Below are 115,343 nucleotides of genomic sequence, written 5' to 3'. Positions count from 1 at the left end.
TTTGACCGAATCTTACAAATCATTGACCGAAGCCCTGCGTCATGCAGGTATTCATACTGAAAGCCGGGTCAATATTGAGTACGTCGATTCGGAAGAAATCGAAGCGAATGGCACGAAAGCGCTTGAAAAGTATGATGCTATTCTGGTGCCAGGTGGTTTCGGTAAGCGTGGCGTCGAAGGTAAAATTCTCGCAGCCCGTTACGCACGTGAAAACAAAATCCCTTACCTCGGTATTTGCTTGGGTATGCAAGTTGCCCTCATTGAATATGCCCGCCACATGGCAGGTTTGACAATGGCCAACTCGACTGAATTCGATCCAGAAACAGAACAGCCAGTCGTTGCATTGATCAACGAATGGAAAAATCACGACGGTAAAGTGGAACAACGTGATGAAAACTCTGATCTGGGTGGCACAATGCGTCTCGGCGCGCAAACTTGCGCAATTAAGCCAGGCACATTGGCTGCGGAAATTTACGGTAATGTCGTCACTGAGCGTCACCGTCACCGTTACGAAGCCAATAATCACTACCTGACACGCGTTGAAGCGGCTGGCTTGGTTGTTTCTTCTCGTACGGCTACTGAAGATCTGTGCGAAATCATGGAATTGCCACGTGATGTTCACCCGTTCTACATTGGTGTGCAGTATCACCCAGAGTTTAAGTCGACACCGCGTGATGGTCATCCATTGTTTATCGCGTTTGCTAAAGCAGCTCTTGCCCATAAAAAGGCACAAGGATAATTAACATGAAGTTATGTGGATTTGATGTTGGTCTGGATCAGCCTTTCTTTTTGATCGCTGGTCCCTGTGTGATCGAGTCACGTCAGATGGCGCTCGATACAGCGGGCTATCTGAAAGAGATCACACAGGCGCTGGGTATTCCATTCATTTATAAGTCTTCTTTTGACAAAGCCAATCGTTCTTCCGGCAACTCATTCCGTGGTTTAGGAATGGAAAAAGGGTTGGAAATTCTGGCAGACGTAAAGAAAGAAATTGGTGTCCCTGTATTAACCGACATCCATTCCATTGAAGAAATTGCTCCCGTTGCTGCAGTGGTTGACGTGTTGCAAACGCCAGCGTTTTTATCGCGTCAGACAGACTTTATCGAGGCATGTGGTCGTTCTGGTAAACCAGTCAATATCAAGAAAGGGCAGTTCCTTGCTCCTCATGATATGGTTAATGTCATAGCTAAGGCGCGTGCTGCAGCTAAGGCGGCAGGTTTGAATGAAGATAATTTCATGGCCTGCGAACGTGGTGTTTCTTTTGGCTACAACAACTTGGTCTCTGATATGCGTTCACTCGCTATCATGCGTGAGACCCATTGTCCTGTCGTTTTTGATGCAACACATTCCGTGCAATTGCCTGGTGGTCAAGGCACATCCTCTGGTGGTGAGCGTCAGTTCGTTCCTGTTCTGGCACGTGCAGCGGTGGCTGTGGGCGTTTCTGGTTTGTTCATGGAAACGCACCCAAATCCTGCGCAAGCGCTGTGTGACGGTCCTAATGCGGTACCGTTGGATCGTATGAAGGAATTGTTATCGACGTTGGTTGATCTTGATCGCGTCGTGAAGAAGACAAGCTTCCTGGAAACAAGTTTTTAATTGAAACAAATACACGCACGCTTGCCAGTGCGCTTAGGTCCGTCGTACTGATGTTGCTTCGAAGCGATCAGTCTTTAAGGAGATGTGAAAGCTGGTGAGCGATGTCATGGGCAGCATGCGCCATCAAACATCGCATGTTATTATTTTTGCATGTTTAAGTTTGATAAAATACGCATGTTGCCGTCTCTGATTTTTACTTTGTTCGCAGTATTGTTGATCGTTTAGGAGAATTGAATGAGTGCCATCGTTGATATTATCGGTCGTGAAGTGATTGACTCGCGCGGTAACCCAACAGTTGAATGTGATGTATTGCTGGAATCTGGCGTCATGGGACGCGCTGCCGTGCCTTCTGGTGCTTCGACTGGTTCTCGCGAAGCGATCGAATTACGCGATGGCGACAAATCTCGCTACCTCGGCAAAGGTGTATTGAAAGCCTGCGAAAATATCAATACTGAAATCGCAGAAGCCATCATGGGTCTGGATGCGAACGAACAAGCGTTTTTGGATCGTACATTGATCGATCTCGACGGTACTGAAAACAAAGGCCGTTTGGGCGCGAATGCCATGTTGGCAGTCTCGATGGCGGTGGCAAAAGCTGCTGCAGAAGAAGCTGGCTTGCCACTGTATCGTTATTTCGGTGGTTCTGGCGCCATGCAATTGCCAGTGCCAATGATGAACGTGATTAACGGTGGCGCACACGCTGACAACAACTTGGATATTCAAGAATTTATGATTATCCCTGTTGGCGCACCAACGTTCCGCGAAGCAGTTCGTTACGGAGCAGAAGTTTTCCATGCACTGAAAAAAATCCTGCAAGAAAAAGGATTGACAACAGCCGTGGGTGACGAAGGTGGTTTTGCTCCTTCCGTTGATAATCATGAGTCTGCAATCAAAATGATCATCCAAGCGATCGAGGCGGCAGGCTATGAGCCAGGTACACAAATCGCTTTGGGTCTGGATTGCGCTGCGAGTGAATTTTACAAAGATGGTAAGTACCATCTCGAAGGCGAAGGCCTGACGTTGTCTGCTGCAGATTTCACCAATCTGTTGGCAACATGGGTCGACAAATATCCTATCATCTCCATCGAAGATGCGATGGCAGAGGGTGACTGGGAAGGTTGGGCAATTCTGACTGAAAAACTGGGTAAAAAAGTCCAGTTAGTTGGCGACGATTTGTTTGTGACAAACACCAAGATCCTGAAAGAAGGTATCCAGAAGGGTATCGCTAACTCGATTTTGATCAAAATTAACCAAATCGGTACACTGACAGAAACGTTCGCTGCGATTGAAATGGCAAAGCGTGCAGGTTACACAGCGGTGATTTCCCATCGTTCTGGCGAAACTGAAGACAGCACGATCGCTGATATCGCCGTTGGTATGAATGCACTGCAAATCAAAACTGGCTCTATGTCCCGTTCTGATCGTATGGCAAAATACAACCAATTGTTGCGTATTGAAGAAGATTTGGGCGAAATCGCTAGCTACCCAGGTCGTGATGCATTCTATAATCTGAAGTAATTACTCGTTTTCAGATAGGAAAGGGGAACGATGTTCCCCTTTTTGTTTGTGTACTATTTGTGTACTTTTGTCTTTTGTGAGTCTCTGTGCGCCTGATTGCTGTTTGTTTTCTCCTTTTGCTGGCATTGATCCAATATCCGCTGTGGTTGGGTAAAGGTGGTTGGCTGCGTGTTTGGGAATTTCAGCGGCAGGTTGCGCAAGCGAAAGCGAATAATAATCAGCTTAAAGAGCGTAATGCCAAGCTTGAATCTGAAGTGGCAGACTTAAAAACGGGCACGGACTCGGTTGAAGAGCGTGCGCGTTTTGAGTTAGGGATGATAAAAAAAGACGAAACATTCGTACAGATTCTGGACACAAATGCAGTGATGCCTCCGTCTGCACCACCACCTCCCGCATTGGCACCCGAAACGCCGTCCTCATTACATGGTGCAAAAAAGCATCCCGCGAAACACTGACCTCAACGCGAAAATAGATGAAATATTTTCGCATGGCGATTGCGCTTTGATGTTGCGTTATGACACTATTAGCGTTTCCTGATAGAAAAAATCGTTCGCCACATTATTTTGACTTGGTCATCTATGTTTCCATCGCCCCTACGCCATCATTTGTTGAATGTTCTTTGCGCAATGATCATTGGTGGCGGTGTCACGGTGGCTCAGGTAGCGAACGCAGGACCATCGCCAGTCTCACATGAAATTTCTCGTTTGCGAGATCTTGCAGAAAGTCACCACGATCAGGCGGTCATGCAGTTGCAGGCGCTATTGCAACGCATGCCTGATGCAGCAACAGCGATAGACAGACGCGAATTACTCATTGCGCTCATCCCGCTTTACATCGATGGTGGTGATGCGCAGCAGGCAAAAATGCTTAATGAGAGCCTCCTGTTGCATGGTAGGCAATTTCATGATCCGATTGCCACCGCAATGGGCTTGACCTATCAGGCGGCCATGCTCAAGGACCAGGTCTTGTTGGTGGATGCGATTGGAACAATTGAACAAGCGCTCACGATCTCCAAGACCGTTTCCGAGCCGCGCCTCAACAATGAAGTGCATACGCTCGCCGGCGAGTTATATGCCAACGTGGGTAACTTTAAGGTCGCTCTAGAGCACGATTTGGCAGCAATGGAGGTCGTTGATGATCGAACGCGACTGACGGAGCTTCGGCGCGCAAAGAACCTCAATAATATTAGTCGGCTTTATCTTCGCTTAAAAGACCAGAAATTGGCGTTTGAATACAACGCACGGGCTGATGAATTAGCGAAAAAGCTCAACGCGCGCGTGTTAATGGCCAACATTGCGAATATGCGAGGTTATGCATTTGCCAATCAAGACAATTGGAATGAGGCGAACGCGGCGTATTCTGAGGCGTTGAAGATCGCTCGAAGTGTTGGTGATCGCCATGATCAAATGCTGGCCTTAAATAACATGGCCGATGCTGCCATGAATCAGGGTAAATATGCGGCCTGCGTCGATTACGCGCAAAAATCACTCGCCATCGCCCAAAAAGACGGCAAGCTTGATACGGCGGCGATTGCCTATGGAAATATCGGTGTGTGTCATATGAGTATGGGGCTCATCTCACAAGGTGCAGCAGAGGCGAAGCGGGGTATTAATTTTTCACGCCAGACGAAAGCGACCCAAAATATGGAATCGGCGTTAGGCGATCTGGCGGCGGCGTATGAGCGGGCGGGATTGTATAAGGATGCATTAGCCGCGATGCAAGAGCAACGTAAGATCAGCGAAGATCTGTTTCAGGCAGAGCGGGATAAGGCGGTGTCGGAATTACAGGTTCGCTTCAATCTAAGCGAGCGACAAAAACAAATCGACGTTCTCGAGCAAAAAAATAAATTACAAGCTGTAGAACTTGAGAATAAAGGCCTGCAACGCGTTGTCGCAATTCTCGCCTGCATTGTGGGTGGCGTTGTCACTGCGGCGATTACTTGGCTCTATCGTCGTGCTCGTCGAAATAATGTCATTCTCGAAAATGCCAATGTCACCTTGGCGGACCAATCAACGCGTGATCCCCTGACGGGACTATTGAACCGTCGCGCTTTCCAGAACTTTATGCGCTCCCAAGTACGCATGCCATCACGGGCTGAAGATTCGGCAGGCGTCAACGTACTAATGCTCTTGGATATCGACCATTTCAAGCAAATCAACGATACCTATGGTCACTTGTTTGGCGATCAGGTGTTAATTGAAATTGGTCGTCGTTTACAGAGTATTCTGCGTGAGAAAGATATGTTGATGCGGTGGGGTGGCGAGGAATTTTTGATTTTCTTGCACGGCATTCCGGTCGAACGTGTCGTGCCAGTTGTAGAGCGGGCGATTAACATCGTCGCAGAATCCGCCATTTCGTTTGGTCATCAGCGGATTTCATCGACTATCTCTGCTGGGTATATCCTTCAACCTTTGCCTTGTGCGCCTCATGTTGATTTGGGGTGGGAAAGGGCACTTCATCTGAGTGATCTCGCGCTCTATATGGCTAAATCAGGTGGGCGCAACCAAGCGTTAGGGATTGAACATGCAAAAAATGACCCAGAAACGGTCGCCGCTCTTGAGAATGGTGACCTGCAACGGGCGATCGATCAAGGGGGTGTTGTGCTGCGTAAGGTAGAGGGGTGTGTACCGCCTGCGTTGACCTGAGCCGATTAGTTGATCTTATCTTTGTCTAAAAATTAATATTTTTCGATTTCGACTTTGACTTTGAATTTGAGTTCCACTAGGACTTCGATTGCAGTGTGAAGTCATTTCATTACTCGTCGGCCTCATCGAGATTGTCACCCCGTCTTTCATGATCTCCAATAACGTTCAGCCATTGATTTAACGCACATGCTATTTTAAAAATACTTTACCTTTAAATAGTTTAGGTTTAAAGTATATTGCATTGAAGTGTAAAGTCGTTACATTTCTATATCCCCCTTGGTACTAGGAGGTAGCATGGATTTCAGTGTAAGAGCGCCATCAGCCCACGTGGATACGTTTGCTCATGACAACCTACCACCACGCGAGCAATGGCCAGAGCTTATCTTTGCGTTGCCGGAATTAAACTATCCCGACCGTCTTAATTGTGTCCATGAAATTTTGGATCGAACCTGCAACGAGCTTGACAGTGTTCGTAGCAAATTGGCGCTACGGACGTATGCTGAGTCATGGACCTATGATCATCTGCAACAGACCGTCAACCGTCTTTGCCGGGTGCTTGTGGAAGAGTGTGGGATGGTGCCTGGAAATCGTGTACTTCTTCGGGGTACAAACACACCGATGATGGCAGCATGTTTTTTGGCAGTGATCAAAGCCGGCGGCATTGCCGTACCGACGATGCCGCTTCTCCGCGCCAAAGAGCTCAGTGTTATTTGTGAGAAAGCGGAGATTACCCATGCCCTCTGTGCCTATTCACTTCGAGAAGAATTAGAGCAGACCCAGCAACAATCTCCAACCTTACGCCATGTGTTTTATTTCAGCGGCGGTGATGATGCGCTCGAATCGCGGATGCGCGACAAGTCGCCGCAATTTACCGCGGTCGATACCTCTGCCGAGGACGTTTGTCTGATTAGCTTCACATCCGGAACGACAGGAAAGCCCAAGGGCACAATGCATTTTCATCGAGACGTGATGGCAATATGTGATTGCTTCCCACGCTCGACACTGAAGTCGGAAATGCGTGATGTCTTCATTGGTACCCCTCCGTTAGCGTTCACGTTTGGCTTGGGAGGATTGCTACTGTTCCCGTTGCGTGTGGGAGCGACTGCGGTTTTACTTGAAAAACTAACACCCGAGTCTTTATTAAAAGCGATCAGCGATTTCAACGCGACGATCTGTTTTACGGCACCCACTTTCTATCGCCAGATGGCGCCACTCGTTAGTCAATTTGATCTCCATGATCTTCGTAAAACCGTCTCCGCCGGAGAGGCGCTGCCAGTGTCAACAAGAGAAGCGTGGAAGCGAGCAACGGGGTTGACGATGATCGATGGTATCGGTGCAACAGAGATGTTGCATATCTTTATCTCTGCCGCAGATGAACATGTCAGGTCGGGCGCGACAGGAAAGCCTATCCCCGGCTATCAAGCCTGTATTTTGAATGATGCAGGCCAAATGCTCGGCGCGGGACAAATTGGACGTCTAGCGGTGAAGGGCCCCACAGGCTGCCGCTATCTTGCTGATGACCGCCAGCAGAAATATGTCGTCAATGGTTGGAACCTGACGGGTGATGCGTATCAAATGGACGAAGATGGCTATTTTTGGTATTGCGCTCGAACCGATGACATGATCATCTCTGCCGGTTACAACATCGCTGGCCCGGAAGTGGAAGACGCAATCCTTCTTCATCCAGCTGTAGCAGAGTGCGCTGTTGTCGGACTGCCTGATGATGAGCGAGGACAAATCGTCAAAGCGTTTATTGTGCTGCGACCGGCCTTTGATGCCGATGATGCGCTCATCAAGGAGATACAGGATTTTGTCAAAAAATCGATTGCACCGTACAAATATCCCCGTGCGATCGAATTCAAAACGAGCTTGCCACGAACAGAAACCGGTAAGTTGCAGCGTTTTAAATTAAGGCTGAGCTAATTGGATAACAAATACCTGATTCCAGTATATCGATCGGTAAATACCAACGAAATAGATTGTGAGGGCAGTAAATGAATATTCTTTGTATCGGTGGGGGACCTGCCGGACTGTATTTCGCGATGCTGATGAAGAAGCAACATCCTGAACACCACATCACGGTCGTGGAACGAAATCGCCCTTATGACACCTTCGGTTGGGGCGTCGTCTTTTCCGATCAAACCCTCGGCAACTTGGTCAAGGCGGATGAAGAGACGGCGCGATCAATTTTGCAGGCGTTTAACCATTGGGATGATATTGATACCCATTTTAAGGGACAGGTTATCACCTCAGGTGGACATGGGTTTTGTGGTATCGGTCGAAAACGCTTACTCAATATCCTACAGGAACGGTGCGAATCACTCGGCGTGAAACTTGTCTTTGAGACAGATGTCATTGACGATCAGGCGCTCGCTGCCCAGCACAATGCGGATCTGGTGATCGCCTCAGATGGATTAAATAGCCGGATCAGAACTCGCTATGAGAGCAGTTATCAACCCAATGTCGAACCACGCACATGCCGGTTTGTTTGGTTGGGAACCAAAAAACTGTTCTCTGCTTTTACCTTTGCGTTTGAGGAAACGGAGTTTGGCTGGTTTCAGGCGCATGCTTATCAATACGATGGTGACACTGCGACCTTTATTGTCGAGACGCCAGAGGAAGTGTGGCTGAAAGCAGGGATCGATAAGATGTCGCAAGAAGAGGCGATTCACTTTTGTGAACGTATCTTTGCCAAATATCTCGATGGTAATGCATTGATGGCCAATGCTTCACATCTGCGCGGATCAGCAAACTGGATTAAGTTCCCTCGTATTATTTGCAAAAACTGGGTCCATTGGAACACCATTGTTGACAAGCGAGTGCCTGTCGTTTTGATGGGCGACGCAGCGCATACCGCCCATTTCTCGATTGGTTCTGGTACCAAACTAGCATTGGAAGATGCGATTGAATTGAGCAACAGTTTTGCGCAATTAGGCCATGAGGGAATGGCTGCAGTGCTTGATCATTATCAGCAATTGCGATCGGTTGAAGTGTTGAAAATTCAGAGTGCAGCGCGTAATTCGATGGAGTGGTTTGAGAACGTCAAGCGCTACACCGCGTTAGAAGCGCCGCAGTTTGCGTACTCGATGTTGACTCGCAGCCAGCGTTTATCGCATGAAAACTTACGGGTCAGAGATGCTGGTTATGTCCGGAGTGTTGAGCAATGGATTGCTGAGCAAGCGTTTATCAAGGCTGGTTTGCCGAAGCCGCCCGTCGGTCAAACAATACCTCCGATGTTGACCCCATTTAAGCTGCGTGATGTTGTCCTCAAAAATCGTATTGTCGTTTCGCCTATGGCGCAATATTCTGCTGTCGATGGTGTGGCGGGGGATTATCATTTGGTGCATCTGGGAAGTCGCGCGATGGGTGGTGCTGGAATGGTGTTTGCAGAAATGACGTGTGTTTCAGCTGATGCGCGCATCACGCCAGCTTGTCCTGGATTGTATTCAGACGAACACACGAAAGCATGGAAACGGATCGTTGATTTTGTGCACGCCAACACCGATGCCAAAATTGCGATGCAGTTGGGCCATGCGGGTGCGAAAGGCGCAACGAAAGTTGGTTGGGATGGCATCGATCAACCCCTTGAGGAAAATGGCTGGCCGTTGATCTCGGCATCCGAACAGCAATATCTGCCAGGAATATCGCAACGCGCCCGTGCCGCTACTTTGGCTGATATGGATCGTGTCTTGCATGATTTTGTCAAAGCCACGAAAGCGGCAGCAGAGGCTGGTTTTGATTGGTTAGAACTCCACTGCGCACATGGCTATTTGTTGTCGAGTTTTATTTCTCCTTTAACGAATCAGCGTCAGGATGAATTTGGCGGATCATTAGAAAATCGGTGTCGCTTTCCATTGCAAGTATTCAAGGCAATTCGCGACGTCTGGCCGCAACATCAACCCATTTCCGTCCGGATTTCAGCTCATGACTGGGTTGAGGGCGGTATTACACCCGACGATGCGGTCGCAATCGCTCGACTTTTTAAAGCAGCTGGCGCAGATCTGATTGATTGCTCTTCGGGGCAGGTTAGTAAAGCAGAGAAGCCTGTGTTTGGACGGATGTTTCAGACACCATTTTCTGATCGTATTCGAAATGAAGTACAGATTCCGACGATGGCGGTGGGGTCGATTTTTGAGGCCGATCATGCCAATAGCATCATTGCCTCTGGTCGCGCTGATCTGTGTGCCGTGGGGCGTCCGCATCTCGCCGATCCTGCCTGGACCTTCCATGAGGCTGCCAAGCTTGGCGTGACAGAAATAAGTTGGCCGAAGCAATACCTCGCCGGAAAATTTCAGATGGAACGCAACGCCGAGCGTGAACGTCAAATTGCCGCTGCCAGCGCTGGGTTGACGCCGCAACAGATTGCAGCGAAGTTACTTGAAGGGTAGGTCGGATAATGCCATCAACAGAAATGAAACATGCATTCGTTACCGGTGGCGGTAAAGGCATAGGTCTTGCCATCGCTGAGGCGTTATTAAAAGAAAATTATCGCGTAACCATTGCTGGCAGAAATGAAGATGGGTTGCGGACAGCCGCTCGTCGCCTCTCGGAATCCTACCCTAAGCGAGACGGTGTAGAAAGTGCGGACGGCACAGGGGCTGCAGCGATCGCTTATGTCGTGATGGATGTCGCCAATGTTGACTCGGTGATGAGGGGTATTGACCAAGCCGTTACGCGTTTTGGGCATATCGCAATACTGATCAATAACGCGGGTCAAGCGAGTTCGGCACCTTTTCTCAAAACCGATGTTCAACAATGGAACGACATGCTCAATGTCAATCTGATGGGAACAGTTCATTGCACAAGGCAGGTCTTGCCCGCGATGTTAGCAAAAGGCTGGGGACGAATTGTGAATATCGCGAGTACCGCCGGTCGGATTGGTTACCCCTATGTCAGCGCTTATTGCGCTTCCAAACACGCGGTTGTGGGACTGACACGCTCATTGGCATTAGAAGTGGCGGATAAGGGTATCACCGTCAATGCGGTGTGCCCTGGTTATACTGAAACCGATATTGTTCAGGATGCTGTTGCCAATATCATGATCAAGACGGGGCGCACTGAAGTCCAAGCGCGGGCTGCGCTGGCAGAGGGCAATCCGATGCGTCGCCTTGTTCAACCTGAAGAGGTCGCACATACGGTGGCATGGTTGTGCCAGACAAGTGCCAGCGCGATGACTGGTCAGGCTATCGCGGTCGCTGGTGGTGAGGTGATGCAATGAGCGCCGAATTTTCTGGTGATGACTTAGATCACGCATCCGATTTGGAAACGCGTCTGACAGACGATCATCATGATTCATTGCGCCTATGGCTGCGCATGTTGTCGTGTACCGTGATGGTCGAGTCAGAAATCCGATCACGATTAAGAAATGAGTTTGGTATTACTTTGCCGCGTTTCGACTTGATGGCGCAATTAGAGCGATATCCTGAGGGATTGCGGATGGGAGAGTTGTCCAAGCGCATGATGGTCACTGGTGGCAATATCACCGGTATTACTGACCAACTCGAACAAGAAAACTTAGTGATGCGCGTTCCTGATCCTAAGGATCGTCGCGCTTATAGTGTCATGCTGACACCCGCTGGACGAATCGCGTTTCAGCGTATGGCGGCCGTCCACGAAGCGTGGATTGCCGAGTTATTTGCAGGCGTGCCCGCCAAAGATAAAACGCATTTATCGGCATTGCTATCACAAGTCAAAACACATTTGAATGTTTCAAAAATGAAGTCAGAACAGGAATAAATGATGAAATATCTTCCAGGGCAGCCCCATCAATTACCAGGCGGGCGTCAACATCTTGCAGCCTACGAGGCGAGTCATTTTTATTTTGAAGTCGCTGATGCAGTAGCGACCATCATACTGAACCGCCCCGAGCGTAAAAATCCACTCACGTTTGAATCGTACGCCGAATTGCGCGACTTGTTTCGTGTCTTGGCCTATGCGGATGATGTGAAAGCCGTGGTGATTTCGGGTGCCGGTGAGAACTTTTGTTCCGGTGGGGATGTGCACGAAATCATCGGACCATTAACCCAATTAGACATGCCTGGCCTTTTGAGTTTCACACGAATGACGGGCGATTTGGTCAAAGCGATGCGTGCTTGTCCTCAACCGATTATTGCGGCGATTGATGGCGTGTGTGCGGGTGCTGGTGCCATTCTCGCCTTATCATCGGATATTCGTTTCGGAACGGCACGTAGTAAAACAGCGTTTTTATTCACGCGCGTTGGGCTGGCTGGTTGTGACATGGGGGCTTGCTCCATTTTGCCGAGGCTTATCGGGCAAGGGCGTGCCTCCGATCTCCTATATTCTGGTCGCTCAATGTCTGGAGAAGAAGGCGAGCGGTGGGGGTTTTTTAACCGTCTGAGTTCACCGGATGATCTGCTCTCTGATGCGCGACACTACGCAAAAACCTTGGCAGAAGGACCGACCTTTGCGCATGCAATGACAAAAAAAATGCTGCAACAAGAATGGAACATGGGGGTCGATGAAGCAATTGAAGCGGAGGCGCAAGCACAAGCAATCTGCATGATGACGAATGACTTTCATCGTGCTTATCATGCATTCGTCGCTAAACAGAAGCCGGTATTTGAAGGAAATTGAACATGACACAGATATTGGCAGATCGTAGCTACCTCGACTGGCCTTTTTTTGATTCGCGGCATGGTGAGCTCCAGCAAGCGCTTGATCAATGGGCAGCAACCCATATTTCCGATGCACATGGCCACGATGTTGATCAGGCTTGTCGTGATCTCGTCAAGCAGCTCGGTGATGCTGGTTGGCTTCGTTATGCGATTGGCGGCCAAGCATATGGTGGCATACATGATGTGATCGATACACGTGCGATTTGCATGTTGCGGGAAACTTTGGCGCGCCATTCGGGTTTGGCTGATTTTGCTTTTGCGATGCAAGGACTGGGCTCGGGTGCGATTAGTTTGTTTGGCACACCAGCACAAAAAGAAGCGTATTTACCTGCCGTGGCGTCTGGAAAAAAAATTGCAGCGTTTGCTTTGTCGGAGCCAGAGGCGGGCTCAGACGTCGCTTCGATGCAATGTGCCGCGACACTCGATGGTGAACATTACGTTTTGAATGGCGAAAAAACGTGGATTTCGAATGGTGGGATTGCCGACGTATATGTCGTCTTCGCACGGACCGGAGAAGCACCTGGGGCGCGAGGTATTTCTGCTTTTATCGTAGATGCTGATGTGCCGGGCTTTGACATTGCAGAGCGCATTGACGTGATTGCACCGCATCCACTGGCGCGCCTGACGTTCAATGATTGCCGGATTCCGGTGACGCAACGGATCGGGGAGTCTGGGCAAGGATTTAAAGTCGCGATGGCAACATTGGATGTATTTCGGACTTCCGTGGCAGCCGCTGCCCTAGGATTTGCGCGGCGTGCGCTGGATGAAGCATTGCAACGTGCGACGACGCGTCGCATGTTTCAGCAAACACTGGCTGATTTTCAGCTTACGCAAGCAAAATTTGCGCACATGGCGATGGCAGTGGACAGCTCAGCTTTATTGATTTACCGCGCAGCATGGCAGCGGGATCAAGGCAAGAAGGTTACAAAAGAAGCGGCAATGGCAAAACTAACGGCAACAGAAAGTGCGCAACAGGTGATTGATGCTGCCTTACAGATGTTTGGCGGATTAGGCGTGGTGTGCGATATGCCAGTAGAACGACTTTATCGTGAGATTCGTGCTTTGCGTATCTACGAAGGAGCGAGCGAAGTACAACAATTGATTATCGGCAGAGAGTTACTGAAAGAGTTTGCTGCTGCCAAGACAGAGGAATGAACATGCTACAAATACTTCAGCCAGAAGGATGGATGAGACCGCGCGGTTACTCTAATGGTATTGCCGCATCGGGACGAACAGTCTGCGTCAGCGGTATGATAGGGTGGGATGCGCAAGGGCAGTTTCATACCGATGATTTCGCGGGGCAGGTACGTCAGGCACTACAGAATGTTGTTGACGTGCTGGCAGAGGCCAACGCGCGCCCCGAACATATTGTGCGGATGACGTGGTATGTCACTGATAAAAAAGAATATATCGCGGCGTATAAAGAAATAGGAATCGCCTATCGTGAACTCATTGGACAACATTATCCGACGATGACCGCAGTGCAAGTCACAGCCTTAATTGAAGATCGTGCTAAAGTAGAAATCGAAGTAACCGCCATCGTTCCGGAGTGAAGTGGTACTGTAGCTAAAAAAGTCATAAAATAGTGCCATACACAGGTAAGACGGCGGATGTCACCTGATGTACCCCATTCAGGGCATCGTAGTACATTGAGATAAAAAAATAATCAGGAGAATTAGATGGCCAAGGCAGTATTTAGTTGGGAAGATCCTTTGTTGTTGTCCTCGCAATTGAGCGATGAAGAGCGCATGGTACAAGAGGCTGCACGTACATACTGCGAAGAAAGACTGGCGCCACGGGTGCTGGAGGCGTTTCGTCACGAGAGAACTGACCCTGCTATCTTCCGTGAAATGGGTGAGCTTGGTTTATTAGGCTCCATGATTCCAAGCCAATATGGTGGCGCAGGTCTTAACTACGTTTGTTATGGTTTGGTTGCACGTGAAGTCGAACGGATTGATTCTGGATACCGGTCGATGATGAGCGTGCAGAGTTCGTTGGTCATGGTGCCAATCAATGAATTCGGTAGCGAAGCACAAAAACAAAAATACCTGCCTAAATTAGCCACCGGAGAATGGATTGGTTGCTTCGGTTTGACAGAGCCGAATCATGGTTCCGATCCTGGCAGCATGGTGACACGCGCTAAATCTGTACCTGGTGGGTATTCGCTGTCTGGCGCAAAAATGTGGATCACCAATAGTCCGATTGCGGATGTGTTTGTCGTATGGGCGAAAACGGATGATGGTCGTATCCGTGGCTTTATTCTCGAAAAAGGCTGGAAAGGCTTATCTGCTCCCGCCATTCATGGCAAAGTTGGCTTGCGTGCATCGATCACTGGCGAAATCGTGATGGATGAGGTTTTTGTGCCGGAAGAAAATTTGCTGCCGCACGTGGAAGGGCTCAAAGGGCCATTCACTTGTCTCAATTCTGCCCGTTATGGCATTGCGTGGGGCGCACTTGGCGCTGCCGAATTCTGCTGGCATACCGCGCGTCAGTACACAATGGATCGTCAACAGTTTGGACGTCCATTAGCCGCAAATCAGCTTATCCAGAAAAAGCTCGCTGATATGCAAACAGAAATTACCTTGGCGTTACAAGGTTGTTTGCGCCTCGGTCGAATGAAAGATGAAGGTACTGCCGCCGTCGAGATCACATCGATCATGAAGCGTAATTCTTGTGGTAAATCACTGGATATCGCTCGGATGGCTCGTGATATGTTGGGCGGAAATGGTATTTCAGATGAGTTCGGTATCGCTCGCCATCTTGTGAATTTAGAAGTGGTGAATACTTACGAAGGTACACACGATATTCATGCGTTGATTTTGGGACGTGCGCAAACTGGCATTGCTGCATTCTGATTGCGTTACAATTGCCGAAGAAAAGCCAATGACCGTAAAGGTGATTGGCTTTTTTTTCTCTTCTTTTTTTCTTTTTTTATTTCTCCTTTGAGTGGTATTCCCCTCCCCAAAAAAAAGCCTTAACGGCTATCTTCCTTATGCGTTTGCGGTGCGATGACATCGTTACACATGCCGTAAGCACTTTTTCTTCCTTCTTATTGATCGATCCATCGCTAATCCTAGGGATAGGCAAAAAATAGCGTTGCACTAAAATCAATATCAGTAATTCGCTTTTGTTTTATCTTCAACAAAAAATTCCATCACCAAATATTTTTGATGTAACGCTTTTGTCGGACGCATTGTTCGGATCGATGTGCCAAGCACATTGTGAGGTCATGGTGCAAGCTATAGCGTTAAGCAGTGCTATGAGGAAAAAAGGGAGATCTCTGATGTTACGCACAGTCTTATTCATTGCTTTATCGGTGTGCACAACCCAACTGCTTGCGGCAGAGCATGTGATTGAGCAAAAAGATAAACAATTCAGTAAGAAAGTACTGAAAGTGAAAGTAGGCGATACGGTTGAGTTTAAAAATGTTGACGCAATCGCCCATAACATTTTCTCATTGTCTGATGCCAAGTCATTTGATTTGGGGTCGTTTCCGCAGGGGCAGTCTAAAAAAGTCACCTTTGACGCAGCGGGAAAAGTGGAAGTCGAATGTTCGATTCACCCGAACATGAAAATGGTGATTGAGGTCGAGAAATGAGATTTCGATATTCTTTATTTTTGGGTCTTTTTTTGATGGGTCACGCGCTTGTCGTACATGCGGATGAGCCAGCCAAAAAAACGATCACGCAAGAGGCACTGAAAATGTGCAATGGTGAGGTGAGTGATGAATGCGTTGTGCGTCACTTTAAAGACTCCATGGAAGCTTCGATCATTCGTGGTCATGCCGCGTTTCTCAATTACTGCATTCTTTGCCATGGACCGGAAGGTTTAGGAAATGGTCGTGCAGCAAAATTACATACACCACCTCCGTTTAATCTCACTTTATCTGTTGCGCCGCGCGAATACATTGCACAAATGATTCGTAAAGGTGGGGAGGCGAATGGTCGTGGAAAGGGTATGCCACCCTGGGGTGAGCAATTAACAGATGAGCAAATAAATGATTTGCTCAATTTCCTTTTTTCAATTCGAAAATTTAAGTAGGGAGAAACAAAATGAAAGCGATATGGTGTTTTTTATTGTTGAGTTTCGTTTTTACCTCATCCATGGCACAGGAAAACAAGTACGTTTTTCAGGCAGGGCATCCTAGTCTGAAAGAATTTGTACTTGGTCCTGTTCCCTATCCAGCAGATAACAAGCCAACGCCAGAACGTATAGCACTTGGTCAGGCGCTCTTTTTTGACCCCCGGTTATCAGGCGAGGGCAACATGTCCTGTGCTACTTGCCATAACCCTGGTTTAGGTTGGTCTGACGGTCTGGCGACAGCAAAGGGTGTGAAGGGGACTATTCTAGGGCGAGCCACTCCCGCTTTATACAATACGGTGTACAACAAAATTCAGATGTGGGATGGACGAAAATCCTCGCTTGAAGATCAAGCAATGGGTCCGATGCAAAGTAATTCAGAGATGAATATGGATATCGCTCAGTTGTTTCGTTGGCTCAATATGAATGAAGCTTATAAAGCAAAATTTGCGAAAGCCTATCCTGGTGAACTGATCAATGAGGTGACATTATCGAAAGCCATTGCATCGTTTGAACGCACCATTATCAGTAATCAATCGCCATTTGATCGCTGGGTAAAAGGTGATTCGAAAGCAATGACAGTGCAACAAGTGAACGGTTTTAAGTTATTTGTTGGAAAAGCAAACTGTATCGCCTGTCACAGTGGCGCAAATTTCTCAGATAGTGGTTTTCATAATATCGGATTGGCGTCGTTCGGTAATCCAGAGCCGGATCTTGGACGCTATCTACAGAAGCCTGTCGCAGCGATGAAAGGGGCATTTAAAACGCCGACAGTGAGAGAGGTGGCGCGTAATGCACCGTATTTTCATGATGGTTCTGCAAAAACCTTATCTGAAGTGATTGATCATTACGATAAAGGCGGAGCTGTGCGATCCAATATTTCCCCCAATCTCCTGCCATTAGGTCTGACCGCGGATGAGAAAAATAGTCTCGTCAGTTTTCTGGAGGCTTTATCCTCCCCCTACAAGGCGATCAAACTACCTGAATTGCCTGCAAAGTAAATTGCACATATGCCTTCCTTTTCGATGTCGAGGATCTCTGAAAATCAGGTCACGCCTGAGGAGATCTTCTTTAAAAAGAGAAGGCAAATGCTCATTGCCGGCATGTTGACCGGGAGTAGCTTTTTGGATCGTACAGTGTATGCAAAAGATGGTTTGACTTCGGATGATGAGAATGCGGGTGCGCTGAAAGCAACCCCCATTGAGTTGATCACTAACTACAATAATTACTACGAATTTTCTAATGACAAGAAGGCCGTCAAAGTATTGGCGCAAGACCTAACTTTGCATCCATGGACAATCACCGTAGACGGTGAAGTAGAAAATCCCTTCACTATTGATATCGACGATTTGACGAAGCTTTTTGCAATGGAGGAGCGCATTTATCGTTTCCGTTGTGTTGAGGGCTGGTCAATGGTGGTTCCATGGACTGGATTTTCTTTGGCACGTTTGATCGATAGGGCGCGACCAACGAGTCGCGCTCGCTTTGTGGCATTCGAGAGTGTCCATCGTCGTTCCGAAATGCCTGGGCAACGTGCTGGCAGTTTAATCTGGCCGTATAGAGAGGGGTTACGCATTGATGAGGCGATGCATCCTTTAACTTTCGCTGTTACAGGGCTCTACGGAAAACCACTTCCTAAACAAAATGGAGCTCCATTACGCATCGCTGTTCCGTGGAAATACGGTTTTAAAAATCCCAAAGCAATTGTGCATATACGTTTGGTGTCGTCGCAACCTGCTACAAGCTGGAACATTCTTGCTCCAAGTGAATATGGCTTTTATGGAAATGTGAATCCGCTCGTATCGCATCCTCGCTGGAGTCAGCAGCGGGAAAATAGTATAGGTGAGATGAAAAAACATTCAACGTTGATGTTGAATGGGTATGCAGATCAGGTTGCTTATTTGTATGCACATAATGATGCGAAGGCATTGTATTAATATGATGTTCGGGATGTGGCTAAAAAATAATTACACTCGCGTTCAACGAAGCGTTTTTGTCCTTTGCTGCCTTCCGGGAGTGGCGACACTTTATCAGTACTTGACTGGTCAGTTGAATGAGGATCCCTTAAATCAATTGACGCATTTGTCAGGCCGCTTCTCTCTCATCATGTTAGCGGCAACCTTGGCTGTCACACCTTCTCGCCGTTTGCTATGCACTGCCGCAATCAAATTCAAACAACCCTATGGGAAACGGCTCTCTGATTGGAATTGGCTGATTAAATTGCGCCGGATGTTGGGTTTGTGGTCCTTTTTTTATGCCACTAATCATGTGGCGCTCTATGTGATCTTTGATATTGATTTTGACTTACATATAGCTGTCCAAGATGCCAAGGATAAACCGTATTTATTGACAGGCTTTGTTGCGATGATTCTATTGTCTCTTCTTGCTTTGACGTCGCTTGATTCGTTAAAGCGTCGACTCGGACGATTCTGGATGACCTTGCATAAGACTATCTATCTGATCGCAGTACTCGTTTTGCTCCATTTTTGGTGGTCGATGAAACCCGGGATTTTGACGCCCTTATCACATTCCGTAGTTATTGCGATCCTACTGGGATACCGACTTGCACTCAAAATTGGCTTAATGCATCAATGGGACGGGTATCAAGGAAATGAAAGCACAGTAAGACCGGATAAATCATCAATAACGGATGCCGGAATTAAAAATTACTCAGGTGGATAGCAAAATGAGAAATAGATTACAAGCGCTAGTAAAAAGTATTGCTCAGCATGCACTTGCATGTCGAATCGCCGGTGGCTATATCGTTTTAATTTTTATGATGCTGTTGATTACTTTTTCTGGATTTCAAGATGCGAGAATGACCCGTTTATCCTACGAGGAATTGCTCAATACTAATTTGCCCCAACTATCGCAGCTAGAGTCGCTCGAAATAGATCTGGCTGAAATGAGTCTGATTGCGCGCGATGCACTTTTGGCTGACAACGACACCGACCGAGATAAGTATTTGTCTTTAATTGAAGCGCAGAGACCGGTTGTTGGTAACGAGATTGAATCGTTGCAAAAAATTCTCTCGGATAAGTCCAATCAGGATTCTAAGAGGCTAGCGGAGAATATTGGTAACAATAGTTCAGGAATACTCGTTAATTTCATTAAATTTTCTCGGCTCATCAAAGCGGGTAAAAAGGATGCCGCGATATCAATGTTAGAGGGAAATTTAAAACCAGGATTGCTAAAATTAGGTACATCGATTAACGAAGCGCAAAAATTTTATAATGATCAAATTGTGACTGTCAGGGCCAATGTTGAGAAATTGCAAGCGAGCGAGCAGAGAAGGGGCATCATTATGCTGGTAGTATCGCTGGTGTTTGCTTGTTTTTTCTGTATCCGAATTATGCGATCAGTATTTAATCCGCTGCAACACGTCACGGACTCAGCTCGATTGATGGCGACAGGAGACTTTTCGAATCGTCTACAAACCAAAGGGCAAGATGAGGTAGGTCAGACAATCAGTGCGTTTAACCAAATTTCCGACGGAATGACGCAGCTCGTTCGGAGTATTAAGGTGAGTGCAAATGAAATCGACACAACGGTCGAATCGGTAGAGGCAGATTGCCTTGCCATGGAGAGTAAGGCAAGGCTTCAATCCGAAGCATTGAACGACTCATTTATCCTCATTCAAAAAAACAATACCGTTACATTAGACAATATTACAAGCGCGCAGAAGGCAATGCGATTGGCAGATGATATGTCTCGCGTCGCACAATTGAGTAGTGCTGCGGTATCCGCTGCGCTACAGCAAATGATGTTAATCACTGAGTTCTCTCAGAAAATTTCCGATATTGTTTCCCTGATTGAAGGCATCACTTTTCAGACAAATATCCTGGCATTAAATGCCGCAGTAGAGGCAGCAAGAGCAGGTGAATACGGAAGGGGATTTGCCGTGGTCGCGTCTGAGGTAAGAAGCTTGGCGGGGAGAAGTGCAGATGCATCAAGAGAAATCAAGTTGCTCATCGAAACATCTCAAGAGCAAGTTCAAACTGGAACGCAAAAAGTATCGTCGATCAATGAAGTCATTGAGCGTGTAACAACGACAGCGAGTTCGCTAGGGCAGTTGGTGCAATTGGTGGCGATTGGTTCAAAGAATCAAGAGCAGTACATGTCGCAAATGGTTGAATCAGTCAAAAATCTCGTCGCGGAAAATGAAGGAAATTTGAATAATGTGGAGAATGTTCGCAGTGGATTGAGTGTGCTTCGAACTATGGCAGACTTTTTAAATAAAAACGTTACTGTTTTTAAAGTGCATTAATCACATGGCGCGTCCAGCCAATAGAGGTTAATGCAAACATCCTCCGCAAGCGCGGAGGATTGAGAGTGCTGAGAGCGCAGTTATTTTCGTGCCAACTCGAGGTGTTTAGTGTTTAATTTCCGGTGCAACAACCGTGCCTTCTGCTAAGGTTTTTGCAGCGAATAACTGGGCGCAATCGACTTGATCAAATCCATAGTGCTTGCCGCAAAAGTCACAATTGATATCGAGTCGTCCGATCTCAGTGATGGCGGCATCGACTTCAGCCTGCCCTAACATTTTGAGCATATCACCGACTTTTTCACGGGTGCAGCTGCAATGAAACACAGGATGCAGCGGATCAAAGACACGTAAGGTTTGCTCCCAGAACAAGCGACGCATTAAGGTCTCAATGTTTGTACTCAATAACTCTTCATGTTTCAGGGTGTCACCAAGCATGACGGCATGTGCCCACATATCCTCGCCATCTTCTGCCTGCACGCCGGAGCCACCAATTTCCGGCAATTTTTGTAACAACAATCCACGCGTGACTTTGTCATCTGCTGCGAGCCAGAGCTTAGTATCGAGCTGTTCTGATCGCATCATATAATTTTCGATGACTGTCGCTACACTGTCGCCGTCCAACGGAACAATGCCTTGATACGCTTGTTGTCCTGGCACTTTATCGTTGGGATCGAGGGTGATGACAAACCGTCCTTGCCCATGTGCATGGACAAGCTCTTTCAACGTCTCATGGTCTTCAATGACAGCATCGTCCGCGAGTTTTGCCGTAGCGCGCAGTCGTAAGTTGGCATCGCATTCAACAACCATGAGTTTGACTGGACCATCACCATGGATTTGCATAATCATGGTGCCGTTAAATTTTAAATTCGCGGATAAGAGCGCAGAGGCAGCCATCAGCTCACCCAGCATCGTTTGGACTGCTTTTGGGTAGGTTTTATGCGACAACATGTGTTGCCAAGACGATTCAAGTTCAACCAGTTCGCCACGTACGCCGGCGTTTTCGAACATGAATTTTTGTAAGGTGTCAGTCATATCTTTTTACAGTTTCTATACAGGTACTTCAGTTACTTGAGAGCAGGTAGAACTTTAGCGGATAACATCTTCTGTTCTGCAGCGAGAACAGTCATCCCGCTAGGATTAGTCAATCCGCTTGAGTTCGGTTTTATACAATTGTCCGCGATACGCATAGTTATCCGTATTGAGGTGCATGCCTCGCAAATCTTGCTCGGTCAATGTGCGAACTGCTTTTGCGGGGGAGCCGATAATGAGGGAGTTATCCGGAAACTCTTTTCCTTCCGTGACCAGTGCGCCAGCACCTACCAGGCAATTTTTACCAATTTTGGCACCATTCAAAATGACGGCTTGAATGCCAATCAGCGAGCCTTCACCAATCGTGCAACCATGGAGCATTGCTTGGTGACCAATTGTGACATTTTTACCAACCACTAATGGAAAACCAGGATCCGTGTGAAGGATGCAACCTTCTTGGACATTGCTGTTTTCACTGATGGTGATGAGTTCATTATCACCACGAATAGTCGCATCAAACCAGATGCTTGCCTTGGCTTCTATTTTTACTTTGCCGATAATGTTGGCCGTGTCAGTGATGTAGGCCGAAGGATCGATATCCGGTGCGATGTCACCTAATTGGTAGATGGGCATGATTTTTCCGTAAAATAGAGGCTGATAACGATAATGGCATCCATTCCGCGTATTACGTCTTATTGATTTGATATCAATACTGACGTGTCGACCAGAAATGGCTGCGCAAGTGTGGTGTGCGAGCGTGCTATTTTAACGCCGTCGCGCCCCTTGCGTTGAATTAAACGAAAAATGATTCAGTAGAAAACGGGTTTTTAATGGAATTACGCGCTGCAGCTTTGCAAGCTTTACTTGCAACCGACACCAATCACAAAGGCATGATTCTCCAAGCCATTCCTGATGATGTTGTGATTGATGTTGAACGGCAGTTTGAGGTGCCTTCGGGTGTGCCGGGACGTCCAGAAAAACCAGAGTTGATTGCCCCAGGTAAAGTAGGGCGACGTTCTATGGTCACCGTAGAGGGGCGCGCAATTCTGATCCACGCCTTAGCGCATATCGAAATGAATGCGATTAATCTTGCTACGGATATATTGTGGCGTTTTCCTGGCATGCCGCCACAGTTTTACCGCGATTGGCTCAAGGTAGCGAAAGAAGAAGCCTATCATTTTCAACTGTTAGAGGGTCATTTACAGTCGATGGGATACCACTATGGGTCATTCCCTGCACACAATAGTCTCTGGGAGATGGCTGAAAAGACAAATAATGATTTGCTTGCTCGCTTGGCATTGGTACCACGTACCCTAGAAGCACGCGGCTTGGATGTGACCCCAGGCTTGTCTGCGAAATTAGCACAGGCAGGCGATCAGGCTGGCGCAGCGATTTTGGGAATTATCTACCGAGATGAAATAGGGCATGTTGCAATAGGCAATCACTGGTACAACGAACGATGTGCGTTACAAGGCATTGATACGATAGAGACCTACGCACAATTAGCACAACGCTACAAAGCCCCTAAACTGAGGGGGCCATTTAATCTCGATGCGCGTAAAGAGGCGGGTTTTAGTGATGCTGAATTAGTAGCATTATCCCAACAAGAATCGACAGAGGTCTGAATCGCCTAAAAAAAAGGCTCTGAAGCCGGTACTTCAGAGCCACACTCTGCGTAATCGTTAGGTGAAGACGTTTCAATCACCCGCTTTGATGCTACCGATGCCTTCTATTGCTTTACTGATCGTTTTTGGGTGACCGAAATAAGTGAGGCTGCCGATGCCCTGGAGTGCGGCGTTCAAACGATCGGATGCCGTAACGGTAATCGAGCCAATACCTTCACCCTTTACTTCGACATCATTCGCTGAGACATCTTTCATGTCAATAGATCCGACGCCTTTAGAGCGAATTTTTATGTGTCGCACCTTACCGTTCGCTGTCAAACTACCCGCACCTTCATAAGAAAGTTCGAACTCATCGCCATTGAGGTTGTTAATTTTAGTGGAACCGGCACCTTGGAATGTAACGCGTTTCAATTCAGGGACGGTAATGATAATTTCATCGGTACTGAGATACTTGAGACTCACTTTGTTTTTTTCGGTAATGACGAGTTCATTGCCTGACACCGTAGTGGAAAATTTCTCGATAAATTTACTGTCTCCCTTGAGTGTCACCGATTGTGTTTTCCCGACTTCAATTGTGATTTTGCACGCGCTTTGGGTGCTGATGCTATTGAATGCGGGTACATTGCGAGCTTGTTCATCCGCAAAGGCAAGGCTGCTGATCATGGCGAGTGATACGCTAAGGAAGGTAGTAGTCAGAATGGGGCGCATAGTAGGTTCTCCGTTATTCGATGAAATTCGGCGTCGCAAGTATTTCAATGGAATACGCACGGCGTTTGCTGGTGTCGTTATTAAAACTTACATTCAGTATAAGTTTTTACCTAGTCTGTGACTATCCCTCGGCGATGAACTGCAAAATTATCTGCCTGAACGGTATTTTTAAGCGCGTTTCACGCTATCGAGGGTGCTATCAGCATGTTTCTCGAATAAAAAGAGATCTTTCCACTGGCCATGTCGTTTCACCGCCGAGCGCGAATGGCCAAACTGTGTGAATCCACATTTTTTGATGACGGCGATCGAGGCGAGATTATCGGTGATGATCATAGCCTCAATACGCCAGAGCTTCAGTTCGCTAAACGCGTGCTGTAAGACGGCATTGACGGCTCGGGTTGCGTAGCCTTTTCCCCCGTGTTCAGCGCTAAATCGATACCCGAGCGAAGCTTTAAAGTACTGTTCTCGCTCGATACCTCTGAGAGTAACGCGCCCGATAATCTCATTGCCTATCCACACCAAGTAATGGCACTCTCGTTGCGCTTGGGCGGCCCATTGCGCTTGTTCAAGACTTTGTTGAACCGCTTGAACTGAGTAAAAATGATCGCCACGACTGGCAATCCATTGTTCAAAGTGAAATCGATTGACGAGTTCGAACGCGAGCACGGCTTCTGCGTGGCTGGGCAGTGCTGGTGTAATTTGAATGGATGTTGTGGAGGACATGATCTGATCATATTATCAATTTAGCTCTGAATCTTAGTTTAAAAGATAATTTAAATGCAACATCTTTTTTTGTAAGCATACTAATGAAATAAGAATTGTGGTCGATAACGTCCTTGTATCTTTCATTTGCGCTGTCGCTCATCGGCATCCTCTCGGAGGTGTTGTTTTGACTTTGTTGTCTTGATGTAGTTGCTCGCAGTCGGGTTTGCGGTAAGTCATTCATCACGAGACCATAACTGCGGGGTCTTTGTACCTTCAATCTCTATATTGTCTTTTTCCGAGAGGATATGCTTATGCGATTGCGCCTCTGCAGTTGGACGTCCGTATTATTGATGTTGGCACTTCATCTTGTGCCAGCTAGTCTCATGGCGCAGTCGTTGATTCCGGCGCGCGATCCTGGGCGAAGTATTTTGATGACCGGTTTTGCCGTGAATCATCCCACCCAAGTCACTGATATTGATGATATTGCGCTTGGTTTTCCAAGAGAGTTAGCACGGCGACTTGAACAAGACCAACAGTTCTACGTGCGCATGACACCCGAGCTCCTGTCTTACGACTGGGAATTGACACCGCCGACAACGAAGATGCTTGCCCAAGTCGCCGCAGCATATGACGCTCGCTATGTGATTTCGGGAGACATTCGAAATGCAGGTATTCAGAGCGTTCCAACGATGTTTGGCTTGTGGGAAAAAAAATCCCGCGAAATTGGTGTGGAAATCTCGGTTTATGATGCCAAAGCAGGGGTGCTAATTGAAAAATTCAAATTTAATCAAGTAGCGAGTGGAGAGGTAACGATCGGCAAAGACCGTACCTTTGATGGCGAGTCGTTCCGTGCGGTGCCATTTGGAAAAGCCATTGACGCCGTCATTGAGCAGGCAGGTGAGGTGATCCGAACTCGCCTGATCACCCGCCCTTGATGCTACTTGATGCTACTTGATGCTGCTTGGAGCTACTTGATACACGTTGGATCTATGAACGACGATCACGGATTCCTGCGCGTTCGATTTCTTGCAATCGTAATACACGACGTTGGATTTTACCGGTCGTCGTCATTGGTAGTGCATCAATGAACTCAATCTCTTTCGGATACTCGTACGGCGCTAATTTTCCTTTGACGTGTTCTTGAAGCTCTTTAATGAGTTTTTCTTGTGGCGCATAACCGGCACTCAACACAATGTAAGCCTTGACCAGATTGCCACGTTCTTTATCGGGACGCGGAACGACAGCGACATTGGCAACAGCGGGGTGCTGAATGAGACAATGTTCAATTTCAGAGGGGCCGATTCGGTAACCGGCTGCTTTAAACATATCATCAGCCCGTCCTTGATACCATAAATAGCCGTCATCATCGGCGATCGCCAAATCACCTGTTTTACACCACTCTTTGCAGTATTTTTCGCGCGTCGCGGTATCATTTTTCCAGTAGCCTAGAAAAAAGATCGGGTCGGGATGTCCATGAACGTCGTTGCGGTTAATCGCCACTTCACCGAGGACACCTGGTGCCACCACATCGCCCGATTCATTGATGATTGCGACGCGATGTCCAGGATAAGGACGCCCCATGCTACCGGGTCTCGCGGGCCAGCGGTGACTATTGCCGACGATATAGTTCACTTCCGTTTGTCCAAACATCTCATTTGGTATGACGCGGAGTCCTTCTTTACACCAGTGAAATACAGTCTCTCCAACGGATTCACCTGCACTCATGATGGCACGTAACTTGAGTTTGTAGTGTTTGCGCGGAGAAGGGTATGCCTTCATCATCATTTTTAAAGCCGTTGGAAAGAGAAACGTATTCGTGATTTTGTATTTTTGAAGCAAATAAAATGCTTTTTCTGCGCTGAAACGACCTTGATAAGCAACAATGGGTTTGCCGAAATACAATGTTGGCAAGAGGGCATCCATCAGGCCGCCAGTCCAAGCCCAGTCGGCGGGCGACCAAAAGACGTCTTTTTCTTGTGGGAACCAATTTTGAGACGCGACAAACCCAGGTAAATTACCCAGAATCGCTGAATGTGGAATCAACGCGCCTTTGGGATCTCCTGTCGTGCCACTGGTGTAGATGAGAATAGCGGGGTCCGTGGCTCTGGTTTGTTCAGGGGTAAATTTTTTTGACATCTCGCCGACGTAGGTTTCCCACTCTAAGGCAGCGAAATTTTTCGGTACTTGTTGGCAATCAACACCAATGACCGTCTTAAGCTTCGTACACTTGTCTGCGATGTGCATGTACGCTTCAACGCCACTTTGATCGAGGATGAGCGTAGAGGCGTCGCTGTGCTGCAACCGGTAGGCCAATGCATCAGGGCCAAATAAAAAGGAGAGGGGCATGACGATGGCCCCCATCTGTAGACACGCCATGACGGTCACTGCCATCTCTGGGCGTTGAGGCATGATGCAAGCAACGACATCACCGCGTTCTACACCTTGCTGTCGCAGTAGGTTGGACAGTTGATTAGCTTGTTGATACAGTTGCCGATAGCTGAGTTTTTGGCAGTTTCCTGCTTCGTCTTCGTGAAGGATCGCCAGTCGATGTTGTTCGTCGGACCACCGACGGCAACAGACCTCAGCGATATTGAATCGTTCTGGGACTTCCCAGTGAAATTCGTTGAATAGGGTGTGGTATTCATCATCCGCCCCTTGATTGACACTTATTTCCTGCACGTTCATTCGGTCTCCGTTATAATAATCGAACGGTCGTTCTATTGTGTGTTGGCGTTGTCGAGTGCATGGTTTGCCGTGAATGACATGCTACTGCATATTGACGTGTTCTCGTCAGCGTGCCACTACTTTGTGAAAAAAATTCATCTGTTATGACATCCTCTCCTACATCACCCGTCGTGCAATCCCGCTCCGAGTTTGTTGCTATTCGTGGTTTGCAATATCACGTTCGTCATTGGGGAAAAGAAGGCGCGCCGCTGATTGTGATGCTGCATGGGTGGATGGATGTATCGGCATCGTTTCAATTTGTCGTTGATCATTTACAGCAGGACTGGCATGTCATCGCCCCAGATCTGCGAGGGTTTGGATTAACAGAGACTCCCGGTACGGATACCTACTGGTTTCCTGACTATCTTGGCGACCTTGATGCCTTACTGGATCACTATGCGCCAGATGGCGCGATCAATCTGCTGGGGCACAGCATGGGAGCCAATGTGGTGGGGTTGTACGCAGGTACGCGCCCAGAGCGCGTTCGACGTTTGGTCAATTTAGAGGGATTTGGTTTGCCCACGACGTTCCCCGAGCAAGCGCCTGGTCGCTACCGCAAGTGGTTGGATGAATTGCGGCAAAAGCCCGTATTGCGTACTTATGCTTCTCAGGCAGAGGTGGCCGCGCGTCTTCAAAAAACAAATCCACGTCTATCCCACGAGCGGGCTGCATTTTTATCCGGGTTCTGGGCAAAAGAAAATGCGCAAGGGCGCTGGGAGATTCTCGGTGATCCTGCACACAAGCAAACAAGTCCTTTACTCTTCCACGTTGAAGAGGTAATGGCGTGCTGGCAGCAAATCACTGCGCCGGTACTGTGGATGCAAGCCGACGATACCAATGTGTGGCATTGGATGGGGGCCAAAGAAGAAGCACAAAAAGAGATCGATCGACGCCTTTCCCATATTCCCCATTTGCAGAAGGAAATGATTATGGACGCAGGACATATGCTGCACCACGATCAGCCTGCATTGCTAGCCAAGTTGATCGAAGATTTTTTGCTAAAATAGTACCCCTTCGTCTTCGTCTGGGCAATGGCGTTTGACGTTGCGACAGGTGATTTGTTAGCGTTAAAAAATAGAGAATGACTCATGTACCTGCTGGCGATGTAACGCGCTACCAAGGTGTTTTCGGTGAATAAAAGGATCAACGTTGTCAGCAGAGCAGAGTATTCAATTCCCTCATGTCAATGGCACTGCGCCATCATCATTTTCATCGTCGGTATCGACAGCGCAACCATATCAGCGTTGTCTGGTAATGGCTGGTGGCGGCTTTCGGTTTGGCTATTACCTTGGGATCTACGCTGCATGCCAGGAGCGCGGCAAAAAACCAGATGTTATTTTGGCGAGTTGTGGGGCGGCGATTGCTGGAACAATCATTCACCATCTACCAGACAATGCGACGCGCTTGGCGTGGTTGACGTCGCCTGAGATGCATCATTTTTGGCGTGGCTTGCAAGCGAATCCTCAAAAAAGTTTGTTGAAAGCAATCGGTGGCGTCGCGCGTCGAGCGTTGTTGGCCAATGATGTGAAGCGTATCCCTGATTTATTCAATGACTATTTATTTGACATCCCTGCTGTACTGCCTCTGCCAGAGAGAATGGAGGATACTGACGCACCTGATTTGGCGATTGTTGCAGGGCGCTTATTGTTTTCTCCTTCCGAGGTAGGGCAATTAAGAGCCGGGAGAAAACTCTACGAGGAAACGATTTTCTCTGGCCAGCGTGTTGCTGGTTTGCTCAACGGGATGAAGTCCCCCATCGGGTCTCGCCATTATGGGCACAGCGCAGTCTCTGAGGCGCTGGCTGTTGATACGCAGACCCCTGTTGCGGATGCCGTGAGAGCCTCGATTGCAGATATGTTTTACTTCCAATGTCACCCCATCGGGTCTCACTATTACATGGGTGGGGTATTGGATTTATTCCCGATTGAAATCGCGCGCAAATTAGGGCGTGAAGTCATCATGGAACGTAAAGGTGGATATAACCGGTTTATTGACGTGCCTGCAATACGTCTTGTCCTGGGAATTGATGGTAATCGTCGGCTGCAGCACGTATTGACACAATCAGCCGACTATTGGATCGATACGGCGGATATGGAGACCGCGCTCGTCAAACATCAGATCAGTAAGCAATTATTCTGGTTGCGGAACCGTTTATCCCTCAAAGTACCAGAGCGTCACGAAGACTTTGTTGAGATGATTCATTTGCAATGGCGCTACGGTTATCAGAAAGCGATCGCCGCCTTTGATGCGGGAAAAATGCGCTAATCGTTGCCTCGAGGGAATGTACCTTGGATGGTGCGACACCGGATGAGATTGCGGTATGTTTGATGCTTCTGCGTTACACTTATGTAATTGCAGCGCAGCATTCCGATATTTCTATTCCAGTGATCTTACGATGAACGATAAAACTTCCTACGGCTTTACTACCACCATCCTCCATAGCGACCGTCAAAAAGACATTGAACACGGCTCTGTTCATAAGCCCATCCATAATTCGGTGTTATTTGGCTATAAAGACGCCCGTGATTTGGCGCAGGTGTTTCAAGGGAAGCAATCGGGCTATCGATATGGTCGTCAGGGTAACCCAACTGTTTCTGCGCTCGAAGACAAAATCACCAAAATGGAGGGCGGTGCATCGAGCATCACCTTCGCCACAGGCATGGCAGCGATCGGCGCGGTATTCCAAGCATTATTGCGGCAGGGGGACCATGTTGTTTCTTCTAAGTTCTTATTTGGTAATACCAATAGCTTATGGCAAACAGCAAAAATGCAGGGAATCGATCTGAGTCTGGTCGATGCAACCGATGTGGCACATGTTGCTGCGGCGCTCAAGCCTGAAACACGCGTTGTTTTTGTTGAAACAATCGCCAACCCACGCACACAAATTGCAGATTTGAAGCGCATCGGTGAATTGTGCCGCGAGCGTGGGATTTTGTTTGTCGTTGATAACACCATGACTTCGCCTTATTTGTTCCGCCCAAAGGCAGTGCAGGCTGGCTTGGTCGTGAACTCCTTGACCAAATCCATTGCTGGTCACGGAAATGTCCTGGGTGGGGCGTTGACGGACACGGGATTATTTGACTGGAGTCGTTTTCCGAACATTGCTGATAATTTCCGCAAACAACCGGCTGCGCAACAAGGCATGGCGCAAATTCGTGCGAAGGGGCTGCGTGATTTTGGCGCGACGCTGTCGCCTGATGCGGCGCATCAGATTGCTGTTGGCGCAGAGACGATTGCATTGCGAATGGAACGCGAATGCGCCAATGCGCTGGCGCTGGCAACGATGTTGGAGGCCGATCCACGCGTCGCGGCCGTCTACTACCCTGGGTTGCCGTCTCATCCGCAACACGCCATCGCGACGGAATTATTCCGTGCTTATGGCGCGCTTTTAAGCATTGAGTTAGCGCCAGAAATTGATTGCTTTGATTATTTAAACCGTCTTCAACTTGCGATTAATGCGACGCATCTCGGGGATACGCGGACCTTAGTTATTCCAGTGGCCCACACGATTTTCTTTGAAATGGGACCGGTACAGCGTGCGGAAATGGGCATTGCTGACTCATTGATCCGGATTTCTGTTGGTATCGAAGATACGCAAGATTTGTTGTCCGACTTTTCTCAAGCACTCAATGGATAACGCTATTGTCGCATGCTACTGAGTAACAGAGTAAATGAGTAGTGGCGTGATTGCATGACAAGGTTGTGATGATAATTGATTGACTGACTGATTTAGCCAAAAACACGGCTGAACCGAAAGGTAAAGATGTTTCGACTATCCCTGCGCATGATGATGCGTGACTGGCGGGCGGGTGAGCTGCGGTTTTTGCTGGTTGCATTGATGATTGCGGTTGCTTCCTTGTCCTCCGTTGGTTTTTTTGCTGATCGTCTTCGTAGCGGACTTCAGCGCGACGCGCACCAGTTACTTGGGGCCGATCTACTGGTCAGTGCGGATCAGCCGATTAATGCCGATTGGCGTTCGGACGCGCAACAACGCGGTCTGGCGATTGCTGAGACGGTCGTGTTTTCCAGTATGGGTATTGCTGGTCAGGGCGATCATGCGATCGCGAAGCTCGTCTCTTTGAAAGCCGTGAGTCCGCATTATCCCTTGCGCGGCAAATTAAAGTTACATTCAATCGGATCGAATGCACCAGATGCTGCCACGCAAGAAGTGGAAACAAATGAGATCCCAGCGAGTGGTACTGTCTGGATTGATCCTGCGTTACAGGTTGCCCTTCAAATCAAGCCAGGTGACAGCATTCGTCTAGGCGACATGTCGTTCGTTTTTACGCGAACAATTGCTGATGAGCCTGATCGTGGTGCTGGTTTTATGAACTTTGCGCCACGTGTCATGATTGCCGCAAGTGATTTACCTGCCACGCATTTGATACAAAATGGTTCTCGCGTCACCTACCGCTTACTAATGGCAGGTCCGACAAAATCGATTGCCACATTCCAGACGCAGCTACAGGAACAAATCGAAAAGAATCAACTGAAAGGCGTCAGGCTAGAGTCGTTGGAGTCGGGACGACCTGAAATGCGGGCAACGCTCGATCGGTCTGAGCAGTTTTTATCCTTGGTCAGTTTATTGTCGGCGATGCTCGCCGCTGTTGCGATCGCCATGGCAGCAAGGCGCTTTATGCTAAGGCACTTGGATGCGTGTGCGATGTTGCGTTGTCTTGGTTTGACACAGAACCAAGTCACGATCATGTATTTACTTGAGTTTCTCATGTTGGGTCTATTGGGAAGCATGGCAGGCGTTGCGCTCGGGTTTGGCGCGCACTATGTGCTACTCGAGTGGCTGGGTAGCTTACTCGCAAAAGATCTTCCTGCGGCGAGTTGGCTCCCCGCGGTGCACGGCGTGGCGACCGGATTGTTGCTCTTGATTGGATTTGCGTTACCACCTGTTCTGCAATTGAGAAACGTCCCGCATAACCGTGTGATTCGGCGTGAGCAAGATGCACCACAGGCGATGACGATAGCGACTTATGTCTTGGGTCTTGTGATGTTTGTCGGATTGTTATTGTGGCAGACCGGCGACGTTCGACTTGGATTGATTACGGCCGGAGGATTTTTAGCGGGGATGGCGATTTTCGCCCTCTTGGCATGGGCTGTCGTTCTCTTGTTAAAACGCGTTCGTCATGCGTTCCGGTTTGCAGCATGGCGTTTCGCGGTGACGGCATTGCAGCGTCGTCCAGGTGCGACTGTGATCCAAATTGTGTCGCTCGCATTGGGATTGATGGCATTGCTCTTATTGACGGTGGTACGGGGGGATTTGGTCACGGCTTGGAAACAGTCGACACCAGCTGATGCGCCCAATCAATTTGTGATTAATATTCAACCAGATCAGATTGACGACATCGCAAAACGGCTTGCTGCGTTTGACCATCCGCGAATGTACCCGATGATCCGTGGCAGACTTGTTGCCGTCAATGCCAACAACGTCACTGCTGACAGTTATCAGGACGACCAAGCAAAGCGTATGGTCGACCGTGAATTTAACCTGTCTGCGATGGATGATCTTCCCACACTCAATACGATCACAGCTGGAACATGGTTCGATGATAAGCATGCCGCAGAGCCAGAGGCCTCGGTTGAGGTCGGTATCGCCAAAACCCTGCAATTGAAGTTGGGAGATAAGCTGACCTTCGATGTTGCTGGTCAACAGGTGGTTGCAAAAGTGACGAGCTTACGTAAGTTAGATTGGGGTTCCATGCGCGTTAACTTTTTCGTGGTGCTCAATCCCCGGGCGATTCTTGATTTGCCAGCGACGTGGATCACAGCTTTTCGTTTGCCACCGAGAGATCAACAATTCGTGAACCAACTGACATTAGATTTCCCTAATCTGACGGTTGTTGATGTAGGTGCGATCATTAAACAGCTTCAAAACGTTTTGGACCAAGTGATCACGGCGGTTGAATTTCTTTTTCTGTTTACGCTGGCATCGGGTGTCTTAGTGCTGTACGCCGCATTGGCCGGATCGCAAGATGTTCGCCAAAAAGAAGCAGCGCTCTTGCGTGCGTTGGGTGCAACCCGCAAGCAGTTGTCGTATTCGCAGTGGATCGAGTTTTTGTTGATCGGTAGCGTCGCCGGTATGCTTGCCGCCGCGGGTGCTACTGCAATTGGATGGTCGCTTGCCCATTTTAGTTTTCATTTTGAATGGTCGTTCTCGCCGCTTGTGTGGGTAGTGGGTATGTCTGCAGGCGCGGTATGTGCCTTGTTCGGTGGATGGGTAGGGCTGCGACATGTGTTGAACCAACCGCCGTTATTGAGCTTGCGTAACAGTTAATGGCGTCACAGTGAATAACGTGGCGGTGTGATGTGCTCTTGTTAGATTAAACCTGTGTAAGGATTTTTATGTCACTTCAATCAGAACAAAAACTCAGTTTGTACGTTGATCATCAACTGTGCAGCCCTTATGCGATGTTTGCATTCATTGCGTTGCAAGAAAAAAATTTACCATTTGAACTGAAGATGGTCGATCTGATCTCAAAGCAGAATCATCAGCAGGATTTCTCAGAAAAATCTTTTACTTTGCGTGTCCCAACGTTGACACATAACGACTTTAGTTTGTCTGAGTCTTCAGCGATCATTGAGTATCTCGATGATACCTTTGTTGATACAGCGGTGTATCCAGCCGAACGTCAACAACGGGCGAGAGCGCGCCAGATACAAGCGTGGTTGCGCAGCGATTTATTGCCAATCAGGGCAGAGCGGAACACCCAAGTCCTTTTTTATGGACAGCGATTCGCTCCTTTGTCGGATGAGGCAATGCGCGCCGCCCAGCACTTATTCAGCGTGGTAGAGCATTTGCTACCAGTGGGGGAATCCCATCTCTTTGGTCGCTGGAGCATTGTCGATACTGAGCTTGCGCTGATGCTGAACCGCTTGGTGATGCATGGAGACCAGGTTCCACAACGTTTGGCCGATTATGCGCGACTGCAATTTGAACGTGAATCAGTGCAGCGGTGGATGACTCACGATCGTCCCGCATTAGCGTCGTAATCTGTATTTCATTCACCTGACCGATTTGTTCGTCAGTTATTTTTTTGTGAGAAGTAATGAGTCAAGAATCAAACCAGCCACACGCTGTTTCAAGTGATGTGGAAGAAGAAAAATCGAATTTGTATGCACTCATCGGCGGTGCTGAAAGCCTGCGTCACATGGTGGATCGTTTCTATGATCTGATGGAACTTGAGCCTGAGTTCGCAGGGATACGGGCAATGCATCCGACACCGACAGACAGCTCTCGCGATAAACTATTCTGGTTTTTATCTGGGTGGATGGGTGGCCCTGATTTGTATATCAGCCAGTTTGGTCATCCGAGATTGCGTGCGCGCCATTTGCCTTTTGCCATCGCTAGTGCCGAGCGTGATCAGTGGTTGCGTTGCATGGCGTGGGCGATGCAGGATGTGGGTATTGAAGAGGGCTTGCAGCAACATTTAATGCAATCTTTTTACCAGACTGCAGACTGGATGCGAAACACCCCAGGGTAGCAATATCAAGCTGTAACGTAACACACTTATTTATACTCTTTTATTGATTGATTCATGACGACTTTTGAGATGGTTTTGCTGGCTGGTTTGTTGGTGTTATTGGTGCTTAACCTGGTGATCTTGATGCGTATAGCGCGGACGAGCCAGGATCAACAAGGTGCCGATCTACAGGCATTGCAACACTTTCTTCAAACATCACAGCAGCAACAATTGATGAGCGACGAACGCACCGAACGATCGTTGCGCGAACAAGTGCAATCTACTGCGTTGGCGACGCGGCAAGAGCTTGGGGCAAACTTTTCTCGACTACAGCAAGGGTTGGCGAGTCAGTTGACGAGCGTCGCGACCTTGCAAAAAGGTCAAATTGACGGTTTTTCTCAGCAATTATTGAAACTCAGTGAAAGCAATGCGCAACAGCTTGAACAGATGCGTCTCGCATTGATCCAGCAAAGTCAAAACGCCCGCGAGGAGCAGGGAAATAGCCTCAAGCTTTTCGCTGATACGTTAAATCAGACCTTGGTCAGCATGACTGAGTCAAACGCACAGCGAATGGGTGAGATTCGTGCCACCTTAGAGCAAAAAATTCAACAGCTCCAAGCAGAAAATGCGAGCAAGCTGGAAGAGATGCGTAAAACCGTCGATGAAAAGTTACATGCAACGCTAGAGCAGCGATTGGGTGAATCGTTCAAGTTGGTCTCTGACCGCTTGGAAAAGGTTCATCAAGGTTTGGGTGAAATGCAGCAGTTAGCGATCGGCGTCGGCGATCTCAAACGGGTGCTCACCAACGTAAAGACTCGTGGTACTTGGGGCGAGGTGCAATTGGAGATGGTGCTGGAGCAAATGCTTACGCCAGACCAGTATGCGAAAAATGTCGAGACGATCCCTGGGACTGGTGAGCGTGTTGAGTTTGCCATTAAGCTACCCGGCAAGGAAGAAGGCAATACCCCAGTTTGGATGCCTATCGATGCGAAGTTTCCCAAAGAACAATACGAAAGGTTGCTCGACGCGGCGGAGCGGGCTGATGCGGAGGGGGTCGCTAATTATGGTAAAGAGCTAGAGCGGGCGATCAGGAGTGAGGCAAAGACCATCTCAGAGAAATACGTGTCTCCACCACTGACAACGGATTTTGCGATCCTCTTTTTGCCGACAGAAGGTTTGTACGCAGAGGTGATGCGTCGCCCCGGTCTGGCGGATGAATTGCAACGGACCTGTCGCGTTTCAATTGCAGGGCCGTCCACGTTGTCAGCGCTTCTGAATAGCTTGCAAATGGGCTTCCGAACACTGGTGTTGGAGAAACGGTCTTCCGAAGTATGGCAAGTCTTAGGTGCGGTAAAGACAGAGTTCGGGAAGTTCGGCGATGTTCTCGCAGCGACGAAATTAACGCTTGAACGCGCTGCAAAAAATATCGATCAGGCAGAAGTCAGAACACGCCAGATGACACGTAAGCTCAAAGATGTGGAAGCATTGCCAAGCGAAGCAGCAACGACGTTATTAGGCGGTGCAGGTGTGTCGATAGATCGCGATCAGGATGACCAGTAGCAGGTGGTCCACTCAGTAATTGACGTTCTTCAAAGTAAAACGCCAAGTTGTTAGCTTGGCGTTTTACTTTGTCGTGATTTGAATTTGCAGACCTTGTCGATCCTATTGATGAGGAATTATTGCGTTCTGGTCGCTGTATTAATGATAATTGGCGTTACAGGTACGGTCGGTAGACTATTTTGTACCGATGTCTGAACCTGACTAATCTTATTGAGCACATCAAAGCCGCTCACGATTGTTCCAAACACGGCATAACCTGTTGCGCCCGTCGATGCGTTGGCATTGAAAATAGTGCTGTTGTCGACCAAGTTGAGATAGAACTGGGATGTTGCGGAATTAATCGAACTTGTGCTTGCCATGCCGATCGTGCCATACGTATTGCTCAGACCAGACGTTGTTGTTGACTCAAGCAAAATGGCAGAATAGGTCGGGGTCAGTGCCGTCAAACTCGTGTTATACCCGCCAGCTTGAGCGACATATTGGTCAACACGATGGAATAAGGTGTTGTCGTAAAATTTCGTTTCCACGTAATCAAGGAAGTTATCAACGCTGATTGGCGCTGCACCTGGATTGAGTTCGATCACCAAGTTACCCAGCGTAGTAGCAAGGGTCACTTGTGGGCGTGCTGCCAGCGGTACACTAAAAGCAGCGTAATACACTTGAGCACTATTTCCGTTGGTAATTGTCATGTCGAACGGACCGACGCGGATGATTTTGCAAGTATAGGTTCGCTGCGTGTTTGTGCCGCCAGATACCTCGGTGAGGTTAGTACAACCTGGATTATTGATAGTGATGCCTTGCAGGAGGTTTTGGCCATTGACCGTCATGGTGATGGTTTGACGATAGGCAACGACAGTGGGAGATGTGTTGAGTGTCGGCGTGATACTGACACTGGACACCGTTGCTAATGTGCCAGAAGACGAGCCCGAACCGCCGCAGCCGCTCAGAAATGCGAGGGATGCAAAGGCACCCAATAACCACGTTGAAGCTTTCAATCTAATCTCCATAACTAAAAAACGAATTGTACTTCGCTTGATGCATAAATTGCTGCATTTATCGCTGTATTTCTTGTCACATTGAGTGACGATTATTACAGATTGTTTATATTTTTACTTTATTTACTTTAAAGTAAGCATTGTCACTATTCAACAGGACTTACAAATCTTTTCACCGGCGTCGTTTATTACACCAATCCTTCAAACAGCGTGATCATCACTTTTTCTCCTGCATGCACATCCTGCTGCTCGTGAGGGAGAACGATGATGCAATTGGCTTCTGCCATGGATCGTAACATGCCAGAGCCTTGTGAGCCGGTAATGACTACTTCCAATTCGCCATTTTGATTCAGGGTTGCGATGCCACGTTGAAACTCGGTGCGCCCAGCACGCTTCTTGATCGTTTCTTTGCTGATCGCTGGAGTCATGACCGGTTGCGTTTGTAACTCGCCCATGAGCTGACGGATCGCTGGTTGTACAAAAAAGTAAAATGTCACCATGACTGCCACCGGGTTTCCCGGAAGACCGAATAAGAATGCGCTTTTATCGCCGGCAACAATCTTTCCGCAAGCCATTGGCTTTCCGGGGCGCATATCGATCGACCAGAAAGCGACATCGCCGAGGCTGGCCATGACTTGCTTTGTGTAGTCAGCGACGCCGACAGAGACGCCACCAGAGGTGATGATCAAGTCAGCCGATGCACACGCCTCGCGAAAACTCGCCTCTAAGGTGACTGGGTCATCTTTGATAATGCCCATATTGATGACTTCGCAGCCGAGTCTTGTTAGCATCGCCTGTAAGGTGTAGTTGTTGCTGTCGTAAATGCACCCGATGTCGAGTTGCTCATCGAGTCGGCGCAATTCATCGCCCGTCGAGAAACACGCGACACGAAGACGACGTCGCACCTGAACTTGACTGATCCCCAAGGAGGCTAGTAAGCCGATATCGGCTGGACGCAGGATTTTCCCTTGTGGAAGGGCGACCTTGCCAGCGCAGAGATCCTCGCCTGCGTGGCGACGATTGGCGCCGCGTCTGAGGGTTGTTAAGGGAATGCGCACAGCATGTTCGTCGACCTTCTCGGTCAACTCTTGCGGTACGACTGTATCGCAACCGGCGGGTATCATTGCGCCAGTCATAATTCGCACACATTGACCAGGCTTGACGTCACCAGAAAACATGTGTCCAGCCAGAACGGTACCAATAATTTGGAACTGGTCGGTGGGTACGTTAAGTTGCTGTGGGTACGCAAACGCAAATCCGTCCATCGCTGAATTATCGTAGGCGGGGACATTGATCGGCGAAATGACGTCTTCCGCGAGATGGCGTCCTAGTGCCTCGAGAATCGGCACGAGGTCAGTAGTGTGCTGATGGGTGACGAACTGGCGGATAATGTCAGAAGCTTGAGCGACCGAGAGTGATCGTGGGTTGTAATCGGCGATCTGGTTGGTAATGTCCGACAAACTTCTCGCGTGTGATGGTTGCTGATTCATGTCAGGTTGAAAATTGTTGTAATTCGTGAAGCGTATTAACGTTGAGGAAATGATGGCTATCCGGGAACGCTACTTCGACCGTCTTGCACTGGTCTAGCCAAAGGTCTACTTTGCGACCGCCGCCAACGATAAACTGACTAAGCTGATTGGCAACCGAGACATTCATTAATGCAAAAACGGGATGACGCTGACAATAAGTTGTTCCATGTTTTTGCTCCGTTGTCGTCGCGATGGCAATGTCAGCTTGTTTTCTTAGTAAGTCGTCGGACAAGCGCTGCACTAAATCAAGCGGCAGAAAGGGAGAATCGCAGGGCGCCGATAATAAAAAAGGTGTATCGCATTGCCGCAGACCTGCTTCAATCCCTGCTAGTGGCCCAGGGAATCCCTCGGTGATATCTTGGCACACCGTCACACCAAATTCTGCATAACGTGCGAGATCTTGATTGGCATTGATCAGCATTGTGCCGACTTGATCATTGAGTCGCTCTAGTACGTGCTGCACCATGGGCTTGCCGTCAAGGATCTGCAAGCCTTTATTGACGCGTCCCATCCGGGTACCTTGCCCCCCGGCAAGAATCAAGCCTGTGATGAGATGTTTTTCAATCATGATTTAAACGAAACTAGTCGCTGCCTACGTACAGATGAGCCGGATTATCCACCAATATACGACATTTCTATTTTCTTTTTAGTCGTTGGTGTGTGATCTGCTGTGATTGTTCGTAGCGCAGAATAACGATCGGTACGGCGTTGCCAAATAGACGCAATCACATTGGCAATCGCCAAATCGGAGTGCATCGCATCGCTGCGTATCAATTCCCGCAGGTCGTGTCCTGATTCCGCGAAAAGGCAGGTGTAGAGCTTTCCTTCTGTTGATAAGCGGGCTCTACTGCATTCATGGCAGAAAGCTTTAGTGACACTGGAGATAAAGCCGATCTCGCCTGTTCCATCTTTGTGCTGCCACCGTTCGGCGGTTTCGCCGGCGTACTGTGCGCGGAGTGCCGTCAGCGGCATCCCTGCCTCATGTAGCCGAGCGATGATTTCATCTGACGAGATCACTTCGTTTCGCTTCCATTCATTGGAGGCACCGACGTCCATATACTCGATGAAACGAAGAATATGTGGCGTATCTTTGAAGTAACGCGCCATATTAACGACTTCGTGATCGTTGACGCCTGCTTTGACAACCATATTAATTTTGATTGGTCCGAGACCTGCTGCCTCTGCCGCATCGATTCCTTTGAGGACATCAGCGACCGCAAAGTCAACATCATTCATTCGTTTAAAAATGGCATCGTCGAGCGAGTCTAACGACACGGTCAGTCGGTGAAGACCGGCTTCTTTTAATGATGCTGCTTTCTTTAAAAGCAATGATCCATTTGTCGTTAAGGTGAGGTCAGGAGGTAATCCATCGACTGTCCTTAAACTTGCTAACATCGCAATGAGACCTTCAATATTTTTACGCAATAATGGCTCGCCACCTGTCAGGCGAATTTTTTTAACGCCGTGACGAAGAAATATTGCCGCAATGCGCGTGATCTCTTCGAAGCTCAGTAATGAAGAATGCGGGAGATATTGATAGTCCTTATCAAAAATCTCTTTTGGCATGCAATACACGCAGCGAAAGTTGCAGCGATCGATCACTGAAATGCGCAGGTCGTGCAATGGCCGAGAAAGAGCATCGGTCAACGTACCGTTAGGTGTTGTCAGGGTGTCAGGAATCACGATTGATGTTTGCTGTCGGCGAACATCAATCAGCGGAATAAATTTTTCCGTCATAGGAGCAACTTGGAATCAATTCGATTAATTCAGCACAATACCACGATAATAAAAATTGCGAGTACGAGCCACCAATCGCCCACTGGTCGCGAACGGACGTCGTTTTTTTAATCTTTGAACGGATAAAGCGGATGCTGAATGAGTGGATGAAAAAAAGGCAGGAGGTGGGTGGTGCGTAGACGGCGTAAGAGACTGATTTTAAAAGAAAATAAACTATCTTTGATCAGTGCTATGGCTGCGATGGAGGTGGCTTGCTGAACAATCCATTTTTTTTACAGTGTTCTGCTCGTGATAAAAAAAACCGGCAAAGCGTTGGTGCTTTGCCGGTTTAACTTTTATTTACACTTGGTACCGCAATTAACGCCGAGTTTCAACCAAAACTAAAGGTTCTGTCGGTACTGGTGGCAATGGCTTGCGTTCACGTGGCACGCGTGGCGCAGGAGTGACTTTGCTTGCACTTTCTTGTGCAATACGCAGTTTCTCTGGATCAGTACTTGCCAGTTGTAAGCCTGCAGCGCTGAGCATCTCGTTCAATTGATCGAGAGGCATGATGGCTGCTGTGCTCTGTGGCGCGGTATGCGCGACGTGTGCAGTAGCTGGCTCGCTAGCGACGACAGGTGTTGCCTGGACAGCAATCGGTTCAACGGCGATTGTCGTTTCCGCAGCTGGCGCGGTAGTAACAGCATCAACGACAGCATCAACGACTGCAACAGTGCTCGCAGTGATCGCTTCTGCAGGTGCGACCGGTGCGACTGGCGCGGCAATTGTCTGCTCAGCGACTGGTGCTGGAGCTTCTGTGTGCACCGCTGGGACGATCGCCTCAGGATTGCTCGCCACCATCACTGGTGCTGGTGTCATTGCTGCCACTGGCACAAATACTGGGGCTGGCGCAGTAATGTGCTCGGCTACTGCTGGTGCTGCGGCGCTCGTCGCCTCAGTCTGAACGAATGCGACACCTGCTTCATGAGTAGTGCCTGTCGTTGCAGATTCGTCAGCTGATTCAATTGCTAACTCGCCTTGCTCATTGACTTCACCTGGTTCACGCTCACGACGATTACGGTTGCGACCGCCACGACGGCGACGGCGACGACGCTCTTCGCTTTGCTCTGCGTTTTCTTCGATCGCTGGATTGAGCGTTTCAGTAGTTGCTTGCGCAGGGATCACTTCGACAGGAACGGGGTCTGCATGTTTCTGAATTGCTTCTTCAGGTTTTGCTTCTGTCAGCAGCGCTTCTTTGCGTTCCTCGCGTTGACGTTGCTGGCGTTCACGACGACCTTCTTGCGCCTCTTTCTGTTCACGTGGTTCGCGAGCTTGCTTTGGCGTTTTTGGTGGACGCGCATTGTCAGCAACAGGTGCTTTTGCAGCAACTTCCGCTTTTTCTGGCGTTGTTACTGCTGCACGCTCTTCGCTTTGGTCGCGATCGCGGTTGCTGCGGTTACGATTGCGATTGCGCTGGTTGTTACGCTGGTTGCGACCATTGCGATCACGATCTGCTGTCTTTTCTTCGACAGGCGGTGTCGCAACGGTATTTGTTTTTTCTTCGGACTTGCCAAAGAAGAAACCCATCAGCTTGGTAAAGAAGCCCTGAGAAGGTGCTGCAACTGGAGCTGGTGCAACCGGCGCAACCACTTCTTTACGTTCAACGATTGGCGCAGTTTCAGGTGTGATGCTTTTCACCATCGCTTCTTGGCGAGGTTTGACATCTTCTTTTTGACGCTTGCTGTAGCCGATATCTGTGTCTGCCTGTTCCGCCATGGCGTAGCTAGCATGGTGATCTTCCAAGCGTGGATCGTCGTGTTTCAGACGGTCAAGCTTGTAGTGTGGCGTTTCCAGATGGGTATTCGGAATCAGAATAACGGTGACGCGGTGACGAGTTTCAATCTTCAGAATCTCGCCACGTTTCTCATTGAGCAAGAATGCAGCAACGTCCACAGGTACCTGCACGTGGATTGCGGCTGAATTCTCTTTCATTGCCTCTTCCTGAATGATGCGCAGGACTTGCAATGCTGAGGACTCTGTGTCGCGGATGTGTCCGGTGCCATTGCAACGAGGGCATGTGACATGACTACCCTCTGACAATGATGGGCGCAGACGTTGACGAGACAATTCCATCAAACCGAAGCGGGAAATCTTGCCCATTTGTACGCGAGCACGGTCGTAACGCAGAGCGTCTTTCAAGCGTGTTTCTACTTCACGCTGATTCTTTGCGTTTTCCATGTCGATAAAATCGATCACGATCAGACCACCCAAGTCGCGCAGGCGTAACTGACGCGCTACTTCTTCTGCTGCTTCTAAGTTGGTATTAAATGCTGTCGTTTCGATATCACCGCCGCGTGTCGAACGTGCCGAGTTAACGTCAACAGAAACCAAAGCCTCTGTGTGATCGATCACAATTGCGCCGCCGGATGGCAGAGGCACAGTGCGGCTATAGGCCGTTTCGATCTGATGTTCGATTTGGAAGCGTGAAAACAGCGGGACGTCATCGCTGTAACGTTTAACGCGATGCACCATGTCGGGCATCACGTGACTCATAAACTGTTGCGCTTGTTCGTAGATTTCGTCTGTATCGATGAGAATTTCACCAATATCAGGCTGGAAATAATCACGAATAGCGCGAATAACGAGCGAAGATTCTTGATAAATCAGGAAGGCGCCAGGTGAAGATTTACCTGCACCTTCGATGGCACGCCAGAGTTGCATCAGGTAGTTTAAATCCCATTGCAATTCATCGACGTTACGACCGATACCAGCGGTACGGGCAATCACAGACATGCCAGTAGGCAGGTCGAGCTTGTCCATGGTTTCACGTAATTCTTGACGATCTTCGCCTTCAACGCGACGAGATACGCCACCACCGCGTGGGTTATTTGGCATCAAGACCAGGTAGCGACCAGCCAGTGAGATGAACGAGGTCAGGGCTGCGCCCTTGTTGCCGCGTTCTTCTTTTTCCACTTGGACGACGATTTCCTGACCTTCGCGTAAGGCTTCTTTGATGGACGTGTTACGAACATCGATGCCTTCTTTGAAATAGCTGCGGGCGACTTCTTTGAATGGCAGGAAACCATGGCGCTCTTCACCGTAATTCACGAAGCACGCTTCGAGAGATGGTTCAATACGAGTGATGACGCCTTTGTAGATGTTTGACTTACGTAATTCGCGACCAGCGGTCTCGATATCAATGTCAATGAGTTTTTGCCCATTGACGATAGCAACGCGCAATTCTTCTTGCTGCGTAGCGTTGAACAACATACGTTTCATTTTTTACTCCGTGACCTGATGGTCATCTTTTGTTGTTGCATCATTCAGTGTTGCAACAACTTTACTAGTGCCGGGATGTATGCCAGAACGGAGTGTTTGAAGGGGGTGGGAAATGCCTGTGGCGCAACAGAGTAGCTTTGCATTCAGCAATCGACGGCGCAGCAAGGCTGCATTCCAATGAATATCAATCTAATTCTGTTTCGCGCCGGGCGCGTGTGATTTTGGTAACAAGTTCGAGTGCACATGTCCCCCGCATTATCAATCTCAGTTTTATTTGTGCAAAAACTAAGTGTAACGCCAGGCGATGAGCAACTTTAATGTCAGACCATCTTATTGTGTTGTGTCTGACGGAATCGCCTTAAGGCCAAAATCAACATAGGCAAGCATGCTTATTAACAATTAAACCAGCATCTCTTGCCCAACTTATCCTTACATTTCAAACGCTCTGATACAACCTCGTTAAACTAGTGCCCGATAGCAACATTCGGTCGCCACCTTGGCCTGAAAACGAGGGCGCATACACATCTTTTCCATCATATTTGCAAACTGGCGAGGCTGATGGACTGGCCCCTGTGTAAAATAGCTGTTTATTTCTCTTACACTGCTAAAGCATAAACGCTGAAGCGAAACTGATTATATATTCAAAATGAAGGACTTAGCGATAATTAATAGGGAATTGCACCAAAAACAGGTGCAAAATGTTTCCCACGAGCAGCCTTCAGCCTCACAGCCGAAAGTCCAACTGCTGACGATCTCTGAAGAAGAGGCGGGACAGCGTATTGATAACTACCTTTTACGTATCTGTAAAGGCGTACCAAAAAGCCATGTTTATCGTGTATTGCGCTCTGGCGAAGTACGGGTCAACAAGGGGCGCATCGACCAGCTATACCGTCTAGTCGAGGGCGATGTTGTTAGAATACCACCAATTAGGATGGCAGAAGCCTCTACGCAGGTTGTGCCGAAGTTGGAATTTCCGATCGTCTTTGAAGATAGTCATTTGCTCATCATCGACAAGCCAGCCGGTGTCGCAGTGCATGGCGGATCGGGCGTAAGCTATGGTGTCATCGAGCAATTGCGATCCTCACGCCCAGAAGCGAAATTTCTGGAATTGGTGCATCGACTCGATCGCGAGACCTCTGGGTTGTTATTGATTGCCAAAAAGCGGACAGCGTTAACAAATTTGCACGAGCAAATGCGGGATGGTCTTACAGATAAGCGTTATTACACACTGGTATCGGGCGATTGGAAAAATGCGCGGCAGCATATTAAGTTGCCACTACATAAATACACCACCGCCGATGGAGAACGCCGGGTACGGGTGCAAGCCGATGGCATGGCTTCGCATACCGTGTTTACGCTCAAACGGAAATTCAAGGACTTTGCTTTTCTTGAAGCGGAACTCAAGACGGGACGTACGCACCAGATTCGCGTTCATCTGTCTGCGAGTGGCTTTCCGATCGCGGGTGACGATAAATATGGCGATTTTCCGCTGAATAAAGCGCTGCAAAAAGCAAGTTCAGATCGCGGCGCGTTGAAAAGAATGTTTCTGCACGCACATCAGATTAGTTTTACTCATCCTGAGAGTGGCAAGCTGACGACCGTCAATGCGCCGTTACCCAAGGAGTGCGACGCATTTCTCCGCAGCTTGGCGGAAGGGTGAAAAAAACTTACTGGTTTATTAATGATATGATCTTGTTGAATAGTAACTAATTCAACATTGCGGTTCGGCGCGGACGAACGCCATGATCTCGCGAAGGATTGTGATGACATTCTTTGCCAACGATAGTTCGTTGAGTGCGAGGTCAAATCAATTGAACGAATATTCCAATACTCACAAATAGATAGTGCACTTTAATTATGGCAAAAAAGCAATTTGACTTCATTGTGTTCGACTGGGACGGCACACTCATGGATAGCACAGCGAAAATCGTCAAGTGTATCCAGTCGGCCGCCAGAGATCTTGGTTTGCCCATTCCTGACGATGGTGCCGCCGCTTATGTGATCGGTTTATCGCTCGCTGATGCCATGGCTGCTGCGATTCCCGGCATTGATCCCAAATACTATCCGCGGATGGTGGAGCGTTATCGTTACCATTATTTGGCGAAAGATCATGAGTTGCCGCTATTTCCTGGCGTTCGTGAAATGCTCGATGATTTGGCGCAGCAGGGGTATTTCCTTGGTGTTGCCACGGGGAAGAGTCGCGTTGGATTAAGTCGTGCATTACATACAGCAAAGTTGACCTCGGTATTTGATGCCACACGTTGCTCTGATGAAACATTCTCAAAGCCGCATCCAGCAATGCTCCAAGAGCTGACGAGAGAGCTTGGGCAGGAGATGCATCGAACATTGATGATTGGCGATACCACGCATGATTTACAGATGGCCGCAAACGCAGGTGCAGGGGCTGTTGCCGTTGAGTACGGTGCACATGACGCCTCTTTGTTGGCAACACTGCAACCTTTGTTCGCTGCGAAGAATGTTTCTGAGCTTCATGCTTGGCTCAACGACAATGCTTGATGGGAGAAAATGATGACGAATATTGTCGTATGCGCATCAAACGAGTTAGTTGATGGTGGCTTAGGTGTTCGCTTTCCAGTCACAGCGGGTAGCGATGATGCCACTGGGTTTGTGATTCGCCACGGTGGTGTAGTGCACGGTTATCTTAACCGCTGTGCGCACGTACCCGTCGAACTGGATTGGAATTCAGGTGAATTTATCGAATCAAGCGGTCTCTACATTATGTGTGCGACGCATGGAGCGATTTACGAGCCAGCAACGGGACATTGTTCTGGCGGCCCATGTCGTGGGAGTCGACTGAGAAAGATTCAAGTGTCTGAAGTGGATGGCATGATATTTTGGCACCCGGACGATTACATTCAGCCAGTCATTGCCTAAGAAGAAAAGGGAAGTATGGACGAGCAGCAAAAAGATCAAGCGAGTGGCTCAGCCCCTCAGTCACATTGGGAGCGTGAAACCCTGGAACGTTTAGCTTTCGCAGCGATTCAAGAGCAAAAACTTCAGCGGCGCTGGGGTATTTTCTTTAAATCTGTCTTTGTGGTGCTGATTGCATTTGGTTTTTATCATTTTGGCGGCATGTTTCAAAATGAGGCAGAAAATACCTTGCCTCATACGGCACTCGTTGATATCGATGGCGAAATTGACAGCGAGGGTAGTGGCAGCGCAGCAGCTGTGATCCCAGCGCTGGATCGTGCATTTGCTGAGTCCGGTTCCGTTGCGGTGATATTACGTATCAACAGCCCCGGCGGAAGTCCTGTGCAGGCGGGAATGATCAATGATGAAATCGTTCGCCTTCGTGGTCAGTATCCCGACAAGAAGTTATATGTGGTTGTCGATGAGATGTGTGCCTCTGGTGGTTATTACATCGCTGCCGCTGCGGATAAAATTTTTGTTAATAAGGCAAGTATCGTCGGTTCGATTGGCGTATTAATGGATGGTTTTGGATTTACCGGTCTCATGAATAAAGTCGGCGTCGAGCGACGGTTAATGACGGCAGGAGAAAATAAGGGCTTGATGGATCCTTATTCACCCGTCACAGAGAAACAAAAAGCCTATTCGCAGGCAATGCTGAATGAAATTCATCAGCAATTTATCGACGTAGTACGAAAAGGGCGCGGCCAACGCTTGAAAGAAACGCCAGAGACTTTTTCTGGTTTATTCTGGGTTGGAAGTAAGGCCGTTGAGATGGGGCTTGCCGATGGATTTGGTACTGTTGATACTGTCGCGAGAGATGTGATTAAAGCGGAAGATATTGTTGACTACACGCAAAAAGAAGATCTGCCTGAGCGCGTCTTGAAGAAATTTGGCGCTTCGATTGGGAGTGCGGCGACGGCAACCTTAATTAAATCAAACAAACTGACTCTACATTGATTGAGTGAATTCGTTTAGTTAATTTTTTTAATCCGGCTCATCACTTACATAGTTTTAATTTTCTTCCCCTCAACAGCTTGTTGATCTATATTGAGGTCGTAACTGGTTCAACACGGGAGGTCGATATAGATCATATTTCGTTTCCAATGGGGTATATTTTTTTAGCTCCGGTCGTCAGTTGTTTTGCCGGTTATGTGTGAAGTGGATGGAAGACAATTTGTGCAGTATTTTTCCGTGGAGTGAAGCGGAGTAGAGGTTTCTCAGATTCCTCAAAAAGTAAAAAATGAAATACGAAGAGACGGTAGTGCAATGCTGCCGTCTCTTTGCTTTTTTTACTAGCTTGTTTCTGTTGCGGGCAGCATTGACGAAGATCAAGTATGCCAAATGTCAATTCGGGTAAAATTAACTTATTGCGCATTGCGCCCCCGCTTGGTGCTTCCACTTCTATGGCGATCACTTTTTCTCAATTGCTAGCACTGTCTCCTTTTCACGCAGCGCGTGTCGAAAAGATTGCTTGCTATCATTGTGACGAAAAGATGCGCCAGACAAAAGCGCTTTACGTTAAATTCAATGGACAACAGCGTGCGGTGTGCTGTCATGGCTGTATGGCGATATTGCAGACAATAGAGCGCAATGACATGATTGAGGATTATCTGGCAGCGCGATCCATGCAGATCGACGTTCGTTGATTTTTCTTCGATATCAATATTCCCCCTAAATGCCGACGCCTCCCACCGCAGACCACCTCATTGCCTCTGATAAGCTGACTTTGTCTGGAATGCACTGTGCTGCTTGTGTCCAGTTAATTGAATTTCGCGTGCGGCAATTACCTGGTATCGAGCTTTTTAAAATCAATACTGCAACGCATAAAGCAGATGTGGTGTGGGATGTCGAAAAAAATAATATAAAAAATATTATTTCTGCCATTATTCAACTCGGTTATGGTGCGCTGCCATCAGCACAGTCGCCGGATGAGTTTGAGAAAAAAGAAAATAAATTAGCCTTATGGCGCTTATTTATCGCTGGTTTTGCGATGATGCAGGTCATGATGTACGCTTTCCCAGCCTATCTTGTTCCTGTACCGCAAGTCGACGGCGATCTAACGCCAGATTTGGATAAGCTGCTGAAAATTGCCAGCATGCTCATCACGGTGCCTGTCGTCGGATTTTCGGCATTACCTTTTTTTAAATCGGCGTGGCGTGATCTTCGTTATCGCCATATTGGTATGGATGTACCAGTATCGTTAGGTATCTTGTTGACGTTTTTTGCCAGTGTTTGGTCGACCTTTTTTGGGGGTGTTGTCTATTACGACTCGGCGATCATGTTTGTTTTTTTGTTGCTCGGTGCGCGACTTATCGAGAGTAAAGTGCAAAAGAAAACAAGCGTAGCATTGCAAGTGTTGACGCAACTGGTCCCAGTCTCCGCACAAAGGTTAAAAAATTATCCGATCAGTCGTGATGTCGAGTCGTTGGACGCTATTGCCTTATGCGTTGACGATGTAGTGTTGGTCGCACCGGGCGAGCACATCCCAGCAGACGGTGTGGTGGTAGAAGGGAGAAGCGAGTGTGACGAATCGCTCATGACCGGGGAATCTGTCGCCGTGCCGAAGCAAGCGGGCGACCATGTGATTGCCGGGGCCACAAATGGTAGCGGGACGCTTGTCGTCAAAGCCGAAAAAGTCGGTATGGAAACGCATTTATCAGCCTTAATCGGCATGATGGAAGCGGCTGCAACCGAGAAGCCCCCGATTGTATTGCTTGCTGATAAGCATGCCAGCCGATTTTTGAGTTTGATTTTAGTTGTCGCCGCTGTGACTGGATTGGTCTGGCTCTCGATTGCCCCGGAGCGTGCCCTTTGGATTGCCATTAGTGTTATCGTCGTTACGTGTCCATGCGCGTTGTCACTCGCAACCCCTGGTGTGATGTCAGCGGCCATTGGCTTATTAGCGAAAAATGGAGTGTTGATCAAAAATGGAAAAGCAATTCAGACGATGGCGCAAGCAACACACTTCGTCTTTGATAAGACGGGGACGCTGACAGTAGGTAAGCTCCGTTTGCATTCGCAGGAAGTGGTGCGTTCGACGCCAGACGCTGAATTGATCGCTTTTCTACTGGCTTCAAGCTCCTCTCATCCAGCGTCGAAAGCGATTGCCGATGCGTTGGCGAACTATGCTCAAACCTCATTGCCATACGATATTGATGCGATGCACGAAGTTGCGGGCGGCGGGATGGAAGCCTCGGTGAACGGTCAGCTTTATCGTCTGGGTAGTGTCGCATTTGCTTCGTCTTTGACGCGACAGCCTTACGATGTGCCGTTAGCGATGAAAGATCAGAGTGTCACGGTCTTGGCTGATACGCACGGTGTCATCTTGGTATTTGGACTTGCGGATGCCGTCCGTGAGGATGCGTTAGCAACCGTAAAACAATTGCAGCTGCAAAACAAACAAGTTCTTATTTTGTCGGGTGACAGACCAGAGGTTGTGATGCGGGTTGCTGCAGAATGCGGCATCCAAGACGCGCGTGGTGGACTCAGTCCTTCTGATAAATTTGATGTGGTGCAATCGTTGCAAAAACAGGGTGCGGTTGTTGTTATGGTGGGCGATGGAATGAACGATGGTCCGGCACTTGCGATGGCGAACGTGGCGGTCGCCATGGGGCAGGGCGCACCTATTTCTCAGACGCGCAGCGATGTTTTATTGATGTCTAATCGGCTGCGTGATCTTGATTTTGGGTTTGTTGTTGCAAACAAAGCGTTTCGCTTAATACGCGAAAATCTCATCTGGGCAATCGTCTATAATTTGGTCGCTATTCCAGCGGCGATCGTTGGTTGGCTTGCGCCTTGGCATGCCGCGCTTGGCATGTCATTGAGTTCATTGATAGTCGTGTTAAATGCGTTACGGCTTTATCTTCTGCCGCAGCCCGAACACGTCATGATCGATTCGTTGGAAAAATGAGGGAGTAACGATGGATATTTTGTACCTCTTAATACCGCTCAGCCTTGTGCTGGTATTTGCTATCGGAGGCGTGTTCTGGTGGGCGATTAATAACCGGCAGTTTGATGAGCTTGATCATCAAGGACAACGTATCCTTGATGATGTTGATGGTTAAGCTGATGTATTTTTAGATAAAATTTGCTGCGCACTCCGTGAAAAATCATTCGGAGTAAGGCCTGTTTGTACGATAGCTTGAGCGTCCTTAAACTGCGAGAAGTTTCGCTCAATCGATTTATTGTAAGCAGGGTCGTAGTGCTCCTCGAGTAAGCTTTGTACTACGCGTGTGATTTCTCCCTCCAGTACTTGTTTTTTCCATTGAAGGATCTTCTCTTTGCCATGGAGATGCGTGAGATAGTCCAGTTGACGATTGAGTATGCTGGGATTTTCTACAAAGTGAGCGTAATCTTCCATTAAGAGCTGGACGCGAACATCAATGGGCATTTCCACGGAGATGCACGCTGATTCACGGATGCCGGTCATCATCTCGTCTGGTACGCGCAGATTGCCTACTTTTTTACTCTCAGCCTCGACAAAAACCGGCTTATTTTTATCGACGGATCTGAGGACAGTCCAGATGCGACTCTCAAACATTTTCTGTGATGGCTGTTTTTCTGCGGGGATGTCACCGAGCACGGAGCCCCGATGGCGCGCCAATTCCTCAAGATCAAGAATTTGCTCGCCCATTGCTGCTAACGTCCGTAGCAGGCGACTTTTCCCGCATCCTGTGGTACCACACAACACCTTCCATTCAATACCTTTAATCAGCTCTGGTATGGTCTGATTGACGTGTTGACGATAGGCTTTATAGCCACCCTCTAATTGGGCGACTGGCCATCCGATTTTCGCAAAAATATGCGCCATCGCGCCGCTGCGATTGCCGCCACGCCAGCAGTAAACCAATGGTCGCCAGTTTTTGCCTTTGTCTTGAAATTGTGTCGCAAGATGTTTGCCAATATTTGATGCGATGATCGCTGCGCCAATTCGCTTGGCTTCAAACGAGCCGACCTGTTTGTAAATGGTGCCAACACGTATTCTCTCTTCGTTATCCAGTATAGGGCAGTTGATCGCGCCGGGGATGTGATCTTCGGCAAATTCTGCTGGGCTACGTACATCGATAATGCAATCAAACTGGGATAGATGATCGACGATGCTATCGAAACTGATGATTTCTGGATATCTCATTATTTATTTCTTGAGTAATGGAGCGAGTTGCGGCCAGACGTTATTCAAAATCAGCGGATGGGCACTCGCGATTGGATGTATTCTGTCTGCTTGAAATAAATCATCTCTGTCGGCGATGCCTTCCAATAAAAATGGAACGAGCCTGACTTTTTCTTCGTTAGCGAGGGTAGCATAGAGTGAGAAGAAGCGCTCCGTATAGTCTCTGCCGTAATTGGGAGGGATCTTCATTCCGATCAGCAATACCTCTGCGTGGGCTTTTTTGGCAGTCGTGATCATTGTTCTAAAATTTTCCTCCGATGCCGCGAGCGATAGGCCGCGGAGTGCATCGTTGCCACCTAGTTCAATAATGACGACGTCAGGTTTCAGTTTAGTTACGAGGGCAGGCAAACGCGTTTTACCGCCGCTCGTGGTTTCGCCACTGATGCTTGCATTGATGATAGTGGTGTTTCCCCCAGAATCCGCCAGTTTTTTCTCGAGCAAGCTGACCCATCCTTGACCCCGAACAAGACCATACTCTGCTGATAAACTATCGCCAAGCACCAGGATGGATTTTGATGCAGAATGTGCATGGGCGAGTGGTAATCCACTGAGGCCAACGAGCATACACAGGGTAAAACGGGATATCAATCGACGAACGGATAACAAAGACAGCATGACGCATCCTAACAATTCAAATCAAATGGCAATAAAGGTCAGTAAGTTGATCAAGCAAGTGGCAGATGCCAGTGGAACGTTGACCATTTTGAATGGTATTAATTTTACAGTGCAAGCGGGAGATACGCTTGCGATTGTTGGCGCTTCAGGCTCAGGTAAATCAACCCTGTTAGGAATTTTAGCCGGCCTCGATACGCCGAGTAGTGGCGAAGTGCACCTTTCTGGTGTGGACATGTTCTCTTTGACTGAGGATGGGCGAGCGCAGTTTCGCAAAGAACATGTGGGATTTGTTTTTCAGTCGTTTCAGCTGCTGATGCACCTGACTGCGCTAGAAAACGTGATGTTGCCGTTAGAGTTGCGGGGAGACCAAGAGGCTAAACAAAAAGCAGAAAAAATGCTGGAAAGGGTCGGACTGTCGTCGCGTCTGAAGCATTATCCTAAATTTTTATCTGGCGGTGAGCAGCAGAGGGTGGCATTAGCGAGGGCGTTTGTGACAGAGCCCACGCTCTTATTTGCTGATGAACCAACCGGAAGCTTAGATGCTGCGACAGGTGAAGCGGTGATTCAGTTAATGTTTGCGCTTAACCGTGAATTTCATTCCACGCTCGTCCTGGTGACGCACGATATGTCGATTGCAGCACGATGCGGAAGAAAGCTGACGATTGCCGCGGGGCACTTAGTTGCAGACGAGTCTGTTGAGACGGGTCATTGATGTACTGCTCGCTCGCTGTCGAGCGAGACTCGCTGAATATCTCCCTGCGCGTTGATGGCAATCCAGCCACCGCGTGGAGGAGTCGTCTCGCAATCCCAGTCTGGTAGGACGTAACGCGATTTGCCCTGTTGGACGTGCAGTGCAGGGCGGTGCGTATGGCCATGAATGAGATAGTCACAACCTGACGACAAAAACAGTGCATCGATGGCGTCGTGATTTACGTCCATAATCGCCATATCTTTGTGGCTTTGCTCACTCTTACTGCTTTCACGCATCCCTTGTACGATATTTTTGCGTTGTAACAGCGGTAGCGACAGAAAATTGGCTTGCCACTGCGGATCTCTCACCTGTTTGCGGAACTGCATATACCCAATATCATCAGTACATTGTGCGTCGCCGTGGCAAATCACCATTTTTTTTCCACTGATGGTGATGATGCTTGGATCGAGCAAGCGTTGCATCCCTGTCCATGCAGCAAATTCTTCACCAACAAGAAAATCCCGGTTGCCCGCGATCCAAAATAGTTGAACGCCGGCAACAGAGAGCTCTCGCAGTGCTTTCGCGATAGATTGATTATACGGATCGTTGAGATCGTCGTCGCCCACCCAATATTCGAACAAATCGCCCAGCAAATAGAGCTGTTGGGTCTGCTTCCCTTCCGTTTTGAGGAAATGTAAAAAAGCAGTGGTCGTCTTTGGTAAGCCCGGGTTGAGATGGACATCAGAAACAAACAGCGCAACCGTTTTGGGTTGCGCTGTTGTTTGCTTTTCAGAATGATTCACGTTGTGTTGAACTTTGTTCAAAAAAGCAAATAATGACTTAGATGACTTCAACTTTTTCGATGACAACATCTTCTACTGGCACGTCTTGGAACATGCCAGAGCGAGAAGTTTTCACTGCTTTGATTTTATCAACAACTTCTTTACCTTCTGTCACTTTACCAAATACGCAGTAACCCCAGCCGTCTTGACCTGGATAGTCCAAGAAGCTGTTGCTTGCAGTGTTGATAAAGAATTGCGCAGTCGCAGAGTGTGGCGCGCCAGTGCGTGCCATCGCGATCGAGTAACGTTCGTTCTTTAAACCATTGTTCGCTTCGTTTTCGATTGGATCTAAGGTTTCTTTCTGTTTCATGCCTGGTTCAAAGCCGCCGCCTTGAATCATGAAGCCGTCGATGACGCGGTGGAAAATCGTACCAGCGTAATGGCCGGAGGCTACATACGCCAGAAAGTTAGCCACGGTTTTCGGTGCTTTCGCTTCGTCGAGCTCAATGGTGATTGCGCCGTGGTTTGTCGTCATGAGAATAGCCATAATAATCCTTGGTAATGAGGTGAAAATAAACAGAAATAACAGAAGTTATTTTATAACAGTTGCGGACTCGATGATGACGTCCTTTTTCGGAACATTTTGCATCATATGCGCGTCGCCAGTTTCGACGCTTTTAATCTTTTCAACGACTTCCATGCCTTTGATCACTTTGCCAAACGGCGTGTATCCTGCTGTTGCAGCCAATGCTTGGTTTCGTGGAGCTTTGGTCATCGTGCCGCGGTAGTTGAATTCTACCGGATCGCCGGGAGGCAGTGCTTGATGATTCAGGAAATCATTGTCTCTCACATTAATGAAAAACTGTGCGGTTGCCGAATTTGGATCTTCTGTTCGCGCCATCGCGATCGTGCCGAGATCGTTTTTTAATCCTTTTTCCAGCGCAAGTGCAGCTTCGGAAGGGATTGGTTTACGTGTTGGCTTTTCTTTCATAGTACGGTCGTAGCCGCCACCCTGAATCATGAAGTTACCGATTACACGATGAAAAATGGTTCCCTTGTACTGACCTGCTTTGACATATTTCAGGAAGTTGTCGACCGTTTTAGGTGCCGCCTCGGGATACAACTCAACAACGATTTCACCCATATTCGTTTTAATCGACACCTTCGGTAAATCTTCAGCCATTGCCGATGTACCACCGATAGCGAGTAGCGCACTCAAACACAGTCCAACTACCTTAGCGTATGTAAATTTCATTGTCTCTTCCTCTGTGTCAGACGATCGTTTCGTAAATAATGCGCCATGTTGCCGCTTCTTTGATCCAGTACTGGCGTTTTCTAACGCTCGTTTTTGTTTTTCCTGATTGCGTTTCCTGCGTGAATGTACTTACCAGCATTTCATCTTTACCTGGGTAGCGGAAGTGTGTCACATCTTTTAATTGGATGTGCGGCGCGGTCCAAGACTCCCAAGTTTGCCTTTGTTTATTAAACCAAGTGTTGAGATCGTCACCTTGTGCTGATTTAAAATTGCGGGAGTAGTTAGCAAAAATACGATTAGCATTCTTGCTCTCTAGGTCAATTCGCCAATCATCCAGCAGCTTGTTGGTTGCTTGCCTTTCCGCCAGCCATTTCGTTTGATTTTCAAATTCGACTTGATCGCTGATGATGACTGGTGTTTTACCGATGTCGACCATCGCAGATATTTTCAGAAAATCGGGATTGGTGAGTACGACACAGCCGTCTGACGCCAAAGGAGGGCGGCTAAAATTTGCAGATGGCATACCATGCAACCAGATGCCTGATCCACTGCGACCATTGATCTTATCCCACTCATTGGGGTAATTCAGCGGCAATGCCCCTGGGCCGTAAAAGTCAGGAAGCTTGCCTCCAGATAATCGACTGGTGATGTAATACACCCCAAGCGGCGTTTTCTGGTCGCCTTCTTTTGTTTTATTGATACCAAATTTGCCGTGGCTAATGTAGTGGTCGCTGACCAGTTTTGGTTGGCCGCTCACATTCTCATACACATACAGGCGAGATTTGTTCGCATCCACTACCAAGACGAGTTTTTGGTCGTCCCTGAGTTGGATGACCGCTCTGGGAGCTAAATTGGGTGAGGGGCGCTCGCGATAAGATCGAATGCGCATAGCTGCCTCATCGCGCATTTCTTTGAGTTTTTCTGGCGGAATATTCGGTGCAGCACCAAACGACGTAACCGGGCGTGAATGCATCAAAAGCAGATCGCCACGGATCAGGTAAGCGAGTTGAAAATGGGGATACGCTTCGATAAGCGCATCCACCTTCTCTTGAGCGGCCTGCAATTTATTGTTAGCGAGGTTCTGGTAAACCTCGATCAATAACATATCCGGATTAGGTAGCTCACCGCTTGTTTCTGTGACATTCGCTTTGGTTGCTCGCGTTTTCGCCTGAGCATATCCTGCAGGCGAAAGACAGATAGCACCAGCGATGAGAACGAGGGCGAGGCTACGCATCTTCGTTGCCAATAAGGTGGCCGAAGTGTTTTTAAAAGCAGAAAAAAACATTAGCTACCCGCGCGCTCCTGCTTGATCTGCCATTTTCCATCTTGTTTTGCCAGAACCAATGTTTTGCGACTGTTTGCTGTTAACTGATCAGAGCTATAAATTTGTCTGAATTTCACAGTGGCATTGTTGTCATCAACGCTTACCTTGATTCCTTCAAGTTTTACGCTGATGTGACCTTTGCCCTCAATTCTGTTGCGGCGCTCTTCTGCCCAAGATTTGCGGGATTCGCCTTTTGGCGTTTGAAAATCTTTTGCATAGTGCGCCAGATAAGCACTGGTATCTTTACTACTCCATGCTTTAGCCCAATTTTCAACAGTTTTGGTAACGTCGTCTTCGTCTTTATCTGGTGCAGGTGCCGCTTTGGGCTTGCTTTGAGCAGATTCATTCTTCGCAACCGGCACTTCCGTTTTTGCTGTTGCAGCGGGTGACGTGTCAGCTTTCACAGGCGCTGGTGCCGTTTTTGTTGGCTGTGCTTGGGCAACTAGGGTTGCCGGCGCAGGATTTACTTTCGGGTTGACACCGCCTGAATTGCCGACCAAGTTACGTACTAATGTCAGCTTCAATTTTGCAGTAGCGTTACCAGAATCTAATTGCAATGCTTTGTCGTACGCTTGACTTGCGAGCTTCGCGTAGACGTCACCTAGGTTTTCGTGTGCCGTCCCGTAGGTTGGGTTGGTGCGAATGGCCATTTCAAGAGATGCGCGCGCTTTATCGTATTGTCCAGACGACGCATACAATACAGCGAGGTTGTTGTAAGGCTCAGGAAGTTCAGGGTAATCGTCTGTTAACTTACTAAACACCGCAATCGCTTCGGGTGTCTTGTTTTGCTCAGTCAGAATTAAACCTTTTAAAAATCGAAGCTGCGCATCTTTCGGTTTTGCGATCAACGCGTTGTCTACTTTTTGAATCGCTTCATTGGTTTGCCCGGCCCGGAGCATTTTTCCGATATCACCGGCATCATCAGCGAAAGAGAGAGGGGCGATCAGCGCCAGAGAAAATTGAGAGATAACGAAGAGACTTCTTATGGTTTGGCGCATGGTGTTCTGGCTTAGATTTATCAGAGGTTGACTGAACATGAAGGCAGTAATGTTATACTCGGTTTGCACGAAAGTGCCATATTATCAAATAAGTGCCGCACATTGGGCACTTGCGACGATAAACGTGGTTTCGCGTTGTAGTATTGCGGTGTGGGTGATGTCGCTGGCCATCTTTAATGTGGTGGTGCGTGCAGATAGTGGTGAAAAAAAATTTTCACAAATTTGAAATTGTTTTCAGTCTTCTCTTAAAGAATTCGAAAATATCCTCTAAAAAATAAGCGAAAATACGCGGAGTACGCCATATTTGGCGGCTGTTAGAAAAAACACGCATGTGAGGCTGGACAGAATGACCGCTTTTGATATTTAATCTGTCCCGTTCAAATATTTTCTTGTCATTGCAAGCGATGATTCAGAGGTATTCTTATTGGCAAAATTACTGGACTCTCTACAATTGTAGTCTGGTGGTAGGTAAGAAGTTATGGCGCACGCTAACTTCATTTTGATGGTTTGAGCCTCATTTTGCCTGATAAAGCTTTTTTTAACTCGTGTGGATTTAAGGAGGCACGATGACTAAAACGACATTTCTGAGTTTTGAGCAATCTATTGCAGAACTCGAGACAAAAATTGAAGAATTGCGGTTTGTTCAAGACGACTCAGCTGTCGATATTTCCGAAGAGATTGATCGGTTATCGAAAAAAAGTCAGATGCTGACCAAAGATATCTACGCGAAATTAACTCCTTGGCAAGTATCTCAAATCTCCCGTCATCCTCAGCGTCCTTATACGCTGGATTACATTAATCAAATCTTTACCGATTTCCATGAGCTGCATGGTGACCGTAGCTTTGCCGATGATCTGTCGATCGTCGGTGGCTTGGCGCGCTTCAATGGCCAGGCTTGTATGGTCATTGGTCATCAAAAAGGGCGTGACACGAAAGAGCGCGCATTGCGTAATTTCGGTATGCCAAAGCCGGAGGGGTATCGTAAAGCGATGCGCCTGATGAAATTGGCTGAAAAGTTTGATATTCCTGTATTTACTTTTGTTGATACAACAGGTGCTTGGCCAGGTATTGATGCTGAAGAGCGCGGTCAATCCGAGGCGATCGGTCATAACTTGTATGTAATGGCTGAATTGAAAGTGCCGCTGATTGCGACGATTATCGGTGAGGGTGGTTCCGGTGGAGCGCTGGCGCTCGCAGTGGGTGATGCTGTATTGATGTTGCAATATGCGACGTACTCTGTGATTTCTCCTGAAGGTTGCGCTTCGATTCTTTGGAAAACATCGGATCGTGCTTCTGATGCAGCGGAAGCATTGGGCCTGACAGCGCATCGTCTGAAAGCGATGGGGTTGATTGATAAGATTATCAATGAGCCTCTCGGTGGTGCACATCGCGATCCAAAGCAAATGTGTGCATTGGTTAAGCGTGCCTTGGCTGATACTTTGCGCCAATTCCAAGGAATGAAAACAAAGGATCTGCTTGCTGCTCGTCATGAAAAATTGATGAGCTATGGTAAGTTTAAGGAAACTAAGCTGGCCGAATGAGTGAACGTGTTGTAAGTGGTGCCTTGCTGCACCACTTTTCTGAGATCTTAAATACCTATTTTTCGGATTCTGGAAAAGTTCCTTCCCCAAATGGCGTCGCGGTGGCTTATAGCGGCGGCCTTGATTCATCAGTCTTACTGTCCCTGACTGCACAGTATTGTGCAGATCGCGATATTCCCCTCACTGCGTTTCATGTTCATCATGGTCTGAGTCCGCATGCGGATGCGTGGTTGTCGCACTGTCAATCAGTATGTGAGCGTCTCGGCGTACGTTTTTTCTTTGAAAAAATTGTCGTTTCTGCTGATGGCGAGGGTATTGAAGGAAGTGCGCGAAAAGGACGATACCTTGCGCTAGGTCGCATGAGCACGTTGTCGAATATCGATATCATTCTCGCTGCACATCATCAAGATGATCAAGCCGAGACGCTATTGATGCAAATGTTGCGTGGATCGGGTATTGCGGGTCTGTCTGGCATGGATAGATTTAATGTCGCGCCATCCTTATTCGGCGTTCCGCACGTGATGATGATGCGTCCTTTACTGGACGTTTCGCGCGCAGAGTTGGAGTGTTTTGCGGTGGATCATCAGACAGCGTACATTCAAGACGAATCAAACGATGATGTACGTTTTCTGAGAAATGCGTTGCGGCACCAAGTGATGCCTGCGCTCGAGAAAATTTCCCCCGGATTTGCTGCGCGCATGTCTCGCACATCAAAACATATGCAGTCAACGCTGCAGTTGATAGAGGATTTGGCGCAACAGGACTTATCATTAGGGCTGTCTCTTGAGGATGGAAGCCTTGACCTTGATGCGATTCGTCACCTTAGTGGCGACCGGATTGGTAATTTATTCCGCTTATGGCTGAGAACGAGTGGGACTCGTATGCCCTCGACGTCGCGTCTCAATGAGATTAAGAGACAATTATTCGAGGCAAAAGGGGATGCGCGCATTACGATTTACCATGAGAAATTAGCAATTCATCGCTATAAAAATCGCATTTACGCTGCTAGTAAGGATCTTGAGCACGATGATGGCGATGTTAATGTGATGTTTAAGTGGTCTGGGCAGGAGTCTATTGCCTTCCCGCAATTTCATGGTACGTTGCATTGCAGAGTTGGAAGCCGAGGATTCGATCCTGCATGGCTTTCTAGTCAATCACTTTGCCTGCATTTGCGCCGGGGAGGCGAACGGCTTAAATTGGCAGAAAATCGCTCGACCAGAGATATGAAGAGCCATTATCAGGCCTTGCATATTCCTTTCTGGTTGAGGCAGCAGTTGCCGTTTGTTTCGGTCGGTGATCAATTACTGTTCGCTGCTGGTGTTGGGATGCAGTCAAAATTCTGCAATTCAGACGGTGCCGATCGTATTATTTTTGAATGGGTCGCGGACTAGTCCAATCTCGTGCTTGCAGGCGCTGCTAGGTAGAAAGGGTATGAATGAAGAAAAATTTACGTCAAGTTGTTCTTGATACAGAAACAACTGGTTTAAACACCAGGGATGGTAACCGTATCATTGAAATTGGATGCGTGGAGCTGGTTGACCGCAAATTGACTGGTAATAATTACCATCAATACATCAATCCTGAGCGCGACTCCGAAGAGGGGGCGCTGGCGGTGCATGGTCTGACGACCGAATTTTTAAGCGATAAGCCAAAATTCGCTGACATTGCCCAAGAATTTTGTGAATTTATTCGTGGCGCAGAGATCATTATCCATAATGCGCCCTTCGACGTCGGCTTTTTAAATGCTGAATTTGCACGTCTTGGACTTGGGCAGTTGACAGACTACGTCGACAACATCATTGATACGCTGGTGCAGGCGAAGGAGTTGCATCCCGGTAAGCGTAACTCTCTCGATGCATTGTGCGACCGATATGAGATCTCCAATGCGCACCGTAAGTTACACGGCGCTTTACTCGATTCTGAGCTATTGGCAGATGTTTATCTTGCCATGTCTCGAGGGCAGAATAGTTTTGCTATTGATTTGCCTGAAGAGGAGGTGGCAGTTGTTCAAGAGGCACAAATCCTTGACTTGCCTATCGGCGATGTCCAAGTGCGAATGGCTGATGATGGTGAACAATTGGAGCATGATGCCTTGCTTTCTGGGTTAGACAAGCAATTACGTCAACCTTGTATTTGGCGTACGCCTCAGTAACGTATCCCTAGCGCCGAACGGTCTTTAGGCGTAACACCGGTTTTATTGCTTCAAACCCCCTTGGTGACAAGGGGGTTTTGTTTTTTATCGGCACTAAAATGTTGCTCTTTTGCAGCAAAAAATTTTTTTTACGAAAAAAACGAAAAAAAATTAAAGTTTTTGAGATGGCGGCCGTTAAGAAAAGTAGGAAAAAATATTTTAAATTTTTTTTAAAATACCCTAAAGTTCTCGAAAATCCTGCCGTTAATGGTTATAGAAGAGAAAAAAAGAAAAGCGGTTTTTGTTCTAACTCTTTGATTTTGCAGTAAATTTTCCGATATTGTCGGAAAAAATAAAATTCATCACAAAACGACATTTTTTTTGGGGTCGTTATCAAATAATTCTTGTAGGATTTTTTCCTACGAGAGTATTCCTATTTTTCCGGAATTAAATCCCGTGTATTGCCTATACACGCCGTTTTCGTGCGCGCTCACAATCTGTCTCACTGGCAACGGAATAGTGCCTTTGAAAAACGGAACGGAGGGTGGAAACATGACACAGAACGATATGATGGCTGAAATTCGCGACGCAAATCTGAGTTACTTGATGCTGGCGCAGCAAATGATCCGCGCTGATAAAGCAACTGCCATTTTCCGTCTCGGCATCGGTAAAGAAATCGCGGATTTAATCGAAGGATTGAATAATTCCCAAATTTTGAAGTTGGCCGGCTCCAATATGATGCTTGCTCGTTTCAGATTTGAAGATAGCTCCATTCTTTGCATGCTGACTAACTACAACAAAGAACGCGCATTGGCTCACTCCCATGCAGCGATTCTCATGGCCGGACAACCAGTTGAAGAAATTCACTAAGTTTTATTTTTGAACAAATCGACGGAGATGATGATGGCTACTAAAAGTGTTGTGAATGAAGCGCATGAGATTCAATTAGCGGTAGATTTGGTGAACTTGGGCGCGAGACTACAATTGCTTGAATCCGAGACCTCACTCTCTCGTGAACGTTTGTTGAAAATCTACAAAGAATTAAAAGGTGTCTCTCCACCTAAGGGTATGTTGCCATTTTCTACAGATTGGTTTGTGACTTGGCAGCCGAATATTCATTCTTCGTTGTTCATGAATATTTACAAGTACCTGCAAGAACATGCTGAAGTAACCGGCGTTGAGGCGATTGTTAAGGCCTACCGTTTGTATTTAGAGCAAGTTGGTTGCGTGTCTGCGGACGATGCTGTGCTTTCTTTGACTCGTGCATGGACTTTAGTGAGATTTTTTGAGGGAAAAATGCTAACATTTGCAAAGTGTTGCGAATGCGGTGGGCATTTTGTTGCGCATTCCCTCGATTTGCATGATCATTACAAATGTGGACTTTGCCACGTGCCATCAAGAGCAGGTAAGACGAAGAAGACTAAAGATGCTGATTCTTCGCTGGAGATGGTTGCTTAATTATATTGGGGGGGAATTTGGAGATAGCGTCAACTAATCGTCGCGACACCCATGACCCTCTGGAGAAAAAATTATCTCGTTCTCCGGCATTGCGGGCTTTTTTTGCGCAATTTGCCTCCTTGATTCTTTGTGTCTTCCTCGCTATTGCTGGTAAGTATATATCTGGATCAGCGCTTTCTTTCTGGATTCTTCTTTCTTTTCAATCAATAACTTCCGTCATCTTTGCTTACTTATTAAGGATGGACTGGTGGTGGTTGGTGATTGAATTTCTCTTTCCAATCGCGGTTGTCATCGCCTTATACATACAGTTCCCGCCATTAGCAAGCTTGTTGCTATTTCTTTCTCTATTCCTTATTTTTGGTACCACTTTTCGTACCCGAGTGCCTTTTTATCCTTCACAATCAACTCTGCCCGCCGCAATCATGGAATTGCTCCCCAAGGATGGCGCAATTCAAATGCTTGACGTTGGAAGTGGCTTTGGTGGTTTGTTATTCGATTTATCGAAAGAGCGACCAGGATGGCAGCTTTCAGGGATTGAAATTTCGTTTACGCCGTGGTTGTTTAGTAAGATAAGGCAATATGTTTCTCGCCGTAAAAATCTTAAATTTGTCTTGGGCAGTTATGAAACTGTCGATTTTTCAATATTTAATGTTGTTTTCTGCTATTTGTCGCCAGTTGTCATGACAGAAATATGGAGTAAGGTGCAAAATGAGATGGTGCCCGGAACTCTTTTCTTAAGTTATGAATTTCAGGTTCCTGGCGTTGCGCCTTCTGCTGAAATAGTCACTGCGGATAATGCACCAGTGTTGTATGTTTGGAAAATTTAATATGGTTTATGTTTTTATTTCCTAAAATAAACCTTTTTTCACCTTTATTTGCGTCAAACCAAGTGTTGCCTATCACACGGACTGCTATGATAGGAGAAAGTAATTTAAGTTTAGTCTTACCTTCAAGGAGTAAATTCCGTGTTAGTCATTGTTGGCTATATTGTCGTAATGGGTTCGGTGTTTGGCGGTTTTGCCATGGCTGGCGGCCATTTGGCCGTGTTATTTCAACCACTAGAATTATTGATGATTGGTGGTGCTGCCGTTGGTGCGTCATTGGTCGGGAATAACGCGAAAAGCTTGAAGGCGACATTGAAAGCGGTTCCTGGTGTTTTTAAAGGGTCGAAATATAACAAAGCCCTTTACATGGAACTGATGACCATGTTGTTCGATGTGCTTACGAAGGTCCGTAAAGAAGGATTGATGTCGATTGAGGGCGACATCGAAAAGCCAGAAGATAGTCCATTGTTCAGTAAATATACCGCCATTGTGCACGATCACCATTTGATGGAATTCATCGGTGATTATTTACGCTTGATGGTCTCAGGAAATATGGATGCGTTTCAGATTGAAAATCTGATGGATAACGAATTAGAAACGCATCATCATGAAGGTGCTGTTCCTGCGCACTTCATTGCGAAATTGGGTGATGGCTTGCCCGCGTTCGGTATCGTGGCCGCGGTGATGGGTGTGGTTCACACCATGGAATCGGTGGGTATTCCTCCAGCAGAGTTGGGTATTTTGATTGCCCACGCGTTGGTGGGTACTTTTCTTGGTATTTTGCTTGCTTATGGTTTCGTTGGTCCGTTGGCGGGCTTGATGGAGCAGCAACTGGATGAATCTTCGAAGACTTTCCAGTGTATTAAAGTGACGTTGCTGGCGAGTTTAAATGGATATGCGCCGGCACTCGCAGTGGAATTCGGTCGTAAAGTACTGTATTCGACAGAGCGTCCGACATTTAGTGAGCTCGAAGAACATATTAAACAATCCAAGTCTAAATAACGGGTAGTTGAGAGTAGAAAATGGCAAACGAAGAGTTACGCCCCATCATCGTCAAGCGAATTAAAAAAGCAGGTGGCGGCCATCATGGTGGCGCATGGAAGATTGCTTACGCTGACTTTGTGACAGCGATGATGGCGTTCTTTTTGCTGATGTGGTTGTTGGGCTCAACTGCCAAGGGTAACTTACAAGGTATCGCCGAATATTTTCAAACACCTTTGAAGGTGGCAATGGCGGGTGGCGATGGTAGTGGCGATAGCTCGAGTGTAATCAAAGGGGGTGGTAAGGATTTGAGTTTGCGCGAAGGTCAAAATCGTAAAGGTGACATTGAAGCGCAAAAAAAATCCTACAATCTTCAAGCGGCAGAGGCTGCACTTGCTAAAGCTGATGCCGAGCGACTGAAGGGTTTAAAGGCAAGAATTGAGGCTGTCATTGAGTCAAACCCAGTGTTAAAGCAATACAAAAAGCAGTTGCTACTTGATATTACTACTGAAGGTTTAAGGATTCAGATGGTGGACGAGTTAAACAGACCCATGTTTGCCTCTGCAAAAGCTGATTTACAGCCATATACGAAAGAAATTCTCCACGAAATAGGTAAAGCGCTCAATGATGTGCCGAATAAAATTAGTTTATCAGGGCATACTGATGCTGCGCCGTACGGTTTGGGAGAAAAGGGCTATAGTAACTGGGAATTATCTGCAGATCGCGCCAATGCGTCTCGGAGAGAGTTGGTCTACGGTGGAATGGACGAAACAAAAGTATTACGCGTGGTTGGTTTGTCGTCGTCAGTGTTGTTTGATAAGGATGATCCATTAAATCCAATTAATCGTCGTATCAGTATTATCGTAATGAATAAAAAAGCCGAAGAGTCTGCGTCACAGGATGGTGGTTCTGTTGAGGTGACAAGTCAGGCAGATTCGAGTGCGGAAGTCTCTGCGAATCCCGGAAAATAATCTTTTGAGCCGTATTGATGGCTTGAATTATGCAAATAGGATGCTGAAGATGTCCAAAAAGAAAATGTTGGGATCTCAAGTAAAGGAATTGCTGGCTGGGGTCTCTGATCATGGCAGTGCTCACCTTTCTGAGGTAGAGACTGATTTGGCACAAACAGCTCTGTTACTCGGTGAAGCGATCGAAAAACTTGGCATTAGTTTTTTGGCGCTGCACTCGGCCGTATTAAAAGAACAGGACGAGATCAATATCATTATCGACTCAGGTACGGTGTCTGAGGGGAGTATCGGGCGTCTCAAGGAGATTCAGCAAGAAATTGCCCAGCATGTGAATGCGGCAGTGACGTCATTGCAATTTCAGGATCTCACCAGTCAACTCATTTCCAGAACGATGCAGCGTTGTGAGGGCCTCAGAGAAGTATTGACGACTCTTGGTGTCGTTGGGAACGATCTTTCGTCAGAGTCAGAGAATGACGATATTGCTTCCTTATTAAAAGAAACGACAGTGCGCCTAGAGAAGCAGAGCGCCGATTTGCAGGGACTTTTAAGAAAAGCTGTGCATCAGAAACAGCTAGACAGTGGCGATATAGAACTATTTTGATTTACAAAGAACTCTCAAGGTATATTGCCTTTAATTAAAAAAAAACGGAGTATTTATGGCCAAGACAATTTTAGCGGTGGACGACTCTGGCTCATTGAGACAGATGGTTGCTTTTAGTTTGAAGGCGGCGGGCTATCAAGTGATTGAGGCGGTGGATGGTCAGGATGGCCTTGAAAAAGCGCGAAATCAAGTCGTCGATCTTGTGTTGACAGACCAAAATATGCCACGTATGGATGGGTTGACACTCATTAAGTCATTACGAGGTTTGCCGACCTATCAGCGGGTGCCCATTCTGATGCTGACGACAGAATCGAGTGATGATATGAAAGCAAAAGGTCGTGCCGCTGGCGCAAACGGTTGGCTCGTTAAACCTTTCGATCCTCAAAAGCTCACTGAAGTTGTCAAAAAAGTGATCGGCTAAAGATCGTGTTTTTGCACTCTTGCGTTACCAATGTAAATCTCGGAGTTAATAATGACGATTGACATGAGTCAGTTTTTCCAGGTCTTCTTTGATGAGGCGGACGAGCTTCTCGCAGAGAAGGAAAAATTGTTGCTTGCCGTCGATGTTTCCTCCCCTGATCCGGAAGATTTAAATGCGATCTTTCGTACAGCGCATTCTATCAAAGGTGGCGCATCGACCTTTGGTCTGAACGATATGACCGAAGTCACTCATGTACTTGAGTCTTTACTCGATAAGATCAGAAAAGGTGAGATGGCATTGACATCGGAACATGTCGATGCGTTTCTGATTGCTAAAGATATTCTTAAAATGCAGCTCGACGGTCACCGATTAGGAACGCCCGTTGATCAAGATGCTGTTGCTGATGTCAGAATGCTTCTGCAATCATTGTCGCAAGATACGCCGACGATGCCTCCGCCACCACTCCATGTGGAGGTTGTTGATCATGGCTCAGTGGTGTTCAAAGCAGCTTACAAAATTGAATTCCCAAAACTGAACGAAGATGATGCCAATGCGTTGATGGCCGAACTCGGGTTGTTAGGAAAAATTTCGCGTGGCGATGGGAGCGCTGACAAAGTCGAGCTTCACCTTCAGACGAATGAAGGCAAAGACGATATTATTTCCATTTGCTCTTTTATCTTAAATCCTGATTGTTTGTCGATTACTGAAGAAGCGCTTCCTCCCGAGCATGATGCGGCCTCGAATGCGCAATCAGAAGAAGATTTGGGGTATGGATTCTTCGAGCCGCTTGATGCCATGTTCCCTCCTCTTGAGGGCGAAGCAGAGAAAAAAGAGACTGCATCGAGTTCGCAGGCCATTACACAGCCGGTAGCGAACCCACAGGTCGAGAAGAAAATTGCAGTAAAAAAAGAAAATGACAAATCTCACGCTTCTCAAGAAGCGTCAACGATCCGCGTTGGTATTGAGAAAGTAGATCAACTCATCAACTTAATCGGCGAGTTGGTGATTACTCAAGCGATGCTTGAACAACGTACAAAGGACCTCGATCCCATCGCCAACGAGCGATTGCTCAACAGCGTTGCTCATCTGACCCGCAATACACGTGATTTGCAAGAAGCCGTCATGTCAATTCGCATGATGCCAATGGACTACGTCTTCTCACGCTTTCCTCGCATGGTGCGTGATCTTGCGACAAAACTGGGCAAAAAAGTCGAGTTTGTGACTTACGGTGCCTCCACAGAACTCGATAAGGGTTTAATTGAGCGCATCGTTGATCCATTGACCCATTTGGTTCGGAATAGTATCGATCACGGTATCGAAATGCCAGCAATGCGGAAGCAGGCTGGGAAGAGTGAAACTGGTCAATTGTCGCTGTCAGCCGTTCATCAAGGCGGTAACATCGTTATCGAGGTAAGCGATGATGGTGGTGGTTTGCACAGAGAGAAAATTTTGGCGAAAGCACGTCAGAATGGATTGCCCGCACCCGATTCAATGACCGATGCAGAAGTCTGGCAGCTCATTTTTGCTCCTGGATTTTCGACGGCGGAAATTGTTACTGATGTTTCTGGTCGCGGTGTCGGAATGGACGTGGTGAAGAGAAATATTACCGCCATGGGCGGCGTTGTTGACATTCGCTCGGCAAAAGGATTTGGAACGACCATTGTTATCTCATTGCCACTCACGCTCGCGATTCTCGACGGAATGTCAATCAAGTTGGGCGAAGAGATCTATATCTTGCCGTTGGGCTTTGTCGTGGAGTCAATGCAGCCGGCGAAAGAAGATGTGAAAGACGTCAATGGCAAGGGCAGGGTAATTAAGGTGCGCGATGAATATTTACCACTCGTACCTCTATACCAGCGGTTTGATATTGCCCCCAAATTTACTGACCCCTCCGACGGTATTGTCGTGATTGTTGAAGTCGATGGCAAAAAAGCCGCATTATTTGTTGATGATCTTGTCGGACAGCAACAAGTTGTTGTAAAAAATATCGAATCGAATTATAAAAAAATACCAGGAATTTCTGGTGCAACGATTTTAGGTGATGGCGGGGTGGCGTTTATTCTTGATGTCTCCGCACTGATCCGCTCAGTAAAGTAGTTTTGAATTAGTCAACATATTTATACGAAGGACAAGAAATGTCGCAAGCTCCACAATCTCTTAATGATCAGAATTCGCAGAACAGCCACGCGGCGACGGATATATCCGGTCACGAATTTCTCGCATTTACATTAGGGAATGAAGAGTATGGCATCGACATTCTCAAAGTGCAGGAAATTCGAGGTTATGAGGCGGTGACTCGCATCGCAAACGCGCCGGAATTTTTAAAGGGCGTTATTAACTTGCGCGGCATTATTGTTCCAGTGGTTGATATGCGCATTAAATTCAATCTTGGTACGCCAACTTATGATCAATTTACTGTGGTCATTATTTTGAATATTGAGGGCCGCATTGTTGGTATGGTCGTCGATAGTGTATCGGATGTAACAACGCTGTTGCCAGAGCAGGTGCGCCCAGCACCAGAAATGGGGACGACGTTTAATACCGAGTTCTTGATCGGCTTAGGTACTTTGGATGATCGCATGTTGATTTTGGTTGATATCGACAAATTAATGTCGAGCCCTGAAATGGGTTTGGTGGATCACGACATGTAACGGTTGCGTCAGTGTCTTGGTTTCAGCGAATTTTTTATAAGATTTAATGGGCTCAGATTTGTTTTCACTTTAGGAGGATACGTGTATGAACTTACGCAAACTTAAAATTGGCACACGATTGGCAGTTGGCTTTGCACTGATTCTCTTAGGTATTGTGATTGTGACGCTCATCGCCAATGCGATGAATGCGTCCAATCGTAAAGCTGTGGAGCAGAATCTGAGTCTTGCTAGTCAAAAACAAGCGCTTGCCAATGCAATGAAGAGTTCGCTGTACGAGGCTGGCATCGCAATGCGCAACATCGGTATTCAGTCGGATGTCGGTGAAATGCAAAAGGAAGAAGGAAAAGTACGCGCTCAACGCAAAGCATATGAAGATGCGAAAGAGAAAATCTCTTTACTCGGGCTCACTGAAGAAGAAAAAACCATCTTAAATGATGTCGCTAAGCTGGATAAAGAAAGTGAACAGCCTTTCAAAAATGCGGTAGGTCAAGCATTGGCGTTTAATGGCGAAGGGGCAGTAAAAATTATTACCTCCACGCTGGAGCCAATCAGCGTGAAATCCATCGCTGAGATTAATAAACTGGTCGATTTGCAAGATGCAAAAGCGAAATCGGTTTTTGAGTCTTCCGCGACGGCTAGTGCCAAACTCACCTACAGTTTATATTTCATTTTGGTCTGCGCCTTGGGTCTTGGTGCCTTCTTTGCTTGGTTTTTGACGAACAGCATTACAAAGCCATTGGCCGATGCCTTGGATCTCGCGGAGACCGTTGCCAGTGGCGACCTGAGAACACAGGTGGTTGTTGAGGGTGAAGACGAGGTTGCATTACTCCTAGGCGCATTAAAAAATATGAATGACAGCCTTGCTGCAACAGTCGGACAGGTGCGCATGGGTACGGAAACAATTACTGTGGCCTCGCAGGAAATTGCTTCTGGAAATGCTGATTTATCGAGCCGAACAGAATCACAAGCGAGTTCCTTGGAGGAAACCGCGAGCTCAATGGAGGAGCTGACAAGTACAGTTCGTCAGAACGCCGACAATGCACGCCAAGCGAATCAATTGGTTGTCTCTGCCTCTGGTGTAGCGGTAAAAGGTGGCGCGGTGGTGAGTCAGGTTGTCGAAACGATGGGCTCGATCAAAGAGAGTTCACGAAAGATCGTCGATATTATTGGTGTTATCGATGGGATTGCCTTCCAAACTAATATCTTGGCACTGAATGCAGCGGTAGAGGCGGCGCGGGCAGGTGAGCAAGGGCGTGGTTTTGCCGTCGTTGCCGCGGAAGTTCGTAACCTTGCACAACGCAGTGCTAGTGCTGCCAAGGAAATTAAATCGTTAATCGATGACTCTGTCGATAAGGTAGATCAAGGTGGCAGACTGGTCGATGAAGCTGGTAAAACAATGGATGAAATTGTGACGAGCGTCCAACATGTTGCTGACATCATGAGTGAAATCACAGCGGCAAGTCAGGAGCAAAGTGCAGGTATTGAGCAAGTCAATCTCGCTATTACGCAAATGGATGAGATGACGCAGCAAAATGCTGCTTTAGTAGAGCAAGCTGCAGCTGCAGCTGAAAGTATGGAGGAGCAGGCGGTAACGCTGGCGCAAGCCGTGAGTGTGTTTAAGTTGAATGGTACATCGCAGCCTCGTGCATTGTCAGCTTCCACTAAGCCCGCTCCAATAAAGCCGGCAAACCGAACGACAGTAAAAGCGCCAACAAAAGTGTTGACGTCTAACGCCGCTTCCGTCAAACCGTCCAAGCCACCTGTGACAAATGCTGGAGATAGTGAAGATGCGTGGGAAGAGTTTTAACGCGTCTCATTGAAGAGAAAACCATGTGGATCTATTGGATTGCAGTGAGATGCACTTGAATGATGCTTAAGGATAAAAATGGCAGCAAAAGAGAGGGTTGAGGGGACGAAGGAGTTTGATTTTAATGCGCGTGATTTTGATCGGGTCAGAGATCTGATTTATAAGCGTGCTGGAATCTCACTTGCTGATAGTAAACAAGAGATGGTTTACAGCCGCTTGGCGCGTCGTTTGCGTGCGACGGGATTGAATTCTTTCTCTGACTATCTCAATACACTAGAACGTGAGCCTGACAGTCAGGAGTGGGAGGCTTTTACCAACGCTCTGACGACCAATTTGACTTCGTTTTTCCGTGAAGAGCATCATTTCCCAATTCTGGCTGAGCACGTTCAAAAGAAAAAAGAACCGATTCAGATTTGGTGTTCGGCAAGTTCCACTGGCGAAGAACCGTATTCTATCGCGATGACTCTTTGTGAGGCGTTCGGCAGTATGCACCCTCCGGCGCAAATCATTGCGACAGATATTGATACGAATGTTTTAAATACTGCGGCGAAAGGTGTTTACAACATTGATCGAATTGAAAAGTTATCTGCAGAGCGCGTCAAAAAATTCTTTCTTAAAGGTAAGGGGGCGCAAGAAGGTCTTGTTCGTGTCCGTCAAGAGTTGCGCGATATGATTACTTTCAAGCAGCTCAATTTGTTAGATCATAGTTGGGCGTTGAAGGGGCCGTTCGATGCTATTTTTTGTCGCAACGTGATGATCTATTTTGACAAGCCTACCCAGGGCGCTATATTGAAAAAGTTTGTTCCCTTGATTAAGCCGGATGGTCTTTTATTTGCCGGACATTCAGAGAATTTTCTTTATGTTTCAGACGATTTTAAATTGCGTGGAAAAACCGTGTATGAGCTTGCTAGCTTGAGATCGGGTGGAAAATCCGGCGGCAGTCATCCACAAAAAGGTAGCCTATGAGCCAATTAAGTGAAGAGCATTTTGCAACGAATGTCTATTATGATCGGACATTCGATTGCGACGCCGCGAAAATTTTACCGGGTGAATTCTATTTCACGAACAAAGACATGCTCATTGTTACTGTGCTGGGTTCTTGCGTTTCGGCGTGCATTCGAGACAGGATATCGGGTGTCGGTGGTATGAATCACTTTATGCTTCCTGATACTGGTGGAGATGCCGATAATCCGGTCTCTGCATCAATGCGGTACGGCACCTACGCCATGGAAGTCTTAATTAATGAACTGCTCAAGGCAGGCGCAAAACGTGAAAACCTCGAAGCGAAAGTGTTTGGTGGAGGCAACGTATTGCGGGGATTTACCGCAATCAACGTCGGAGAGCGAAACGCAAAATTTGTCCTTGATTATCTCAAGGCGGAAAGAATGCGCGTGATTGCTGAAGATCTGAACGATATTTATCCTCGAAAGGTGTATTTTTTTCCTAAAACAGGCAAAGTGTTGGTAAAAAAACTCAAAGTTGAACACAACGATACGCTAAAACGACGCGAACAAGATTATGCTAGCCGTTTGAAATCGACATCTGTTGGCGGTGATGTTGATTTGTTTTGATTTGATGAAATGATTAACGCGGTCGCATGCTTGGAGTTACGGGGTTTTAATAATGAAGATAAAAGTTTTAATCGTCGATGATTCGGCGCTGATTCGCAGTGTGATGAGTGAAATTATTGGTAGTCAACCCGACATGGAGGTTGTTGGCGTTGCGCCTGATCCTCTGGTCGCACGAGAACTGATAAAGCAAACAAACCCAGATGTTCTGACGCTTGACGTCGAAATGCCGAAAATGGATGGTCTCGACTTCTTAGAGAGATTAATGCGTTTGCGGCCGATGCCCGTCATTATGGTGTCGTCGTTGACTGAGCGTGGCTCGGAGATCACAATGCGGGCGCTGGAATTAGGTGCCATCGATTTTGTAACCAAGCCAAAGCTCTCAATTCAGAGCGGAATGCTTGAGTATGCCGAGTTGATAGCTGATAAAATCCGTATTGCTTCAAAGGCAAAAATTCGTCCGAGAATCACTAGCGTTGCAGGACAGACTAAAACAACACAAGATTCGCTCCCTTTGGTCAGAAATCCTTTGACCAGTAGTGAGAAACTCATCATCATTGGAGCATCCACCGGTGGTACTGAGGCAATAAAAAACTTTCTCGTTCAAATGCCCTCTGATTGCCCCGGTATTTTGATAACGCAGCACATGCCTGAAGGTTTCACGCGATCATTCGCGAAACGTCTGGATGGATTGTGCAAGATTTCCGTTTCTGAAGCAGCTGGAGGAGAGCGGGTATTACCAGGGCACGCATACATCGCACCAGGACATTCCCATCTATTGTTGGGCCGGAGTGGAGCAAACTATGTCACGCAGCTTGATGCGAGTGAGCCTGTTAATCGTCATCGTCCCTCTGTTGATGTGCTATTTAGATCCGCAGCAACGTTTGCTGGTAAGAATGCAGTTGGCGTCATTCTGACTGGGATGGGGAAAGACGGTGCCGCAGGAATGCTCGAGATGAAAAATGCAGGTGCGTATAATTTCGCCCAAGACGAAGCAAGTTGCGTTGTGTTTGGTATGCCTAGAGAGGCAATCGCTGTAGGTGCTACGCATGAAGTTGCAGCATTAAATGATCTGCCAACGAAAGTTTTACACTACCTCGCATTACAAGGAAGCCGTGCTTTAAGGGTTTAAATTACAAGAAATGATGCTTTGCTGCAATTTCAACACCTTTTAAACTTAATTTGACCGATAATACTAATAACTGTATTTAAAGAAATAGTGGAGTAATTCATGGCTGATCAAAATCTGAAATTTTTAGTTGTCGATGACTTTTCTACCATGCGTCGCATTGTACGAAATCTGCTCAAAGAATTGGGTTATACCAATGTGGATGAGGCAGAAGACGGCGCAATGGGACTCGCTAAGTTGAAAAATGGCGACTTCGATTTCGTTATCTCCGACTGGAATATGCCAAATATGGACGGACTGACGATGTTGCAGCATATTCGTGCTGACCCTGCATTGTCTAAGTTACCGGTACTGATGGTGACTGCGGAAGCAAAAAAAGAAAACATTATCGCTGCTGCACAAGCGGGTGCGAATGGCTATGTCGTGAAGCCTTTCACTGCTGCCACTTTGGATGAGAAATTATCTAAAATCTTCGAAAAACTCGGCAAAAGTGCATGATTGGATTTGTAAAGTACTGGGGGCAATATGAGTCAAATTAGTCAGCCAACTACTCAACAAGAAGATCTGCTCTCCAGAGTTGGACATATGACGCGGCTGCTGCATGACAGCCTGCGTGGTCTTGGTCTTGATAAGTTGCTCGAGCGTGCAGCGGAGGATATTCCGGATGCACGTGACCGTTTAGATTATGTGGCGCGAATGTCAGAGCAGGCCGCGCAACGTGTTTTGAATGCCACTGATATCGCTATTCCTTTGCAAGAAAAGCTTGACGAAGAAGCAAAAAGAATCCGTGGCTCTTTGGAATCCTTGCTGGTGCGCTCTGCTTCTCCTGAAGAATATCAATTTGCCACCAAAGACGTATTACAGTATTTGAATATCGTAAGTAGTCACAGTGTCGAGACGAAAGCGCATCTGATGGATATCATGATGGCGCAAGATTTTCAGGATTTGACTGGTCAGGTGATCAAAAAGGTTACTAGTCTTGCGCAGAATCTTGAACAGCAGCTTGTTCAGCTCTTAATCGACTATTCGCCGAACGAGATAAAGAAAGAAGTGACCGACGGCTTACTCAACGGCCCACAGATCAATCCTGAGGGTAAAGCTGATGTCGTTGCCAACCAAAGTCAAGTGGACGATTTGCTCGATAGCCTCGGTTTTTAACTTGACGCGGCACCGACACCTAATACAAAAGCAAAGTCGACATGATTGAAGATAATTTCATCTTACGGGAACCATTACTTGATCCTAAGCAAAGAGTAATCGGTTTCCAGTTTTCTTGGTTGCAAAAAGATCCCAACGCAGACGTGAGTGTCGCAGAACTCGATCATTTGCTCGAGTTCGTAGCCGGCCATTTAACTAACGATGATGAAGAGTATTTGCTCGGCAATAGTCTGATTTTCATCGAGGCGGCGCCTGAATTACTTGTCGCTGAAGGCTTAAGATTATTCCCTGCCGATAAGACGGTTCTGATTCTGCACAAAAAACACTTCGCCGTTGAGGGAGCTCTCGATGCTGTAAAGCAACTCCGGGCACTCGGGTTTGGGATTTGCTTACGCGGCGCAGAGATAACGACGCTAGAACGATCGTTTTTTGCGCATGTGACGCACATTGAAGTGAAGTTAAATGCGTCAAATTTTGCTTCGCAGGCCAAAGTGTACGGCTCTTTGAAGCAATCTTCCGTGAAAATGGTGGCGCGAAACGTGTCCACCTGGCAGGATTTTGATGCGTGTTCAGCATTGGGGTTGGATAGTTTTGTAGGTAAGCTGCATCTCACTCCGCGCCCAAGTTCTGGGCCTAAAGCGCTGAATTCATCCCAAACTACTATTCTTCAGTTAATGGAGATGGTGAGAAAAAATGCGGACATTCAGCAATTAGAAATGGTCGTCAAACGCGACCCTACCTTGGCGTATAAATTGTTGCGCTATATTAATTCTGCTGGATTTGGTTTGCGGACTGAAATTCAGTCCCTGAAACACGCAGTTCAGATGCTCGGTTATAGCCCTCTGTACCGATGGTTGACGGTGTTGCTGGCAACAGCGAGTACGAGCGGCTATTCACCAGTCTTGCTTGAGACCGCTATTGTTCGGGGGCGATTTGCTGAAATTTTAGGGCAAATGAAAATGTCAAAAGCAGAAGCAGAGAACTTGTTTGTCGCTGGAATGTTCTCATTGCTTGACCGTTTGCTCGGATTGCCAATGGAAGAGGTGTTGTCATCTATTCAGTTACCCGAAGTGGTTACTGAGGCGCTGATTTCTCGGGGTGGGGTATATGGTCCTTTCCTTGCGCTTGCTGAAGCTTGCGAGCTCAACAGTGCGCTGGTTGGTTCGCTTGCCGAATCTGTCAAAATCTCTGCTGAAGACGTCAATTCAGCCCATTTGGCTGCTCTTGTGTGGTCAAAGAATGTGGTTGTTGCCGCGTAACGTTGATAAAGATTAATAAAGGCAAGCCTACGGGCTTGCTTTTTTTATTACTAACCGTACCACTTTCCCACTGCCTTGAGGAGATTTCTGGTCGGCATGGCGCGAGTGGTTTATACTTCCGCTTTTATTGTAGTAATAAATTTGTAAAATCTATTTCTATTTTTTGAATGCAGACAGCACAGCCTAAACGACTTCCCACTATACCACTTTGGCTGGTGTGGATCGTTGCCGTCTATTTTGTCGGTTTTGGACTTGGTGGCTACGCAGTATTGGACAATAACGAAGGTCTCTACGCAGAAATTTCAAGAGAAATGCTGCACTCTGGTGACTGGACGCAGTGGATCATTCCTCATTTGAATGGTCTTTCTTACATGGAGAAGCCCCCGTTGCTGTACTGGTTTACAGCGTTCTCATTTGCTGTTTTTGGCGAGGCTGAATGGGTCGTTCGCCTCGTTCCTGCACTGGCTTGCTTAGCCTGTGTTGGGTGGATTCTGTGGTTTTCAAAAAAAATGAACCGAGAATCCGGTGGTCGCTTTGCCGCGATTGTTTTCGTTTCTGGCCTTGGCGTTACAGCAATGGCCCGTACATTGATGTTCGATATGTTGCTGACCTGTTTTCTGACAGGGGCAGTAATGCACGCTTACCTCTACCTCAATAGTAGAAAGCAAGCATTGTTGTACCGAACGATGGCGTTACTGGCGCTCGCATTATTGGCAAAAGGTTTTGTTTCCCTCATTTTGTTCACAGCTATCGTTGGCGCATATACATTGGTGAGCGCGACGTCGGTATCGGATTTTTTTAAACGTATCGGGGTGTGGTTTAACTGGCGGGGTATCGCTGTGTTTGTCGCTATATCAGCGCCTTGGCATATTGCTGCGATGTTGACCGAACCTATTTTTGCTTGGTTCTATTTTATCAACGAACATATCCTCCGCTTTCTTGGTAAACGTGAGCCACATGATTATTATGCCGGAGCATGGTGGTACTACTTGCCCCGCGCACTGATATTTTTATTCCCGTGGTCTCTTTTACTGCCAGCGACGTTGTTCGCACGAGCAAACAAGTTAAAAGATGGCAGTCTCCACCTGTTTCTTTTGATGTCTTGGCTGATGCCACTCTTGTTTTTCTCGGTGTCGAGTGCAAAAGCGAATTACTATCTCGTTGCCATCATGCCATTGGCAGCGATGCAACTTGCTTTCCTCGTTGAGGATAAGCTTGATCCGCAATCGTGGAGATCGATGGTTCCTGGGTTGATCTTGGCTGCCTTCTTTGGCGCTGGGGTCTATTGGTTTGTTGCGGCAAAGCATGAAGGACTTGATGGCATCATCGTCGCTGGTATGCCTGCTGCCCAGTTCAGCCTTTACTGCTTGGTTGCGATGTTGTTGGCCTCATCTGTTGCTGCTGTGGTGGCATGGAGGTCGAAACCAATCGGTGTCTGCGCTTACTTGCTCTTGCCGATATTGAGTTTGCCGATGTTGTTGCAGACGCTGACGGCGCTTGATGACTTTAATTCGACTAAGGCGACGGTGAATTTGATTCAACGCACCTATCCAGCGGGTGAGATCGTCCTTTTTCATGTCTTTGAGCAGCAGTCATCGCTCCCTTTCTATTTGAAAAAACCTGTCAGAATCGTTGAAAGCCATAGTAGCGATTTATTCTGGGGAAATAAATTGCACAAGAATAATATTGTGATGGACGATGCTGCGTTTGACAAAATCACTGAAACGCAAAAAGTGTCTTTGTTGGTTGTCAAACAAGATTTGTCAGAATTTAAACAAAAATCGTATGCTGACAAGTTTAAACTCGTGGCTCAACGCGGTAATACTTCCGTTTTTTCCAATTAAGTCCCCATTTTTGCGTGAATTAAACCTTGCCGTTCTGGAGTGCGCTAAGGCATCAAGGTATAATCACGGTTTTCTCGTCCAACCTGCGATAGTTTGAGAGAAACTGTCTCCCGCTATTGCCCAATACCTCTCACGCCATGTTGATATTGCCAGGCTCTAACGCCCTGTCTGCTTTCCGTACTTCCTCTCTTCTTCATCGTCTGCAAGAAGTTGACGCCAATATTGTGGGTGTCACCGCCAGATACCAACATTTTGTTGATGTCAGCGCCGCGTTGCAAGATAGCGAAATTGATCGCTTAAAAGCACTTCTTGTCTATGGCGAGGCGTTTAACGCGACAGAAGAAGGTGAAACCTTTGTCGTCATTCCGCGCTTGGGTACGATCTCCCCATGGGCAAGTAAGGCGACTGAAATTGCGCTCAATTGCGGTATGCCGCAGATCCGCCGGATCGAGCGCGGGATTAGCTATTTCGTGCAAATGAAAACAGGCTTTTTGGGTGGCGCAAAAGAGCTCAAAAAAGAGCATAGAGATGCCGTTGCTGCGCTATTGCATGACCGCATGACCGAAATGGTGTTAGGACACACCAATGAGGCGCAAGCGTTGTTCCATACGCTTGAAGCCAAGCCACTCGCCTATGTCGATATTTTGACGGGTGGTAAGGACGCATTGTTGGATGCGAATACAGAATTGGGTTTGGCTTTGTCGGAAGATGAAATCGACTATCTGGTTGACGCGTTTAATGTAGCAAAACGTAATCCCACTGACGTTGAATTGATGATGTTTGCACAGGCAAACAGTGAACATTGCCGCCATAAAATTTTCAATGCAGATTGGACAATCGACGGCGTCGCGCAGGAAAAGTCGCTGTTTAAAATGATCAAGAATACCCACGAATTGCATCCACAAGGCACCGTGGTTGCCTACAGTGATAATTCATCGATCATTGAAGGCGCGACTGTACAACGTTTTTATCCTAAGCACGGTGACGCCGGTAATGTGTACCAAGCTTCCGAAGAATTGACGCATATTCTGATGAAGGTTGAGACGCACAATCATCCAACGGCTATTTCTCCGTTTCCTGGCGCCTCAACGGGCGCTGGTGGCGAAATTCGTGATGAAGGTGCCACTGGGCGCGGTGCCAAGCCTAAAGCAGGTTTATGTGGCTTTACCGTGTCTAATTTACAGATTCCTGGCCATGTTCAAGCTTGGGAGAATAGAAGTGATGCCCAGTCCGGTGAAAAAGTCACCGAGGTCTATGGCAAACCTGATCGTATTGCGTCGCCATTGCAGATCATGGTGGATGGTCCACTCGGCGGTGCCGCGTTTAACAACGAATTTGGTCGTCCTAACTTAGGTGGTTACTTCCGTACGTACGAGCAAAATGTTGGTGGTACCGTGTATGGTTACCATAAGCCAATCATGATCGCGGGTGGTATCGGCAATATTTCTGCAAAACATACGTTGAAAAACGATTTACCAGTGGGAAGTCTGTTAATCCAGCTTGGTGGTCCAGGGATGCGCATTGGTATGGGCGGTAGTGCTGCGTCGTCGATGGCGACTGGTACCAACACCGCCGATCTTGATTTTGATTCTGTGCAACGTGGCAACCCAGAAATGGAACGTCGCGCACAAGAGGTGATCAACTCGTGCTGGCAAATGGGCGATGAAAATCCCATTTTATCGATTCACGATGTGGGCGCTGGTGGTTTATCTAACGCATTCCCAGAAATCACTAACGACGCGAAACGCGGCGCCATTTTTGATCTACGCAAAATCCACTTAGAAGAGAGTGGAATGGCACCAAAAGAGATTTGGAGTAATGAGTCTCAAGAACGCTACGTGTTGGCAATTGCGCCAGAAAGTTTGGAACTCTTCCGTGCTTTCTGCGAACGTGAGCGCTGCCCGTTTGCTGTTGTAGGCACGGCTACTGAAGAGCGTCAATTGAAGGTGATTGATCCAGAACACAATAATGCGCCGGTCGATATGCCGATGAATGTGTTGCTGGGTAAACCACCAAAAATGCATCGTATCGTTGAGCATGTTCAAAAAACCTTGGCACCATTGGATTTGACAGGCATTGACCTGCGTGAAGCAGCACAACGTATTCTGAGCCTGCCGACTGTTGCTGATAAGTCGTTCCTCATCACGATTGGTGATCGCTCAGTGGGTGCAACGACTGTGCGTGATCAAATGGTTGGTCCATGGCAGGTACCAGTGGCTGATTGCGCGGTCACGACGATGAGTTTTGAAGGCTATCTGGGTGAAGCGATGGCGATGGGTGAACGTACCCCATTGGCCGTGATTGACGCGCCGGCATCTGGTCGTATGGCCGTTGGTGAGGCGATTACGAATATCGCTGCAGCGCCAATCAGCCAAATTTCAGACATCAAATTGTCCGCTAACTGGATGGCCGCCTGTGGTCAGCCGGGTCAGGACGCCGAGTTATTTGACACCGTGAAAGCGGTCGGTATGGATCTTTGCCCTGCGCTCGGAATCAGTATTCCGGTCGGGAAAGATTCGCTATCGATGCGGACAACATGGAAAGAGGGAGATGAAAGTAAATCGGTCACTTCACCGATTTCCTTGATCATTTCTGCTTTCGCGCCGGTGTACGATGTACGGAAAACATTGACGCCACAAATTCGCCTTGATCAAGGTGACACGAGCCTGATCCTGATTGATTTGGGTCGCGGCAAAAATCGCCTCGGTGCATCTTGTTTTACGCAAGTGATGCAGACAATCGGTGATGAGGCACCTGATGTTGATAGTGCAGAGGATTTGAAGGCCTTCTTTGCCGCGATTCAACAACTCAATCGTGAAAATAAAGTACTCGCTTACCACGACCGTTCTGACGGTGGTTTATTCGCTACCTTATGTGAGATGGGCTTTGCAGGTCGTGCAGGCTTATCGATTAACCTCGACATTTTGACGATGGAAGCCGAGCATGCGGCTGATCAAGGTGATGCGAAAAATTGGGCGGGACAGGTTGCTGAACGTAGAAATGATTTAACGCTACGTGCTTTGTTTAATGAAGAGTTAGGTGCTGTTATCCAAGTTCGCACAGAGCAACGTTCTGAGGTGATGGATGTGCTGCGTGCACATCAATTGGGTGCTTGCAGTCATATTATTGGCAAAGCACATCAAGGTGAAACGATTGGCTTTATGCGTGACGCTAAGGAGATTTTCTCTGAGTCTCGCGCAGCCTTGCACCAGATCTGGAGTAAAACCAGTTGGCAAATCGCTCGTATGCGTGACAATCCAGCATGCGCTGATGCTGAATACGCTCGCATTGGAGATATCCAAGATCCAGGTATGCAGCCAAAGATTACTTTTGATTTGCAAGCTGATATTGCTGCGCCATTTATCGCGACAGGCGTTCGTCCAAAAGTGGCCATTTTGCGTGAGCAGGGTGTGAACTCGCACATCGAAACTGCGTACGTCATGCACAAATCCGGTTTTGAGTCGGTTGACGTTCACATGAGTGATCTGATTGCTGGCAGAGTGACACTGGCTGATTTTAAAGGCTTGATTGCGGTGGGTGGATTCTCGTATGGCGACGTATTAGGTGCGGGCGAGGGATGGGCGAAAACGATTCTGTTTAATGCCATGATGTCTGATCAGTTCTCTACATTCTTCCATCGCAACGATACATTTGGTCTCGGGATCTGTAACGGTTGCCAGATGATGAGTAATCTGAAGTCGATCATTCCTGGCGCGGAAGCATGGCCAAAATTCACTCGTAATAAATCTGAGCAATTTGAAGCACGATTTGCGATGGTAGAAGTACTTGAGTCATCATCTATTTTGTTTGATGGCATGGCGGGTACGCAGACGCCAATCGCCGTAGCACATGGTGAAGGTTTTGCTGATTTCTCCACGACAGGCGATATCAGTAAAGCGCAGGTAGCAATGCGATTTGTTGATAACCGTGGTCAGGCGACAGAAGCATATCCATTCAATCCAAACGGTTCGCCACAGGGTATTACTTCAGTGACAAATGCTGACGGACGATTTACGGTGATGATGCCACATGCGGAGCGTGTTTTCCGTACGGCGATTCACTCATGGCACCCAGATGATTGGGCAGATGATTCTCCTTGGATGCGCGTATTCCGTAATGCGCGTAAATGGGTAGGATAATCAGTCATCTGTTGTCGATGGAAGCACCAAAAAAAAGCTCTCGTTCTGAGAGCTTTTTTATGTTGCAAGTGGAGGTAAAGAGCGTATCGGAAAACAGAGAGAAGAGATTGTCGGTCTCTTCTCTTTGCTCTTAACAAGCGCTTATGACTTCGTCCCTAATAGGTCTACTTTAATCATATTATCGTCAGGCGTTCTGTCGATATATTTGTTGTCAGGATCAATGCCTGCTTTTGCTGGTTCACCTTTCACCACCAATGTATAGGTCGAGGTCTTACGGTCAATATAGTGGCGCTCACGTAGAAGTGGTTTCCCCTCTTTGTCGTCCACTCCAATGTCGATCCACTCGTGTAACGGCACTTCTTTTTCAGCGCCAAGTTCATCGGCCTTAAATTTGGCTGAGGCGACTTGTACGGTGACTTCATAACGACCGTTCCCTACTGGTTTTGCGGACGCCGACAATGCACGGTTTTCAAACAAAATAATGGAATCGAACAAATCATCAATTAATGTTTGTTTGTCTGCTGGTGTCACTTGACGAATAGCGTCGACTAATACTCTGCTCGTAGGATAAGGAGGCCCCTTGTAGGCGTACTTCGTGACGACGTCATGTAACGCGGCATTGACTTTTTCTTCTCCAATCTGATCCTGCAATAAGTACATGACCAAGCTACCTTTTGCATAATGCAGGTATTGTTGATTTTCATTGAGTGCAAGCGGTAATTCCTTTTTCCGCTCTTGACCACGACCCATTAAATAACGATCTAATTCAAACTTCAAAAACCGACGCATTTTCGCCTCGCCATAATGATGTTTCATCACCATGAGTGCGGAATATTGTGCCAGTGTCTCTGATAGCACCGTTTCTCCTTGCGTATTGCCTGCTAAGACTTGATGTGCCCACCATTGGTGTGCAACCTCGTGTGCAGTCACATAGAAAGGGTAGTCAAGATCTTTCGGATCTTTATCATCTACCTTTGCAATAAAGCCAATCGATTCGGAAAAAGGAATCGTGTTTGGAAACGATTGTGCGAAGCTTTGATAGCGTGGAAACTCAATGATCCTCACCATTTTATGTTGATAGGGGCTGAAATTTTTTGTGTAGTAATCCAGTGATTCCTGCACCCCTTTGATCATACGATCGAGATTGTATTCATGACCGTGTTGATAGTCGATTTCGATATCCACATCGTTCCACTTCGCTTTTTTTACATCAAACTTTCCAGACTGGAATGAATAGAAATTCCAGATCGGTTTATTCAATGCATAGTGGAAATAGCGACGTCCGTCTTTCGTCCATTCGCGATCAAATGTACCTGGTGCAATTGCCATTTGGTCAGCAGACGTCGAGACCGTGGCATCAAAGTGAATCAGGTCGGCATCATTGGAGATGTAATTGTTTTGTAGCGCTTCAACATCATCCCGTTTGGCAATCCGTTCTTTTTCTTTGAGACCGTGTTTACGTCGATCCTTGTCGTCATTCAGTTCAATATGAGGTTGATAGCCGATATGTGGCGTCAATTGGCTATTGAAGAATGTCCCGTTAAACAATACGGTTGTATTCTTGCTCATACCAAAAACTGTTTTCGGATCCACGCTCAGGTCAAAATCAAATTTCATTGACTCACCTGGCTGTAAAGCTTGTTTTAGTGAGTAGCTATAAAAGCCAAGTTGCTTATCTTCGATATTGACTTTGTTTTCTCGATCAAAGCGGAATCGTTGAATGACGATATCATCATCTTCGGTAATAAAAACGGTTTGAACAGGCTGGCTGCTTCGGTTCGTAAGAATGTAGCTGCCTGTTATTTGTGCTCGGCGAACGTCAGGGAAAATATCAACGTTGAGTTGGACGTCTGTTATACGTGGCTGCGGCACGCGTTCAAACTGCTTGTATTTTGTTTCATACGCTGTTTGCTCGCTTTGTCTATCGAAGGTATTTTTGTATTTGTTCACCACATTATTGAAGTAGAACAGTACACCGCCGGCAATAGAAAAGCAGAGGATGCCCGCCATCCCGAGCACGGTGCTTCCGGTGCCGGCATGTAATTTCGCAAGGCGAATTCTGCCTCGCCAATCCGTTGTGGTTCCGCGTACCCAGAGCAATAAAGAGGCTGCGATCAATAGCAGTGCTGCACCTGACCAATAAGCTTCAGTCCAGCGAATCTCAGGTAAAAAGTGACCGTAACCGTTGATTGCTGAAAAGACCAATCGAGGAACATTGCCGTAGATAAGCATTGGATGTTCAAATCCCAGTCCTGGTAGCGCAGCTCCGGCGATGTAATAAAGAATCATCACAAAATAACCAACGTACTTGTTATTGATGATCACTTGTATTGACATCGCCAGGACTGCGATGAGGATATATTCAGGCCATTGGATTAAAAAAAGCTGGTACACATACTGCGCAAGCTCATAGTGGTGATAGCCCTTGATAGTTTGAAACAAGATGCCAAACACCATCAGGACAATTAATAACAGTCCTTGTAACAGCGTTAGTGCCAATAATTTCGAGAGAAATGGCAAAGAATTCGGCACTGGTAACGTGTCAAACAATTGAGAAATACGCGCATCTCGCTCCCGCCAGACCAACTCGCCTGCGTAAAATGTGGTGATAATGAGCATGAAAAGGGAGAAGCTTCCGCTCAAGACTTCAAGTACAGCGTAAGTGACGGGATATGTCGATGTCCCGAACATTTTTGTAATGACAGGCGCAGTCGATGCCATGAATAAGACACTACAAAGCGCAATCGCAATGAAGTAAATATTCTTTACTGTCTCGCGTAGGTTTAGACTGGTTTGTGCAATAAACATCCGCACCATGCCACGGCGAGAAAAATCGGTATGGACGTCGGTAATGCGCTTGGTCAGAACTGCCGGAGCAACGCTCTCTTTTTTCTGTTTGCCAGCAGTGCTGTAAGCAGCAAAATGGAAGCGCCAGAAACAAGTGACGATCATAACGAGGCCAAATGCGCCCCAGATGAGCCGATTCGTTAAATAAATACCGCTCAATGGAACAAGCTTCGTATTTTTATCTGCGACGCTCCAATACTCTGTCAAAAGGCTAATCGCTCTCGAACCAAAAGGATCGATCAAGGCTGCCAAGGTTTTATTGTCGAGATCTTGCAGTAATGGGCCTGAAGCCAGATAGCCGATGAGTAAAACAACGCTGGCAACATAGACGGGTAACATACGTCGTAACAGAGCGCCCATCGTAAAGAAAAGTGCGCCGAAAATAATGATATTCGGAATGAGCGAAAAGACGTACGGCAGTACATAGGCGAGGGGGATTACGGGTCCTAGGCGTACTGGTTCAATTCCTGGCAAGTAACAGCCTAGCCAAGCGCCTAATCCAATACTGGAAAAAATAAAGATGAGCGTGATAAATGCGCCCAAAAAGCGACCGCCTAAATACTGTAATTTATTGATTGGCGATGTATAGAAAAAGTGCCAGATGTTGTTTTCGGTATCTTGTTGAATAGCGCGCCCCATCATCGCTGCGACGATGACGACGCCAAAGTAACCGAGAAAGGTGATCGTTTGCGAGACCGAGGTGGGTGCATTGATGTGTGTTTTTCCACCAAAACTGATGACCGCGCCCGAAAAAGCACCTCCCGCGGCTGCCATCCAAAGCATGGCCAATGAGAAGAACATTAAAAAGTAAACGTAAGTCGAGATGCTGCGGAATTTTTGCCGTAGCTCAAATAACATAATGGATCGCATCATCACTCCTTATGCAGTCAGTGCAGTGCGATGATCATCGGATGAGGCGGGTCTGACTTGGCCGTCAAGTAAGTACGCCATTGCAGAGAAATAGACATCCTCTAAATTGCCATGCGCTGGCGCAAAGCCTGCATCAGGTTGTTGGTCTGCATAAACGTGGATGAGCGTACGACCGGATGTGAGCCGACTTGAGATTACTTGGAAATTTTCTTGGAATTGAGGAAGCTCATTTTTTTCTATAAAACGTTTCCAAATTTTCCCTTGAATGGTATCGATCAGAGCAAGCGGTTGTCCAGTCAGAATGACTTTTCCTCGATTAATGACGGCCATGTTATTGCAAAGATCAGAAACATCTTCGACGATGTGCGTCGATAAAATAACGATCTTATCGCTGCCAATATCGGCAAGTAAGTTATGGAAACGTACCCGCTCTTCGGGGTCGAGTCCTGCCGTCGGTTCGTCGACAATAATGAGCTTGGGATTACCGATCAACGCCTGCGCAATCCCAAAGCGTTGCCGCATGCCACCTGAAAAACCACCCACGTGTTTATTTTTAACGGTATATAAATTAGTCTGATGAAGCAAAGCGTCGACGACTTCTTTTCTTTCTTTTCGGTTGTCGATGCCTTTGAGAACCGCAAAATGGTCCAATAGATCATAGGCGCTGACTTTGGGGTACAAACCAAAGTCTTGCGGTAGATATCCAAGAATGCGACGAACATCGTCTTTGTGGGTGCGAATATCAATGTTATCAATGTGTGCGTTGCCGGAATCTGCGTCCTGTAGCGTGGCAATGGTGCGCATCAATGTTGATTTACCAGCGCCATTGGGGCCGAGGAGGCCAAACATGCCGGCCGGAATCGTTAAGCTAATATCGTCTAAAGCCTGTACACCGTTACTGTATCGTTTTGATAAATTCGTAATGCGAAGTTCCATGACGTGTCCCAAAATAAGTTATTAGAGGTGTCTCGACGGCGCATGCATGTTGAGATATTAATAATTTAAATTAAAGCAATAAATTTTTCTATGCATTTAAGACGAAATTCGTGTTTTTCGGGATCAAATGGGGAAATACGGTGTTGAAATGTCGAGCCAGCAGGGAGAGGGCGGCAAAAATATCATCCGCACGTAAATGGCTACACGATGAAGGTGCTTTGCGCTATAATATGGTTTGGCGGGCCCCTGCGCATTGCGGCATGGCCAATCTGGTCAGGTCGGGAACGAAGCAGCCACAGTCATTTACCGCAAGTGCCGCAGATCAGGCTCGCCAACCTTCCAATTTCCCTCCCTCGGTTTTCTTCATTGTTCTCCCCAAATTTTTTGTTCTCGGTTCGTCCTTTGACATGTCTGGTTCGACATTCGGCGTCTTTGTTTCTCTTGAATTGTGGATTTCATTGAGTCTTCGGTGCATTTTGGTCTTTCTTAGACTGCATACAAACCAACAGAAACAGTACCGAAACCCGATGTAAACTCACCAAAAAGCGTGCTTTGATGCAAAAATGGCGATACTGACGCGGAAGTGTGGCTGGGGTTGTTCAGGTGGTGTGTTGCATTTCGCGCTAGCCCCGACAATTCATGGCAAAAACAACGAGAAAAGTGGACCTCTTAAGAGCCACTGCATGACGATTTAATTGGAGGTTGTGTGAAGAAAAAGCGCAAAGGTAGTTCTCGTGATGTCGATGTGTCGATATTGACGCAGCAATTTTTTTCTTTTTTCTCGCGTCCACTGCTATTGGCTGGACTCTTGTTATCGATTCCTGGCTTTTACCTGCTCCTTGAGGGGGGAGCTGATGTGATATTGCGATTGGGGCGAATGTGCTATTGGGGGGCATCGATCCTGATGGCCATTGATACTGCGATTCAATGGCATAAAAACCGCGTTGGAAAACATCGAAAAGGTAAACTGGCCCTCGATGTTGGGATTATTATTGGCTGTGTATTGAGTGGGTGGCTATCATTTGAGCAATGGGGATTGTTCGAATGGTTGCTTCGCTTGACACTGTGCGTCGCTATTCTATTGCGTCTTGCAACCCTGATTTTGCAGCACATTACCCCTGGCCACTTGGCGCAAATGGTGGGTCTTGCCATCTTGATGCTGACGAGCGCAGGTGCTGGATTTTATTGGCTCGAACCTAACGTCGATAGTTATGCAAACGGTGTTTGGCTAGCATTTACGACAGTAGCAACGGTTGGTTATGGTGATATTGTGCCTTCCACGCCGGCATCAAAAATCTTTGCCGTGTTTATTGTTTTGTTTGGGTATGCGATGTTTTCTATCGTGACAGCAAACATTGCAGCGCTTTTTGTCGGTGAAGAGGAGGCTGAGATTGAGCATGCGTTGCATCACGATATCCGAGCGCTTGCGAAGGAAGTGGCAGCACTCCGTGAAGAACTGAAGAGTAGGGATAGCCTTGTGGCGGATCTTGCACTGCAAGTCGGTCATACTGGCGCTGCAATCGGCAAACAGGAGCGAACTGCCGAGCAAGATGGGATGCGTTGATCCCATCCTGCCGAGCAAGGTCACTACCAATCGATTTAAGTTGCTTGCGTGACTGTGTGAGGTGGTGGGAAAGCTCTTTCCAAAATATGTTCTTGGATGTTGCCCGTTTCTGATGCACTTAGCGTACCGAACACTTTCCCGCATTGACGCTCCGATCTGCTTTGGCAAAATGCCTCTGCAATGGAGGGTGGTGCAAGCGTCACCATGAGATGGCTTTGTACAGCGAGCACTAAATTTTGCGTCATGCGGCGTGCATTCATTTCTTGATGATCAGGACTTGCTTTGAGATCTGCTACAAGGCTTTCTGCCATGTTTCGGACCGTTATCGACGAGGAACTCATGAGTTCGTTGATGATCAGTTGCATACCCGAAGGGTCTCGCTCAATGGCCCGTAAGACGTCAAGACACATGACATTGCCGGATCCCTCCCAGATAGAATTGACCGGCGCTTCTCTATACATTCGCGCCATTGGTCCCGTTTCGACATAGCCGTTGCCGCCCCAGACTTCCATGCATTCACCCGTGAACTCGATTGCGCGCTTGCATATCCAAAATTTTGCGGCTGGCGTGATGATACGTTTCCAAGCGCGCTGTAGCGGATCTTCTGAATGATCTAACGCGCTGGCCAGTCTGAGCATGAGGTGGCTAGCAGCTTCACTTTCCAAGGCGAGGTCGCACAGGACATTGCGCATTAAGGGGTGATCAATGAGGCGCTTCCCAAAGGTCTGCCGATGTCTCGCGTGATGAATGGCTTGCGTGAGGGCTTGTCGCATGAGAGCTGCACTACCGATCACGCAGTCGAGGCGTGTTAAGTTCGCCATTTCGATAATGGTCTGGATGCCGCGACCTTCAATACCGATCATGATTCCAAGGGCATCGATGAACTCGACCTCACTACTGGAGTTGGATTTGTTTCCAAGTTTATCCTTCAGACGTTGGATGTAGATCGCATTTTTGCTGCCGTCAAATTTCCAGCGTGGGACGAAGAAGCATGACATGCCGTTTTCTGTTTTTGCCAATACCAAATGGGCGTCGCACATGGGCGCTGAGAAAAACCATTTATGGCCTGTCAGTAGATAGGCGTTTCCTCTGCCTTCCGCGCCGACGGGATGAGCGGTTGTTGTATTGGTTCGAACATCCGATCCGCCTTGTTTTTCAGTCATGCCCATACCAATTAATATGGATTTCTTTTGTGCAATCGGAAGATCGCGTGGATCATGTTCACGGCTAAATACCTGATCTTTGATTTGCGCAAACAAGACCGATTCTTGCTGAAGGGTTGGAATCGCAGCGAAAGTCATGGTTGTTGGGCACAGTGAGCCGGATTCAACTTGTGATTGCAGAAAGTATCCTGCGGCACGTGCAACATGGGCCCCTGATTCTGGATTCTCCCATGGCGCGGCATGTAAGCCTTGCATTCGTAATAGGCTCAGCAGCTGGTGCCAGCTTGGATGAAAGTCGACCTGATCAATGCGTTGTCCTGTTCGACTAAATGCTTTTAGCTCTGGTAGATGTTTGTTCGCCAGTTCGCCGAGTTGCAGCGTGTCACTTCGCCCAAGGATCGCTCCCGAGCTTGTTAGTTTTCCGAGATACTGTTCTGCCCCGAAATGACGCACGGCATCATTTAATGCTTCATCTTGAGTAAAAATATTGTAGTCTTGTAGCTCCGGTACTTGATTGAAAACGTCGTGTGTCGGCCATTGCATAGGGTCTCCTTGGATGCGATATCGGCGAAATTATTTTTCTATTGACCAACAAAGTGTAGCGGTTAATGTCCGCATAGATGTTCGTCTTTTTTTGGATGTAAATGCATGTGATAAATACAGGGTCCGAACCATTAAAATCGCGGCGCAAGCCAGTCCAAGAGCGTTCACGTGTGACGCGGGGCGCCATTTTGGACGCTTTTGTTCGGCTTTTGGTGGAGAAGGGGTACTCTCACTTAACGATCAGAGATATCGCATTGGTGGCTGGGGTTGGGCTCGGCACGTTGTATGAATATTTTCCTGGTAAAAAATCGATTGCGGCGCACTGCATAGAACAACGTTTTAGTGGCGTTGGATTATGTATGGAAAAATGGATCCACGAGATGAAGGGGCAACCTTTGCTCGTTATGGTGGATTTTTTGCTTGATCAACTAGTCAAAATGCATCGTCAGCAAGTCACAGAATGGTCTGCCCTGATTTATTTAGAGCGGCAGATATCAGATCGGCATTCTTTTGAATCGATGTATCATAAAATAGCGCATATTTGGCTTCAAGCTTTCGAGGCTAGTTCGGATGGCGTTCATTTTTCCGACAAATTGCCTGAGGTGATACATGCTGCCGTGTATGGTGTGCTGTATCAGACGTTAATGTTGTCGCCGGAAAAGTTGGAATCCCCGGCGTTTTCTATGCAGTTAAAGGCTTTGGTGATGGGATATTTGCAAATTCCATCACGCTAAGCGCTTTTCCGCTTTCTGAATAGGGTAAAATCTCAGGATGTCTTATCAAGTACTCGCCCGAAAATATCGCCCCAAAAGTTTTGAAACGCTCGTGGGGCAAGAGCACGTTGTTCGTGCTTTAACGCATGCGCTCGAACAGCAGCGGCTGCATCACGCCTATCTTTTTACTGGAACGCGCGGGGTCGGTAAAACGACCTTGTCGCGCATTTTGGCAAAATCGTTCAATTGTGAAAAAGGCATCACCTCGACACCGTGCGGCGTCTGTGATGCATGTACCGCAATTGATGCAGGTCGTTTTGTTGACTACATTGAAATGGATGCGGCGTCTAATCGTGGCGTCGACGAGATGGCATCATTGTTAGAGCAGGCGATTTATGCCCCTTCAAATGCACGGTTTAAAGTGTATATGATCGATGAGGTGCATATGCTCACCAATCATGCCTTTAATGCGATGCTGAAGACGTTGGAAGAGCCGCCAGAGCACGTGAAGTTTATTTTGGCGACAACGGATCCACAGAAAATCCCTGTCACCGTGCTGTCGCGCTGCTTGCAGTTTAACCTCAAGCAAATGCCACCTGGTCACATCGTTGGCCATCTTGAAAATATTCTCGGTCAGGAACTGATTGAGTTTGAACAACCCGCATTGCGTTTACTCGCGCAAGGGGCGCATGGTTCGATGCGCGACGCCTTGTCATTAACAGATCAAGCAATTGCTTATGCCGCAGGTAAGGTGAGCTTGGATGCTGTTCAGGGAATGTTAGGTGCTTTAGATCAATCGTATTTGATTCGGTTGCTTGATGCGCTAGCAGTCAATGATGGTAAAGCCTTACTTGAAGTGGCTGACGAGATGGCGACGCGCAGTTTGTCATATAAAGCTGCTCTACAAGATTTAGGAACCCTGATCCATCAAATTGCAATAGCACAAATGGTGCCGTCTGCTGTTGGCGATGACTTACCTGAGCGCGAACACGTTTTGCGCCTCGCAACGGTATTTGCGAAAGAAGAAATTCAGTTGTTTTACCAGATTGCCGTCCATGGTAGAAACGAGCTCTCTCTCGCCCCTGATGAATACGCTGGTTTTAGTATGACGCTATTGCGGATGTTGGCATTCCGTCCTATCGAAGGCGGCGCTTTGTCATCGTTGGGGGGAGGTGATGGCGGCTCGTCTGGTCAGACTTTTAATCGTGCGTCGAGTTCACCGCCAAGTGCAGCTGCAACGCCAGCACGATCAAGTAATAGCCCGTCGTCAGCAGCTTTATCGGTAACCAATGTTGCTAAAGCAGCCGTTGCTCCTGCTATGCCAGCTGCGGCAGTGGCACAGCGTGCTCCCGCGGCACCCGAAGTGTCATCAAAACCGATGAGTCCGGCAATGGCTGCGCTCGCGGCTGCACGAGCAGCCAGTGCGGCGAGTGGGAAAAATGTACATGGTAAGCCAGCCGCCGCCGCGCCTGTTGCTGAGAGTGCTGCAGCGCCTATGCCTGTTGCGCCTGCGCCAGTCCCAGCGTTAGCTAAACCTGAAAGTGCAGCATCGGCACCTTTGTTGGCGGAGAAAAAAGCATCTCCTGCACCGTTGCAGACAGCGGTAGAGCGAGATCTCCGCCGCTCCCCATCGATGCCAGAGATGGAGCCAGTCGGTATGGACGATATGCCGCCACCATGGGATGAGGCTTTGTTTGAGTCGCCGCAGTCCAATGTTGCTCCGAGCCGTGCGCTTGAGCCTGTCCCGATGCAAGTTGAAGCGCCCCCAGCCGTCGAGGAAATGAAAGCGCCTGAGCCTGTCGTCGTTGATCGAACTCTATGGCACGGCCCCGTTGTCGAGTTGGGCTGGGATGGCAATTGGCCAGATTTAGCGGCAAGCTTGCCACTTCGCGGAGTGGCTCAACAGCTTGCACAACAAAGTGAATTGATCCATTGCAAACAAGAAGGAAATCAGTTCATCTTTGATCTTCGGGTACCCTTGGCGACTTTATTGTCTGCAGGAAGTGTAGACAAATTGTGTGCTGCGTTAAGTGAACGGTTTTCCAAAAATATTCGCATTGAAACCAAAATTGGCGCAGTTGAATTGACGGCGAATGCAAAAGCAATCGCTGATCGCGAGGTGCGTCAAAAACACGCAGAACAGGCGATTCAGCAGGATTCGTTCGTTCAGACGCTCATGCGTGAATTCGGCGCCGTTATCGTTACAGGTAGCGTGCGTCCCGTTTGACGATTACGGTCGTTTCAACGATCAACCTAATTTAAAACATTCCTTTCTTTTCAGGAGAAATTTTTATGATGAAAAATCAATTGGCTGGCTTGATGAAACAAGCGCAAGCAATGCAAGACAATATGAAAAAAGCGCAGGATCAGTTAGCGATGATCGAAGTCGAGGGGCAGGCTGGTGCTGGGTTAGTGAAAGTCGTTATGACGTGCAAAAATGACGTGAAACGAGTCACCATCGATCCATCATTGTTGGCTGACGATAAAGACATGTTAGAAGATTTGGTTGCTGCAGCTTTCAATGATGCAGTGCGTAAAGCGGAAGCGACATCGCAAGAAAAAATGGCGAGCCTGACAGCGGGCATGCCATTGCCACCAGGCTTTAAAATGCCCTTCTAAGCGTGAAGAAAACAGGTAGTCTCGAACAGTTGGCAGACGCTCTAAAGCGTTTGCCCGGCGTGGGCCCTAAATCGGCTCAGCGTATGGCGTATCATCTTTTGCAGCATGACCGTGCCGCTGCGTCTGAGCTCGGCTATGCGCTATTAAATGCGGTAGATCGTATTCGGCATTGTGCTTCGTGTAATACTTTTACTGAAGCTGAGTTGTGCGAAACGTGTCAGGATGACGACCGTGATCCGCGCTTACTTTGCGTGGTTGAGACGCCTGCGGATCAAATGATGATCGAGCAAACCCTGACTTTCAAGGGTTTGTATTTTGTGTTAATGGGACGCTTATCACCGCTGGACGGTATCGGCCCCAAAGACATCTATCTCGATAAATTAATTTCTCGCGCAACGAACGGTTTGGTGGAAGAGGTTGTGCTTGCAACGAATTTTACCAACGAGGGAGAAGCGACCGCGCACTACATCAGCGAAACGCTCAAATCGCGGGGACTGCGTGTCAGTCGCCTCGCGCGAGGTGTGCCTGTTGGTGGCGAGCTCGAGTATGTTGACGCTGGAACGATTGCGCGCGCTATGCTTGATAGGCGCACTACCTGATTCCTTCTCCATGATGGCGTGACATCAAACCATCTCTTTGCTTGATCGACGTTGAACATTTTCTGATACAAACGATGACAGCACCAAAACATGGCCCGTTAGCGGGTATTAAAGTCCTTGAGTTGGGTACCCTCATTGCCGGACCTTTTTGTTCGCGGATGTTGGCAGAGTTTGGTGCAGAGGTGATTAAAGTGGAGTCGCCCGGCATCGGTGATCCTCTCCGACAGTGGCGCGTGTTGAAGGACGGCACATCGTTGTGGTGGAGTGTGCAAGCACGAAACAAAAAGAGCCTGACACTCAATATGAAATCGCCCGAAGGGCAGAAAATCGCGCAGCGACTCGCTTTGGATGCGGACATTATTATTGAGAATTATCGCCCCGGTGTTTTAGAGAAATGGGATCTCGGCTATGAGAAATTAAAGTCCCTGAATCCCGCTACCATCATGGTGCGCCTCTCTGGTTACGGGCAGACCGGTCCTATGCGTGATCAGCCTGGTTTCGGTGCTATTGGCGAATCCATGGGGGGATTGCGTTATGTTTCAGGACATCCCGATCGTCCACCAGTGCGCGTTGGTATTTCTATTGGTGATTCTGTCGCTGCGTTGCATGGTGTCATTGGTGCGATGATGGCATTGCGTCATCGCGATGTGACTGGCGGACGATGGAATGGGAAGACTGGCGAGGAATGCGTTGCAGGTCAAGGGCAAATGGTGGACGTTGCGCTCTATGAATCTGTGTTTAATCTCATGGAATCACTGGTGCCTGAGTTTGATGTTGCTGGTGTTGTTCGTGAACGCACTGGTGGTGCTTTGCCCGGAATTGTTCCTTCCAATACCTATACGACAGGTGATGGCGAAAATATCGTTGTTGCGGGTAATGGTGATGCTATTTTTCATCGGCTGATGAAGGCAATTGATCGTGATGACTTGGCCAATGATCCACAATTGATGCGAAACGACGGTCGCGTTCCACGCACAGTAGAAATCGACGAAGCAATCCAACATTGGTGTTCAACGCAGACTATTGATTCTGCGCTCACGATTTTGCAAAGCGCCGATGTGCCAGTAGGGAAAATATATTCTGTTCGGGATATGATGAGTGACCCACAGTTTTTGGCGCGGAATATGTTTGAGCAACATGCTTTTCCAGATGGCACACCAATCAAGGTCCCAGCCATTACGCCAAAAATGTCCGAAACACCGGGGGTAACCCAGTGGCTTGGCCCGGAATTAGGTCAACATAACCATGATGTTTTGCGGCAGCTTGGCTATTCCGATGAAGAAATTGCCCAATTGATTGATAAGAAAATTATCTAGACTGGTGTGATGTCACCGAGGGCTTTACTTGACCTGAGGATGCTGCCAGAGTTTGCGAAATAAAGAGTGAAGGATAAAAAATGAATCGCCAATTTCTCAAGCAATTTTTAGTTGCGCTTGCATTATTTCTGCTGGGGTATTTCACGTTCAACAGTAAGTTGTTCGCTGCGGAAGCACATCGAGCGCAACCGCAGCAACACAAGGTCATTAGCTGAGCGTTTTCAGGTATTCGCGGATACCAGTTAAGAGCATTTCAATCGACATTGCTGCTAGAATCAAGCCCATCAAACGTTCAAACGCCGTCATCACATGTGCACCTAACACGCGTTGCATGCGTTCTGCACCGAGCAGGACGACTAGCCACACAATGGCGACGGCAGTTAGTGCACCAAGATGCACTAAGATCTCCATATTGTTATCCGATGAAAACAAAAGCACGGTGGCCAATGCAGACGGGCCGGCGAGTGCTGGGATCGCAAGAGGAACAATAAAAGGCTCATGGTTTTCTTCGGTGTCGCCGAACACCCCACCTTCTTGTGGAAACACCATCCTCAGCGCGATTAAAAATAAAATAACGCCGCCACCAATCCGAATCGACACTTCAGATAGTTGTAGGGCTGTCAGAAAGCTTTTGCCAAAGAACATGAACAAGAGAAGCAAGATAAATGCAATCGCACATTCGCGCACAATGACGCGCCAGCGACGTTCAGGTGAAACATGGGATAGCGCACTGACAAAAATCGGGACGTTACCAAAAGGATCGGTCACTAAAATCAATAAAATCAGTGTCTGTAAAAAATCTTTTGCCATGAATGTTGTTTTCTTAAATAAGTAATGCCATTGAGATTCATCCATCCAGTGCGCTCCCAGTCTAATGGTATAAAGGGGGCGCATTCATCCTTTGCGTATGTGGCGTGCCATGTTGCACGAGAGCTGACGGGTGTACTATGTTTGGACGGTTGAAAAATGAAATATGAGCGCGATGTGGCAAAAATATCTCTGTTATTGCTCCATGCGAACTTATGTCAATTATAGTGCATAGGATGTACAGAATTGAAGTTCTGGCAGATGCCGCCGCTGTTGCGCGAGCGTTGTGTGAAGAATTAGCGGTATGATCTTGTTCCTAAAGATACGAACGGTCGTCTTTTTTAATGATAGTAGGATAATGATGGTATTGCAAAATGGATAAAATTGTCGAACGGCCTGATACGCCTTGTGTTGCGGTTTGCTCTACGACGTTTGATGATGTCTGTCGCGGTTGTGGCCGGACCGTGGTTGAAGTGGCGGAATGGGTATTTATGAGTCCAGAACAGAAAGAAATCGTATGGGAGCGAATCCTTGCACAAGGATTTCCTCGCAGAAATACATGAACGCCTGGTTTTCGGGATCAATTTGATCACGTCAGGGCCTATTCATTCGTAAAAATTGGATGCGGAGCGGAGACGATAAATGACGGAAGTAAAAAAAACAGGAAGACGGCGCTTTATTTTGGGTGGTTTGGGCGCTGCTGGCGCACTGATTGTTGGTTGGGGATTTTTACCTCCTCGACAACGGTTGCAGGGCGCACACGGACTTCCCGTGGATGGCGACGAGGTTGCACTCAATGGATGGGTGAAGATTGCCAAAGACGGTACCGTTATTGTGGCCATGCATAAAAGTGAAATGGGGCAAGGTATTCACACCGCGCTACAAATGCTGGTTGCTGAAGAATTAGATGTGCCACTGTCGCAAGTAAAAACAATGCCTGCCCCGATTGATAAAATCTACGGCAACGTCGCCATGTTGGCGGATGGACTCCCATTTCACCCAGATGAGCAAGGTGCGGTGAAACGTGTTGCTCAATGGTTAACGTCAAAAACAGCCCGAGAACTTGGTGTGCAGGTGACGGGAGGATCCTCCAGTGTGAAAGATGCTTGGATGCCAATGCGTGAGGCTGGCGCGACGGCACGGGCAATGTTGGTGGCCGCGGCTGCGAAAGAGTGGTCCGTCTCTGCTGCAGATTGCAAGACGGAGAATGGTTTTGTGTTGCATTCCAGCGGGAAAAAGCTGTCTTACGGCGACTTGGCAGTCAAAGCGGTTGACTCACAACCCGGAAACATTGTCTTAAAAGATCCCAAAGATTTTCGTCTCATTGGGACGTACCAACCGCGGACAGACGCTTTATCGAAGGTCGATGGGAGTGCCCAGTTCGGTATCGATGCCCGTCCAGAAGGTCTTGTGTATGCTGCGTTGAAGTTAAGTCCCACAATTGGCGGCAAAATCCGACATGTTGATAGTCAGTCTGTGATGGCGATGGCGGGTGTGTTGAATGTCGTTGATTTTTCTAAATCGCTTGATGAGCGCTCCGTTGCGGGTGTTGCAGTGGTCGCGACATCCTTTTGGACCGCAAAAAAGGCGGCGGATGCATTAAAAATCGATTGGGATGCAGGACCGCATGCCCAACTATCCACGGACGCGGTATTGAAAGAATTGTCCCAGCAACTGGATGCAGAAGAGGGGTTTGTCTATTACAAACGTGGTGATGCCGTGGCTGGGCTAGCCAAAGCGCCTGGTGTTAGCGTGGTCTCTGCCCAATACCAAGCTCCTTTTCTTGCACATGCAACGATGGAGCCGATGAACTGTACCGCGCAATGGAAGAATGGGCGACTTGATTTATGGGTATCGACACAAGTGCCTAGTATTGCTGTTGATGTTGCTGCAAAGCAGGCGGGTATTTCTTCAGACAATGTTCATTTGCACATGAGCTTTCTCGGTGGTGGATTTGGCCGGCGACTGGAAGTCGATATGGTATTGCAAGCGGTCGTCATTGCGATGCAAACCAACGGTGCACCAGTCAAATTGGTGTGGACCCGCGAAGAGGATATGAGTCACGATATGTATCGCCCGGCAGCTATGGCGCGCTTTCAGGCGACGGTTGATGAAAAAGGACACGTTTTTGGCTACGTCAATAAATCAGCCTCTGGGTCCGTTACGCATCAAGTACTCAAGCGCACATTTGGCGTGCCTGGTGCTGGTCCTGATAAAACGACCGCTGAAGGTGAGTTTGATACCTCTTACGATTTCGAACATCAAAAAATCTCCCACGTCATCGTACCGACGCCTGTTCCGCTAGGATATTGGCGCTCCGTGGGTCACTCACATAACGCATTTTTTAAAGAGAGCTTTATAGACGAATTGGCTCACGCTGCTCATAAGTCTCCAGTCGATTTTCGTCGTCAGCTGTTGAGTAATAACCGGCGTCATCTCACCGTCCTTGATGCGGCGATGAATATGGCGGGAAGTGCACCGAGTGGTCGTGCGCATGGTATCGCGTTACATCGTTCATTTGGTACGATCGTCGCTCAAGTGGCTGAAGTGTCCGTCGATCAAGGTCGAATCCAAGTCCACAAAGTTTTTTGCGCAGTCGATTGTGGTATCGCAGTGAACCCCAATATCATTCGGCAACAAATGGAATCGGCGATTATTTTCGGGCTGAGTGCGGCGCTATACGGTGAAATTGTGATTAAAGACGGTCGGGTATTGCAAAGTAATTTTCATGACTATGCTGTAGTGAGAATGAACGAAGCACCGCAAATCATGGTCGACGTCATAAAGAGTGCTGAACCGCCAGAGGGAGTGGGGGAGCCAGGTGTTCCGCCGATTGCACCTGCTGTTGCCAATGCGTTGTTCATATTGACGGGGCAGCGTCTGCGAAGCTTGCCATTGCGATTGACGTGATCTTTTGAACTTAAGCTAGGCAACATGGTCTTTGAGGTGGTGGATTCATTGGCGTGTTGTCTCGCTTTGTTAGATTAATCATTCTAGATTGCCTGACTGCAAGCGGCTTTCCGGCTTTTTTTTGTTATTTTTAAGTTACAAACACGACTAAGTTCATATTCACCCTTTATACTGCGAGGCGCGTTGCTGGCGCTTAACGCCGTTTGATTAAATTTCATTTTCTGATAAGTATTTATGTTGAACTCTGAATCTATCGTCGTTCCTTCTCCTGCCATGGCAAGTAAGCGTCAGCGGTCTCGCGGCTTTACGTTGATCGAGATTATGGTTGTCGTTGTCATTATGGGTATCCTCGCCGCCTTGGTGGTACCTAAGTTAATGGGGCGCACAGACGACGCTCGTATTGCGGCTGCAAAGCAAGATATTTCAACGATCATGCAAGCGCTCAAGTTGTATCGCTTGGATAACCAGCGTTATCCAACTACCGAGCAAGGTCTTCAGGCATTGATCGCTAAGCCGACCTCTGGTCCTGTCGCAAATGGCTGGAAAACAGGTGGTTATATTGATAAATTACCAAAAGATCCTTGGGGTAACGCTTACCAATATCTTTCTCCAGGAATTAAGGGGGAAGTGGATGTATTTTCGTACGGCGCTGATGGGCAGCCAGGTGGTGTAGGCAATGATGCGGACATAGGCTCTTGGGACCTGTAAGCTCTTTGCATGAAAAACGCACGCAAACAACGCGGATTTACCCTTCTCGAATTACTGGTTGTGATGGTGATTGCGGGAATTATGCTAGGCGTGGTTAGCTTTAATGCATTGCCAAATTCTCGGCAGCGCTTGGAGAGCGACGCGAAGCGACTCGCGTTGTTATTTCAGCTGGCGCGCGACGAAGCAATATTACGTAATCTGCCAGTTGCTTTTGATGTTGATCAGTATGGGTATCATTTTCTCGTGCGCGAAGATCGCGTTTGGTCACCATTGAAAGACGATATGCTGCGCGAGCGTAGTTTCGAATTGTCCCCAATACAATTGAATATTGAACCGCCTCAAAATCAGGCGAACGTGCGCATTATTTTTGGTCGGGAACCTGTCGATAAACCTTTTGTTTTGACGCTAAAAACGCCTGATGCTAGTGTAAAGATCATTGCGGATGGTGTCGGACATTATTCCGTCGAATGACATGCGCCATCCTATCTCCCGCTCATCCGGATTTACCTTGCTTGAAGTGCTCGTCGCATTGGTGATCGTTGGTACTGCATTGGGTGCCAGTTTGCGTGCCGTTGGTAGTCTTACTCAAAACAGCAATGATTTGCGCGTGTCTCTCATGGCGACTTGGTCTGCGGAAAATCGTCTTGCCCAAATTCGGCTGTCGCGTGAGTGGCCGTCGCTGGGCGACAGTAATTTTGAGTGCCCGCAGGCTGATTTGCATTTACAGTGCCAGCAACACGTTATTGCAACCCCAAATCCTTCTTTTAGGCGTGTTGAGGTGGAAGTCTACGAAAACGATAAACCTGATCGCCGGATCATCAAATTGACGCAGGTTGTGCCTAATGCATTGTAAATCTCGTCGTGGCTCTACTTTGGGCTTTACCCTCATTGAATTGCTCGTTGCTATCAGCATCCTTGGTATTGTTGCCGTTTTAGGGTGGCGCGGTTTGGATGCGATTGTTCGCGCACGTGAAAAATTGAATGATGAGATGCTACAAACGCGTGGCGTTCAACTCGCTTTTGCTCAAATTGAAAATGATTGCGCGCACCTGATGAACCCTGCAATGCTTCCCGGACAAAGCGTACTGACCGCTGCTGGTACGAAGCTGATGCTGATTCGCTCTCTTTTTGATGAGAGTCAGCCAGTGCTGTACCAAGTGGTCGTCTACGATGTGGTCGACGGTGTACTCTCTAGGCGAGAATTAACGCCTACGAGAGAGATCCCTGTTTTGTTGGCTGAATGGCAAAGTGCAGCGCAAGATGTCGATGGTACACCAGTGATCCCTCTACAGAAAATGACCCAGTCATTTAGTTTTCGCACATGGAAGCAAAGTGAATCTGGATGGCGTATGAACGGCGAAGACTTATTGAGTGCATCGGATGCGAAGCAGTTTTCGGGCATTGCCACTGCCGGAGTTTCTTCGCAAAGGCCCCCGATTCTAGGTGGCCTTGAGGTCGCTATGCAGGTGCAAGGGCATGAAGGATCAATGACCAAAATTTTCTTGTTGGGGGCGAATTAATGTTGTTCTACAAGAAGATTAACAAAGAACGCGGTGTGGCGGTCGTCACCGCACTGTTGCTCACGACGTTAGCAATTACGATCGTCGCTAGTTTATTTTGGCAGCAACAGGTGCAAGTACGGTCAATTGAAAATCAACGTATGCAGCTCCAAAAAAAATGGATTTTGCGGGGCGCAATTGATTGGGCGAGATTGATTTTGCGGGAAGATGCGAGACACTCGAATGCAGATTATCTTGATGAACCTTGGGCTGTCAAATTAGAGAATACAAAACTCGACCAGTACGTCGAAGAGGATAAGCAAAACGCTGAAAACAACGATGCAACACTCTCTGGACAGATTGTTGATGCGCAAGCTTCCTACAATTTAAATAACTTAGCAACCAATGGCGTTGTTGATGCGAAAGAAGTCGCAGTGTTTTCTCGCTTGTTGAGTAACTTACATTTGCCCTCTAATTTAGCGGCAGCGACGGCATCCGTCGTGGCGCAGACGCAAGCGACATTGAAAGCGCCAAAAGGGAATCAAACCAATCCAAGTCCCGCAAGTAGTGTCACTGATGCAACTTCAGCATCAACTGCGGACGCAACATCAGTGCAATTTTTGCAATTTACGCAAGTGGATGATTTGCTGGCTGTGCCGGGCTTTTCCCCTGACATGATTGTGAATTTACGCCCTTATGTTGTTGTTTTGCCGCGAAATGGTGCCGTGACACCAGTTAATTTTAATACAGCACCTGCCGAAGTGATTTCGGCAAGGGTAGATGGAATTAGTATGGGGGATGCCTCGCTCATTATTGCAAGCAGGAAAACAGCTTTTTTTAGTACTTTTCAGGATCTTCAACACCGTTTTTCGAACAAAATTAGTAATGATATGTCGCCTTATGTCGATATTAAAACGGGGTTTTTCATGGTTAACGGAAAAGTAAAGATGAATCGGTCGGCATTGGATGTCAGCGCGCTTGTAGCGAGAGCAAGTGACGGTGCGACGAAGGTACTTTGGGTAAGAGAAAACTAAACGAAAATGGCAAGTACACTTTTTATTTCTATGCCCGCAAGGGGAATGATTCAAGCGACACCTGAATGGGTTTCGCAGCCGTTACCTTTTGCTTTGCTTTCGGCTGAAGGGCAATTGCTTGAGCAGGGACAAAAGACACTCTCAGACCTGAAAAAGCTTGCTTTGGACGTGCGACAACTCAGTCTGCTGATTTCTGCCTCAGATGTGAGCTTGTTGACGGTGAAAGTACCACCGATGCCTTCTGCAAAATTTAAGGCTGCCTTGCCCAATTTGATCGAAGAACAAATTACGGGTGACCCATCAGAGACAGTGTTAGTGGCAAGTGCAGTTGTTGAGGGTATGTCGACGGTTGCCGTGGCGGATAGACAGTGGATCGAACAGTTAGCCATGATTGTCAAGGAGTGGCCTGTTCGCAAAATTTCTGCTTACCCAGCGCAACTCGCATTACGCATGCCGGTCGACACGAGTCATGTCTCTGCAATGATTGAGAACCGTGATCAATGTGCGAATTTGACGTTGAGGCAATCTCAATTTCAAGGCCTAGGATTTGATCTCGCTGCCCCCGACCAGGAAGGCGCTGTTCAGACGCTTCAATTGCTGGCATCGGGCAATCAGATTGATTTGTACGTTCCAGCAAATGAAAAAGACGCTTATGAATCGTTGATAACCCAGCAAAACCTGGCTTCCAGCATCCAAGTACAGGCGATTTCTTGGGCTGCAAGAACTGGTGGCATCAATGCTCTCACGCCTGACTTGATGTCGGATATTTCAGCGATACACAAGCCTGCAGTCGATTGGGCTATGTGGCGTTGGCCTTTGCGCCTTGTCTTTGTCATTCTGTTAGTGAACATCGTTGCAGTGAATTTTGAGTGGTTTAACCTCAAGAGAACAGCAAAAAGTCTCAACGATGTATTGATACAAACCTACAAGACAAGCTTTCCAAAAGAAACCACGATCCTCAATCCGCTCGCCCAAATGCGCCAGAAAGTCAATATGGCAAAAAAAATGGCGGGCCAATTTGCGCCGGATGATTTCGTTGTGATGGCGTCTGAGTTTGCTCAGGTATGGGATAGAGTCGTGATTGGACGTGCAGCTTCGGTTATCTCTATTGATTATAAAGAGCATGGATTAGAGGTGCGAGTGAAGTCCTTAAGTACGGTGCCTATGGATCAACTGAAGTCTGCCTTGGCTGAACAATCTTTACAATTAACAGCAACATCGGATGGGGTTCTTCATGTTACCCACTCGGAGGCAAAATGATGAAATATCCATTCCTTCAGCAAACAAAGCAGCAATTCGATGTATTTTGGAATGCGCGAGACGCGCGTGAGAAAAAACTGCTGACCTCCGCAGTCATCGTTATTTTTGCTGCTGTGATTTATGCGGTTTTTCTTGAGCCTGCAATAACTGGGCGGACAAAACTAGAGACGCAAATACCAGAATTGCGTCAGCAGGTGGCAGAAATCTCTGCATTAAGCAGTCAGCAGGCCAAGTTAGCGTCGGGGATGAATCAAGTCATTGATCCCGTGTCGAAAGAATTAGTAGAGACGAGCTTGTCCGCAAGAGGAATCAAGGCGCAGAGTTTAAGCGTGACCGATGATATTGTGAGAGTTCAGATACAGTCAGTCGCCTATGCAAACATTATGGATTGGTTGCTGGAATCACAGCGAGCCTCTCGTCTTACTGTTGAAGAAGCACGGTTGATTGCTTTACCTGAAAATGGACAGGTTTCTGCGACATTGATGCTTAAACAGCAGCGCGGTGGTCTTTGACATGGCGTTGAAAAGTATATCTGAGAAAATGGCGTGGGTTGCCGGTGGGTTTCTCAGCCTAGTATTGACGGTACTGTGTTTTTTGCCAGCAAGTTGGATGGGTGTGTTGATTGAACGTCAAACGGAAGGGCGTTTGAGTTTGGGCGATGTGCAAGGATCCTTTTGGAACGGTTCGGCGTTTGTTGGTGTTGCTGCTGGAGTAAATGACCCCGTAACGCCTTTGTTTCCAGGAAGATTTTCTTGGAAAATATCGCCTTTGATTTTGCTGGCACAGTTGGATCTCGAATTGCAAAATGCGCAGGCGCTTTCGGTACCATTCAAAATTACGGGTAATTTTTCCGAATGGCATGTGAGCCCAGCGGCGATTGTTTTGCCTACAGAGCGTTTAGAAGGGTTGGGTGCGCCATTAAATACGCTCGGCCCATCGGGCAATTTGCATTTGTCTTGGAATAACTTGCAGTTCACCCGTGAGGGCGCGCAATTGAGTTGGCAGGGACAGCTTCAACTGGATTTATCTGAGATGGCATCGCGCCTCTCGCCGGTAAGACCGCTAGGCAGCTATAAAATGTCGTTTGATTTACATGGCAACAGTGCAGATGTTAATCTCGTCACGCAGACGGGGCCAATGATGCTCACTGGGACAGGTGCATTGAATGGTGGGCGCTTCCAGTTTTCTGGTAAGGCGTGGGCACAAGAAGGACAAGAAACAAAGTTGGCAAATTTGTTGAATTTGCTGGGGCAGCGCCGAAAAGACGGCGATAAGGATGTAATCGCGTTAGAGTTCAAATGAAAACATTTCCATTAAAAAGCAGGGCAGCTATGATCCGCAATTCCTCAAGCAAACCACGGTTTCAGTTTTCCGCTATCGCCGGTGCGCTCACGCTAAGTGTAGGCTGTTTAATCAGTAGTGGGGCGTTAGCGCAATCACCTGGTAAAAACACCGCTGATCTTAATTTTGTTGGTGCCGATATTGAATCTGTTGTAAAAGCAATCGGTCACTATACTGGGACGACTTTTATTATTGATCCCCGAGTGAAGGGGCAGGTCAATCTCGTTTCAGAAAAGCCATTAACGAAAGATCAGGCATTTAAACTGCTCACGTCGACCCTCCGCCTGCAAGGCTATGCGGTTGTGTTCGCTGACGGCTATTACAAAGTGGTTCCAGAGGCGGACGCTAAGTTGCAGCCTGGTCCTACTAAAATGGTACAGAGTGAAAACGGTGAGTCCGTCAAGGGCGATCAGGTGGCGACCCAGATTTATCGCTTAAATTACGAATCAGCAGCGAATATCGTTACGGTATTGCGTCCTTTGATTTCTCCGAACAACACGATCAATGCCAATCCTGGAAATAATTCCGTTGTTATTACTGATTATGCTGATAATTTAAAACGTCTCGATAAAATTATCGCTGGTCTTGATGTTCCCGCCACGGTTGATTTGGATGTGATTCCGGTCAAGTACGCAATGGCATCCGACATCGCTGCGATGGTGTCGAAACTGACGGAAAATAACACGGCAGGCGCGAACGACGCTGGACACGCGGTGTTGATGGCGGATCCACGAACGAACGCACTGTTGTTGCGTGCGCCTTCTCAAGCACGTGCAAACCTTATTAAATCGCTGATTGCCAAACTCGATCAACCAACAAGTTTACCGGGCAATGTTCACGTTGTGTATTTACGCAATGCCGAAGCCGTGAAATTAGCGCAGACCTTGCGATCAATCGTTTCTGGCGATACCTCGGAGCAGCAGACAAGTTCTGGTTTGTCTAATACAAGTTCAACGTCTGGTTCAACGTCCAACGGTTCGTCACAAAATGGCTTCAACATTAGTGCCAATAGTTCTGTTGCTGGTGGAAGTGGCCTGTCCTCAAGTGCGACAGCAAAAACGACAGGATCCGGCGGTGCAGCAGGATTTATTCAGGCTGATGCCGCTACGAATACGCTGATCATTACGGCAAGCGAACCAGTGTATAAGAATTTGCGGTCAGTGATCGATCAACTTGATGCGCGGCGTGCGCAGGTCTATATCGAAGCATTGATTATTGAAGTCAATGCGGATAAAGAAAATGATTTCGGCGTGCAGTGGGCAGGGCTGTCCGGGAATTCGAATAGCGATTATCGCATTGGTGGTGGAACGATCTTTTCTACCGGCGCAAACAATCTTGCTACGTTAGCGACAACCTCCACCACTTTGCCAAGCAATGGTTTGTCGATTGGTGTGTTTAAACAAATTGGTGGGAAATTAGGTTTGGGTGCTTTGGCCCATATGGTCGATAGCGGAAACGGGACCAATATTTTATCGATGCCAAATTTGGTGACCTTGGATAATGAAGAGGCGAAGATTGTTGTTGGTCAAAACGTGCCATTTATTACGGGTCAATTCACGACTTCAGCGAACACTGGCTCTGCCGGCGTGAACCCATTTCAAACAATTGAGCGTAAAGATGTTGGTTTGAAGCTGACGATTAAACCGCAAATTTCCGAGGGTGGGACTGTGAAGCTCGCCATTTATCAGGAAAGTTCGTCAGTTGTGGCGAGTTCTGCAACCAACTCTTCAGGTCCGACGACAACGCAGCGTTCGATTTCGACGAATGTGCTGGTCGAAGATGGTGCGATCTTGGCATTAGGTGGATTAATCTCTGACACGGTTGGCGATACCACCGAAAAAGTGACTGGTTTGGGCGATATTCCCATTATTGGAAATTTGTTTAAGTACCAAACCGCAACCCGAAACAAAACAAATTTGATGGTGTTTTTGAGACCTACGGTCATCCGCACAGCAGAGGATAGTAATAACGTCTCTGTTGATCGATACGACTACATGCGGACACAAATGCCTGTGCCAAAAGGTGGAAGTGCTGCTGCGTTGTTACCAGAAATGGAAAAAGGCAAGCTCATGACAACGCCCATGACAATTCCATCGCCAGCGTCGAAGTCCACTGTGACTGAAGGTAAGTAAGCCATGGTAGAAAACCGTTTGTTACCGTACGGATTCGCACGGGATTTTCTGGTGTTGGCGAGCAAGGATACGTCGATACCCGACGCTCCTGTGGAGATCTCCATATCTCAAAAAACGCCCCCCTCAGCCATCGCCGAGGTTGGTCGAAAGTTTGGGAAAGTAAAGCTGAATGTGCTTACGCCTGACGCTCTTGAGGCACTGATTGCGAAAGCCTATGCTGGCTCCGGCGGTGATGCTGCTGATGTGGTTGGTGAGGTGGAATCCGATCTCGATCTGGCAAAGCTATTGATGGATATGCCAGCGATTGAAGACTTGCTAGAGTCTGCGGATGATGCGCCGGTGATTCGTATGATCAATGCGCTATTAACACAAGCGTTACGCGATGGTGCGTCCGACATTCATATTGAGCCTTTTGAGCAAATTTCCGTCGTGAGGTTTCGCGTTGACGGTGCGTTGAGGGATGTTGTCCGTCCACGCAAAGCAATTCATGCGTCGTTGATCTCGCGTATCAAAATTATGTCTCAGTTGGATATTGCGGAAAAACGTCTGCCACAAGATGGTCGGATTACACTACGTATCGGCGGTAAGCCTGTTGATGTGCGTGTGTCGACACTACCGACTGGTCATGGTGAACGGGCTGTATTGCGTTTATTAGACAAAGAAGCGGGACATCTGAATCTGAGTAATCTCGGGATGAGTGATGAGGTGCTTCATAGCTTTGATAAATTAATCTCCCAGCCCCACGGTATCGTGCTGGTAACGGGACCGACTGGATCTGGTAAAACGACGACTTTGTACGCTGCGCTTTCAAGGTTGAATGCAGGGACGACAAATATCCTCACCGTCGAAGACCCAATTGAATATGAACTCGCAGGCATCGGTCAGACCCAAGTCAATGCGCGTATCGATATGACATTCGCAAAGGCATTGCGGGCGATTTTACGTCAAGATCCTGATGTGATTATGATCGGTGAGATCCGGGACCTCGAAACCGCGCAAATTGCGGTTCAGGCTTCGTTGACTGGGCACTTGGTGCTTGCCACCTTGCACACCAATGACTCATCTGCCGCCGTCACACGTTTGCTGGATATGGGGATTGAGCCATTCTTGCTATCGTCGTCCTTACTTGGCGTGGTTGCACAGCGGTTGGTTCGTAAATTATGTACACATTGTCGCGTGGAAGAAGCAGGTCGTTGGCACGCAGTTGGTTGTGATCATTGTGGACACACTGGTTATCAAGGGCGACTGGGTGTGTATGAATTATTGCAAACGACGGATGAAATCCGTGCGCAGATTCATCAAGAGGCGTCCGAAGCAGAGATTCGATTAGCAGCACAGAAAAATGGCATGCTAACGATGCGCGAAGACGGTGAACGTTGGATTAGAAGTGGCGTCACTACGCAAGAAGAAGTTCTGCGTGTAACTAAGGAATAGAACTGTGCCAGCATTTCGATATGAGGCTGTCAGTGCCGAGGGTGTGACCAGTAAGGGCGTGCTTAATGCAGACAGTGCACGAGCAGCTCGTAGTGAGTTACGTTCGCAAGGCTTGGTGCCAGTCAGCGTGGAGTCGATTCGTAACCAGTACGATGCGGATGGGGCAAAAAAGCGGCCGTTTTTTGCCGAGCGCCTATCGAGCGTAGAGCTTGCTTTATTTACTCGGCAGTTAGCCAGTTTGCTGGAGGCAGGCTTACCATTAGAGCAGTCTTTGTCGGCATTATTGGAGCAATCCGAGCGCACGTTTATTCGGGATATCATTGCTTCAATCCGTTCTGAAGTGATCGCTGGTGCAGCACTATCAGACGCGTTAAAGCAGCATCCCAATGATTTCGCCGATATCTACTGCGCGCTTGTGGCATCTGGTGAGCAAATTGGTCATTTGTCTCGGGTCTTATCGAGATTGGCAGATTATATTGAACGTCGAAACGCCCTCGTGCAGAAGGTGAAGCTTGCCTTTACCTATCCAGCGATTGTCACCGTAGTTGCTTTTGCGATCGTCATTTTTCTGTTGACGTATGTGGTGCCGCAAATTGTTTCTGTCTTTGCAAATACGAAACAAAAACTACCGTTCTTGACGGTCATGATGTTGGCGATATCCGATTTTGTGCGCAATGAGGGATGGTTGGTTGCCTTATTGTTCGCTATTGGGTTCACGGCATGGCGTGCAGCATTAAAGAAACCAGAGATTAAAATGCGATGGCATCGATGGTTGCTTACTGCACCCGTCTACGGAAAGTTTGAACGCAGTCTCAATACCGCACGATTTGCGAGTACCCTCGCGATTACGACGGGATCTGGTGTGCCTATTTTGCGGGCATTACAGACAAGTCGAGAGACCTTGTCGAACGTTGCGATGCGTGAGCAAGTCGAAGATGCTACAGCGAGTGTACGCGAAGGGGTAGGACTTGCCCGCGCGCTGGCTGCGCATAAGCATTTTCCGCCAATGCTCATTCACATGATCAGAGCAGGGGAAGTTACCGGTGAATTGCCTGCCATGCTTGAAAGAGCATCGAGTGCTCAGGAGCAGGATCTGGAACGTCGCGCCTTGACGATTGCTGGCTTACTTGAACCTGTATTGATTCTGGCGATGGGTGGCGTTGTTCTGTTGATCGTTTTGGCCGTGCTTATGCCAATTATTGAAATTAATCAGCTGGTACGCTGACAGGAAAGAAAATGAAGCGATTACCTTTATTTTGCAGTTTTGTAGCATTCATTATCCTTTGCAGTTCGCTGAGTTTTTGGGGAATCCACCTCTTTAAGCCCATGAACCGTCGGGTTGCAGATGCGCCTTTGAAGGGAAGTGTTGAACCGGGTGCTGGTCAATGGGGGAGCCTGTTTGGTGGGGCACAGGTAGCGCAGGTGACTGCGAGTAATTATGACCTGAAGGGCATTATCATTGCGAAAAAAAATGATGAGAGTCTTGCAATCATGATGCCAACCGGTAAGCCGGCGCAGACGATTGCACTTAATACGGAAATCGCACCTGGCGTTGTTCTGAAAGAGATTCATGACAACTATGTGATGATTTCAGAAGCAGGTGTGATGCGGAGGGTATCATTGCCGGAAAATGCACCCCTCACTAACGGTGCAACAAGTGTTCGTGGTATCGGTACTGAATTGCCGCAGGTTACGCCAGCATCCCCTGTGGCACCCGTCGCATTTCCGCCGCGTCCCAATCCTGCAGGTGCTCCTGTGACCAATGTGCCTCCAGCGCAGAACGTGCCAATTGCTGTGCCAGTTTTTGCGCCGACACCCACGCCACAAACTACACCTCCTGCCGAGAAATGAGACCCGATATTGGTTTTTTGCCTGTCGCCGTCAAGCAAGGCTTAGCGTTGGTGCATCCATCTTGGCTTGATGCAATCATTGCAGGGCTTAAGGCAATGCATGATGCTGCCCCTGCTTACTTCGAACAGTTATGTGCAGCGGATTTTTTACCAACAAACGGTCGTTTGTTTGCTGCATTCGCATTGCCGATTGATCAAGTGAAATATGTGCTGGTAGGAGAGGGGCCTTATCCGCGGGAGGAAAGTGCGACGGGTGTTTGTTTTATGGATGGGGCAGTCGATCAAATATGGTCCAGTGACGGCAAGGGTCTTTCAAAACGCGTGAATCGTGCAACGTCATTGCGCAATTTCATCAAAATGCTCCTCGTTGCTGAAGGAACGCTCAGTGAAGACAGCACAGCAGGCGTGGCGATGGAGCAGGTTGCTGTGCATGCCGTGCGTGCGGATTCTGGATATATTCAAACCTTGTCCGAGATGGAGCAAAACCTTTATCGCCAAGGTTTCTTGCTTCTCAACGCATCATTGGTGTTTAGAACGCATGTTGCGCCTGTCAAAGACGGTCGTTCATGGCAGTTGTTTTTTCGACAAATTTGTCTAGCGTTACATCAGCATCATGCCGTTTTAGATGGATCAATGCCTGCGTTGATTCTTTGGGGCAAAATTGCTGAGTCATTGAACCACCTCCAAGAAGTCGCGATGCTGCCGAAAATTATCGCTGAACATCCGTATAACCTGAGTTTTATCAAAAATCGTCAGATGCAAGCCTTATTTGCTCCAATGAAATTGCTTAAAAATTTCTCGAAAGAAAAATTTTGTTAGAATGCATGTACTTTAGATGGCTTAGTTGAGATCTTTGTAGAATAATTACGATATTGCGTAAGTGTTACGCCGCTCAACAGAACAGTGCTTAAGTAGTTTATGCTAAAAAAAATTGAAATTTCGCAATTAAGACTTGGAATGTATGTTCAAGAACTGTGTGGTTCTTGGATAGATACGCCATTCTGGAAAAAATCGTTCTTGTTATCAGAGCAAAACGAGTTATTGGAAATTCAAAAAACAAAAATAAAAGAAGCGTGGATCGATACAAGCAAGGGTCTTGACGTTTATCAAGAGCCTGAAAAGACACCTGTGGCGCCAGCACCTGAGCTTCCTGTGCCGAAGCCAGCCATCGCTCGCACAGTAGCCCCCGTTTCGATGGGCGAAGAGTTGGGACGTGCGTCACAAATCGTCACCAAGTCAAAAGAAGCGGTGTTTTCGATGTTTTCGGAAGCACGTATGGGCAAAGCGGTTGACGTTGGTAATGCCAAAGAAATGGTTGAAGAAATAGCTGACTCCGTGATGCGCAATCCAGGTGCGCTGATCGGCTTGGCACGTCTTAAAACCAAAGATGACTATACCTACATGCATTCCATCGCTGTCTGTGCGTTGATGGTATCGCTCGCAAAGCAGTTAGGGTTGTCCGATGAGCAAACGAGAGAGGCTGGTCTTGCAGGGCTGCTTCACGATATCGGTAAAATGATGATTCCTGGCGAAATATTGAATAAACCAGGTAAGTTGACCGATGATGAATTTGTGTCTGTCAAAGAGCATCCCACAGCAGGTTACAAAATGCTTCTGGGGTCAGAAGGTGTCAGTCCTGTCGCGCTTGATGTTTGCCTTCATCACCACGAAAAAATGGATGGGACAGGGTATCCCAAAGGCCTCAAGGGCGAGCAAATTAGTTTGCTTGCGCGAATGGGGGCTGTGTGCGATGTCTACGATGCGATCACTTCAAATCGACCTTACAAACAAGGTTGGTGTCCAGCAGAGTCGATTCGGAAAATGGCCGAATGGAGCAAGGGACACTTTGATGAAAAAATATTTCAGGCCTTTGTTAAAAGTATTGGGATTTACCCCGTTGGAACCTTGGTTCGACTTGAATCAGGTCGTTTAGGCGTCGTTGTTGAACAGCAAGTAGGTAAATCATTGTTAGCGCCAAAGGTCAGGGTGTTTTTCTCCATCAAGTCAATGGCCTACATCGCACCAGAATTACTTGATCTTTCTGGACCTGGGTTGCAGGATCGTATTGCTAATCGTGAAGATGCTGGTAAGTGGGGCTTGAAAAATATTAACCAGTACTGGTTAGGGGACGCCGCACCATTCTGAAGATGCAAGTCTGTTTCAGACAGAGCTTCGTTTGTTGATTTGATCGATGATCGCTGATGGCAAGAATAAACAAAAAACTCCACCTTTACATGGTGGAGTTTTTTTATAAGCTGTTGTTTTATCTAATCTCTATTATTTTTTTATCTCTCAGGATGAATCACTATTTTCCCTGTCACTTTTCGTGCCGCTAAATCATTTAATGCAGACGCGGTTTCCGATAGTGCATACGTTTTCGAAATGTGTGGCTTAATTTTTCCTGCATGAAGCCAGCCTAATAATTCCTTCATCGCAGCGAGATTGTTTTTGGGTTCGCGTTTGGCAAACTCACCCCAGAAAACGCCGACTAACGAAGCGCCTTTCAATAACATCAAATTGAGGGGGAGTTTAGGAATATCGCCGTTGGCAAAACCAACAACTAAATAGCGACCGCGCCACGCAATCGATCTAAACGCAGGTTCGGCATAAATGCCACCAACAGGATCGTAAATGACGTCTGGACCTTTGCCGTCGGTGGCCGTTTTAATGGCCTCACGCAAATCCGCTGAACTGTAGTTAATTAACACGTCAGCGCCATGTTGCCGACAAATTTCTAGCTTTTCATCAGTGGATGCAGCTGCAATAACCTTTGCGCCAAGTGCCTTGCCAATTTCAATGGCTGCCAGACCTACACCGCCAGCAGCCCCCAAGACCAGCATCGTCTCACCGGCTTTCAGTTGTGCGCGATCGACAATGGCGTGATGGGAAGTGCCGTAGGTAAGAGTGATTGCTGCTGCGGTGTCAAAATCCATCCCCGGAGGCATTGGCATGACGGCTGATGCTGGTGCGACAACTTGTTGTGCGAAAGCGCCATGACCGATAAATGCGATCACCTTATCGCCTTGTTTTAGGTGTGTTACTCCTTCGCCAACAGCAAAGACTTCTCCGGATAGTTCGCTACCGGGAGAAAAAGGAAGTTCAGGCTTAAACTGATACTTGTTCTGTATGATGAGTACATCAGGAAAATTAACACCTGCAGCTTTTACTTGAATGCCAACCTGCCCAGGTCCAGGAGTTAACTCTGGCAATTCCATTATTTCCAGGGTATCGGGGATACCCCATGCCTTGCAAACTGCAGCTTTCATTTTGTAGTCTCCGTGTTAAAAAATAGAACGATCGTTTATTTTTATTATGCCGTAAAAAAGTCACATCGGTAGAAAATTGTTTTTGTGCTTCGGTTAGAATGTGGATTATGAAAATCTTAATTAGTAATGATGACGGATATCTCGCTCCCGGAATTGTGGCGCTCGCCCGCGTGCTCGCTACTTTTGCTGATGTGACCGTGGTAGCTCCGGATAGCAATCGCTCTGGTGCGTCTAACGCGCTGACATTGGATCGTCCATTGTCAGTTCAACGTGCGGAGAATGGATTTTATTTCGTGAATGGCACACCGTCTGATTGTGTGCACATTGCACTGACTTCGATCCTTAAGGAAGCGCCGGATTTGGTCGTTTCCGGCATTAATCAAGGGCAGAATATGGGCGATGACACCCTCTATTCTGGTACTGTTGCCGCTGCAACCGAAGGTTTTTTATTCGGAGTGCCAGCCATCGCTTTTTCGCAGGTGAATAAAGGATGGGAGCATCTTGATACTGCAGCTAAAATCGCTGCGGATATGGTAAAACATGGTTTCCCTCAGTTGCCTCGGCCATTCTTACTCAATGTTAATATTCCTAATCTTCCATTGGATGAGATTCAAGGTGTGAGGAAGGCGCGGCTTGGTAAGCGTCACTCGTCTGAGCCCGTGATTTCAATGCGTGATCCACATGGGCGCGATATTTATTGGATCGGTCCTCCTGGTGCGGTCCGTGATGGTGGGGAAGGTACAGATTTTGATGCTACCTCAAGGGGTTTTGTTTCTGTGACGCCGTTGCAAATCGATTTGACTAACCATCATCATTTGGACATGCTCGACATGCCGTTCAAATGACAGCGCCGAAAGAGAAGCGATTCCCACTCTCGTTGTCCTCGGTTGTTGAACGTAAAGAGAGTGGCGGAAGAGGGTTAGGAACGGCAAGTGCGTCTACTCAGACGGCGATGCAGAATCTGGGGCGCGATGCATCGGGCTTATCACGGCCTCACCCTGTATCGGCATGGAATCCTGTCAAAGAGCAAAAAACTCCGGTCGTCAACACGAATGAGAGCCCACTTGTTTCTGAGGCAGTTCGTCGCGCAATGGTTGCTAGGATCGCCCAGCAAGGTGTGAAAGACCCGATCGTACTTGAGGCGATGCGGGCAGTGCCAAGACATTTGTTTTTAGATTCTGGACTTGAGAGTCAGGCCTATATCGACGCATCTTTGCCGATCGGACACCACCAAACAATCTCGCAGCCCTACATTGTGGCAAGGATGTTAGAAATTCTTCGTCAGGGTGCGAAGTTAGATAATGTATTGGAGATTGGGACGGGGTGTGGTTATCAGGCCGCCGTCCTGTCGCTTATTGCGACTGATGTGTATTCCATCGAACGTATTAAAGCGTTGCATGAACTCGCAAAAAATAACTTGCGGCCAATGCGCATCGCCAATATTCGTCTTCATTATGGTGACGGTATGCTAGGGATGCCTCAGGTTGCACCGTTTGACGGTATCATACTGGCTGCCGCTGGGATGGAAGTGCCGCAAGCGCTCTTAATGCAGCTGAAAGTGGGCGGGCGTTTAATTGCCCCCGTTGGTGGTCGAAATCAGGTG

104 protein-coding genes, 1 other RNA gene and 1 pseudogene (2 of these 106 cut by a window edge) are annotated in these 115,343 nt (G+C 47.7%); 84 read left to right on the top strand and 22 right to left on the bottom strand.

Annotated elements, in window-relative coordinates; genetic code table 11:
- The 19 genes from ACO0K2_RS11605 to ACO0K2_RS11515 form a co-directional block, all read left to right on the top strand.
- On the top strand, positions 1-739 hold the 3' end of the coding sequence (locus ACO0K2_RS11605; protein ID WP_423018892.1) for a CTP synthase. The gene continues 896 nt to the left of window position 1, outside the view; the window shows 739 of its 1,635 coding nt (coding positions 897-1,635); the start codon falls outside the window, past its left edge; its stop codon occupies positions 737-739.
- A gap of 5 nt (positions 740-744) precedes the next feature.
- Positions 745-1,596 carry a 3-deoxy-8-phosphooctulonate synthase gene (gene kdsA / locus ACO0K2_RS11600; RefSeq protein ID WP_423018890.1) on the top strand — a complete coding sequence of 284 codons (852 nt, stop codon included), beginning with the start codon at positions 745-747 and terminating at the stop codon, positions 1,594-1,596.
- A 234-nt stretch (positions 1,597-1,830) separates the two neighbouring features.
- Entirely contained in the window at positions 1,831-3,114 is a 1,284-nt protein-coding gene (eno, locus tag ACO0K2_RS11595) for a phosphopyruvate hydratase (RefSeq protein WP_423018888.1), read from the top strand.
- A gap of 86 nt (positions 3,115-3,200) precedes the next feature.
- A complete protein-coding gene (ftsB, locus tag ACO0K2_RS11590) occupies positions 3,201-3,569 on the top strand; it encodes a cell division protein FtsB (protein ID WP_423018886.1) in 369 nt (122 codons plus the stop codon).
- A gap of 123 nt (positions 3,570-3,692) precedes the next feature.
- Positions 3,693-5,759 (top strand): tetratricopeptide repeat-containing diguanylate cyclase, encoded by a 2,067-nt coding sequence (locus ACO0K2_RS11585; RefSeq protein WP_423018884.1) that lies wholly within the window; start codon positions 3,693-3,695, stop codon positions 5,757-5,759.
- A gap of 294 nt (positions 5,760-6,053) precedes the next feature.
- Positions 6,054-7,682 (top strand): benzoate-CoA ligase family protein, encoded by a 1,629-nt coding sequence (locus tag ACO0K2_RS11580; protein WP_423018882.1) that lies wholly within the window; start codon positions 6,054-6,056, stop codon positions 7,680-7,682.
- Positions 7,683-7,753: 71 nt separating this feature from the next.
- Positions 7,754-10,147, top strand: a complete 2,394-nt coding sequence (locus ACO0K2_RS11575; RefSeq protein WP_423018880.1) for a bifunctional salicylyl-CoA 5-hydroxylase/oxidoreductase — start codon at positions 7,754-7,756, stop codon at positions 10,145-10,147.
- 8 nt (positions 10,148-10,155) lie between these two features.
- Positions 10,156-10,977, top strand: a complete 822-nt coding sequence (locus ACO0K2_RS11570; protein WP_423018878.1) for an SDR family NAD(P)-dependent oxidoreductase — start codon at positions 10,156-10,158, stop codon at positions 10,975-10,977.
- Complete coding sequence (locus ACO0K2_RS11565) at positions 10,974-11,495, top strand: MarR family winged helix-turn-helix transcriptional regulator (protein ID WP_423018876.1); 522 nt, start codon at positions 10,974-10,976, stop codon at positions 11,493-11,495. Before ACO0K2_RS11570 ends, ACO0K2_RS11565 begins: the two co-directional genes overlap by 4 nt.
- A gap of 3 nt (positions 11,496-11,498) precedes the next feature.
- Positions 11,499-12,353, top strand: coding sequence for an enoyl-CoA hydratase family protein (locus ACO0K2_RS11560; protein WP_423019391.1), 855 nt, complete (start codon positions 11,499-11,501; stop codon positions 12,351-12,353).
- Positions 12,354-12,367: 14 nt separating this feature from the next.
- Entirely contained in the window at positions 12,368-13,549 is a 1,182-nt protein-coding gene (locus ACO0K2_RS11555) for an acyl-CoA dehydrogenase family protein (RefSeq protein ID WP_423019389.1), read from the top strand.
- On the top strand, positions 13,546-13,947 hold the full coding sequence (locus ACO0K2_RS11550) for a RidA family protein (RefSeq protein WP_423018874.1): 402 nt from the start codon (positions 13,546-13,548) through the stop codon (positions 13,945-13,947). The genes ACO0K2_RS11555 and ACO0K2_RS11550 overlap by 4 nt, the downstream gene beginning before the upstream one ends.
- 126 nt (positions 13,948-14,073) lie before the next feature.
- On the top strand, positions 14,074-15,249 hold the full coding sequence (locus tag ACO0K2_RS11545) for an acyl-CoA dehydrogenase (protein ID WP_423018872.1): 1,176 nt from the start codon (positions 14,074-14,076) through the stop codon (positions 15,247-15,249).
- 428 nt (positions 15,250-15,677) lie between these two features.
- Positions 15,678-15,992, top strand: coding sequence for a plastocyanin/azurin family copper-binding protein (locus ACO0K2_RS11540; protein WP_423018870.1), 315 nt, complete (start codon positions 15,678-15,680; stop codon positions 15,990-15,992).
- Positions 15,989-16,435: a c-type cytochrome gene (locus ACO0K2_RS11535; RefSeq protein ID WP_423018868.1), complete on the top strand. Its 447-nt coding sequence runs from the start codon at positions 15,989-15,991 to the stop codon at positions 16,433-16,435. The genes ACO0K2_RS11540 and ACO0K2_RS11535 overlap by 4 nt, the downstream gene beginning before the upstream one ends.
- 11 nt (positions 16,436-16,446) lie before the next feature.
- Positions 16,447-17,475 (top strand): cytochrome-c peroxidase, encoded by a 1,029-nt coding sequence (locus ACO0K2_RS11530; protein ID WP_423018866.1) that lies wholly within the window; start codon positions 16,447-16,449, stop codon positions 17,473-17,475.
- Between the two features lie 9 nt (positions 17,476-17,484).
- Positions 17,485-18,411, top strand: a complete 927-nt coding sequence (gene msrP, locus ACO0K2_RS11525; RefSeq protein ID WP_423018864.1) for a protein-methionine-sulfoxide reductase catalytic subunit MsrP — start codon at positions 17,485-17,487, stop codon at positions 18,409-18,411.
- Positions 18,350-19,156 (top strand): sulfite oxidase heme-binding subunit YedZ, encoded by an 807-nt coding sequence (locus ACO0K2_RS11520; protein WP_423018862.1) that lies wholly within the window; start codon positions 18,350-18,352, stop codon positions 19,154-19,156. Before msrP ends, ACO0K2_RS11520 begins: the two co-directional genes overlap by 62 nt.
- A gap of 4 nt (positions 19,157-19,160) precedes the next feature.
- On the top strand, positions 19,161-20,741 hold the full coding sequence (locus ACO0K2_RS11515) for a methyl-accepting chemotaxis protein (protein ID WP_423018860.1): 1,581 nt from the start codon (positions 19,161-19,163) through the stop codon (positions 20,739-20,741).
- A gap of 105 nt (positions 20,742-20,846) precedes the next feature.
- Here the strand turns inward: ACO0K2_RS11515 and hslO are convergent, their stop codons facing one another.
- Positions 20,847-21,773: an Hsp33 family molecular chaperone HslO gene (hslO, locus tag ACO0K2_RS11510; protein WP_423018858.1), complete on the bottom strand. Its 927-nt coding sequence runs from the start codon at positions 21,771-21,773 to the stop codon at positions 20,847-20,849.
- A gap of 105 nt (positions 21,774-21,878) precedes the next feature.
- Positions 21,879-22,403, bottom strand: a complete 525-nt coding sequence (locus tag ACO0K2_RS11505) for a gamma carbonic anhydrase family protein (RefSeq protein ID WP_423018857.1) — start codon at positions 22,401-22,403, stop codon at positions 21,879-21,881.
- 197 nt (positions 22,404-22,600) lie between these two features.
- Here ACO0K2_RS11505 and ACO0K2_RS11500 point away from each other — a divergent pair, with 197 nt between their 5' ends.
- Positions 22,601-23,395: a ferritin-like domain-containing protein gene (locus ACO0K2_RS11500; RefSeq protein ID WP_423018855.1), complete on the top strand. Its 795-nt coding sequence runs from the start codon at positions 22,601-22,603 to the stop codon at positions 23,393-23,395.
- A gap of 72 nt (positions 23,396-23,467) precedes the next feature.
- Here the strand turns inward: ACO0K2_RS11500 and ACO0K2_RS11495 are convergent, their stop codons facing one another.
- Together ACO0K2_RS11495 and ACO0K2_RS11490 are read right to left on the bottom strand one after the other, a co-directional pair.
- A complete protein-coding gene (locus ACO0K2_RS11495) occupies positions 23,468-24,103 on the bottom strand; it encodes a GIN domain-containing protein (RefSeq protein WP_423018853.1) in 636 nt (211 codons plus the stop codon).
- Between the two features lie 168 nt (positions 24,104-24,271).
- Positions 24,272-24,826, bottom strand: a complete 555-nt coding sequence (locus ACO0K2_RS11490; RefSeq protein WP_423018851.1) for a GNAT family N-acetyltransferase — start codon at positions 24,824-24,826, stop codon at positions 24,272-24,274.
- A gap of 293 nt (positions 24,827-25,119) precedes the next feature.
- On the opposite strand from ACO0K2_RS11490, the gene ACO0K2_RS11485 reads away from it, so the two are divergent.
- Complete coding sequence (locus ACO0K2_RS11485) at positions 25,120-25,743, top strand: flagella assembly protein FlgT middle domain-containing protein (protein ID WP_423018849.1); 624 nt, start codon at positions 25,120-25,122, stop codon at positions 25,741-25,743.
- Positions 25,744-25,795: 52 nt separating this feature from the next.
- Here the strand turns inward: ACO0K2_RS11485 and ACO0K2_RS11480 are convergent, their stop codons facing one another.
- A complete protein-coding gene (locus ACO0K2_RS11480; protein ID WP_423018847.1) occupies positions 25,796-27,493 on the bottom strand; it encodes an acyl-CoA synthetase in 1,698 nt (565 codons plus the stop codon).
- 143 nt (positions 27,494-27,636) lie between these two features.
- Between ACO0K2_RS11480 and ACO0K2_RS11475 the strand changes: the two genes are divergently transcribed.
- From ACO0K2_RS11475 to rmuC, 7 genes are all read left to right on the top strand, one after another.
- Positions 27,637-28,539, top strand: a complete 903-nt coding sequence (locus tag ACO0K2_RS11475) for an alpha/beta fold hydrolase (protein ID WP_423018845.1) — start codon at positions 27,637-27,639, stop codon at positions 28,537-28,539.
- 142 nt (positions 28,540-28,681) lie between these two features.
- Complete coding sequence (locus ACO0K2_RS11470) at positions 28,682-29,797, top strand: patatin-like phospholipase family protein (protein WP_423018843.1); 1,116 nt, start codon at positions 28,682-28,684, stop codon at positions 29,795-29,797.
- 130 nt (positions 29,798-29,927) lie between these two features.
- Positions 29,928-31,169: a cystathionine gamma-synthase family protein gene (locus ACO0K2_RS11465; RefSeq protein WP_423018841.1), complete on the top strand. Its 1,242-nt coding sequence runs from the start codon at positions 29,928-29,930 to the stop codon at positions 31,167-31,169.
- A gap of 126 nt (positions 31,170-31,295) precedes the next feature.
- On the top strand, positions 31,296-33,818 hold the full coding sequence (locus ACO0K2_RS11460) for an ABC transporter permease (protein ID WP_423018839.1): 2,523 nt from the start codon (positions 31,296-31,298) through the stop codon (positions 33,816-33,818).
- A gap of 68 nt (positions 33,819-33,886) precedes the next feature.
- Positions 33,887-34,534, top strand: coding sequence for a glutathione transferase (gene yfcF, locus ACO0K2_RS11455; RefSeq protein ID WP_423018837.1), 648 nt, complete (start codon positions 33,887-33,889; stop codon positions 34,532-34,534).
- A gap of 56 nt (positions 34,535-34,590) precedes the next feature.
- A complete protein-coding gene (locus ACO0K2_RS11450; RefSeq protein WP_423018835.1) occupies positions 34,591-35,025 on the top strand; it encodes a group II truncated hemoglobin in 435 nt (144 codons plus the stop codon).
- Positions 35,026-35,079: 54 nt separating this feature from the next.
- Positions 35,080-36,564, top strand: a complete 1,485-nt coding sequence (gene rmuC / locus ACO0K2_RS11445; protein WP_423018833.1) for a DNA recombination protein RmuC — start codon at positions 35,080-35,082, stop codon at positions 36,562-36,564.
- A gap of 116 nt (positions 36,565-36,680) precedes the next feature.
- Here rmuC and ACO0K2_RS11440 read toward each other — a convergent pair whose 3' ends face one another.
- From ACO0K2_RS11440 to ACO0K2_RS11420, 5 genes are all read right to left on the bottom strand, one after another.
- Positions 36,681-37,559: a peptidylprolyl isomerase gene (locus ACO0K2_RS11440; RefSeq protein ID WP_423018831.1), complete on the bottom strand. Its 879-nt coding sequence runs from the start codon at positions 37,557-37,559 to the stop codon at positions 36,681-36,683.
- 188 nt (positions 37,560-37,747) lie between these two features.
- Complete coding sequence (gene glp / locus ACO0K2_RS11435) at positions 37,748-39,049, bottom strand: gephyrin-like molybdotransferase Glp (RefSeq protein ID WP_423018829.1); 1,302 nt, start codon at positions 39,047-39,049, stop codon at positions 37,748-37,750.
- Position 39,050: 1 nt separating this feature from the next.
- Complete coding sequence (gene mobA, locus ACO0K2_RS11430; protein ID WP_423018827.1) at positions 39,051-39,656, bottom strand: molybdenum cofactor guanylyltransferase MobA; 606 nt, start codon at positions 39,654-39,656, stop codon at positions 39,051-39,053.
- A 44-nt stretch (positions 39,657-39,700) separates the two neighbouring features.
- Positions 39,701-40,825, bottom strand: a complete 1,125-nt coding sequence (gene moaA, locus ACO0K2_RS11425) for a GTP 3',8-cyclase MoaA (protein ID WP_423018825.1) — start codon at positions 40,823-40,825, stop codon at positions 39,701-39,703.
- A gap of 357 nt (positions 40,826-41,182) precedes the next feature.
- Positions 41,183-44,083: an Rne/Rng family ribonuclease gene (locus ACO0K2_RS11420; RefSeq protein ID WP_423018823.1), complete on the bottom strand. Its 2,901-nt coding sequence runs from the start codon at positions 44,081-44,083 to the stop codon at positions 41,183-41,185.
- A gap of 646 nt (positions 44,084-44,729) precedes the next feature.
- On the opposite strand from ACO0K2_RS11420, the gene ACO0K2_RS11415 reads away from it, so the two are divergent.
- The 7 genes from ACO0K2_RS11415 (at position 44,730) to ccoS (ending at position 51,078) form a co-directional block, all read left to right on the top strand.
- A complete protein-coding gene (locus ACO0K2_RS11415; protein WP_423018821.1) occupies positions 44,730-45,743 on the top strand; it encodes an RluA family pseudouridine synthase in 1,014 nt (337 codons plus the stop codon).
- A gap of 197 nt (positions 45,744-45,940) precedes the next feature.
- On the top strand, positions 45,941-46,600 hold the full coding sequence (locus ACO0K2_RS11410; RefSeq protein WP_423018819.1) for an HAD-IA family hydrolase: 660 nt from the start codon (positions 45,941-45,943) through the stop codon (positions 46,598-46,600).
- A 9-nt stretch (positions 46,601-46,609) separates the two neighbouring features.
- On the top strand, positions 46,610-46,978 hold the full coding sequence (locus tag ACO0K2_RS11405; protein WP_423018817.1) for a Rieske (2Fe-2S) protein: 369 nt from the start codon (positions 46,610-46,612) through the stop codon (positions 46,976-46,978).
- 15 nt (positions 46,979-46,993) lie between these two features.
- Positions 46,994-47,971, top strand: a complete 978-nt coding sequence (locus tag ACO0K2_RS11400) for a S49 family peptidase (RefSeq protein ID WP_423018815.1) — start codon at positions 46,994-46,996, stop codon at positions 47,969-47,971.
- 377 nt (positions 47,972-48,348) lie between these two features.
- On the top strand, positions 48,349-48,660 hold the full coding sequence (locus ACO0K2_RS11395) for a heavy metal translocating P-type ATPase metal-binding domain-containing protein (RefSeq protein ID WP_423018813.1): 312 nt from the start codon (positions 48,349-48,351) through the stop codon (positions 48,658-48,660).
- Positions 48,661-48,689: 29 nt separating this feature from the next.
- On the top strand, positions 48,690-50,924 hold the full coding sequence (locus tag ACO0K2_RS11390) for a heavy metal translocating P-type ATPase (protein WP_423018811.1): 2,235 nt from the start codon (positions 48,690-48,692) through the stop codon (positions 50,922-50,924).
- Between the two features lie 10 nt (positions 50,925-50,934).
- Positions 50,935-51,078: a cbb3-type cytochrome oxidase assembly protein CcoS gene (gene ccoS, locus ACO0K2_RS11385; protein WP_423018809.1), complete on the top strand. Its 144-nt coding sequence runs from the start codon at positions 50,935-50,937 to the stop codon at positions 51,076-51,078.
- Here ccoS and mnmH read toward each other — a convergent pair.
- On the bottom strand, positions 51,075-52,145 hold the full coding sequence (mnmH, locus tag ACO0K2_RS11380) for a tRNA 2-selenouridine(34) synthase MnmH (RefSeq protein WP_423018807.1): 1,071 nt from the start codon (positions 52,143-52,145) through the stop codon (positions 51,075-51,077). The two genes, ccoS and mnmH, sit on opposite strands and share 4 nt — an antisense overlap.
- 3 nt (positions 52,146-52,148) lie before the next feature.
- A complete protein-coding gene (locus tag ACO0K2_RS11375) occupies positions 52,149-52,799 on the bottom strand; it encodes an arylesterase (RefSeq protein ID WP_423018805.1) in 651 nt (216 codons plus the stop codon).
- Positions 52,800-52,824: 25 nt separating this feature from the next.
- Here ACO0K2_RS11375 and ACO0K2_RS11370 point away from each other — a divergent pair, with 25 nt between their 5' ends.
- Positions 52,825-53,511: an ABC transporter ATP-binding protein gene (locus ACO0K2_RS11370; protein ID WP_423018803.1), complete on the top strand. Its 687-nt coding sequence runs from the start codon at positions 52,825-52,827 to the stop codon at positions 53,509-53,511.
- Here ACO0K2_RS11370 and ACO0K2_RS11365 read toward each other — a convergent pair.
- From ACO0K2_RS11365 to ACO0K2_RS11345, 5 genes are read right to left on the bottom strand one after another with little or no spacing between them, the layout of a single operon-like run.
- Entirely contained in the window at positions 53,505-54,293 is a 789-nt protein-coding gene (locus tag ACO0K2_RS11365) for a UDP-2,3-diacylglucosamine diphosphatase (protein WP_423018801.1), read from the bottom strand. The genes ACO0K2_RS11370 and ACO0K2_RS11365 overlap by 7 nt on opposite strands.
- A 37-nt stretch (positions 54,294-54,330) precedes the next feature.
- Complete coding sequence (locus ACO0K2_RS11360) at positions 54,331-54,819, bottom strand: peptidylprolyl isomerase (RefSeq protein WP_423018799.1); 489 nt, start codon at positions 54,817-54,819, stop codon at positions 54,331-54,333.
- A 45-nt stretch (positions 54,820-54,864) separates the two neighbouring features.
- Positions 54,865-55,527: a peptidylprolyl isomerase gene (locus tag ACO0K2_RS11355; RefSeq protein WP_423018797.1), complete on the bottom strand. Its 663-nt coding sequence runs from the start codon at positions 55,525-55,527 to the stop codon at positions 54,865-54,867.
- 16 nt (positions 55,528-55,543) lie between these two features.
- A complete protein-coding gene (locus ACO0K2_RS11350) occupies positions 55,544-56,812 on the bottom strand; it encodes a L,D-transpeptidase family protein (RefSeq protein WP_423018795.1) in 1,269 nt (422 codons plus the stop codon).
- On the bottom strand, positions 56,812-57,849 hold the full coding sequence (locus ACO0K2_RS11345; protein WP_423018793.1) for a L,D-transpeptidase Cds6 family protein: 1,038 nt from the start codon (positions 57,847-57,849) through the stop codon (positions 56,812-56,814). Before ACO0K2_RS11345 ends, ACO0K2_RS11350 begins: the two co-directional genes overlap by 1 nt.
- Before the next feature lie 566 nt (positions 57,850-58,415).
- On the opposite strand from ACO0K2_RS11345, the gene ACO0K2_RS11340 reads away from it, so the two are divergent.
- The 21 genes from ACO0K2_RS11340 (at position 58,416) to purL (ending at position 82,329) form a co-directional block, all read left to right on the top strand.
- Positions 58,416-59,390: an acetyl-CoA carboxylase carboxyltransferase subunit alpha gene (locus ACO0K2_RS11340; RefSeq protein WP_423018791.1), complete on the top strand. Its 975-nt coding sequence runs from the start codon at positions 58,416-58,418 to the stop codon at positions 59,388-59,390.
- Positions 59,387-60,781 (top strand): tRNA lysidine(34) synthetase TilS, encoded by a 1,395-nt coding sequence (gene tilS, locus ACO0K2_RS11335; RefSeq protein ID WP_423018789.1) that lies wholly within the window; start codon positions 59,387-59,389, stop codon positions 60,779-60,781. Before ACO0K2_RS11340 ends, tilS begins: the two co-directional genes overlap by 4 nt.
- Before the next feature lie 44 nt (positions 60,782-60,825).
- Entirely contained in the window at positions 60,826-61,542 is a 717-nt protein-coding gene (dnaQ, locus tag ACO0K2_RS11330; RefSeq protein ID WP_423018787.1) for a DNA polymerase III subunit epsilon, read from the top strand.
- A gap of 531 nt (positions 61,543-62,073) precedes the next feature.
- Entirely contained in the window at positions 62,074-62,391 is a 318-nt protein-coding gene (flhD, locus tag ACO0K2_RS11325) for a flagellar transcriptional regulator FlhD (RefSeq protein ID WP_176801927.1), read from the top strand.
- A 33-nt stretch (positions 62,392-62,424) separates the two neighbouring features.
- Complete coding sequence (gene flhC / locus ACO0K2_RS11320) at positions 62,425-62,979, top strand: flagellar transcriptional regulator FlhC (RefSeq protein WP_423018785.1); 555 nt, start codon at positions 62,425-62,427, stop codon at positions 62,977-62,979.
- A gap of 17 nt (positions 62,980-62,996) precedes the next feature.
- Positions 62,997-63,806 carry a class I SAM-dependent methyltransferase gene (locus tag ACO0K2_RS11315; RefSeq protein ID WP_423018783.1) on the top strand — a complete coding sequence of 270 codons (810 nt, stop codon included), beginning with the start codon at positions 62,997-62,999 and terminating at the stop codon, positions 63,804-63,806.
- Between the two features lie 138 nt (positions 63,807-63,944).
- The gene (gene motA / locus ACO0K2_RS11310) at positions 63,945-64,805 is read left to right on the top strand and encodes a flagellar motor stator protein MotA (RefSeq protein ID WP_423018781.1); all 861 of its coding nucleotides are present in this window, start codon (positions 63,945-63,947) and stop codon (positions 64,803-64,805) included.
- Between the two features lie 20 nt (positions 64,806-64,825).
- Positions 64,826-65,755: a flagellar motor protein MotB gene (gene motB / locus ACO0K2_RS11305; RefSeq protein WP_423018779.1), complete on the top strand. Its 930-nt coding sequence runs from the start codon at positions 64,826-64,828 to the stop codon at positions 65,753-65,755.
- Between the two features lie 49 nt (positions 65,756-65,804).
- On the top strand, positions 65,805-66,353 hold the full coding sequence (locus ACO0K2_RS11300; protein ID WP_423018777.1) for a chemotaxis protein: 549 nt from the start codon (positions 65,805-65,807) through the stop codon (positions 66,351-66,353).
- 55 nt (positions 66,354-66,408) lie between these two features.
- Positions 66,409-66,774 carry a response regulator gene (locus ACO0K2_RS11295; protein WP_423018775.1) on the top strand — a complete coding sequence of 122 codons (366 nt, stop codon included), beginning with the start codon at positions 66,409-66,411 and terminating at the stop codon, positions 66,772-66,774.
- 51 nt (positions 66,775-66,825) lie between these two features.
- Positions 66,826-68,871 carry a chemotaxis protein CheA gene (gene cheA / locus ACO0K2_RS11290; protein WP_423018773.1) on the top strand — a complete coding sequence of 682 codons (2,046 nt, stop codon included), beginning with the start codon at positions 66,826-66,828 and terminating at the stop codon, positions 68,869-68,871.
- A 38-nt stretch (positions 68,872-68,909) separates the two neighbouring features.
- Positions 68,910-69,425, top strand: coding sequence for a chemotaxis protein CheW (locus tag ACO0K2_RS11285; RefSeq protein WP_423018771.1), 516 nt, complete (start codon positions 68,910-68,912; stop codon positions 69,423-69,425).
- An 85-nt stretch (positions 69,426-69,510) separates the two neighbouring features.
- Positions 69,511-71,232: a methyl-accepting chemotaxis protein gene (locus ACO0K2_RS11280; protein ID WP_423018769.1), complete on the top strand. Its 1,722-nt coding sequence runs from the start codon at positions 69,511-69,513 to the stop codon at positions 71,230-71,232.
- Positions 71,233-71,310: 78 nt separating this feature from the next.
- Positions 71,311-72,198: a CheR family methyltransferase gene (locus ACO0K2_RS11275; protein WP_423018767.1), complete on the top strand. Its 888-nt coding sequence runs from the start codon at positions 71,311-71,313 to the stop codon at positions 72,196-72,198.
- A complete protein-coding gene (cheD, locus tag ACO0K2_RS11270; protein WP_423018765.1) occupies positions 72,195-72,803 on the top strand; it encodes a chemoreceptor glutamine deamidase CheD in 609 nt (202 codons plus the stop codon). The genes ACO0K2_RS11275 and cheD overlap by 4 nt, the downstream gene beginning before the upstream one ends.
- Positions 72,804-72,855: 52 nt before the next feature.
- A complete protein-coding gene (locus ACO0K2_RS11265; protein ID WP_423018763.1) occupies positions 72,856-73,932 on the top strand; it encodes a protein-glutamate methylesterase/protein-glutamine glutaminase in 1,077 nt (358 codons plus the stop codon).
- 99 nt (positions 73,933-74,031) lie between these two features.
- Entirely contained in the window at positions 74,032-74,427 is a 396-nt protein-coding gene (gene cheY / locus ACO0K2_RS11260; RefSeq protein WP_423018761.1) for a chemotaxis response regulator CheY, read from the top strand.
- A gap of 27 nt (positions 74,428-74,454) precedes the next feature.
- Positions 74,455-75,087: a protein phosphatase CheZ gene (gene cheZ, locus ACO0K2_RS11255; protein ID WP_423018759.1), complete on the top strand. Its 633-nt coding sequence runs from the start codon at positions 74,455-74,457 to the stop codon at positions 75,085-75,087.
- Between the two features lie 41 nt (positions 75,088-75,128).
- Complete coding sequence (locus ACO0K2_RS11250) at positions 75,129-76,346, top strand: EAL and HDOD domain-containing protein (protein ID WP_423018757.1); 1,218 nt, start codon at positions 75,129-75,131, stop codon at positions 76,344-76,346.
- A gap of 167 nt (positions 76,347-76,513) precedes the next feature.
- Positions 76,514-78,190, top strand: coding sequence for a glycosyltransferase family 39 protein (locus ACO0K2_RS11245; protein WP_423018755.1), 1,677 nt, complete (start codon positions 76,514-76,516; stop codon positions 78,188-78,190).
- 137 nt (positions 78,191-78,327) lie between these two features.
- A complete protein-coding gene (gene purL / locus ACO0K2_RS11240; RefSeq protein ID WP_423018753.1) occupies positions 78,328-82,329 on the top strand; it encodes a phosphoribosylformylglycinamidine synthase in 4,002 nt (1,333 codons plus the stop codon).
- A 141-nt stretch (positions 82,330-82,470) separates the two neighbouring features.
- Here purL and ACO0K2_RS11235 read toward each other — a convergent pair whose 3' ends face one another.
- Positions 82,471-86,046: a M1 family aminopeptidase gene (locus ACO0K2_RS11235; protein ID WP_423018751.1), complete on the bottom strand. Its 3,576-nt coding sequence runs from the start codon at positions 86,044-86,046 to the stop codon at positions 82,471-82,473.
- 9 nt (positions 86,047-86,055) lie between these two features.
- The gene (locus ACO0K2_RS11230; RefSeq protein ID WP_423018749.1) at positions 86,056-86,982 is read right to left on the bottom strand and encodes an ABC transporter ATP-binding protein; all 927 of its coding nucleotides are present in this window, start codon (positions 86,980-86,982) and stop codon (positions 86,056-86,058) included.
- Between the two features lie 237 nt (positions 86,983-87,219).
- On the opposite strand from ACO0K2_RS11230, the gene ffs reads away from it, so the two are divergent.
- Positions 87,220-87,318: signal recognition particle sRNA small type (gene ffs / locus ACO0K2_RS11225), an RNA gene on the top strand.
- A 370-nt stretch (positions 87,319-87,688) separates the two neighbouring features.
- On the top strand, positions 87,689-88,546 hold the full coding sequence (locus ACO0K2_RS11220; RefSeq protein WP_423018747.1) for a potassium channel family protein: 858 nt from the start codon (positions 87,689-87,691) through the stop codon (positions 88,544-88,546).
- A 35-nt stretch (positions 88,547-88,581) separates the two neighbouring features.
- On the opposite strand, the gene ACO0K2_RS11215 is transcribed toward ACO0K2_RS11220, so the two are convergent.
- Positions 88,582-90,252, bottom strand: a complete 1,671-nt coding sequence (locus tag ACO0K2_RS11215) for an isovaleryl-CoA dehydrogenase (protein ID WP_423018745.1) — start codon at positions 90,250-90,252, stop codon at positions 88,582-88,584.
- Between the two features lie 101 nt (positions 90,253-90,353).
- Here ACO0K2_RS11215 and ACO0K2_RS11210 point away from each other — a divergent pair.
- The 7 genes and pseudogenes from ACO0K2_RS11210 to ACO0K2_RS11180 form a co-directional block, all read left to right on the top strand.
- Positions 90,354-90,560 (top strand): annotated as a pseudogene (locus ACO0K2_RS11210) (TetR/AcrR family transcriptional regulator); the annotation flags it as partial.
- Between the two features lie 51 nt (positions 90,561-90,611).
- Entirely contained in the window at positions 90,612-90,986 is a 375-nt protein-coding gene (locus ACO0K2_RS11205) for a hypothetical protein (RefSeq protein ID WP_423019417.1), read from the top strand.
- Positions 90,987-91,023: 37 nt separating this feature from the next.
- Entirely contained in the window at positions 91,024-93,192 is a 2,169-nt protein-coding gene (locus tag ACO0K2_RS11200; RefSeq protein ID WP_423018743.1) for a DNA polymerase III subunit gamma/tau, read from the top strand.
- A 65-nt stretch (positions 93,193-93,257) separates the two neighbouring features.
- Positions 93,258-93,584: a YbaB/EbfC family nucleoid-associated protein gene (locus ACO0K2_RS11195; protein WP_423018741.1), complete on the top strand. Its 327-nt coding sequence runs from the start codon at positions 93,258-93,260 to the stop codon at positions 93,582-93,584.
- A gap of 2 nt (positions 93,585-93,586) precedes the next feature.
- Positions 93,587-94,183, top strand: coding sequence for a recombination mediator RecR (gene recR, locus ACO0K2_RS11190; protein WP_423018739.1), 597 nt, complete (start codon positions 93,587-93,589; stop codon positions 94,181-94,183).
- Between the two features lie 74 nt (positions 94,184-94,257).
- Entirely contained in the window at positions 94,258-95,499 is a 1,242-nt protein-coding gene (locus tag ACO0K2_RS11185; protein WP_423018737.1) for a CaiB/BaiF CoA transferase family protein, read from the top strand.
- A gap of 80 nt (positions 95,500-95,579) precedes the next feature.
- Positions 95,580-95,714 (top strand): hypothetical protein, encoded by a 135-nt coding sequence (locus ACO0K2_RS11180; protein WP_423018736.1) that lies wholly within the window; start codon positions 95,580-95,582, stop codon positions 95,712-95,714.
- On the opposite strand, the gene ACO0K2_RS11175 is transcribed toward ACO0K2_RS11180, so the two are convergent.
- Positions 95,707-96,309: a MarC family protein gene (locus ACO0K2_RS11175; RefSeq protein WP_423019387.1), complete on the bottom strand. Its 603-nt coding sequence runs from the start codon at positions 96,307-96,309 to the stop codon at positions 95,707-95,709. The genes ACO0K2_RS11180 and ACO0K2_RS11175 overlap by 8 nt on opposite strands.
- Before the next feature lie 371 nt (positions 96,310-96,680).
- Here ACO0K2_RS11175 and ACO0K2_RS11170 point away from each other — a divergent pair, with 371 nt between their 5' ends.
- The 16 genes from ACO0K2_RS11170 to ACO0K2_RS11095 all read left to right on the top strand — a co-directional run bounded on the left by ACO0K2_RS11170 (position 96,681) and on the right by ACO0K2_RS11095 (position 112,619).
- Positions 96,681-96,869, top strand: coding sequence for a DUF1289 domain-containing protein (locus ACO0K2_RS11170; protein WP_423018734.1), 189 nt, complete (start codon positions 96,681-96,683; stop codon positions 96,867-96,869).
- A 79-nt stretch (positions 96,870-96,948) separates the two neighbouring features.
- A complete protein-coding gene (locus ACO0K2_RS11165; RefSeq protein ID WP_423018732.1) occupies positions 96,949-99,216 on the top strand; it encodes a molybdopterin cofactor-binding domain-containing protein in 2,268 nt (755 codons plus the stop codon).
- Between the two features lie 234 nt (positions 99,217-99,450).
- Positions 99,451-99,924, top strand: a complete 474-nt coding sequence (gspG, locus tag ACO0K2_RS11160) for a type II secretion system major pseudopilin GspG (RefSeq protein ID WP_423018730.1) — start codon at positions 99,451-99,453, stop codon at positions 99,922-99,924.
- 9 nt (positions 99,925-99,933) lie between these two features.
- On the top strand, positions 99,934-100,395 hold the full coding sequence (gspH, locus tag ACO0K2_RS11155; RefSeq protein WP_423018728.1) for a type II secretion system minor pseudopilin GspH: 462 nt from the start codon (positions 99,934-99,936) through the stop codon (positions 100,393-100,395).
- A gap of 1 nt (position 100,396) precedes the next feature.
- Entirely contained in the window at positions 100,397-100,777 is a 381-nt protein-coding gene (gene gspI, locus ACO0K2_RS11150) for a type II secretion system minor pseudopilin GspI (RefSeq protein ID WP_423018726.1), read from the top strand.
- Positions 100,767-101,444 carry a PulJ/GspJ family protein gene (locus ACO0K2_RS11145; protein ID WP_423018724.1) on the top strand — a complete coding sequence of 226 codons (678 nt, stop codon included), beginning with the start codon at positions 100,767-100,769 and terminating at the stop codon, positions 101,442-101,444. The genes gspI and ACO0K2_RS11145 overlap by 11 nt, the downstream gene beginning before the upstream one ends.
- Positions 101,444-102,457, top strand: coding sequence for a type II secretion system minor pseudopilin GspK (gene gspK, locus ACO0K2_RS11140; RefSeq protein ID WP_423018722.1), 1,014 nt, complete (start codon positions 101,444-101,446; stop codon positions 102,455-102,457). Before ACO0K2_RS11145 ends, gspK begins: the two co-directional genes overlap by 1 nt.
- Before the next feature lie 6 nt (positions 102,458-102,463).
- Positions 102,464-103,717 (top strand): type II secretion system protein GspL, encoded by a 1,254-nt coding sequence (gene gspL / locus ACO0K2_RS11135; protein ID WP_423018720.1) that lies wholly within the window; start codon positions 102,464-102,466, stop codon positions 103,715-103,717.
- Positions 103,714-104,229 (top strand): type II secretion system protein GspM, encoded by a 516-nt coding sequence (gspM, locus tag ACO0K2_RS11130; RefSeq protein ID WP_423018718.1) that lies wholly within the window; start codon positions 103,714-103,716, stop codon positions 104,227-104,229. The genes gspL and gspM overlap by 4 nt, the downstream gene beginning before the upstream one ends.
- A 1-nt stretch (position 104,230) precedes the next feature.
- Positions 104,231-105,019, top strand: a complete 789-nt coding sequence (locus ACO0K2_RS11125) for a type II secretion system protein N (protein ID WP_423018716.1) — start codon at positions 104,231-104,233, stop codon at positions 105,017-105,019.
- Between the two features lie 29 nt (positions 105,020-105,048).
- On the top strand, positions 105,049-107,190 hold the full coding sequence (gspD, locus tag ACO0K2_RS11120; RefSeq protein WP_423018714.1) for a type II secretion system secretin GspD: 2,142 nt from the start codon (positions 105,049-105,051) through the stop codon (positions 107,188-107,190).
- Between the two features lie 3 nt (positions 107,191-107,193).
- Complete coding sequence (gene gspE, locus ACO0K2_RS11115) at positions 107,194-108,624, top strand: type II secretion system ATPase GspE (RefSeq protein WP_423018712.1); 1,431 nt, start codon at positions 107,194-107,196, stop codon at positions 108,622-108,624.
- A gap of 4 nt (positions 108,625-108,628) precedes the next feature.
- Positions 108,629-109,849, top strand: coding sequence for a type II secretion system inner membrane protein GspF (gspF, locus tag ACO0K2_RS11110; protein ID WP_423018710.1), 1,221 nt, complete (start codon positions 108,629-108,631; stop codon positions 109,847-109,849).
- 11 nt (positions 109,850-109,860) lie between these two features.
- Positions 109,861-110,475 carry a type II secretion system protein N gene (locus tag ACO0K2_RS11105; RefSeq protein ID WP_423018708.1) on the top strand — a complete coding sequence of 205 codons (615 nt, stop codon included), beginning with the start codon at positions 109,861-109,863 and terminating at the stop codon, positions 110,473-110,475.
- A complete protein-coding gene (locus ACO0K2_RS11100; RefSeq protein WP_423018706.1) occupies positions 110,472-111,293 on the top strand; it encodes a uracil-DNA glycosylase in 822 nt (273 codons plus the stop codon). Before ACO0K2_RS11105 ends, ACO0K2_RS11100 begins: the two co-directional genes overlap by 4 nt.
- Before the next feature lie 99 nt (positions 111,294-111,392).
- Entirely contained in the window at positions 111,393-112,619 is a 1,227-nt protein-coding gene (locus ACO0K2_RS11095) for an HD-GYP domain-containing protein (protein ID WP_423018704.1), read from the top strand.
- A 140-nt stretch (positions 112,620-112,759) separates the two neighbouring features.
- Here ACO0K2_RS11095 and ACO0K2_RS11090 read toward each other — a convergent pair whose 3' ends face one another.
- The gene (locus tag ACO0K2_RS11090; RefSeq protein ID WP_423018702.1) at positions 112,760-113,740 is read right to left on the bottom strand and encodes an NADPH:quinone oxidoreductase family protein; all 981 of its coding nucleotides are present in this window, start codon (positions 113,738-113,740) and stop codon (positions 112,760-112,762) included.
- 107 nt (positions 113,741-113,847) lie between these two features.
- On the opposite strand from ACO0K2_RS11090, the gene surE reads away from it, so the two are divergent.
- Together surE and ACO0K2_RS11080 are read left to right on the top strand one after the other, a co-directional pair.
- Positions 113,848-114,585: a 5'/3'-nucleotidase SurE gene (gene surE / locus ACO0K2_RS11085; RefSeq protein ID WP_423018700.1), complete on the top strand. Its 738-nt coding sequence runs from the start codon at positions 113,848-113,850 to the stop codon at positions 114,583-114,585.
- On the top strand, positions 114,582-115,343 hold the 5' portion of the coding sequence (locus ACO0K2_RS11080) for a protein-L-isoaspartate(D-aspartate) O-methyltransferase (RefSeq protein ID WP_423018698.1). 93 nt of this gene lie beyond the right edge of the window; only the first 762 of its 855 coding nucleotides appear in the window; it begins with the start codon at positions 114,582-114,584; its stop codon lies beyond the right edge, outside the window. Before surE ends, ACO0K2_RS11080 begins: the two co-directional genes overlap by 4 nt.

This window comes from Undibacterium sp. MH2W, assembly GCF_049340215.1.
Lineage (GTDB): Bacteria > Pseudomonadota > Gammaproteobacteria > Burkholderiales > Burkholderiaceae_D > Undibacterium.
This window is presented reverse-complemented; position numbering and strand designations above follow the sequence as displayed.

Coding starts and splice junctions, on each gene's coding strand:
- kdsA (WP_423018890.1), top strand. CDS start 745: ATGAAGTTATGTGGATTTGATGTTGGTCTGGATCAGCCTTTCTTTTTG.
- eno (WP_423018888.1), top strand. CDS start 1,831: ATGAGTGCCATCGTTGATATTATCGGTCGTGAAGTGATTGACTCGCGC.
- ACO0K2_RS11585 (WP_423018884.1), top strand. CDS start 3,693: ATGTTTCCATCGCCCCTACGCCATCATTTGTTGAATGTTCTTTGCGCA.
- ACO0K2_RS11580 (WP_423018882.1), top strand. CDS start 6,054: ATGGATTTCAGTGTAAGAGCGCCATCAGCCCACGTGGATACGTTTGCT.
- ACO0K2_RS11575 (WP_423018880.1), top strand. CDS start 7,754: ATGAATATTCTTTGTATCGGTGGGGGACCTGCCGGACTGTATTTCGCG.
- ACO0K2_RS11570 (WP_423018878.1), top strand. CDS start 10,156: ATGCCATCAACAGAAATGAAACATGCATTCGTTACCGGTGGCGGTAAA.
- ACO0K2_RS11565 (WP_423018876.1), top strand. CDS start 10,974: ATGAGCGCCGAATTTTCTGGTGATGACTTAGATCACGCATCCGATTTG.
- ACO0K2_RS11560 (WP_423019391.1), top strand. CDS start 11,499: ATGAAATATCTTCCAGGGCAGCCCCATCAATTACCAGGCGGGCGTCAA.
- ACO0K2_RS11550 (WP_423018874.1), top strand. CDS start 13,546: ATGAACATGCTACAAATACTTCAGCCAGAAGGATGGATGAGACCGCGC.
- ACO0K2_RS11545 (WP_423018872.1), top strand. CDS start 14,074: ATGGCCAAGGCAGTATTTAGTTGGGAAGATCCTTTGTTGTTGTCCTCG.
- ACO0K2_RS11540 (WP_423018870.1), top strand. CDS start 15,678: ATGTTACGCACAGTCTTATTCATTGCTTTATCGGTGTGCACAACCCAA.
- ACO0K2_RS11535 (WP_423018868.1), top strand. CDS start 15,989: ATGAGATTTCGATATTCTTTATTTTTGGGTCTTTTTTTGATGGGTCAC.
- ACO0K2_RS11530 (WP_423018866.1), top strand. CDS start 16,447: ATGAAAGCGATATGGTGTTTTTTATTGTTGAGTTTCGTTTTTACCTCA.
- msrP (WP_423018864.1), top strand. CDS start 17,485: ATGCCTTCCTTTTCGATGTCGAGGATCTCTGAAAATCAGGTCACGCCT.
- ACO0K2_RS11520 (WP_423018862.1), top strand. CDS start 18,350: ATGGGTATGCAGATCAGGTTGCTTATTTGTATGCACATAATGATGCGA.
- ACO0K2_RS11515 (WP_423018860.1), top strand. CDS start 19,161: ATGAGAAATAGATTACAAGCGCTAGTAAAAAGTATTGCTCAGCATGCA.
- hslO (WP_423018858.1), bottom strand. CDS start 21,773: ATGACTGACACCTTACAAAAATTCATGTTCGAAAACGCCGGCGTACGT.
- ACO0K2_RS11505 (WP_423018857.1), bottom strand. CDS start 22,403: ATGCCCATCTACCAATTAGGTGACATCGCACCGGATATCGATCCTTCG.
- ACO0K2_RS11500 (WP_423018855.1), top strand. CDS start 22,601: ATGGAATTACGCGCTGCAGCTTTGCAAGCTTTACTTGCAACCGACACC.
- ACO0K2_RS11495 (WP_423018853.1), bottom strand. CDS start 24,103: ATGCGCCCCATTCTGACTACTACCTTCCTTAGCGTATCACTCGCCATG.
- ACO0K2_RS11490 (WP_423018851.1), bottom strand. CDS start 24,826: ATGTCCTCCACAACATCCATTCAAATTACACCAGCACTGCCCAGCCAC.
- ACO0K2_RS11485 (WP_423018849.1), top strand. CDS start 25,120: ATGCGATTGCGCCTCTGCAGTTGGACGTCCGTATTATTGATGTTGGCA.
- ACO0K2_RS11480 (WP_423018847.1), bottom strand. CDS start 27,493: ATGAACGTGCAGGAAATAAGTGTCAATCAAGGGGCGGATGATGAATAC.
- ACO0K2_RS11475 (WP_423018845.1), top strand. CDS start 27,637: ATGACATCCTCTCCTACATCACCCGTCGTGCAATCCCGCTCCGAGTTT.
- ACO0K2_RS11465 (WP_423018841.1), top strand. CDS start 29,928: ATGAACGATAAAACTTCCTACGGCTTTACTACCACCATCCTCCATAGC.
- ACO0K2_RS11460 (WP_423018839.1), top strand. CDS start 31,296: ATGTTTCGACTATCCCTGCGCATGATGATGCGTGACTGGCGGGCGGGT.
- yfcF (WP_423018837.1), top strand. CDS start 33,887: ATGTCACTTCAATCAGAACAAAAACTCAGTTTGTACGTTGATCATCAA.
- ACO0K2_RS11450 (WP_423018835.1), top strand. CDS start 34,591: ATGAGTCAAGAATCAAACCAGCCACACGCTGTTTCAAGTGATGTGGAA.
- rmuC (WP_423018833.1), top strand. CDS start 35,080: ATGACGACTTTTGAGATGGTTTTGCTGGCTGGTTTGTTGGTGTTATTG.
- glp (WP_423018829.1), bottom strand. CDS start 39,049: ATGAATCAGCAACCATCACACGCGAGAAGTTTGTCGGACATTACCAAC.
- mobA (WP_423018827.1), bottom strand. CDS start 39,656: ATGATTGAAAAACATCTCATCACAGGCTTGATTCTTGCCGGGGGGCAA.
- moaA (WP_423018825.1), bottom strand. CDS start 40,825: ATGACGGAAAAATTTATTCCGCTGATTGATGTTCGCCGACAGCAAACA.
- ACO0K2_RS11420 (WP_423018823.1), bottom strand. CDS start 44,083: ATGAAACGTATGTTGTTCAACGCTACGCAGCAAGAAGAATTGCGCGTT.
- ACO0K2_RS11415 (WP_423018821.1), top strand. CDS start 44,730: ATGAAGGACTTAGCGATAATTAATAGGGAATTGCACCAAAAACAGGTG.
- ACO0K2_RS11410 (WP_423018819.1), top strand. CDS start 45,941: ATGGCAAAAAAGCAATTTGACTTCATTGTGTTCGACTGGGACGGCACA.
- ACO0K2_RS11405 (WP_423018817.1), top strand. CDS start 46,610: ATGATGACGAATATTGTCGTATGCGCATCAAACGAGTTAGTTGATGGT.
- ACO0K2_RS11400 (WP_423018815.1), top strand. CDS start 46,994: ATGGACGAGCAGCAAAAAGATCAAGCGAGTGGCTCAGCCCCTCAGTCA.
- ACO0K2_RS11395 (WP_423018813.1), top strand. CDS start 48,349: ATGCCAAATGTCAATTCGGGTAAAATTAACTTATTGCGCATTGCGCCC.
- ACO0K2_RS11390 (WP_423018811.1), top strand. CDS start 48,690: ATGCCGACGCCTCCCACCGCAGACCACCTCATTGCCTCTGATAAGCTG.
- ccoS (WP_423018809.1), top strand. CDS start 50,935: ATGGATATTTTGTACCTCTTAATACCGCTCAGCCTTGTGCTGGTATTT.
- mnmH (WP_423018807.1), bottom strand. CDS start 52,145: ATGAGATATCCAGAAATCATCAGTTTCGATAGCATCGTCGATCATCTA.
- ACO0K2_RS11375 (WP_423018805.1), bottom strand. CDS start 52,799: ATGCTGTCTTTGTTATCCGTTCGTCGATTGATATCCCGTTTTACCCTG.
- ACO0K2_RS11370 (WP_423018803.1), top strand. CDS start 52,825: ATGGCAATAAAGGTCAGTAAGTTGATCAAGCAAGTGGCAGATGCCAGT.
- ACO0K2_RS11360 (WP_423018799.1), bottom strand. CDS start 54,819: ATGGCTATTCTCATGACGACAAACCACGGCGCAATCACCATTGAGCTC.
- ACO0K2_RS11355 (WP_423018797.1), bottom strand. CDS start 55,527: ATGAAATTTACATACGCTAAGGTAGTTGGACTGTGTTTGAGTGCGCTA.
- ACO0K2_RS11350 (WP_423018795.1), bottom strand. CDS start 56,812: ATGTTTTTTTCTGCTTTTAAAAACACTTCGGCCACCTTATTGGCAACG.
- ACO0K2_RS11345 (WP_423018793.1), bottom strand. CDS start 57,849: ATGCGCCAAACCATAAGAAGTCTCTTCGTTATCTCTCAATTTTCTCTG.
- ACO0K2_RS11340 (WP_423018791.1), top strand. CDS start 58,416: ATGACTAAAACGACATTTCTGAGTTTTGAGCAATCTATTGCAGAACTC.
- tilS (WP_423018789.1), top strand. CDS start 59,387: ATGAGTGAACGTGTTGTAAGTGGTGCCTTGCTGCACCACTTTTCTGAG.
- dnaQ (WP_423018787.1), top strand. CDS start 60,826: ATGAAGAAAAATTTACGTCAAGTTGTTCTTGATACAGAAACAACTGGT.
- flhD (WP_176801927.1), top strand. CDS start 62,074: ATGACACAGAACGATATGATGGCTGAAATTCGCGACGCAAATCTGAGT.
- flhC (WP_423018785.1), top strand. CDS start 62,425: ATGGCTACTAAAAGTGTTGTGAATGAAGCGCATGAGATTCAATTAGCG.
- motB (WP_423018779.1), top strand. CDS start 64,826: ATGGCAAACGAAGAGTTACGCCCCATCATCGTCAAGCGAATTAAAAAA.
- ACO0K2_RS11300 (WP_423018777.1), top strand. CDS start 65,805: ATGTCCAAAAAGAAAATGTTGGGATCTCAAGTAAAGGAATTGCTGGCT.
- ACO0K2_RS11295 (WP_423018775.1), top strand. CDS start 66,409: ATGGCCAAGACAATTTTAGCGGTGGACGACTCTGGCTCATTGAGACAG.
- cheA (WP_423018773.1), top strand. CDS start 66,826: ATGACGATTGACATGAGTCAGTTTTTCCAGGTCTTCTTTGATGAGGCG.
- ACO0K2_RS11285 (WP_423018771.1), top strand. CDS start 68,910: ATGTCGCAAGCTCCACAATCTCTTAATGATCAGAATTCGCAGAACAGC.
- ACO0K2_RS11280 (WP_423018769.1), top strand. CDS start 69,511: ATGAACTTACGCAAACTTAAAATTGGCACACGATTGGCAGTTGGCTTT.
- ACO0K2_RS11275 (WP_423018767.1), top strand. CDS start 71,311: ATGGCAGCAAAAGAGAGGGTTGAGGGGACGAAGGAGTTTGATTTTAAT.
- cheD (WP_423018765.1), top strand. CDS start 72,195: ATGAGCCAATTAAGTGAAGAGCATTTTGCAACGAATGTCTATTATGAT.
- ACO0K2_RS11265 (WP_423018763.1), top strand. CDS start 72,856: ATGAAGATAAAAGTTTTAATCGTCGATGATTCGGCGCTGATTCGCAGT.
- cheY (WP_423018761.1), top strand. CDS start 74,032: ATGGCTGATCAAAATCTGAAATTTTTAGTTGTCGATGACTTTTCTACC.
- cheZ (WP_423018759.1), top strand. CDS start 74,455: ATGAGTCAAATTAGTCAGCCAACTACTCAACAAGAAGATCTGCTCTCC.
- ACO0K2_RS11250 (WP_423018757.1), top strand. CDS start 75,129: ATGATTGAAGATAATTTCATCTTACGGGAACCATTACTTGATCCTAAG.
- ACO0K2_RS11245 (WP_423018755.1), top strand. CDS start 76,514: ATGCAGACAGCACAGCCTAAACGACTTCCCACTATACCACTTTGGCTG.
- purL (WP_423018753.1), top strand. CDS start 78,328: ATGTTGATATTGCCAGGCTCTAACGCCCTGTCTGCTTTCCGTACTTCC.
- ACO0K2_RS11235 (WP_423018751.1), bottom strand. CDS start 86,046: ATGCGATCCATTATGTTATTTGAGCTACGGCAAAAATTCCGCAGCATC.
- ACO0K2_RS11230 (WP_423018749.1), bottom strand. CDS start 86,982: ATGGAACTTCGCATTACGAATTTATCAAAACGATACAGTAACGGTGTA.
- ACO0K2_RS11215 (WP_423018745.1), bottom strand. CDS start 90,252: ATGCAATGGCCGACACACGACGTTTTCAATCAAGTACCGGAGCTACAA.
- ACO0K2_RS11205 (WP_423019417.1), top strand. CDS start 90,612: ATGGAAAAATGGATCCACGAGATGAAGGGGCAACCTTTGCTCGTTATG.
- ACO0K2_RS11200 (WP_423018743.1), top strand. CDS start 91,024: ATGTCTTATCAAGTACTCGCCCGAAAATATCGCCCCAAAAGTTTTGAA.
- ACO0K2_RS11195 (WP_423018741.1), top strand. CDS start 93,258: ATGATGAAAAATCAATTGGCTGGCTTGATGAAACAAGCGCAAGCAATG.
- ACO0K2_RS11185 (WP_423018737.1), top strand. CDS start 94,258: ATGACAGCACCAAAACATGGCCCGTTAGCGGGTATTAAAGTCCTTGAG.
- ACO0K2_RS11180 (WP_423018736.1), top strand. CDS start 95,580: ATGAATCGCCAATTTCTCAAGCAATTTTTAGTTGCGCTTGCATTATTT.
- ACO0K2_RS11175 (WP_423019387.1), bottom strand. CDS start 96,309: ATGGCAAAAGATTTTTTACAGACACTGATTTTATTGATTTTAGTGACC.
- ACO0K2_RS11170 (WP_423018734.1), top strand. CDS start 96,681: ATGGATAAAATTGTCGAACGGCCTGATACGCCTTGTGTTGCGGTTTGC.
- ACO0K2_RS11165 (WP_423018732.1), top strand. CDS start 96,949: ATGACGGAAGTAAAAAAAACAGGAAGACGGCGCTTTATTTTGGGTGGT.
- gspG (WP_423018730.1), top strand. CDS start 99,451: ATGTTGAACTCTGAATCTATCGTCGTTCCTTCTCCTGCCATGGCAAGT.
- gspH (WP_423018728.1), top strand. CDS start 99,934: ATGAAAAACGCACGCAAACAACGCGGATTTACCCTTCTCGAATTACTG.
- gspI (WP_423018726.1), top strand. CDS start 100,397: ATGCGCCATCCTATCTCCCGCTCATCCGGATTTACCTTGCTTGAAGTG.
- ACO0K2_RS11145 (WP_423018724.1), top strand. CDS start 100,767: ATGCATTGTAAATCTCGTCGTGGCTCTACTTTGGGCTTTACCCTCATT.
- gspK (WP_423018722.1), top strand. CDS start 101,444: ATGTTGTTCTACAAGAAGATTAACAAAGAACGCGGTGTGGCGGTCGTC.
- gspL (WP_423018720.1), top strand. CDS start 102,464: ATGGCAAGTACACTTTTTATTTCTATGCCCGCAAGGGGAATGATTCAA.
- gspM (WP_423018718.1), top strand. CDS start 103,714: ATGATGAAATATCCATTCCTTCAGCAAACAAAGCAGCAATTCGATGTA.
- ACO0K2_RS11125 (WP_423018716.1), top strand. CDS start 104,231: ATGGCGTTGAAAAGTATATCTGAGAAAATGGCGTGGGTTGCCGGTGGG.
- gspD (WP_423018714.1), top strand. CDS start 105,049: ATGATCCGCAATTCCTCAAGCAAACCACGGTTTCAGTTTTCCGCTATC.
- gspE (WP_423018712.1), top strand. CDS start 107,194: ATGGTAGAAAACCGTTTGTTACCGTACGGATTCGCACGGGATTTTCTG.
- ACO0K2_RS11105 (WP_423018708.1), top strand. CDS start 109,861: ATGAAGCGATTACCTTTATTTTGCAGTTTTGTAGCATTCATTATCCTT.
- ACO0K2_RS11100 (WP_423018706.1), top strand. CDS start 110,472: ATGAGACCCGATATTGGTTTTTTGCCTGTCGCCGTCAAGCAAGGCTTA.
- ACO0K2_RS11095 (WP_423018704.1), top strand. CDS start 111,393: ATGCTAAAAAAAATTGAAATTTCGCAATTAAGACTTGGAATGTATGTT.
- ACO0K2_RS11090 (WP_423018702.1), bottom strand. CDS start 113,740: ATGAAAGCTGCAGTTTGCAAGGCATGGGGTATCCCCGATACCCTGGAA.
- surE (WP_423018700.1), top strand. CDS start 113,848: ATGAAAATCTTAATTAGTAATGATGACGGATATCTCGCTCCCGGAATT.